This is a genomic window from Polaromonas sp. P3_B1, assembly GCF_056402935.1.
Window position 1 is genome coordinate 57,220 of record NZ_JBFUGK010000007.1, and the last position, 108,855, is coordinate 166,074.

The window sequence follows — 108,855 nt, forward strand, 5'->3', positions numbered from 1 at the left end:
TTGCCGGTGGTCGTCGAATTGGTGAAGGACAGCCGCACGCCGTTCTTGACGCGAATGCCGTCCGGACCCTTCGCCCACCCCGCCTGGTCCAGCATCGCGGCGGCCTTCTTCAGGTCGTACTCGGGTTTTGGCAGGTTGGGGTTGGAGGCCCAGTGCGTCGGGGGCAGGAAGTTGTTTGCCGGCTTGGGTACGCCGTAATAGACGAGATTGCAGATCGACTGCCGGTCGATCGCAATGTTCAAGGCCTTGCGCACCGCCTTTTCCGCGAGAACCGGATGCGCGAGATTGAGCGTCAGGTTCTCCACCCCGGCGCGGGTTGCGACCTGGATGCGGCGCCCGGCCAGTGCGGTCGCTTCCTTGTAGAAGTTGGCGGGGATGCCCTGCAGGCCGATGTAGTCGATCTCCCCGGTCTTGAACTGCGTATACATCGCGTTCAGGTCCGGCACGTATTTGAAGATGAGCCGGTTCAGGGACGGACCCTTGCCAAAGTAGTCGGGGTTGGCTTCGAGGAGTACGTGGTCGCCGGTCTTGCGGCTGACGAAGCGGAACGGCCCCGTGCCGATGGGCGCGGCGGCGAACTGCGGGGAGTTCGGGTCCGGGTTCTTCGAAAGGACGTGCTCGGGGACGATAAAGGCCCAGCTCAGCATGGAAGTCAGCGGCGAGTACGGCTCCTTCAGCTTCCAGGTGATCACATGGTCACCGTCGATGCCCACCGACGTGATGAGATTGAAGCCGTTGCGGTTTCCGGCGCGGAAACCCGGGTTCTTCACCAGGTTTATCGTGTATCGGATGTCCTCCGACGTCATCGGCTTGCCGTCATGCCACTTCACGTCGCGCCGCAGCTCGACACGCCAGGTCAGGCCGTCGGCCGAGATGCCGCCGTTCTCCACGGTGGGAACCGTCTTTGCCAGCACCGGAACGAACTTCCCCTCCGCGTCAAGCATCCACAGCGGACTGAAGAGGTTCCACCAGACGCCCTGATCTACCTCGCTGGCGGCCATCAGCGGATGCAGGACGGTCACCTCCTGCGAGAAGCCGAGGATGGCCTGGCCGGTCGGCTTCGCGGACGGCGCGGCGTGGGCACCCGCCGCCAGTCCCAGGGAACCGAAGGCAAAGGAGGCTGCCCCGGCAAATAGGGCGTCGCGACGAGTCAGGCCGTCTGCCAGGGCTTTATCGACTGTGCCGGTCTTGATCGTTCCTGCACCTTGGTGTTCGCTGTTGCGCTTGTTCATGGTTGTCTCCAATTGAGGGTTGCGGGTTGGGTGAAAGGGATTGAAAGGGATTGAGAGTTCGAATCTCTGTACGTTGTAGAAATGGCTTAAAACTCTGCGACCTTGCCCCAGGCCGACTGATCGAAGCGCTGAGGGCTGAGCGAGGTGGGATCGATGAAGGGTCGGGCGCCCGTGACCAGGTCGGCGACCAGGTAGCCCGCACCGGGACCGATGCCAAAGCCATGGCCAGAAAAGCCTGCAGCCAGCACAAACCCCGGCACCTCCGGCACCTCACCAATGGCAGGCACGCCGTCGTACGTGCAATCCACGTAGCCTGCCCAGGCATTGAGGATGCGGGCATCACGCAGCGCGGGCAGCAACTGGGTGGCACGTTCGAATGTCTTGTGGATCGTTCTCGCATCCGGCCGGGGGTTCAGGATGCGCATACGCTCCATCGGAGTGGGCTGGTCCAGGCGCCACTTCTTGAGTGTTTCGTGTCCGCTGCGCAGGCCTTCCAGGCCGCCGGGGGCCACGTTGCGCCAACGCTTGGCGAACATGGGAATGAACTTCGAAGCAAAGCGCAAAAATTGCGGCGTCGGGTCTACGCGCCCGCGCCCACTGATAGCCAAGCCGTAACTGCCGTCACTGCGGCGGGTGACGGATACGCGCGACGTCGTCAGGGCGCGGGGCAACTGCTGCGCCTGCGATGCCACGCGAAGGATGGACTGTCGAAGGGTAGCCAGCGGAAAGCTGATGCCAAGCTGGCGGCAGAAAGACGACGCCCAAGCGCCGCCTGCCAGCACTGCGGTACGGGTCTTGATGGTGCCGGCTTCAGTCACCACACCGCTGACGCGACCACCTGCAAGCTCGATTCCACGCGCAGCGCAGTGCTGCAGCACCGTACCACCGAGCTTCATGAGAGCCGAAGCCACGGCCGGCGCGGCCTTGGAAGGATCGGCAGTCCCATCGGTGGGCGAGAAAATGCCGCCCTTCCATGTGCGGCCGGTCGCCCGCCCGCGTTCGGTTGCGTCACGACCGCTTAGCACCTGGGTGGGCACGCCGGCTGCCTTGCCGAATTCGTGCCAACGCTCCCATTGCGCAATCTGCGCTTCGTCGTCGCTGAGATACAGCAAGCCGCAACGATTGAAACCTGTGTCTTCCCCCGTGTCGGCGGCAAACTGCTCCCAGAGTTCAAGGGCCTTGCTGGCCATGGGCAGCTCGCGCTCATCGCGATTGAGCTGTCGGCACCAGCCCCAATTGCGGCTCGATTGTTCAGCGCCAATTCGTCCTTTTTCGACCACGACAACGGACAGCCCGCGTTGGGCCAGGTAATAAGCGGTGAAGACGCCGATGATGCCGCCGCCGATCACGACGGCGTCCGCATAGGCCGGCGGCTTGGCCGAGGTGTTGATAAGGTTCAGTGGAGGGCTCATGATGGACACTGCTCGCCCGTTCACGCCTGGACGGCCTGGACCACAAAGAACTTCGCCACGCGATCACTGCTTTCCCATCCGACCGATACGCCTTTCGGCACAAAAAGCGCATCGCCGGTGTTTGCCGACAGCACGCTGCCATCGGGCGCGGCGAATCGCACGCTGCCGGCCACGAGGTGCATGAACTCGTTCTGGCGATGCGGCCGGACGATCCGGTGGTAGGGAGTTGAATCCCAGGTACCCGCGCGGTACTCCACGCTTTCCTCGGTAAAGACGTTGTCGCTGCGGCATTCCGGGGCCGGGCCCAGCAGCGCCTCCGGCGGCAGTGTTGCGGACGGCTTGAAGTCGGCGTCGGCGCGCAAGGGGACAAGGCTGTGCTTCGTCGGCTTGTCGCAAGCGGCCGCGCAAAACGAAAACTGCACACGGGATGCGGCGTGGATGCGAAGCGTTGTGCCGCATCCGATGACGGCGCCCGCTTGGGGGCCGAGCACCAGCGGGGCCGCTCCGGCCGCCGTCAACGTCAGTTCGCCTTCCGACACGACGATGGTTTCGATGTGGGGATAGCTTGCGACGTCGAGCTCACCAATGAAGCTGGTTCGGCCCACGGCCATCGCGTCGGGTCCTTCCCAGGCGATTTCGCGATTTCGCGCAAAGGGGTCGTCCTTGCCGAACGCCGCCCGGCGGAGAGAGGTTGAAACAGGTGCGCCGTTGGCACGGTGCAGCATTAAGGCCACTGTCATGATTGCTCCTGCGCATTGCGCGATGATTTGACTGTCGTACTGGGCATCGAGGCGTCCTGAAAACCCAGGATCGCCTTGGTCTCCAGGTATTCCTCAAGGCCTTCGATGCCGTATTCGCGGCCATTGCCCGAGCGCTTGTAGCCGCCAAAAGGGGCATGGGGGCTCCAGGCCGGGTAGTTGATGTGCACCTGCCCCGAGCGGATGCGCGCCGCGACCGCCCGCGCCACGGCGAGGTCCTGGCCCTGCACGTGCGCGCCCAGGCCGTAGACCGTGTCGTTGGCGATCTCCACCGCCTCGTCCACGTTGTCGTAGGCGATGATCACCAGCACCGGCCCGAAGATTTCTTCCTGCGCGATCTGCATCTGCGAATGCACTGAAGAGAAGATGGTCGGGCGGCAATAGAAGCCGCGCTCCAGGCCCTCCGGCCGGCCGGGGCCGCCGCAGACGAGGCGCGCACCTTCGGCGATCCCGGTGGCAATCATTTCCTGCACCCGGTTGAACTGGGCGCGGTTGGCCACCGGGCCGTGCGTGGTTTGCGGCGAGCGCGGATCGCCCACGGCGAAGTTCAAGGCCGCTTCCAGCGCGATCCGTTCAACCTCCTGCAGGCGCTCGCGCGGCACGATCATGCGGGTCGGCGCGCTGCACGATTGGCCGACGTTGCGAAAGGCGGCCGCCACGCCCGCCGGCACCGCGCGCGCCAGGTCGGCGTCCGGCAGGATCACGTTGGGCGATTTGCCGCCGAGTTCCTGGGCCACGCGCTTGACCGTAGCGGCCGCCGCCTGGGCGACCAGCACGCCGGCCCGGGTCGAGCCGGTGATAGAGATCATGTCCACGTCCGGATGCGCCGACAGTGCGGCGCCGACCTCGGGTCCATTGCCGCTCACCAGGTTGAACACGCCCGGCGGGATGCCGGCGTCCTGCACCACCTCGGCAAACAGCAGGGCGCTCAGGGGCGACAGCTCGCTGGGCTTGAGGACGACGGTGCATCCAGCCGCCAGGGCGGGACCGACCTTGGCGGTGATCTGGTAAAGCGGCCAGTTCCAGGGGGTGATCAGGCCGCACACGCCGATGGCCTCGCGCAGGATGGCCACGCCCTCCCGGTGGGCGAGGAAGGGATAGCCGGCCAGGTTGTCACGGGCCACGCGGATGTGCTCGGCCGCGACCGGCACCTGTGTGCTGCGCGCAAACCCGATGGCGGCGCCCATCTCCAGCGAGATCGCCTGGGCGAACAGTTCGGTCCGTTCGAGGATCAAGGTGTGGATGCGGCCGAGCAGCAAGGCCCGGCTTTCGGCGGAACTGACGGACCAGCTCGCAAAGGCGCCGCGGGCGGCGGCCACCGCCACGTCAACGTCCTGCGCGTTGCCCAAGGCGATGTCCGCAACGGGCTCTTCGGTCGAGGGATCGATAACACTGGCCCGGGATTGCCCCGCGGGCAGCACCCACTCGCCGTCTATGAACAGGCGATCCAGGCGCCCTTCGGCTTTGAGGCGTTCGACAATCAAACCCACATGCACTGGGGCCAAGGGCGCGGTCAGTTGTGTGGTCATGGTTAGGGGCATCCGGTTGGTGGGAGTCATCGGAATGACTTGATGTCCCGGAGTATCGGAATGCCGATTCATGCGGTCAAATATAAGTTTTTGCGATATTCATACAAGATTGATATGTATTGAATGAGTAAGCCAAAAGGATGCGGGTAACCCCTGATAGGAGTCCGTAGACCGTGGGATCGCATATCAAATCGGAATGAATGACATTGGAATTTTTATTGGACTGCATGGGCCTGCATCCCGATACTCGGCCGCATGACATCCGCCTCCACCACCATCACAGTCAAGCCCTCCGAAGACACGGCCACAACCGATGCCGCCCGCCTGCGCCCGTTCGAGCCAGGCGACCTGCCGGCCGCGCACGCCTTGTCCAGCACCTTGAATTGGTCGCACCGGATCGAGGACTGGCAATTTGCGTTGTCGCTGGGGCAAGGCGTGGTCGCCGAACGCGACGGGAAAATATTGGGCACCGCACTGTCCTGGCAATTTGGCAACTACGCCACCATCGGCCTGGTGATCGTCGCGCCCGAGTTGCAGGGCCAGCGCATCGGCAACCGCATGATGGAGACCTTGCTCGATCAGCTGTCCCCACGAGACGTACTGCTGCACGCGACCGTGGCAGGCCGCGGCCTGTATAAGCGTCTGGGATTCGTCCCTGCAGGCGAGATCGACCAGCACCAAGGTGTACTTGCGGCCGTTCCGGCGCTGGCGGGGCGTGAGGGGGACCGTCTGCGGCCGCTGGCGGATGCCGACGTCGAATCCCTGATCGCGATGGATGCCCGTGGCGCGGGCATGCCGCGCGGCGAGCTGCTTCGCCGCTTGTTCGCCCAGGAAAGGACGGTTGTTCTAGAGCGCGGCGGCGACGCTGCCGGCTTCGCCGTGCTTCGCCGCTTTGGCCACGGACATCTCGTCGGGCCGGTGGCGGCGCCGGATTTCGACGCCGCACGCGCGTTGATCTCCGATTGCTGCCGTCATACCGAGGGCTTCGTGCGCGTCGACGTGTACGCCATGAGCGGTTTGTCGCCCTGGCTGGAGAGCCTGGGGCTGCCGCGCGTCGGCGGTGGGACCATCATGGTCCGCGGCCGCGTGCCGGGGCGGGGTCCTGCCCAGGGCGGCTGGGCCCTGGTCACCCAGGCGATCGGCTGACCTTCTTGCGGGCGGTGTTTTCCGGGCCACCCACCACGATGCGCACGGCCTCGAGGAAGTCCGCGACGAGCGCCTGCGCGGGCTGCTGGGGGGCACGCACCACGTGGCAGTTGAAGTGGATCGCCGGCTCGAACTCCAGCGCATGCACGCCCGTGAGCGCCAGCTCGCTCAGCATCGCCGGATCCACGATGCTGACGCCCAGGCCCCGCGCCACCATCGCGCAGGCCGCCGTCGCCAGCGAAGTTTCGATCTCCAGCCTGCGCACCTCGGGACTGAAGACTTTGTCGATGGCCGCGCGCATCACGTCCGGGGACGCAAAAGATATGAACGACTCGCCGGCCAGGTCCGAAGGACCGACCTTGCGCTTGCGCCCCAGCCGGTGCCCACGCGGCACGATGCACACGGCACGCTCCGAATACACGAGCTCGGTGTCGACCTCCTGCGGCAGCGCAACGTAGCCGACCAGGCCGAGCTCGTAATAGCCGGACGACACCCACTTGCAGATCGTCGCGGAGTCCGCCGTGTGAACCACGACCGGCACGCGCGGGCGCAGTCCGCGAAAGACTTGCAGGATGCGCGGCACCGGGCTGATGCTGATGCTGGGTGATACGGCGATTCGCAAGCCTTCGACGCCCAGCGTGCGGATGCGGTCCGCCGCCGCACCGATGGACTGCAGCCCCACGTAAACGCGGTCCACTTCCTTCAGCAGCGCTTGCGCTTCAGGCGTGGGGACCACGCGCTGCCCGACACGTTCGAACAGATTCAGTTGCGTCTCGCGCTGCAGCAGCGCGATGGCCCGGCTCACGTTCGGCTGCGACGTGTGCAGCTGCGCTGCGGCCAGCGTCATCGACCCTGTGTGCATGACGGCGCGAAAGCATTCGATCTGGCGGTAGTTCATGTCAGCCTTGTATTAATAACGGCGAAACATGTATTTAACTGCATAAACCCGCGGTCCGATACCGCGGGCGTTTGCCAGGAGCACGGGGCGCGCTACGACCACCCGGCGCGAGCCAGGCTAAGCAGTCGTGGTTGCCAGCAACACTTCAGACGCCTCCCCGTCCAAAGCCACCGCACAGTGCTCGACGCCATGCGGTACCACGATGAACTCGCCCGGCTCCACAATCTCTTCACGGTCGCGAAACCTCATGAGCAGGCGCCCGCGATGAACAAAGAACAGCTCATCGCCGTGCCGCTGAAATGACCAGGGAGAGCTTCCCTCAAACCTGGCAACCCTGAATTGCAGCTTGTTGACCTGGCCCTCGGTTTTGCCGGCAGACGCAGCTGACAGATTCTTCTTGTGAACCGGCGAAAGGTGTTTGTTCAGGGCGGCGACGTCGCGAATGATGGCGCTGAGCTGGCTTGGCACATCCTTCCCGCTGGCCGGGTATTTGCCGTCCAAAGCCGCGGTCCCGATCGTAAAACCCGCTGCGCCGGCATTCCGGACGACGGCAATCCGTTCAGGGGTATCGATCGAACCCGCCATGAAGACAGGCTTGGAGACCGCCGCGCAGACGGCCTTCATCAACTCGGGCACGTTTTCCGCCGAACGGTATGCCAGCAGGTCCAGGCCATGCACGCCGTCTTTCGCGGTGATCGCCTTGGCACTTTCAACAATTTCCTCGATGCTGCCTTCCAGCACGCTGGGGTGGCCGGTGATCCGGCCGGCGAACGGGAAGTACTGGATGCCGGTGCCCTTGATGATAGGCAGCACGTCGTCCACCCGCGTGCCGCCCAGAAGAACGTCAACACCGATTTCGGCGGCCGCCTTTGCCGACACAATTTCGCTTTCGCGGTCCAGCGACACGACTTCCAGATAGGAGGTTGCCCCGCCCGCCTTGATGGCCGCATTGAGGCCCTTCAGTTGCTCGATTGGCAAGCCGATGTCCTTGAACCCCATGTGCCGCACGCCAAGGCTGAGCGCGGTCTGAAGTTGCTGTGACGCATCCGGAACCGTGCGGTCGTTGCGCGTAAGCATGAAGATGAAACGTAGGCCCATGATGGTGCTTCCTTTTTGACTTTTGACTTTTTGAATTAGTTCGTCTTGGTTTGCGCGGCGACGAGGCGCTTTGCATAGGCCAGCGCCGTTTCCAGGCTTGCGTGGTCCGCGACACCCTTGCCCGCGATGTCGAATGCCGTGCCGTGATCCGGGCTGGTGCGCACGAAGGGCAGGCCCAGCGTGATGTTCACGCCTTTTTCCAGCCCAAGGTACTTCACGGGGATCAGCCCCTGGTCGTGGTACTGGGCCACGACAACGTCGAATCGCCCCTGGCGCGCCTGCATGAAGACCGTATCGCCCGGATAAGGGCCGGTGGCATCGATGCCCTCGGCGCGGGCCGCGTCGATGGCGGGCCGGATGATCCTGATCTCCTCGTCCCCGAAGAGCCCCCCTTCCCCAGCGTGCGGGTTAAGGCCCGCCACGGCGACACGCGGGGCCGCGAAGCCGAGCGCCTTCCCACCTTCGTGCGCAAGCCGGATGGCGGACATCTGGGCGTCGAAATCGCCTTGTTCTATCGCTTTGCGCAGCGACGTGTGGATCGTGACAAGCACCGTGCGGATGTCGTCATTCGCCAGCATCATCGCCACGCGCTTGGCGCCGCCGTAGTCGGCCAGGATTTCCGTATGGCCGGGGTAGCGAATTCCCGCGCTGGCCATCGCCTCCTTGTTGATCGGCGCCGTGACGACACCGCTCACTTCGCCGGACTTCGCCGCCGCGATGGCTGCAACGATGGCATCGAAGGCGGCCTGCCCGGAAATCGCGCTGATCTGCCCGACGGGCGTCGGCTCGGTGATGCGGGTGACCTCTATGACTTCAATGACCCGCGGCTGGAACCGGGCCGCATCGGGCGCTTCGATACGCCGCACCTCAATGTCCAGCCCGAGCCGGCGCACGGCGTCCTGCATCACGACATGGCTGCCGAACACGACGACGCGTTCGCCGCCCTTCGCCAATGCCTTCGCCACGATCTCCGGCCCAATGCCGGATGCGTCGCCCATGGTCAGGGCAAGCGGGGGGGAAATATTTTTCACAGTGAATCCGTTCATAAGGTTTGGGTTGCTCCACGTATCCGCGCGACAGCGCGCTCCAGGGCGTCATCGCCGCCAAAACCGCCGGCCTTCATGGCCAGCAGGAGCGAGCGCCCATCGCCAAGCCTGGCGCGGCCCAGCGGGAATCCGGGATCAAGCTCTTGCAGGATCTCAAACTCACGGACATTGAGAAGGTCCAGGATGGCTTCCATCGTGTCGCCGCCGGTGGCGATCAACGCGCCGAAGCGTGGGTCTTGAAGCTGCCCTGCCGCATCTTGCGCAATACGGCGCAGCAGCGCGCCCGGGTCCTGCTCGCGCGTCCTGGGTCCGCGCAGCAGCTTGACGCCGCCGGCCTGCTGGAGCCGGTCGGCCTGTATATGGCTGCGCAGGTTCGCGCTCCCAATGACGACCAGGACATCGTTGCTGATGGCATCGATCAACGGCGCCGGAGTCTTCGCCGGCGCAAAACGCCGCGCCAGCGCCGCAGCCATCCCGGGAGAGCCAACCCAGAGGACCGACTCCGGCTCCTCGATGGAAGCGATCTGCGCGTCGAGTTCTTCCTGCGTCAGCGCATCGAGCAGCGTGACATGGGTGATGCGCTTCGGGACCAGGTCGGCCAGCGCGGAATGCCGCGCGGGATGCACGGGGTCATGGCCGTACGGACTCTGCGAGACCGGTATGCCGTCAACGAGCTGGATGCCGCCCACCGTCGTACGCCCGGCCTGGGGGAAGGCCGGTGCAAACACCATGGATTTGCGGCCGCTCGCCGCAAAGCATGCTTCAAGCTCCTCCGTGATGTGGCCGCGCAGCGTGGAGTCCACCGTTTTGTAGAGCAGGTCCCGGCCGGCGAGCCGGTCGGTCAATCGGGCGACCCGCTCGAATGCTTGCGACGACGTCGCGGACCGCGAAGCGCTGTCAACCGCAACCACCCCGGCCGCCTGGCGCGGAAGCTGGCCCCGTCCGACAGCCGCCGTCAGGCCGCGGGCAACAAAAGGCGCCGCGCCATCCGCCGCGCTGGTCAGGTCGTCGGCGAGGATCGCTATGCTAAGTTGACTGGAGTCGCTAGGCTGGTGATCGGTGCGCATGCATCAATTATCAAAACCTCATCAAGCTATGAAAAGCGATAGTTTCTGAGGGATACCGGTGATACATTGTCACCAATGGATCGTTCAGACATCCCCTCCCTCGACGACCTGCGGGCATTCGAAGCCACAGCGCGGCTGGGCTCGGTCCGGCTGGCGGCAGACTCGCTGGCACTCACGCACGGCGCCGTCAGCCGCCGCATCACCAAACTCGCCAATGACATCGGGGTCAGCCTGTTTGAAAAGAACGGGCGGGGCCTGCGGCTCACACCGGCCGGCGAAACACTCAACCTCACCCTCGGCCGGTTTTTCGGCGAGCTGGGCGCCACCGTGCAAAGCCTGCGTGCCACCCGTGCCGGGAAGACCGCCCTGGTGCTCTCCTGCGAGCCTTCAGTTGCCGCGCGGTGGCTCATTCCGCGCTTGGGGGTTTTTCAAACGGCACACCCAGGCATTGCCTTGCACCTCAGCGTGGGTGGAGGGCTTGTGGACTTTCGCAAGAACCAGGTCGATCTCGCGATTCGACGGCTGGATTTCGCCGTGCCCGAGGCGTGGAATGTTCGGACCCTTTTCGCCGAAAGGGTCGGGCCGGTGATGAGGCCGGAATGGGTACCGAAGTTCGAACGCGGCGACTATCTGGCTCTCGGTTCGAAGACCCGGCCCGACGCATGGGCGAAATGGCTGAAGGCCCACCCGTCGGCGCGCCGGCCCACGGAAATCCGCTACTACGACCATCACGCCCTCATTGTCGAGGCCGCGGCTGCAGGCCTGGGTGTCGCCCTGAGTCCGCTGGTACTCGTCGTTGACGATGTGGAACGGGGAAGCCTGGCGGCCCCTGCCGGCTTTGACCCTGATGGCAGCCAGTATGGCTTGATATGGCAGGGGGCTGGTGAACTGCTAGGTGTGGAGTGTGAGCTCGCAGAGTGGCTGCTGGCGCAGTTCAGCCACCTGAACTCCGCAGGGGGCGCGCCGCGGACGCGGCAGCGGAAAACCGGGACCATGCAAAATTCCGGCAAGACCCCGGATTGAAACGGATTCCACTTGAGCCGCCTGTGATTGCGGCATTTCGAAAGGCGGCGAATTCATAGACTTGTATCCACCCCAACAGTGTGGATCTTCTATGACATTCAAACCCAAATTCATCAGCTTCGACTGCTACGGCACGCTCATCAACTTCGAGATGGGCCCCACCGCCAGGCGCCTGTTCGAAGACCGCGTGCCAGCCGGCCGCATGCCGGCCTTCCTCGACAGTTTCCGGGCCTATCGCCTTGACGAGGTATTGGGCGAGTGGAAGCCCTTCTTCAACGTCGTGGAAAACTCGATCCGGCGTGCTTGCAAGGCGCACGGTGTCGACTACCAACCGTCGGACGCCGTGGCGCTGTACGACGCCATCCCGACCTGGCAACCGCACCCGAACGTCGTCGAAGTCCTGGAGGTGATCGCGCCGCACGTGCCCCTGGTGATCCTCTCGAATTCGATGGTCGACTTGATCCCGGCCAGCGTCGCCCACTTGAAGGCGAAGTTCCACGCGGTTTACACCGCCGAGGAAGCGCGCGCCTACAAGCCGCGCTTCCAGACCTTTGAATACATGTTCGACCAGCTCGGCTGCCCGCCCGACCAGATGATGCATGTCTCGTCGAGCTTTCGCTACGACCTGATGACGGCGTCCGACCTGGGCTTTATGGCCAAGGCTTTTATTGATCGCGGCCACGAGCCGACCTCCGAAAACTTTGGCGTCAGCAGGCTGACCGACGTCCGCCAGCTTCCGGGTCTGCTCGGCCTATGACCCAGCTGAGCACCACCGCGCCCGACCTGGCCCCCGCGGCGGTGGAGGCGCTGGTCCATCGTCTCTACGGCATCGAGGGCAGCACCCAGCCGCTGGCGGGCGAACGCGACCAGAACTGCCTGGTGGAGGCGTCAGACGGCCGTCGCTACGTCTTCAAGATCAGCAACCCCTCCGAACCGCCCGCGGTGGTCGACTTCCAGATCGCGGCGCTCGACCACATTGCCCGCGCAGCGCCCGAGCAGCCGGTGCCCCGCGTCGTGCGGACACTGCAAGGGCACACGCATGACACCATCAAGCTCGCCGAGGGTGTTCAGACACGCGTGCGCATGCTGAGCTACCTGGACGGCATCCAGATCCGCCAGACCGAGCGCACTGCCGCGCAACGGCATGCCATGGGGGCCGGGCTTGCCGGTTTGAACCGCGCATTGCAAGGCTTCGCGCATCCGGGCGCGGCGCATGACTTGCTGTGGAACGTCGCCACGGCGCACCGGTTGACCGAACAGCTGGACAGCCTCGTGGACGGCAAGCGCCGCGCGCTGGCCCAGGTATTCATGGAGCGCTTCAAGGTGCACGTGCTGCCGCGCCTGGCATCGCTGCGCTCCCAGGTGATCCACAACGACTACCACCTCTACAACGTGCTGGTCGCTCCCGACGATCAAGCGCGCATCGTGGGCATCATCGACTTCGGCGACATGGTGCATGCGCCGCTGGTCGGCGAGGTGGCGACGGCCGCCGCCTTCCACATGGCCGGCTGCCCCGACCCTTTCGAGGGGCCGGCCCAGTTTGTGGCCGCCTACCACGCGGTGCTGCCGCTGGCCGGCGCCGAACAGGAGGTCCTTGCCGACCTCCTGGCCACACGCCACCTCATCACGGCGCTGATTTCGGAATGGCGCGCCGCGCGCTACCCCGAGAACCGCGCCTACATCATGCGACACAACCCCGCGGCGTGGGAAGGCCTGTCCCACATGGCCGATCTTTCCCGCGACACCGCACGCGACCGGCTGCTGGCCGGCGTACACATACCCACAGGAGCCACTCAATGAAAAGCATGAAAAGCACAATAGACCTCAACATGGTCAATGCCTATGTCCCGGGCCGCGCCGACGTGGGCCCGGCCACCGAGAAAATGATCGCGCGACGCGACGCCCTGCTCGGCCCGGCCTACCGCCTGATGTACGAACGGCCGCTGCACATCGTCAAGGGCGAAGGCGCCTGGCTGATCGACCCCGAGGGGCGCCGCTACCTCGACGCCTACAACAACGTGACCTCGCTGGGGCATTGCCACCCGGCGGTGACCGAGGCCATCTGCCGGCAGGTGCAGACGCTGGCGACCAACACACGCTACCTGCACGACACGATCCTCGAACTGGCCGAACGCCTGCTTGCCAGCGTGCCGGGGACCGACCTGGCCCACCTGATGCTGACCTGCACGGGCAGCGAGGCCAACGACCTCGCCTATCGCATCGCCAAGGTGCACACCGGCGGCACCGGCATGATCGTGACCGACACCGCCTACCACGGCATCACCGATGCCGTGTCCAAGTTCTCGCCCTCGCTGGGCGTGAGCGTCGACCTCGGCGCGCACGTGCGCCTGGTGCCGGCGCCGCGCCTGTACCATGCCGCAGGCGCCGACCTGGCCGAACGCTTTACCCGCGACGTCGAGGCGGCGATCGCCGACCTGAAGCGCCACGGCATCAAGCCCGCCGCGCTGATTGTCGATTCGCTGTTCACCAGCGACGGCATACTCCCCGGACCGCAGGGTTTCCTGAAGGGCGCGGTCGACGCGATCAAGCGGGCCGGCGGTATTTTCATCGCCGACGAAGTCCAGCCCGGTTTCGGCCGGACCGGCGAACACCTTTGGGGCTTCCAGCGCCACGGCCTGCAGCCCGACATCGTCACCATGGGCAAACCGATGGGCAACGGCCAACCCATCGCGGGGCTGCTGGCAAGCGCCGACGTGCTGGCGGAATTCGGGAAGAGTTCGCGCTACTTCAACACTTTCGCGGGCAATACCGTTTCCTGCGCGGCGGCGCTGGCGGTGTTGGACACCATAGAGCGCGACGGGCTGGTGCAGCATGCCGCCCAAGTGGGGAAAATTCTGCATGACGGCATCGCCGCCCTTACCACGCGGCACGAGGCCATTGGCGACGTGCGCGGCGCGGGCCTGTTTGTCGGGGTTGAGCTCGTCTCCGACCGGGCGTCGCGGGCGCCGGACCGCAGCCTGACGAGCCAGGTGGTCAACCGCATGCGCGACAAGGGCGTGCTGATCAGCGCCTGCGCGATGGGGCACAACGTGCTCAAGATCCGTCCGCCCCTGGTGCTGTCGGCGGAGCAGGCCGGCCTCGTCATCCAGGCGCTCGACGAATCCCTGGCCGAAGCGCGGGCCGCCTAGCGGCTATCGGCATCCGGCGCTACCATCCGCGCATGACCGCCGCAATGTCCCTGGACCGCTTCGACCTCAAAATCCTCGCGCACCTGGAGCGCGAGGGGCGCTGCTCGAACGTCGAGCTGGCCGAAGCCGTCGGTCTCAGCCAGAGCCCCTGCCTGGTGCGAACGAAAAGGCTGCAGGACATCGGCGTGATTCGCGGCTACGGCGCCGACATCGCGCTGGAGAAGCTGGGCAACTGCGTGGTGGTTTTTTCCGAAGTGACGATCAGCAGCCACCGGCCTCCGGACTTCCGCAAGTTCGAGCAGGCCATTGACCAGCACGGCGAAATCGTCGAGTGGTACAACGTCAGCGGCGGCTACGACTACCTTCTCAAAATCGTGGCGCCGAACGTCGCCCATTTCCAGGCACTGATGGAGCGCCTGCTGCAGGACGATATCGGGATCGGAAAGTTCACCAGCCGGATTGTCCTGCGCCAGTCATCGCGCAAGCGCACGCATCCGCTCAATCTCATTGCGGCGCAGTTGGGCTGAACGTGAGCTGTGAATAAATACAGTTATTTGGTAATATTTGAATTCACCGGATGGATGAATTCGAGAAAAAACCTCTAAAATTCACTGAAAACCCCATATTTACCAGGCGGTAAATCAGTGAACTCTCCTCCCAAGCTCGAACAAGGTCTCCACCAGCTCAGGCATTTGCTTGAGGCGATGCCGGTCGTCAGCGAGATTGATGTGATGGATGAGTTGGGCCGCGGCGAGCCGGACGCGCTGTTGCGGATCACCACGCCCCAAGGCACGCAACTCATCCAAATCGTGGTCAAGGCGTCCGGCGAGGCCCGGTACATCCGGGAAGCGTCGTTCATCTTGACGGAGCGAATGAAGCTGCAGCCCGGAAGTTACGGCGTTGTGATTGCCCCCTACATCTCACCCGAGTCGCGAAACATCCTGCGCCAGCAACATCAAGGCTGGTTTGATCTTGCGGGCAATTGCTTTATGAGCTTCGCGCATCTTCACGTTGATGTCGAGAAGGCGAACGTCAATCCGTTTAACACCAAGCGAAAGCAAAAGTCCATCTTCAGCCCGAAATCGGGCCGCATCCTGAAGGTGTTGCTCACAGAACGCGCGCCGCTCAAGGGTAACGAAGTGGCCGCACGCGCCCACGTGAGCCAGGCGCAAGTGAGCAAAGTTCGCGAGATGCTCATCGACCGTGAATGGGCTGTCACTGATAACGCCGGCATTCGCGTGGTCAAGCCCCTGGCCCTGCTGGAGGCTTGGCGAGAAGAGCGGGACCGGCCGGCCCTCGCTGCGCAGGGATACACGCTACACCACAGCCGCGCGCTGGATACCCACCTTCAAACCCTGTTCATGAAGGCCGCTACGACGCCGTTCAGCACCTTGTTGCTCGCGGGACATTCGGTTGCGCGTCGAGTGGCGCCTTTCGCTCGAGTCGCCGGGGAGTTCTTCTACGCCGATTCACACGGAGTCGAACTCATCCAGGAATTCCTTCAGCTATCGCCCTCCGAGTCGGGAGCGAATATTTTTATCTACGAGCCAGAAGACGACATGATGCAACTTGACAGCATGGCCTTGACCCCGGAACCGCTTCGCGGAACGGGCTTGCTGCAGACCTACCTTGACCTATCGGCGATGGGCGATCGCGATCGCGAAGCTGCGGACTTTCTTCTGAAAGAAAAATTGGGACGCATGTTGACTTCGCAGCCTGAGGGGCTTCGGCGTGAATGAGCCCGGTCAATATGACGATCGCGCAACTCACGCCGTCTACTCAGTATTGATTGAGCTCGGACAAGTGTTGGGGACATACACCGACCGGTTCGTCGTCATCGGGGGCTCGGTCCCCTGGCTTCTTTATCCCGATGCTGATCCCGCCCATATTGGGACCATCGATGTCGACTTATGCCTCGATGCAGAAGCACTGGGAGACGGCGAGTACGCGAACCTCGTCGATCTTCTGGAACGTGCGGGTTACAGGCGCGGCGAAAGCCAGATGCGTGCGTTCCAAATGGTTCGCGCGGTGAGCCTGGACGAGGGAGAGCCGATAAACGTGATCGTCGACTTCCTCATGCCAAAGAACGCGAAGATCGTCAAGAACAAGCCGCCGATCCTCGCCGGCTTCGCGGTGCAGCGCGCGGACGGGGCCGACTTGGTCGCCCATAATTTTGTACAGCGCGAGCTTAGCGGTCAGATGCCCGACGGGCGCAATAACACCGTGAAACTGCGAATCGCCAACATTCCGGCGCTCCTGGTGATGAAGGGCTATGCCCTGGTCGGGCGCGACAAGCCCAAAGACGCCTACGACATCTACTATGCGGTCAAGCATTACGGCAACGGCATTGAGGCTCTCGCAGATGCCTGCCGTGCGCTAATCGATGTCGGTGCCGCCAAGACTGCCTACCAGAACATTGCAGGCAAATTCACCAACCCCGACGACTTCGGGCCTCAGACGGTGCGAAAGTTTCTGGTCGATTCGGGCGCCACAGAGGGGATGACCAATGCACAAATCGCACAGGATGCATTCGCCCAGGTCGACGCATGGCTTCGCAGCTTGGGTTTCCGATAATCGCGATTGAATGATCTCAATTTAGTTTCCTCGCGTTGGTCCCATCTGTTCAGGATCGCCCCTCAAGCCCGCGGCCTGAACCCGACCGCCAGCCGGGCACCCATCCCGACCATCACCCCCGCGGCCCAGAAGACGCCCGCCGCGCCGATCAGCGAGCCGGCCAGGCCCGACACCATGGGAATCCCCACGCTCGATATGTTGATCACGATCACCCGTACCGCGACCGCTTCACCGTAGCGGTTCTCGGGCGACAGCTGGTGCAGCAGGCTCATCACCATGGGTTGCGTGCTGCCCAGGCTGAAACCCAGCAGCGCCGAGCACACGCCCATGGCGAGCGGCGCCTGCACCAGCGGATACACCCCGAACAGGACGGCCGTGGCAACCATCGCGCCGAACAGGATCACCCATTCGCGCAGTTGCGCCGCCACCAGCGGCGTCAGCAGGCGCACGGCCGCCGCGGCGATGCCGAAGGCGCCCAGGATGCCGCCGATGACGGATGCGGGCAAGCCTCGTTCGTGCCCCAGCACCGGCACCACGAAGGTATGAACATCCCAGCATGCCGACAGCAGGCCCGTGACGATGAGCAGCCTGCGCAGGCCCGGCTCACGCAACAGGTCCCAGGCGCCGGCGCTGCGGCCGGTGCCGCCAGGCGCGGCAGGCACGGGGTCGGCCGCGCCTCGCAGCGACAGCCAGCCGATCAGCGGCAGCGCGGCCATGGCCAGGAAGGCCGCACGGAAGCCGGCGCTGTCGATCACCACGCCGGCCAGGACCGGGCCCAGGAAATTGGACAAGGCCAGGCCGATCGCCAGCCACGAAAACGCCTGCCTCAGTGCGGCCGGCCCGCTCGCAACACGCGCCATGTGGCGCTGCATCGCAATGATCGCGACCCCGCCCGCACCGCCTGTGAGGAAGGCGCCCACGCACAGCACGGGGAACACCGGCCACGCCGCCGCCAGCCCACCGCCCGTCACGGCCACCACCACCGCGGCCGCGATCGGCCGCTTCAGCCCATGGCGCTCGCAGTAGCGGCCCGCGGGCAGCGCAAGAAAGACCTGGGCCAGTGCGAACAGGGCGATCAGCAAGCCCACGGCCGCCTCGCCATGGCCCAGGCGCAGCGCCTGCAGCGGCGCGGCCATGCGGGTGCCTGTGAAACAGGCGTTGAGGAAGAGCTGGGCCAGCATCAGCCGGGCCAGCTCGCCGCCCGGGCCCTGAAGCGGAAGTCGCGAGGACTCAGGCATCAGATGGCAAAGGTGTGAGCGCGACCGTCAGACCTCCACCTGTTCATCAAGCGTCGAGCCAGACGTTCTCGGCAAAGTTGTAGCCCATCAAGCCGCCCAGTGGGATCGGCGACAGGCCCTTGAGCTTTTTGTTGTGCCCGTCAATGCTGGACATGAAGAGGGGAATGCCGATGCCGCTGTCTTCATGGATCATGACCTGCATGTCGGCATACATGTTGGCGCGCTTGGCCTGGTCGGGTTGCGCGCGCGCGGCCAGCAGCAGCTGGTCAAATTTGGGGTTTTTCCAGGCAGACTCGTTGGTCGGCGCATCAGATTTGAAGAATTGCGTGAACATCAAATCGGCCGACGGCCGCGCGTTGATGTTGCCAAAGCCCACGGGGTGCTTCATCCAGTGCTGCGACCAGTAGCCGTCGGCCGGCATAGGGCGCACTTCCAGGTTAAGCCCGATCTGGCCCGCCGCCTGCTGCATCACCAGCGCCATCTCCGCCGAATTGGAGGCTGCGGGCGACACCACCACCGGGATGGCCGCGCTGCCGAGGTTGGCCTTCTGCACATGCCACTTGGCTTTTTCGGGGTCGTAGGCCCGCTGCTTGAGCCCCTTGAAATAGAAACGATCGCTAGGGTGTATGGGCTGGTCGTTGGCCACCTCGCCAAAACCCAGCAGGATGGACGTGAGCATCTGCTCGCGGTTGAACAAGTGCTTCATCGCCAGCACGAAATCCGGGTTGGCGCCGGGCCCGCTGTCACGGCGCATGATGAGGTCGGTGTACAGGCCCGCCTTGGTCTCGAAGATGGCGTGTTTTTTGCTGCCCTTGATGCGGTCCACCGAGTGCGGTTTGATCGCCATGGTCAGGTCGATCTCACCGGTCAGCAATGCGTTGACGCGCGCAGCCTCGTCACCTATACCTACGTACTCGATCTCGTCCAGATAAGGGCGGTCGGGCTTCCAGTAACGGTCGTTGCGCACGGCCACAGAGCGCACGCCTGGCTTGAAGTCCTTGAGCTTGTAAGGACCGGTGCCTACACCCGACATGTGCGCGTTCACATCGCTGACGCCGTCGCGCAGGATGAGGAAACTCCAGGTGCCGAGGATCACGGGCAGGTCGGCATTGGGCGCCGCCAGGCGTATGGTCACTTCATGCGGGCCGGTGGCTTTGACCTCTTCGATCTGCTCGGCCAGCGCCTTGACCTTGGAGCCGGTCGCCGGGTTCTTGTGGCGCATGATGGAGAACACCACGTCGGCCGGCGTGAAGGGTTTGCCGTCATGAAAGGTCACCCCCTGGCGCAGCTTGAACACCCAGGTTTTGGCGTCCGTGGTGATGAATTCCTCAGCCAGCGCCGGCCGGGGTGTGAGGCTGCCATCCAGTGAGGTGAGCCCGTTGTAGAACATGCAACCACGGATGTAGTCGCTATGGTTGGAGAACTTGGCCGGGTCCAGCGTGTCGTTGAGTGAGGCAGCCGCGCCGGCCACCTTGATGCGCCCGCCCTTGCGCGGCGCTGCCGCTTGCGCCGCCACCACCGCGGAGGCCAGGCCGCCCGCCAATGTGGCCTGCATGCCGCCGGCCATCAGCACGGCCAGCGCGTCGCGCCGGCTTGGAATGAGTAGGTTGTTGTCGTTCATGCATGTCTCCTTTTAGTGGCTCGTGGTGCGCAGCGCCCACGGCTTACGCAGTCCAGGGGTGTTATCGAGGGCACCCGTGGAACCGGTTTTGCCGGGCCACTGGGTGCGCCCCCTGAGGGGGAGGCGCCGGAGGCGCTTCGGGGGTGGGCGCAGCTCTCAGGCGAACTTGTTTTTGATCGTGTAGTACAGCCCTACGGCGGGCAGGAACCAGGGTGTGCCGAAATGGCCCGGGATGGCGGGCCAGGGGTTGTCGCGCCAGGGGTTGGCCGCCAGGTCGCCGGCCATCACGCGGGCCATGCACTCGCCCATGTGCACCGACATCTGCGTGCCATGGCCGCTGTAGCCCATGGAGTAATACAGGCCCTCGGTTTCGCCGGCATGGGGCAGTCGGTCCTGCGTCATGTCGACAATGCCGCCCCAGCAGTAGGCGATGCGCACGTCGCGCAGTTGCGGGAACATCGCCACCATCTGCTCGCGCAGCACCTGGCCGCTCTTGGCGTCGGAGCGCGGGCTGGACAGCGCAAAGCGCGCGCGCCCGCCGAACACCAGGCGGTTGTCGGGCGTGAGGCGAAAGTAGTTGTGCAGCGTGTCGGTGGTGGTGTAGGTGCGGCGCTGCGGCAGCATCGCTTTCGACACGGTGGGATCGAGCTGCTCGGTCACGATGATGAAGCTGCCGATGGGCACAATGCGGCGCCGCCAGTAAGAGAAGCTGGAGAACGCGCCATGGCGCGTGGCGCCGGTGGCCACCAGCACCTGGTCGGCGTCCACGGTGCCGCGCGGCGTGTGCACGCGGTAGGCATGGCCGTGCAGGCGCTGCAGCTTTTGCACCGGCGCGTGGTCATAGATCAGCGCGCCGCGCCGGGCTGCTGCTTCCGCCAGGCCCCGGCCGAACTGGCCCATGTGCATCTGCGCGCTTTTCTTGAACAGCAGGCCGCCGGCGAACCGGTCGCAAGCGACCTCTTCGTGGATGCGCTGCGGCGGCACCAGTTCGACCTCGGAATCCGCTTCGCGGCGCAGGCGCTCGAAGCCGCGCGCCAGCGCCTCGTAATGGGCAGGCCGCCCGGCGATCTTGAGCTTGCCGCGGCGATGGAAATCGCAGGCAATCTCCTCTTCGCGCACGATGCGCTCCACGGTGTCCACCGCGTCGTCGTAGGCACGGTACCAGGCGGCGGCGCGTTCAACGCCCACGCGCGCGGCGACGGTGGCATAGTCCACGGCCAGGCCGTTGTTCACATGGCCGCCGTTGCGGCCCGAGGCCTCCGCGGCTACCACCGATGCCTCCAGCACCACCACGCGGGCGCCGCGCATGGCCAGCCTGCGGGCCGCCGACAGGCCGGTGAAGCCGCCGCCCACAACCACCACGTCGGCCTTGGCGGGCAGCTCGTCACTGCGGCCCTCGAAGGGCGCGGTGGTATCGGTCCAGAAGGATTCGAGCTTCATGCGCTGCCGTAAATGGTCCAGATTTTGCGCGTGGTCTCGATGCAGCGCCACACGCCCACCCAATCGGGCTTCATCACGAAGGCGTCACCGGCCTGCACGCGGTAGGTTTTGCCGCCGTCCTCGACCAGCTCCGAGACGCCCGACAGGATGTAGCAGAACTCCCAGACGCCGCCCTTGATGGAGCGCAGCGTGCCGGGCGTGGTCTGCCACACGCCGGTGCGCAGCTTGCCGTCGGCGGTCTGATCCACGTCCCAGTTCGTGAAGCGCGGATCGCCCGCCAAAAGCTTCTCGGGCACCGGCAGGCTCTCGCGGCCCTCGCCCAGGTCATCCAGCTTGAAAAAAGTCAGGTTGCTCACAGTGTCTTTTCCTTTCAGGTCACAGGCCGACCAGCGCGGGCAGGCCGTTGATGTCGCGGATCTCGGCGTGGCTGTAGAGCTCGCTGGGCTTGGGTTCGTGGCCGCGGTTGACGAAGACCTTGTTCTTGATGCCCATGTCCTGGGCCGACATCAGGTCGTAGCGCGGGCTGGAAGACACGTGCAGGATGTCGTCGGGGGAGCAGCCGAGCTGGTCGAGCATGTACTCGAAGGCCTGCAGGCGCGGCTTGTAGGCGCCGGCGTCCTGGGCGGTGTACACCTTGTGGAAGGGCGCCTCGAGCTTGCGCACGTTGGAATGGATCTGATCGTTCATCGCATTCGACAGGATCACCAGCGGGATCTTCTGGCCCACGCGGGTGAGCGAGAAGGGCACGTCGGTGTGCGGGCCCCAGGTGGGCACGGCGTCGTAGAACTTCTGGCCGTCTTCGTCGCGGTAGGGAACGCCGTGACGCTTGCACACGCGTTGCCAGGCAGACTTCAGCACCTGGTCGTAAGGCTTCCAGTCGCCCATCACCTCGTCGAGCCGGTAAGCGCTGAAGTCCTTGATGAATTGCTGCATGCGCTCGGCGGGCAACTGGTCGCCGACGATGCCGTGGGCCACTTCGTGCATGCGAAAGTAGGTGAGCGTGCCGTAGCAGTCGAAAGTGATGTACTTGGGCCGGAAGATCATGGTTTGCCTCGTGGGTGGTGTGGTGGCGTGATGAAAGTGGTGGTTCAATCGATTCAATCGCTTCAATCGCTTCAATCGCTTCAATACAGGAAGCAATCGTAGGCAGCCTTCGCCGCAGTTGTTGCGGTTCTGCGCGGTACGCGCAAAGTATTCATCCGGACTGCGGCGGGCACGAGGCGCTTTGTGCCGTTCTGCGGGCGGCGGCGGCGGGCGCCAAGATCGTACAAGCCTCAAATCACCCCGCCAAGCATCATCACCCCAAACCGCGATCGATGTATCGATGTATTGACGAGCGGAAGTTTTGAAGGAAAGCCCTATGTCCGACCACCTATTTGATCCACAGGCCGCACTTGCGGCGGTGGGCCGCGCCCTGCCCGACGGGGTGTCGTTACGGCGCCTGACGACGAATGACCTTGAAGCCGCGCAGGCGCTGTCGCGCGAGTTCCAGTGGCCGCACCGGCTGGAAGACTGGCAGTTCGCCGTAGCGCACGGCCAGGGCGTGGCCGCGGTGCGCGACGGTGAACTGGTGGGCACGGCTGTGCACTGGCAGTGGGGCAAACAGCACGCGACGGTGGGCCTGGTGGTGGTGGCGCCGCGCATGCAGGGGCAGCGCGTGGGCCAGCACCTCATGCACGCGGTGATGACCGGGCTGGACGGGCGCACCGTGCTGCTGCACGCCACGCCCGAAGGCCGCGGCCTGTACGAACGCATGGGCTTTGCGATCACGGGCGAGGTCCGGCAGCACCAGGGCCTGGCGGCCCCGGCCCAGCTGGTGGCCTTGCCGCAAGGCATGCGACTGCGCCCGCTGGGCCGCAATGACGCGAAGACACTGGCCGCGCTCGATGCGCGAAGCGCCGGCATGCCGCGTGAAGCGATGCTGCGCAAACTGCTGGCCGACGGCGAGGCGGTGGTGCTGGCAAGCGGAGGCGAAGCGGTCGGCTTTTCCGTCGTGCGGCGCTTCGGGCGCGGCCATGCTATCGGCCCCGTGGTGGCACCCGATCTTGCGGGGGCGCAGGCACTCATAGGCCACTGGTGCAGCCACTATGCCGGCAAGTTCCTGCGCATCGACGTTGACGCCGCCAGCGGGCTGCCTGAATGGCTGGAGGCGCAGGGCCTGCCCCGCGTGGACACGGTGACGACCATGGTGCGCGGCGGGCCGCTGGAGCGCGGGCCGGCCTTCGGTGGCTGGGCGCTCGTTAGTCAAGCGATGGGCTGACGATGGCTTTTTTATATAAGGGCCCCGCGCAGCGCGGGGCGGTGTGGGCAGAGCAGTTCGCGCGCAGGATGCCGCAGTTGCCCTTCTGGACCTGGCCCGAGGTGGTGAACCCGGATCAGGTGCGCTTTCTCGCGGCCTGGGAGCCTCCGCCGCGCCTGGCTGAAACGCTTCCCAGCCTGGAGATCCTGTTCTCGGTCGGGGCGGGCGTGGACCAGTTCGACTTTTCGGCCTTGCCGCCGGAGCTGACCGTCGTGCGCATGGTGGAGCCGGGGCTGACGGCCTGCATGTGCGAGTACGTCAGTTGGGCCGTGCTGTCGCTGCATCGCGATATGCCGCTCTACCTCGACCAGCAGCGGCGCAGCCAGTGGAAGGATCACCCCGTGCGGCCGGCCTCCACGCGGCGCGTGGGCGTGATGGGCATGGGCATGCTGGGGCGCGCGGCCCTTGCACAATTGCGGCTGCTGGGCTTTGACTGCGCGGGCTGGAACCGTTCGCGCCGCAACGAACCGGGCGTGCGCTGCTACAGCGGCGAGGCGGAGCTTGATGAGTTCCTGGCCCGCACCGACATCCTGGTGTGCATGCTGCCGCTCACGCCTGAAACGCGCGGCATCCTGGGCCGGCGCGTGTTGGGCGCACTGCCCGAAGGCGCCTGCCTGGTCAACGCCGCGCGCGGCGGCCACCTGGTGGAAGCCGACCTGCTCGCCGCGCTGGAAAGCGGACGGCTGTCGGCCGCGGTGCTGGATGTGTGCGAGCCGGAGCCTCCCACGCAGGGCCATCCGTTCTGGGAGCATCCGCGCATCTGGCTCACGCCCCACATTGCCAGCGCGACCCAGGCCGGGAGTGCGGGCGAAGCGCTGCTGGACAACCTGCGGCGCTACGAGGCAGGCCTGCCGCTCGAAGGTGTGGTGGACCGCTCGCGCGGCTACTAAAGCCTGGATCGCCGGCCTGGGGCCCCGGGCCCGGGGCGCCGCAGAATCTTCTACCGTCCGCGCGCGAACAACAGCATGGTCGTGCGTGCGCCGGGGGGCATGCCGCAGCACCCGCTGCGCACTCAGGCCTAAGCTTGTACCCATGATGTCCACCAAAACCCTTTCCCTCGATTCTTCGCTGGTGGCGCTCGACCGCGCGCACCTGATCCACCCTGTGGCCAACTGGCGCGGCCATGAGCAGCGCGGCGCCACCGTGCTGCGCTCCGGCAAGGGCGCCTGGCTGCGCGACGCCGACGGCCGCGAACTGCTCGATGCCTTCGCGGGCCTGTGGTGCGTCAACATCGGTTACGGCCACGAAAGCGTGGTGGAGGCCGCCGCGCGCCAGATGCGCGAGCTGCCCTACGCCACCGGCTACTTCAGCTACGCCAGCGAGCCGGCCATACGCCTGGCCGCCAAGCTGGTGGAGATCGCGCCGCCGGGCTTGAAGCACGTATACCTCACACTCGGCGGCTCCGAGGCGGTGGACGCGGCCGTGCGGCTTATCGTGCAGTACTACAACAGCACGGGCCGGCCGGCCAAGAAGCATTTCATTGCGCTGGAACGCGGTTACCACGGCTCATCGTCCACCGGCGCGGGCCTCACGGCCCTGCCCGCCTTCCACCGCGGCTTTGACCTGCCGCGCCCCGAGCAGCACTACATCCCCTCGCCCTACCTCTACCGCAGCCCCGCGGGCAATGACCCGCAGGCGCTGATCGCGGCATCGGTGGCCTCATTGCGCGAGAAGGTGAACGCGCTGGGTGCGGAGAACGTCGCGGCCTTCTTCTGCGAGCCCATCCAGGGATCGGGCGGCGTGATCGTGCCGCCCGCGGGCTGGCTCAAGGCCATGCACCAGGCCTGCCGCGAGCTGGACATCCTCTTCGTGGCCGACGAGGTCATCACCGGCTTCGGCCGCACCGGCCCCATGTTCGCCTGCGACGCCGAGGGTGTATCGCCCGACCTGATGACGGTGGCCAAGGGCTTGACCTCCGGCTACGCGCCCATGGGCGCGCTGCTGATGTCGGAGCGCGTGTACGCCGGCATCGCCGACGGCACGCCCGAAGGTGCGCTGGTGGGCCACGGCGCCACCTACTCCGCGCACCCCGTCAGCGCCGCGGTGGCGCTGGAAGTGATACGCCTTTACGAAGAGGGCGGCATCCTCGCCAACGGCCAGCGCGTCGCGCCCCACTTCGAAGCGGGGCTGCGCTCCATGTTGCGCCATCCGCTGGTGGGCGATGCACGCTCGCGCGGCCTGCTGGGCGCACTCGAACTGGTGAGCGACAAATACACCAAGGCACGCTTTGACCCCGCGCTGCAGCTGCCCGACCGCATCGCCAAGGCGGCCTACGAAAACGGCCTCATCTTCCGCGCTTTCGGTGACAGCATCCTGGGTTTTGCGCCGGCCCTGTGCTTCACGCCCTCGGAATTTGAAGAAATGTTCGCGCGACTCAACCGCACACTGGACACCGTGCTTGAGCAGCCCGAAGTGCGGCGCGCACTGGCTTGACCTGATTGACTTGGGCGCGGAACTTGCATAAAAGGGGTTAACGATGAATACCTCTACCGGCAATCCCAAACTCGACCGACTCGACCTGCGAATCCTCTGCCATTTGCAGAAAAACGGGCGCGCCTCCAATGTCGAAATCGCCGACGCCGTCGGCCTGTCGCCCAGCCCCTGCCTGGTGCGCGTGAAGCGGCTGGAGCAGGCCGGCTACATCGGCGGCTACGGCGCGCAGATCCGGCTGGAGAAGCTGGGCGACACGCTGCTGGTGTTCACCGAAGTCACGCTGCAGGACCACAAGCGCGAGGACTTCGTCAAGTTCGAGATGAGCATACGTCCCATCGACGAGATTGTGGAATGCCACCTGGTCAGCGGCGGCTACGACTACCTGCTGAAGTTCGTCACGCGCGGCGTGAACCATTACCAGGAGATCGTCGAGGGCCTGCTGGAAGCCAACATCGGCATCGAAAAATACTTCAGCTACATCGTGATCAAAACGCCCTTCGTCAAGAACTACTACCCCATCGAGCAGCTGATGCAGCCGCACGCTTGATGCATAAGTTTTAAGCCGGCAGGTTGCGGGCCGCGGGCCGCAGCTTTTGCTGCCCTGTGCTCCGATTCAACATTTGCTGCTGCACCGGCGCCCGTATCCGGTGCCATCTCCGGTGGGGCTGGCCTACGCTTGCAGCATGAACCCTCCTCCCCGCATCCCGGCGCCCGCCCGTTCGGCGGCAGCGATCCAGCGTGTGCAGCGGCACATCCATGAGAACCTGAACCAGGCGCTGTCGCTGTCGGAGCTGGCCGACCTGGCCGGGCTGAGCATCTGGCGCTTCGCCACCGTGTTCCGCGAGCAGGTGGGTGTTTCACCGCATCGCTACATCTGCCGGCTGCGCCTGGCGCGCGCCCAGGCCCTGATCCGCCAGGGGATGCCGGTCGCCAGCGCGGCCAGCGAGGCGGGCTTTTACGACCAAAGCCATCTGTCGCGCCACTTCAAGACCACCTTCGGCATGACGCCGGGGCAGTACTCCAGCACCGCCACGACCACCGCCGGCCGGCAGCGAACGGCATGATGAGCCCCACCATCGCGCAGGAGATCGCGGACCTGGTGCCCGACCTGGTGGCACTGCGGCGCGACCTGCACGCCCACCCCGAGCTGGCCTTCAAGGAACACCGCACCGCCGCCATCGTCGCCGCCGCCCTGCGCGACCTGGGGCTGGAGGTGCATGAAGGCATAGGCGGCACCGGTGTGGTCGGCGTGCTGCGCGCCGGCAACGGGCAGCGCAGCGTGGGCCTGCGCGCCGACATGGATGCGCTGCCGATTCTTGAACAAGGCGAGCGGCCTTACGTCAGCCGCTTCCCGGGCGTGCACCACGGCTGCGGGCACGACGGCCACACCGCCATGCTGCTGGGGGCGGCGCGCCACCTGGCGCGCACACGCCGTTTCGACGGCACCGTCAACTTCATCTTCCAGCCCGCCGAGGAAGGCCGCGGCGGCGCGCGCGCCATGGTGCAGGACGGCCTGTTCGAGCGCTTCCACTGCGACACGGTTTACGCCCTGCACAACTGGCCGGAGCTGCCCGCCGGCACGGCCCAGACGCGGCCCGGTGCCATCATGGCGGCGGCGGACCGCTTCGACATCGTGGTCCGGGGCCGGGGCGGCCACGCGGCCCAGCCGCACCGCACGCCCGACGCGGTGCTGGCCGCGAGCGAGCTGGTGACGCAATTGCACACCATCACCTCGCGCCGCATACCGCCCACCGAAAACGCGGTGCTCTCGGTCACGCGCATCAGCGGCGGGCAGTCGCACAACGTGCTGCCGTCGGCCGTCGAACTCACAGGCACGGTGCGCAGCTTTGATGCCGGCGTGCAGGACACCATAGAAGCCGCCATCCGGCAGATCGCCCAGGGCCTGGGCCAGGCCACGGGCACCGGGATCGATGTGGACTACGTGCGCTACTACCCCGCCACCGTGAACACACCGCAGGAAGCGGCGCTCGCCCTGCGCGCCGCCGAAGCCGCGGGCCTGAAAGCGTCGATGGCGCCCTCGGCCGCCTTCACCTCCGAAGACTTTGCCTTCATGCTCGAAGCCAGGCCCGGCGCCTACCTCTGGCTGGGCCAGGGCGCGGCTTCGCGTGACGGCGCCACGCCGCCCTTGCACCACCCCAGCTACGACTTCAATGACGCCGTGCTGCCGCTGGGTATCGGCTGGTTTGTCCAGGTGGCGGGCATGGCGCTCGCGGGCTGAGGGCGTTCGGGATTTGCCGCCGCGACTGGCGCGCTTGGGCAATTGCCGCCAAACACCGCTAAGCCTGCGTACGCACGACAACCTTGCCGGCGTGCCGGCCCTGCAGCAGGTCCGACAAAGCAGCGGGCGCATTCAAAAGGCCGTCCACGACGTCCTCCTGCGCCTTGACCCGTCCACTCTTGACCCACTCCTCCATTTCACGGCGGAACACGTCGAAGCGCGGGCCGTAGTGGTCAAGAATGATGAAGCCCTGCACATGCACCCGCTTTTGCAGGATGGCAGCCAGGAGCTGCGGCAGCTGGTTGGCGCCGGCCGCGCCCGCCGTGTCGTTGTAGTGGGCGACAAAGCCGCACACCGGCATACGGGCGCCGACATTGAGCAAGGGAAGCACGGCCAGCAATACCTCGCCGCCGACGTTCTCAAAATAGACGTCGATCCCCGCAGGGCAGGCGGCGGCAAGCCCTTGCGCGAAGGACGGCGCGTGCCTGTCGATGCAGGCATCAAAACCCAGGTCGTCGACGGCATGCCGGCACTTGTCGGCGCCGCCGGCGATGCCGACCACGCGGGCGCCCTTGAGCTTTGCGATCTGGCCGACCATGGCGCCCACCGCACCGGTTGCCGCCGCGACCACAACGGTGTCACCCGGCCTTGGCTGGCCGATGTCGAGCAGGCCGACGTGCGCGGTGAAGCCCGGCATGCCGAGCGCGCCCAGCGCCAGTGATGGGCGGGCCATGTCGCCGAGGGCCAGCAGGTCCTTCCCATCGCTCACGGCGTAGTCCTGCCAGCCGGCGTTGGCCAGCACGAGATCACCGGCGCGATAGGCAGCATGCCTGGACTCCACAACGCGGCTGACGCTGCCGCCGGGCATGGTGCCGCCTAACGGAACAGGCGGCGCATAGCCGGGCCCGATGGGATCCATCAGGTTGCGCATGTACGGGTCCAGCGAGAGAAATTGCGTTCGCAAGAGCACTTCGCCTTCGCCCGGGCGCGGCACGGGCCCGGTCACGAGCTTGAAGTCGGACGCCACCGGAAGGCCGTGCGGGTGCGCCGCCAAGGTGATGCGCCGGTTGATGTTCAGGTCTTGGGGATGCGTGGTCATGGATGCCTCAATGGGTGGTTCATGGCATCAAGCGCGACCGGGCCCGCGCCGCCATGCCAGCAGGCCGCCCAGGGCCACGGCGACCATGGCAAATGCGGGTGCGCCCAGCGCCCCGGCCCAATCCACCATCAGGCCGCCCGCGATGGCGCCCGTGGCGATGGCGATCTGGAAGGCCGCCACCAGCAAGCCGCCCGCGGCCTCCGCCTGGTCGGGTGCGGCGCGCACGATCCAGGTCTGGAAGCCGACCGGGAATGCGCCGAACGCAAAGCCCCACAGCGTGACAGCCACGGCGGTGACTGCGGTGGAGCTTCCGCCGATGAGGAGCGCACCGGCGAGCAGCGCAATCATCGCGCTACCGGCCACGATGGCGTAGCGCTCACTTCGGCCCGCCAGCCAGCCGCCCGCGAAGTTGCCGAAGAAACCACCGACACCGTAGCCCAGCAGCACGGCCGAGATCGCCGCCACGGACAGCTTGGTCACATCTTCAAGCACGGGGCGTATATAGGTGAAGCCCGCGAAGTGGCCGGAAATGACCAGCAGCACGGCCAGCAGCGCAACACGCACCGGCCCGCGCCCGAGCAGGTCGCGCAGGCCCTGCAAGCTGGCGCGGTCGCGCGGCGGCAGCGCAGGCAGGGCGGCCAGCTGCACGGCGAAAGCCAGCAAGCCAACAATGCCCGCCGCGACAAAAGCGCTGCGCCATCCCCAGAGGCTGCCCATCCACGCGCCGACCGGGGCCGCGCAGACCGTGGCGATCGAAACGCCGGTCAACACCAGCGACATCGCGCGCGGGAAAAGCCTGTCGGGCACGAGGCGCATGGCCAATGCGGCCGCCATCGACCAGAAGCCGCCGAGCGCGATGCCCAGCACCACGCGCGCGAACAGCAGCACCGCGAGCGAGCCGGCTGTCGCGGCCAGCAGGTTGGACACCAGCAAAAGTGCGGTGAGCGTCAGCAGCACCCGCTTGCGGTCGAAGCGCGCGGTCAGCAAAGGGATGGTGGGCGCGGCCACCGCACCCACCAGCGCCGTGGCCGTGACGGCCTGGCCCGCCGCGCCCGCCGTGACATGGAGGTCGGCGGCCATGGCGGTCAGCAGGCTGGCCGGCAGGAATTCGGCTGTGACCAGGCCGAACACGCCCAGGGACAGTGAAGCCACCGCCGGCCAGAGCGGGGCGGCCTCGCCGGGCGGGTTGCCGGCAGGGCTTTCGCCCGGGGCCAGCGGATCGATGGAGGCAGAAGAGGAAGGTGATGACATGAACGTGAATCCTTGTTGGAAAGCGTTGTGAAGCCTTGTTGGAGCGCCTTGTTGGGGCGCCTTGTCGGGAAGCCTTGTTGAGGACAGGGTTGCCAGCTTAGGCCTAGCATCGACAGCTTTCCATGGCGAAAGAGCCGAAATGCTTGACGATTCCTCCAGAACTTTCACGCCCGTCATCCAGCCTCCCCATGAAGAGGGCGGTCTGCCCGCCGCCGGGCCCGACCCGCTCACCCAGGTGCTGCTGGGCCTGCGCCTGGAGGGCGTGGAATACGGCCGCTGCCTCGTGCAAGCGCCCTGGGCCATTTCCTTTGACGCGCAGCCCGCCGCGCGCTTTCACTTCGTTGTCAGCGGAGACTGCTGGATGCACACGCCGCAGTCCGGGTGGATGGAATTGAAGGCCGGTGACGCGGTGCTTCTGCCGCGCGGCACGGCCCATACCCTGGCCAGTTCACCCGAGGTGCCGCCGCTGGACCTCGCGAGCTTTGACCGCCAGCGGCTGGCGGACGACATCTACCTGCTGCGCGATGCAACGCCCGCGGCGCAAACACCGTCCCACACCATGTTCTGCGGCAGCATGACCTTTAACCTCGACCCTCTGCACCCCTTGCTGGCCATGATGCCGGAGGTGATACGCGCCAGCGAGCTGGCCCAGCGCGACCCGGGCGTGCCCATGCTGCTGGAGGCGATGGAGCGCGAAGCCTCGCTCAACCGCATAGGCGCTTGCGGGATCCTGGCGCGCATGGCCGACGTGCTGGCCGCGACCATCATCCGCGCCTGGGTGGAATGCGCCTGCAGCAACTCGACGGGCTGGATTGCGGCGCTGCGCTCACCCGGCGTGGGCAAGGTGCTGGCCGCCATCCACGCCTCACCGGAGCAGGACTGGAGCGTGCCGGCGCTGGCCAGCATCATGGGCGCGTCACGATCGCGTTTTGCCCAGGCCTTCAAGGAATCGGTGGGCGAAAGCCCTGCCCGGTATGTCGCCCGCATCCGCATGTTCCAGGCCCGCAGCTGGATCGCGCAGGACGGCATGCGCGTCACCACGGCCGCCGACCGGCTGGGTTTCGACTCCGAGGCTTCCTTCAGCCGGGCATTCAAGCGTGTCATCGGGCATCCGCCCAGCAAGGCGCGCAGTCTGGTGTGAGCATTGGAGCGAACCCCTCGGACTGGACCTCGGGAACCATCAGCACCAAGCCGCCTCCCGAGCGAACGAGGGCTCCGGCCGCGTGGCATCAACGCGAAGTTCGGGCGGCGGTCAACCCAGGGCGTGGGTCCTGGCCAGGCTGATTCTGGCGTACCTTGCCTCTAACCCGCGCTTTGAGGAGATGGTGGTGCAAACCGATCTGGTCTTGTCGCGTGGTAACCGTGACCCTGAAAGCGATCTGAACAAGATCTGCAGTCACTTGCGAGCTCACGTGAAGCCGTTGGCACGAGCCAATGCAGCAGGGCTTCGTTAGGTCGGGCATCTGCGACCTGGTAGCCGTTTCGCAGCGAATGCGGCCGGTCGACTCGTTGCGCCGAACGTCGGTGGTTTTTTGGCGTTTTCCTCGGTCACCGGGAAGTGGGCGCCTTGTGGATTTCCGCAACCCTTGGGGCCTGTGCATCTGGAAGGCTGCTGCTCCTGCCAAAATGCCGACGAGAAAACTTCGGCAACTCCTTTACCCACGCGCGTTTAACCATGAATATCCGTACCGCTACGACAGATGACGCCCCCGCCATTGCCGCGATCTACGCCCCGATCGTGCGCGAGACAGCCATTTCGTTCGAACTGGAGCCGCCAACGGTCGACGAAATGGGGATGCGCATAGCGACCACGCTGCAGCGCTTTCCCTGGCTGGTGAGTCTTGATGCTTCAGGCCAGGTCAGCGGCTATGTCTATGCCAGCAAGCATCGCGAACGGGCCGCCTATCAGTGGTCCGTGGACGTGACGGCCTATGTACGCCGTGACGCCCGCGGCCAAGGCATCGGCAAACAGCTTTACACATCGCTGCTGGAGGAGCTGAAGACACTGGGTTACGCGCAAGCCTTTGCCGGTATCGCTCTTCCGAACGTTGCGAGTGTGGCGCTCCACGAATCGATGGGGTTTGAGCCGCTCGGGATCTACCGAAAGGTCGGCTACAAGTTGAACGCCTGGCACGACGTGGGTTGGTGGCAGCGCTCCATTCAGGCACTTGCGCAACCTGATTCACCGAAGGCGTATCAGGGCGGATAAATCCCGGCCTGTGGCTCGCTGGTTTTCCTTCTGAACTTGCCGAAAACCGCATCCTTGGCGGCCATGTGCGTTATCTGCTGGCGAGGCAAGCCAGGGCCGGCGGGTCAACTTTGCGTTCGTCCCCGTGGTCCAGTCCAAAGGGTTCACTCCAGTTTTCCATCGAATCAGCGATCACAATTTTCGAAGTTATTTTTGAAGGTTGCCGTTGGAATTCACGATGGAGAGATCCACCCCACCCCAACCGGTCCGCTGGTTGGCTGTGTAGTTGACAAAGACACCCCCAAGGTTGTATTCGCCCAGGCTGGACAAGGCTTGCAACACGCCGGCGCGGGTCGGCGTCTTGCCCGCACGCCGGACGGCTTCCACGGCGATCTTGGCGCCCATATAGCCTTCGAGGCTTGAGAAAGACAGGGCCTCGCCCGGTGCGTACTTCTTCATGTCAGCTTGATATTCGGTGATGACCGGCTTGGAAGGAACAAAGGGGAACGGCACCGCCTGGCTCAACACGATGCCGCGTGCCTTGTCCTTGCCGACGGCATTGACCAAGCCGTCGTGCAGCAGCACCGACAGGCCGTAGATCTGCACCGTCCCCCCAGGGACGTCGCGGACAGCCTTGACGAATTCAAATGCAGGCTTGCCCGCGGCCAGCAGAATAATGCCCTTGGGGCGGGTCTCCGTGATGGCGGCGGCGGCTGCGCGAACACTCGCATCCAGCTTGTCGGGCGCGGCGTCAAGCACCTGCTGCGTCACGATTTTGACGCCCTGCGGCCCGCTGAGCTGGGTCGTCAACTGCGCCAGGGGCGGGCCGAAGGCGACGCTCATATTGACGATGGCCAGCGAGTCCTTGCCCCAAGTCTTGGCTTCCTTGAGCAGGCTGCCCACTTCATCCGCATAGCCGCTGCGCAGAGGGAACACATTGCTGGCGGAAACCACATTTTTATCGCCCTGCAGCGGCGCAATCAGCGCGATGCCGTTCTTGCCCGGCAAGTCCTGCTTGGCGATTTCGGCGAGTCCGCCGCTGTTGAGAAAGCCCAACAGCCCCACCACCGCCGGATCGCCGATGAGTTGCTGGGTCAGCTCAAGCATCTTTGGGGCTTGCAGGCTGTCATCCAGCGTGACCAGTTTGAGCTTGTTGCCCTGCAGGGTGCTGCCCGCATTGACTTTGTCGAAATAGGCCTGGATACCCGCCGCCATGCCTTTGGCGTTCGCGGCCGATGTCGGATTGGTCTGCGAAGCGACCTGCCCGAAGACAAGCTCGATGGCGTGGCTGGACATCGGCAAGACCAGGATCCCAAGTGCAGCCATGGTGGTCCTGAGGTGCATAAAATTGAGAGCCATGTTGTCTCCTTTATTACTTTGGCCAGTACATCATCAATGCAAAGTAATTCAAATGGGTTAAACCCCGAGATGTCGTACTACGCTGGCCGAACGCAGCCCTCAAGCAATAAGTTCGGTCGCCGAACTTGCGCCAAGGTCCTTCACAGGTCGATTCAGACGCCCAGGTATTGGTGAACGATTCCAGGCTGCCCGCGCAATTCATCCGAGCTGCCTTGCCAGACGACGCGGCCTTTTTCAATCACAAAGTGCCGGTCTGCCAGGCCCATCAGCGCTTTCACGTTTTTATCGATGACGATCTGCGACAAGCCCTCCTTCTTCAGGTCAGCAAGGGCGCGCCAGATTTCGTTTCGAATCACAGGGGCCAGACCCTCTGTGGCTTCGTCGAGCACCAGCAGCCGCGGGTTGGTCATCAGCGCGCGGCCGATGGCCAGCATCTGCTGCTCGCCCCCCGACAGCTGTGATCCCAGATTAGCGCGACGTTCTTTCAACCGTGGGAAAAAGGCATAGACACGACCCAGGTCCCAGGTTTTTCCATGGCTCTTTTTGTCGTCCCGGGCGGTCGCCACCAGGTTTTCCTCGACCGTCAGGTTGGGAAACACTTGCCGGCCTTCGGGCACCAGCGCCAGGCCCTGGCGCGCGATGCGGTGCGAAGGTAAACGGTCTACACGGGCACCGGCCACCGACACGCTACCGGAGGCCACGGGCAGCATGCCGAACAAACATTTGACGGTGGTGGAGCGGCCCATGCCGTTGCGCCCCAGCAGGGTGACCACCTCACCTGGGCCGACGTCGAACGAGATGTCAAACAGCGCCTGCGCGTGGCCGTAGGAAGCCTGCAGGCCTTGGACGGATAAAAATGGTGTCATGATTTTTTCCTTGTCCGCTTCACGCTTGAGCTTCTTCACCGAGGTAGACCGCCCGCACTTCCGGGTGGTTGCGGATTTCCTCAGGCGTGCCGGTGAACAAGATCTTGCCGTAGACCAGCACGCTGATGCGGTCTGCCAGCGCAAACACCGCATCCATGTCGTGCTCGACCAGCAGGATGGTGTAGAGCCGTTTCAGACTTTTCAGCAGCGCGATGACGGCGGCGGATTCCTGAACACTCATGCCGGCCATGGGTTCGTCCAGTAGCAGGAACTTCGGCCCGGCGGCCAGGCTCATGGCCAGCTCCAGTTGCCTGCGCTCACCGTAACCCAGGTCGCCGGCCGACACATTGCATCGATGCGCGAGGCCGGTGGCTGCCAGCGCCTCTTCGGCGAACTTGCGTGCACCCTTGCTTGCCAGCATCGGCATCCAGAACTTGAAGGCATGCTGGCGTGAGCCAAGCGCCGCGAACGTGGCGTTCTCCAGCACGCTGAAGTCCTCAAAGATCGAGGTGATCTGGTACGAGCGCAACAAACCGCGCCTGGCGCGTTCATGGATAGGCAAAGCGGACACATCCGCGCCGTTGAACCAGACGCGGCCGCTGTTCGGTGCCAGCTCGCCTGACAGCTGGTTGATCAGCGTGGTCTTGCCGGCGCCGTTGGGACCGATGATGGCGTGCAGTTCTCCCTCGCCGATGTCGAGCGACACCGCGTCGGTGACCAGCAGCGCGCCGTAGCGTTTGGTGAGCGATTCAGTGCGAAGTACGCTGGCCATTACAGGGCTCCTTGCGCGGCATCCGTCGCAACGACCGATGGAGCGGCTTTTAGGGCCAGCTTTTCCCGGGAATCAAAGCGCTGCAGCAGCCCGATGATGCCGCGGTTCCCCAGGAGTGTGATGATGACGATGAAGGGGCCGAAGATGACCATCCAGTGTTCGGTCAATCCTTTCAGGATTTCTTCCAGGCCGAGGAAAACCAGCGCACCCATCAGGGGGCCGAACACCGTGCCCAGGCCGCCGATCACCACGATGACGATCAGCTCGCCCGACACCGACCAGGCCAGCGTGCTGGGCGAGGCGAAGGCATTGAGGTTGGCCAGCAGCAGGCCAGCCACACCGCACAACATGCCCGACATCACATAGGCCAGCAACTGGTAGCGCAGCACCGGGATGCCGGCGGCATTGACGCGGCGCGTGTTCTGCCTGGCGCCGCGGATCACCATGCCGAAGGGCGCGACGCGCAGCCTGGCCAGCCACCAGATCGACAGGACCAGGACCACGAAGGCCACAACGTAGACGCTGGTCGCGGATGACAGGTCGAGCGGGCCGAAACGGCTGGGCTGGGCGATGGACATTCCGTCATCGCCGCCATAGTTCTTCAAGCTCACGAACAGGAAGTAGCCCATCTGCGCGAAGGCCAGCGTGATCATGATGAAAGCGATGCCGCTGGTGCGCAAGCTGATGGCGCCCGTGACCAGCGCGACCAGGCCGCACACGCCCAGGCACAGCGCGAGGTGCACCCAGCCGTTGCCGATGCCATGAAAAGAAGCCAGGCCGACGGCATACCCTCCCAGGCCAAGAAACAGCGAATGGCCGAAGCTCACCAGCCCGCCGTAACCCAGCGCCATGTTCAGCGCGCAGGCGGCAATCGCGTAGATGATGATGCGCGCGAAGAAGGCGACATAAAACGGCTGGCCGGTGGCCTGTGCGACGAAGGGCACGGTCGCCAGCAACAGCAGGACCAGCAAGGAAACCCAGGCGCTGGGGCGTGAAAGAAGTGGGGTCATGGTTTCACCTGTTGGCGGGAAAGAGGCCTTGCGGGCGCCAGGCCAGCACCACCGCCATCAGCAGGTAGACCAGCATGGAGGCCAGCGCCGGGCCGGCGGCGTCGGCGAGCGAGCGCTCGGTGACCTGCCGCAGCAGGAAGGGCAAAAATGCGCGGCCCAGGGTGTCGACGATGCCGACGATCAGCGCGGCATGGAAGGCGCCGGTGACCGAACCGATGCCGCCAATCACGATGACGACCAGCGTCGTGATGAGTACCGACTCGCCCATGCCGGACTGCACCGACAGGATAGGCCCGGCCATCGCGCCGGCCAGGCCCGCGAGCATGGCGCCGACCGCGAACAGCATGGCGTTGAGCAGGCGGATATTCACGCCGAGCGCGGCGACCATCGCGGGGTTCACCGCACCGGCCCGGATCAGCATGCCCACGCGGGTCTTGTTGATCAGCAGCCAGGAACCCACTGCAACCACCAGCCCGACGACGATGATGGCGAAGCGGTAGGCCGGGTAGCTGAAGCCGGCGATAGGGATGGCGCCGCTCAGGAACTCCGGCACTTGCAAAAATACCGGCTGCGGGCCCCAGATGATGCGCACCAGTTCATTGAAGAACAAGACAAGGCCGAAGGTGGCCAGCACATGGTCAAGATGGTCGCGCCGGTAGAGGCGTGCGACCGCGACGAACTCCAGCGCCAGGCCCAGCAGCAGCGAGCCCAGCATCGCCGCCAGCAAGGCCAGCCCGAAGGAGCCGGTGTACTGGAAGGCCGTGGCCGCGAAGTACGCGCCCATCATGTACAGCGAGCCGTGCGCCAGGTTGACGAAGCTCATGATGCCGAAGACCAGCGTCAGGCCTGCCGCCAGTAAAAACAACAGGACGCCGTACTGCAGGCCGTTGAGCAGCTGCGCGAAAACTATCGTGCCGTTCATGTCACTTCAGCGCGCACTGCGCATGGTAGGCATCGCTCTGCTTGGGCAACGGGGTTGCGATGAGCTTTCCGACGACGTTGCCGCCGCTCTTGACGGCTTCGAACGCGTAGTAGTTCTGCACCGGCAGGTTGTTGTTGTTGAACGCGAATGTGCCGCGTACCGACTTGAACTCGCTGCCGGCCGCCTTGACCGCTACGGCGAGTGCCTTGGCATCGCCGGCCTTGGCCTTGCCCAGGGCGATATTCAGGATGTTGGCCGCGTCGTAGGCCGTCGCCGCGTACGCGCTGGGCGTGCGTTTGTATTTGCGTTCGAAGTCGGCAACGAACTTCTTGTTCTCCGGCGTGTCCAGCGCCGCGTCCCACATCGCGCCGCTGACGCTGCCAAGGGCCGCGTCGCGCAGGCCCGGCAGGGTTGTGCCATCGACGGTGAAGACGGAATACAGCGGCACTTTGGCCATCAGGCCGGCCTGGCTCATCTGTTTGATGAAATTGACGCCCATGCCACCCGGGTAGAACACAAACACCGCATCGGGTGCGGCAGCCTGCAGTTGCGCCAGCTCGGCGGAATAGTCAGGCTGGTTCACCTGCGTGTAGACCTCGTCCACGACCTGGCCCTTGAAGTAGCGCTTGAAGCCGGCCAGCATGTCTTTGCCGGCCTGGTAGTTGGGCGCCATCAGGTAGACCTTTTTCAGGCCCTTGTCCTGGGCCAGCTTGCCCATGGCTTCGGCCGCGCCGTCGTTCTGCCACGCGGCGGAAAACACATTGGCCTTGCAACCCGCGCCGGCCAGCGGCGACGGGCCGGCATTCGTGGCGATGGCCACGGTGCCCGACTCGGCGATGCGCGGCAGGCTGGCCATCAGCACATTGGAAAAGCTCAGGCCCACGATGGCATCGACCTTGTCCTTGTCGATGAACTTGCGCACGATCTGGCTGCCGATCTCAGGCTTGAGCTGGTCGTCTTCCTTCAGCACCGTGGCGGCCTGGCCGCCTAGCTTGCCGCCCAATTGCTCGACCGCCAGCATGAAGCCGTCGACCTGGTCCTGGCCGACGATGGCCTGCGGGCCGGACAGGGGGGCCATGAAGCCGATGGTGGCGGCGGCGGTGATCTGGCTGGCGCCGGCCAGGGCGAGCCCGGCCGCGGCGATCAGTGCGCTGCGGCGAAAAGCTGTCTTGGAGGGCGTCTTGGAAGTTGTGTTCATGGTGGGTTGTCTCCTCTGTGTGGGGTAATGAAAGGCTGAAAAGGGTGAAGGGCTGCGGGTTCAGTCGGAAATTTGCACGAAGACGCGCCCGCCCTCGATGCGCACGGGGTAGCTGCGAACGTCCTGCGTGATCGGCGCGCAGGTGCCGCGGCCGTTGCGCACGTCGAACTTGCCCTGGTGCAGCGGACATTCAATTTCATAGCCGTCAAGAAAGCCGTCGCACAGGCGGGCATGGCCGTGAGTACAGATGTTGTCGGTGGCGAAAATACTGCCCTCGACCTTGTAGAGAGCGATGTCGCGGCCGCCGACCTGCAGGCCGATCACGTCGTCTTCGGGAACACCGGCTTCTTCGGTGGCGTCCGTCCAGTTTGAATTGCTCATGATTTAGATGGGGTAAATGATGGAATTGGGGATCATTTCGCTGTCGTATACGCACAGCCGCGAAGCGAACTTCAGGCCTTCGGGGGTACGCACGATCACGTCGATGTAGCGGCCGACATTGAAGACCGTCGACTCTTGTGACAGCTTGGTGCGAAAGACCGCGTAGTTGGCCTCCGACTCAAAGCGATTGCCGCCGGCCGCGCGAATCAGCGGCGCACCGACGACGTGGCGCTGGTAGTAGGGGTCATGGAACAAGGTCTCGCGGATGCCATAGACACGGTCTTTCAGCATGCCCTTGCTTTCAAAAAGCAGGGTTGCCAGCGGAAAACCGCGTTCGTGGTTTTCCCGCGGGGTCAGCTTGTAGAGGCAGTCCTCGGTGAAGAACCCGGGCCACAAATCCCAGTTACCTGAATCGACCGCCTGCGCGTAATCGGCATACAGCTGCGCGATTTGCAGATAGTCTTCGAAATTGACGGCTACGGCTGTGGTCATACATCAGCCTCCATCACTTCGCGCCAGTATTGGTACATGCCGCGTATCAATGTTTCCGTGACCATGTGGTCGGTGTCCTCGGCCGTGCGCCCGCCGAGTTCGGCCAGGGTGCGGTGGTAAGGCTTCTGCTCGAAACCCTGCTGCGAGAACTCAATCACCTCGCCATCGTCAGCCGACACAAAGCCGGCCGGGCCGAACAGGTTGGCCTGGCGCAGCCGGCGCTGCGTCATCTCTGGCGTGTCGTCCTCAAAGCCAAAGTGCGTCCAGACGAAATCGAAGGAACCGTTGCCGTCGGGCTGGATGTGGCGCGTCGAGACGCTGTTGACCTGTTGCTGCAGGATGACGCTGGGAAACAGCGTCATCATCACCGCCGTCGGGCCGCCCCACCAAGGCTCGGGCACGATGTCCAGAAAGCGCGGATCGTTGAGTTCCATGCTCTCTTTGAAGCTGGACACCTGGGTGACCTGGTCCGCCTTGCCCGACTGCCCGCGCGTGGAGATCATCGCGGCATGGCGGTGGCGCGCATCCATTTTGAGTTCGGACTTGTTGTCTGCGCGCCAGAGGCCGAAGGTGACAAACCAGGTGTGCAGCAGGCCGGGGTGGTAGGGGTCCTTGATGTTCTCCTGCATCAGCTTCCAGTTTCCCGGGATGCGCTGGCGGTTGTAGCCCAGGATCTTCAGCTTCCGGCCGTCAAAGAGACGATCGAAATAACCGAGGATCACCGGTCCAAGAAAGTCTTCAAGGGATTCGATGCCGTGGTCGAAGCTGGCAAATACCACGCCGCCGCGCGTGGCGACCTTCAGCTTGTTGAGGCCGTGGTCGGTGGTCTTGAAGTCTGCCGGCATACCCCCGTTGACCTTGCCGTCCTGCTTCACGCCGCGCCGGAACGGCACGCCCTGCAGGTCGCCCTTCAAGGTGTAGCTCCACTGGTGATAAGGGCACACAAACTCTTTTTTGTTGCCATGGCGTTCGCGGCAGAACTGCATGCCGCGGTGGGCACAAACGTTTTCGACAACACTGACACCGCCGTCGGTGTCGCGCACCATGATCACCGAACGCTCTCCGATCACCGTGCGCTTGAAGTCGCCGGCGTTGGGGATCTCGGCGTCAAGGCCGACGTAGTTCCAGTGTTTGTTGTAGAAAAAGCGTTCAAGCTCTTTCTTGTGCTGGTCCGGGTCGGTGTACGCCATGAAGGGAATCCGGCTTGTACCTTCGGATTCCCAATGGATCTTGATGGGAAAGGTCCCGGTGGATCCGGTTGTTGTTGGGGCGGTTGTTGGGGCGGTCGATGCGGTCATCGCTGTCTCCTTTTGCTTCGGTTAATCAGCGCCTGTGCTTCAGGCGGTCACCGTGACCGTGATGCCCGCCAGGCCGGCTATATCGCCTTGCATGACGTCACCCGCAAGCACGGCGTTCACGCCTTCGGGGGTCCCGGTCATGATGATGTCGCCGGGCTCCAGCGTTTCATATTCGGAAAGATAGGCGATGCATTCCGGGACCGACCAGATCAGCTTGGCAACGTCTGACGATTGACGCGCGCTGCCGTTGACGGTGACGCTGATGGCGCCTTGCGCGACATGGCCGCCGTCGGCCACGCGTGACAGCGCGCCGACGGGAGCCGACAGCGAAAAGGACTTGCCGAATTCCCACGGCCGGCCCTTGTCGCGCGCTTCGAGCTGCAGGTCACGGCGCGTCATGTCCAGCCCCACGCCGTAGCCGTAGACATGGTCCAGCGCATCGGCCACGGCGATGTCGCGGCCACCCTTGCCGATGGCGACGACGAGTTCGATTTCGTGGTGGAAGTTGTTCGTCTTCGGCGGATAAGGAATGCCGACCGGCGACGACGCATCGACGGCCGCGTTGGCCGGTTTCATGAAAAAGAACGGCGGATCGCGCTCCGGGTCCTTGCCCATTTCTCGTGCATGCGCGGCGTAGTTGCGGCCCACGCAGAAAATGCGGTTGACGGGAAAGCGTTCGCGGATGCCCGCGACGGCGAGCGTGGGAGGGGCAGCGGGTTCGATGGCGTAGTTCATGTGACGGTGTTCCGTTGAAAAGTTGAAAGTCTTTCAGGCGCGGTGTTCGCGCCACAGGCCGAGGGCCTGCTGCACCGGGCGGTCTGAATAGCTGAAGAGCACGGTATCCGGGCCGGCGCGAAATTGGTGGCTGTGCCAGGACGGCACCACCATCACGTCGTTTTCATCAAGGCGAACGGTCTTGCCTTCAATGCTCGCCTCGGCCTTGCCGCTGAGGCACACGTACACCGTGCCATCGGTGCAGCGGTAGGGCCGTGTCTCAAAGCCCGCTGGAAGCAGCTGGGAGAACGCCGCTATCGTCGGCATGGGCGAGCGGCCGGTGGCCGGGTTGACGTAACGCTGCTTGTGGCCGAAGTGCGCGTCGGGCTCGCTGCCCGCGGCGATGGCTTTCAACGATGCCAGCGTGCGCTCCCAGGGATAGACAAACACTTTGGTCGGCTCGGCAGGCTGCTGGTAAAAATCGACCGGCACCATGTTGGCGCCGTAGCGCGCCAGCGCATCGCCCTCCGGCCGGACGACGGCCTGGTAGTTGCTGTCGCTTTTCTCGGCGAATCCCGCATCAAGGAAACGCACGATGGGAATATCCAGTCCGTCGAGCCACACCACCGGCTGATTACCCGGGTTGCCGTGGTCGTGCCAGGTCCAGGCCGGCGTGATGATGAAGTCGCCGCGGCGCATCGTCGTGCGTTCGCCATCGACCGCCGTGTAGGCGCCTTCACCGTCCAGCACCAGCCGCAGCGCGGACTGGGTGTGGCGGTGCGCCGGCGCCACCTCCCCCGGCATGATGAGCTGCAGGCCGGCATACAGCGACTGTGTGATGCAGGATTGGCCGCGCAGCCCGGGGTTTTCCAGAATCAGCACGCGGCGTTCAGCCTCAGCCGCGCTGATCAGCGTGCCCGCCTCCATGACCCGTTCGCGCACGTCGGCGTACTTCCACAGATGCGCGACCGCGGGCGACTTCGGCGAGTGCGGCACCAGCGCGCCCAGCACTTCCCACAAAGGCGTCATGTTGTCCGCGCCGATGCGCTCGTAGTAGTCCTTGCGGCTCAGCTGGGATTCAAGGCCATTATTTCTGCTGTTCATGGGGGTTCCTGTTGATCGGTCTGTTCAGTCTGGTCGCTCAAGTGCCGCTGGCGTAAAACGCGTCGGCATAGATTTGTTCGGGCAGCACGCCCATCTGGCGCACCAGCAGGCTGGTGGCCTCAACCATGGGGGGCGCGCCGCAGAGATAGGCACGGAAGCCGCCAAGGCCCGGCCAGTCCTGGGCAATGGCTTCGGTGACCAGGCCCGTGCGGCAGCCGGGCGCCTGGCCGGATGCCAGCACGAGGTGCACCTTCAGTTGCGGATGCTGGCGCTGAAGCTCCGCCAGCCATTCGCGGCCATAGATGTCGCGTTCGGAGCGAACGCCGAAATACAGGTGGATGCTGTTGCGCATGCCTTCGGCAATGACGCCGCGGATGATGGACAGAATCGGCGCCAGGCCTGTACCGCCGGCCACGCAGAGCATCGGCCCTTCATGCTTGCGGCGCAGGTAGGCCGAACCCAGCGGACCGCTGACGCGCACCGCGTCGCCGACCTTCAGCGTATTGGCGATGTAGCCTGTGACGCGGCCCTCGGCGACCAGGCGCACGTGGAACTCCAGCTCGCCGTCGGCACACAAGCCCGCCATGGAGTAAGGCCGGATGTGCTCGGGCGTGAACTGGAGCTGGGCGTACTGTCCCGGTGAAAACTCGATGGGCTTGGCCGGTTTCAGCCGCAGGCGTTTGATGTCGTGGGTCTGGTCCTCCACCGCAACGACGGTGGCCTTGACGATTTTTGCCGTATGGACAACGACCTCGTCGGGCTCGGGGATCTCGACAATGCAGGATTCCGTCAGAAAGGTCTGGCAGGCCAATACGTACTGGTCACCAGCCGCCACCGGCCGCTGCGCTTCCCCGCCCGAGGCGAGTACTTGCCCTTCGACGAGCTTGCAGCGGCAGGTGCCGCAACGCCCGGCCAGGCAGCTGTAGGACACCGGCACGTCGTTGGCGCGCAGGGCGTCGAGCAAGTTCACCCCTGCGCTAACGCTCAGCGTACGCTGGAGAGGGCGGACAAAAATTTCCATCGTGCTTGATCTGGTGTGTCTCGTGGGCAGCGGCAATCAGGACCAGCAGCTGCAATGAGGGCATGATCAGAGACCCACCAAAATCAGTCAATACAATGGCGTTAATGTTCTATATCATTTGAATCAATACTATCCGCCACGACCAAACCACCAAGCACTAGAGGCCGAAAATGGAACTCAAGGACATAGACCTGAACCTGCTGGTGATCTTTAACCAGCTGCTGACCGAAAGAAAAGTCTCCAAGGTGGCGGAGAACCTCGGCCTGGGACAGCCCGCCGTCAGCAACGCCCTGGCGCGCCTGCGCAAGCTGTTTGGGGACGAACTTTTTCTGCGCACGTCGAGCGGCATGCAGCCCACGCCCTTTGCGGACCAATTGGCCGAATCGATAGGTTATGCACTAGGCATGATCCACGGCGCGATCAACGTCAAGAACTCATTCGACCCCGCCAGCAGTAAACGGAGCTTCACCGTCGGGATGACCGACATCGGCGAAATCTACTTCCTGCCTCTCTTGATGGAGAAGATCCAGAAAGTGGCGCCCGGGATTTCCATCAGCACGGTGCGCAATACCACCGTCAACCTCAAAGATGCCATGGAGGCGGGACACGTCGATCTGGCGATCGGGCTGTTACCCCAATTGAAGGCCGGATTTTTCCAGCAGCGCCTGTTCTCTCAGCAATACGTTTGTGTGTTTCGCAAAAACCATGCACTGGACAAGCGAAAGATTTCTCCAGCGGATTTTTTTGCAAGCGATCACGTCGTGATTGCGTCCGCGGGAACCGGCCACGGGAAAGTCGACGAAATTCTGGACAGCGGTTCACAAAAAAGACGCATACGTCTCACGGTTCCCCATTTCGTCGCGATTGGCCATATTCTTCAATCCACCGACATGGCGGCCACAGTCCCCGAGCGCCTGGCGGAAAAAATGGCGACGCCATTCAATCTCCGATACGTCAACCATCCCGTCAAGTTGCCGCAAATCGCCATCAATCTTTTTTGGCACGCCAAGTACCACAAGGACCCGGCAAATCAGTGGCTCAGATCACTTGTCTTCGAGACGCATTCGGACCGGTAATGCGCGATTGGGCCCGGCACCTGAAACAGCCCACCGCCGGAAGGCCTTCGCGCCGGGCGCCCACTATGGACTCCCAGGGGTTCACTTCAAAGCGGCATCAGATGACCTGGCCGCCGGAGACTTCGATCCTTTGTCCCGTGACCCAACGGTTGTCCTCCGACAGAAGGCTCGCGATCATGGGACCGATGTCGTCGGGAACACCCACGCGACCCAGGGCGATCATGTCTGCGAATGCCTTGTTCATATCGGGCGTATCACGAACGGCGCCCCCCAGAAAATCGGTCTCGATCGCACCGGGCGCCACGGTGTTCACCGCAATACCGCGACTTCCAAGCTCCTTTGCCAGATAGACACTCAAAATTTCGACCGCGCCTTTTGCCGCAGCGTAGGCGGAGAAGCCCGGGTAGGAAACGCGCGTCAGGCCGGTCGACAGATTGACGATTCGCCCTCCATCGGCGATCAACGGCAGCAGGGCCTGCGTGAGGAAGTAGACGCCTTTAAAGTGCACATTGAACAGACTGTCGAAGTGCGCCTCGGTGGCGTCTGCAATCGGTGCCATATCACCGTGCCCCGCATTGTTCACAAGGTGGTCGAAGGTGTCGCGCTTCCAGGTTTCATTCAATACCGCCCTGACGCGACCCGCAAACGGCTTGAACGACGACACGTCGCTGGTATCCAGCTGGAAGGCAGCAGCCTTGCGGCCCATCGCCGCGATTTCGGCGACGAGCTTGTCCGCTTCATCAGCGCGGCTTTTGTAGGTCACGATGACATCCCCGCCGCGACGGACAATGCTGAGGGCGGTGTTGCGGCCGAGGCCGCGGCTGGAACCCGTGACGATAGCGATCTTGCTCATTTGAGGAACTCCTGTTCAGTGGGTTGATGTGGTTTGATGTGTTGGATGAGCGATCGTAGAAGCTCGTGCTCAAACAGAATTGCCAATTCCTCGAAGCCTTTTGCCCATTCCCACGACTTGACCTGCACTGCTTTGCGTCCTCCACCGTTTTTGCCCACCGGCATGGCAATACTTGCCCGTTCCTCGCAATGCCTTGCCTGTTTCTACAGCCGGCATTGGCCCGGCTTCCGTGATCAGTTAATGTTCGGGGGATGTCAGACACACTGCTCAAAGCTGTCAGCCGTTACCTGGAGGCGTACGCCAATCCTGCCGGGCTGGCACAAACACCCATCCAGGGCTTGACGACCATCCGCTCAATGGCGCCCACGAGCCTTGTTCACGCGATTTCCTGCCCCCTGGTCTGCCTGGTCCTTCAAGGAAACAAGCAAGTCTCTTTCGGAACCAGGACGGTCACCTTCGGTGCCGGGGACTCCATGCTGATTACCGCCGACATCCCCACAGCGAGCCAGATCACCCGTGCCAGCTCCACCGAGCCCTACATGTCGCTCGTCCTGGAACTCGATCTTCCGCTCATCGCCGAACTGACGATGGAGATGAAGGCAGTCCCATCGGACGATGCCGCGCCCGTCAGGGTTGAGCGCACGGATGCCGAGGTCGAGGACGCGGCGCTGCGCCTGATGCGGCTGCTGGAACGCCCCGCATCCGTGCCGATTTTGCGTGCGCAACTTTTGCGGGAGTTGCACTACTGGCTCCTGACGGGTCGCCACGGCGATGCGATCCGCTCCCTTGGGTGGAAACAGGGTAACCGGCAGCGGATCGCCCGTGCCATTGCCGTTCTTCGATCGGACTTTGCCAGCGCCCTTCCGGTCGACCGCCTTGCTGCAGAGGCGGGCATGAGCCCCTCGTCCTTCCATCAACACTTCCGTGCCGCCACTTCGCTCTCGCCGCTGCAGTTCCAGAAGCAGCTTCGGCTCATCGAAGCCCGCCGGCTGATGGTGGCGGAAGGACGAACCGCGAGCAGCGCAGCGTATGAAGTGGGCTATGAGAGCGTGTCACAGTTCACACGAGAGTATGGGCGGATGTTCGGGCTTCCGCCGATGAAGGAAGCTGCGGCCGCCAAGAGTGCTGCGGTAGCTGCGTAGCGGCACGGTGCGTGGCGAACCGGCGCCTGGCGGCTTGCACTGCTCGCGCATCAGCTTGCCAGAGCGGCGTCACAGGCGGGCTTTGTATATGGCGGGGGTTTCGCCAAAGGTGCGCCGGAAAAGATGGATGAAGGCGCTCGCGGTGGAATAGCCCAGATCCAGGGCAACCGTCGTCACGGCGGCGCCCGCCGCCAGCATTTCAAGCGACCGCATCATGCGGGCGCGCTGCCGCCATTCGGTGAAGTTGAAGCCCGTCTCGGCGACAAAGCGCCTGGTCAAGGTGCGCGTGCTCACGGCCGCGAAGTCCGCCCAACGCGCCAGGTCGCGATCATCCGCCGGGTCCGCAATCAGCGCACGGGCGACCCGCTGCAGGCGCGGGTCTTTCGGCAAAGGCAAGCCCAGCGGCTCAACAGGCAGTGTCCGGATTTCGTCCAGGATCACGTCGGCAACATGCGCCTGCGCGCCACTCAGCGGCTCACTGGGACTGACAGGCCAATGCGCAGCGCGAAGCACCGCTTCACGCAGCAGGCCGGACAAGCGGATGGTGCAAGGCTGTGGCGGCAAATCGCCGCACGCGGACTCCGCCACATACACGCTCCAGCCGTGAAAAGGCCCATGGGTGCTCCCGGAATGGATGTGGCGAGGCGGTAGCCACACGGCGTGAATCGCCGGCACCAGCCAGACCCCCTCCTGCACCCCCACAGACAACAAACCGCGCATAGAGCCAAAAAGCTGGCCGCGCGCATGGTGATGCGGCTCTGCCGCCAGTTCATCCTCATGGCGACCTTCCGCGGCAAAGAGCACCGGGCCGCCTGCCAGGTTGATGTAGTCGTCCAGGTGGCTCATGGGGTCATGCATGGCTGATTTGAGATATTGAATGGCCGATACAGTTTACGGGAGCCACTCAACACTGCTTAGGCTTGGGGTCTTCCACTTCTTCTACTTCTTCTACTTCTTTTAAGAAGGCCATCTCATGAATGCACAAGACGCCGGATCGCCCACTCAGGACGCGACCCCAACGAAGCTCCAGCAACCAGGCCCTCAAGCGCCGCAAGCTGATCTCGATGCGCTCTACGCGCCGCCGTCAGAAAGAATCCAGCGTGCAGTGCTTGACCATCTGGTCGACTTTCACAAGGCCTACCTGCGTAAAGCCACCTTCTTTTGCCTGGCCACGGGAAGCGAACACGGGCTGGACGCCTCGCCGCGCGGCGGCCCACCCGGATTCGTTCACGTACTGGACGAGAACACCGTCGCTTTTGCCGACTGGCCAGGCAACAACCGGATCGAATCGCTGCGAAACCTGCAGCGCGACCAAAGGCTGGCAATGGTTTTTCTATTTCCGGGGCTGGAGATATTCCTTCGTATCAACGGCCGGGGACGCATCTCTACTGACAAGGACTTGCTGTCCGATCTTCGCGAAGGGATGCGCATGCCGAAAACGGCAACCGTCGTGCAGATCGACGAGGTGCTGTTCCACTGCGGCAAGGCCGTCAATCGCGCCCAGCTTTGGGAGCACAGCTCAAGGCTGGACCGCGACACGCTCCCCACCGTGGGTGACGTACTTGCGGCCATCGGCCAGCTCCACGACGCCTCCAGCAAGCTCGATGACGCGCAGGTGAAAGAGATCAACAACCACTACGATCAATCCGTGCGCAATGACCTGTACTGAAGGCTGGGTGGCATTCGGCAGTTGCGCTCCTCGCGAGATTGCGGGGCTTGTGGTGATCACGTCCGTCACTCGACAGTGACGGATTTGGCCAGCTAGCGGGAGAGGGTTTGTGTGGCCGCGTAACTTCGCTGCGCGAAGTGAGCGTCCACCAAGCCTCGCAGTGCTATTCTGAGCAATTAAAGTCGTAAACAGGGGCCGAGGATCCATGCGGGTCCGCGGCGTTGAGAATTTACAACTAACGAACCTGAAGTCGTAAACAGCGGCGGACCCCTTCTGAAATGCATGGATTCAGATTCGTGCCTGCAACCCCTGCCGAAAATTCAGCGGCAAAACGTTATTCAGACACAACTTGCAATGGACGTCAGTTTGTCGCTGCTTCCTGGATGAGTGCAGCCACCTCTGCGGGATGCGAAACCATCAGCGCATGGGATCCGCCTTTGACCACCACGGTCTTCTTGGCTTGGGCACGCTCGGCCATGAAGCCCATCGCTGCTGGCGGGATGTTCAGATCATCCGTACCATAAATGGCCCAGCTGGGAATTGACTTCCACGCCGGCGCGGGAGAAGCTTCCTGCAGGGCCGCTGCCTTGACGGGCCTCTGCGTGGCCGCCATGGCCCTGGCCTCGGCGAGGGGAACGTCCGCTGCGAACTGTTGCGGGAACTTTTCTTGCTGGACGTAAAGGTCTTCACCGCCGTCGGGCAGTGGCACTGGTGCAGCCAGGGCTGGGGGCAGCGTCGAACCCGGGAATTTCCCGGTCAAGGCCAGTGCACTCTCACCCTGGGCGGGCGCGAAGGCTGCGACGAACACGAGTGCTTTGACCTTGTCGAGACCATTGGCTGCGGCCGAAATGACCGAGCCGCCGTATGAGTGCCCGACAAGCACAACCGGGCCGGCGATTGACTTCATCAGCGACGCCACGTACGCACCGTCGTTTGCCACGCCGCGCAAGGGGTTGGCTGCTGCAACGACGGGGTAGCCCTGCCTGGTTAACTCCGCAACGACGCCATTCCAACTGGACGAGCCGGCAAAAGCGCCATGGACAAGGACGATCGTCGGCTTGGGGCCGGCGGCCCCTGCGCTTACGGCCGAGAAGGCCAATATGCCGACCGCAAGGGTACGCGGGATTAACTTGAACATGGAATCTCCTTTGGAAAATGCGCCGACTCGTCAGCGCGGTTGATGAAACAGTCAAGGCCGGTCGATTTAGGCGCGGCGGCGCTTAGCGGCTTATCCGGCTGCTACGCCCGAAGGCAATCTTTTGAGATCGAAAGTTCGCTCCTTTAGAACACTGCAGGCGGCCAGGGCCAAGCCAAACAGCGTCAATATTGCGGCCACCCATGGAAGGTGCGCCAGATCGACTCCTTGAGTGATGGCCGCACCACCCAGCCATGCTCCCACGGCGTTTCCGAGGTTGAACGCAGCGATGTTGAGGCTGGAAGCCATGCTCTGCCCGGCCCCCTGCGCCTTGTTCAGCACTCGCAGCTGTAGTGGCGCCACGGTAGAAAACGCTCCTGTGCCAAGCAGTCCGACAAAAAGGACTGCGGTCACACGGTTTTCCATGGCGAACCCCATCAACACGAGGATGACGGCCAATGCCGCCAGCGACCCAAGCAGCATTCGTACCGGTGCGCGGTCTGTCAAGCGACCACCGATGACGTTCCCAAAAACCATGCCCACGCCGAACATGAGCAAAATCACTGAGACCTGCGACTCCGCGAATCCCGTGACCTGCGTCAGCAAGGGCTGAACATACGTGAAAACTGCAAACACGCCAGCGAAGCCGAAGACGGTCGCCCCCAGTCCCAGCAACACATGAGCTCGTCCCAGGACCGTGAATTCCTCACGTAGCGACACGCGGCTACCGCAACCAGCCTCTTTCGCCGACACAAAAATGGCAAGGACGGCTATCGCTGCAAGGCCGATGACCGATACAGCCCAAAACGTGGAACGCCACCCAAAATGCAACCCGAGCCAGGAGCCAACCGGCACACCCAGGAGGGTCGCCACCGTGAGCCCTGTGAACATTGTTGACAGCGCTGCCGCCCTGCGATCTGCCGACACCACGCTCGTGGCTACGACAGCGCCAATGCCAAAAAATGTTCCGTGTGCAAGTGAGGTGATCACGCGGGCGACCATAAGCACTGCGTAGTTGGGTGCCAGCGCGCAGGCCATGTTCCCGAGTGTGAAGATCCCCATCAAAACCAGGAGAGCCTTCTTGCGCGGCACACGGCTCATCAACGCCGTCAGTACCGGAGCACCCACAAAAACGCCCAATGCGTAGCCGGAGATCAGCAGCCCCGCCGTGGGTACGCTGACATGCATGTCTGCCGCTAGCTGAAGCAGCAAACCCATGATGACGAACTCTGTCGTGCCAATCCCGAAGGCGCCTATCGTCAGCGCGTAGATGGCCATGGAGGACCGCTTGCCGACCGGAATCGGCGAGCTCGAGGTGAATGTGCTCGGCTTGTTCATTGAATGTCGTCCGTGGTGGCCGTTTTCTGAAGCGTTAGTGGTTTGATTGAAGAATACGGACGGGCTCAAGTCGTCGCATCTCCCGGAAACAAGGCCTTCATGGCGGCGTAATGGGAGATGTACGCGTCCTCCTTTTGGAGGAGTTACCGCGCTTGCCGGCGTGATGCAAGGAAGTCGCGCGCTCAGGCGGGTTGCATTCACACAAATTCACACCGTGTGGTGTTCCGCATAGGGCGTTAAATGGAATTCACAGCAATTCACTTTCCTCTCGGCAAGGAGAGGAACGATCATCGGCTACACCACCGGCGTGCATTTCGCCCGCCGATAGGAACCGTGGAGCCAGACCATGCTTAATTCCCTCAGGATCGGGGTGCAGGTGTTTTGCAGCGACCCGTTGGTGCGCACCGGGCTTAAGGCGGCATTTGGCGAAGAGCCCGATCTGGCCTGGGTGCCGCAGGGCGAAGCCAATGCCGACGTCGTCGTCGCAGATTACGAACGGGGCCTGCAGCTTATCGACGAGGCCAAGGCGGAGGGCAGCGCCTCCCCCTATCGCCAAAAAGTACTGATACTGACCGCTCGCGAAAGCGAGTGGGAGATCAGGACAGCCCTGGAGCGAGGCGCGCGAGGCTACCTGGTTCATGGGTGCGACCTGCCAGAACTGATGGTCGCGGTTCGGACCGTGCACCGCGGGATGCGCCACCTGTGCGCGCCTGCGGCTCGGCGTCTGGCGGACAGCATGGCACATGCGACTTTGACCAACCGGGAAGTCGAGGTCTTGCGCCTTGTTGTTGAAGGCTGCGGCAACAAGGTGATCGCCCGCGAGCTCGACATCGCAGTCGGCACCGTCAAGTCGCACCTCAAGACGATTTTTGAAAAGCTCGGAGCCAAGAGCCGAACAGAGGTCGCAAAGCTGGCTGAACGGCGGGGTTTGCTGTCATCTTCGCCGGCCGACGTGGCCGCGTCGCCGAGGGTGCCAACTTCTGCCTAGTGGAGGCGTCGGTAGCGCTCCCCGGCAGGCGCCTATGTTGAGATCTCCCGCAATTTTCGGAATCCCCGTCGCGCCGTCTCATTGATGAGCTCGAAAGGAATCCGGGCATCTTCGTCGCAGGCGATCGCGCTTTGCCCGGCCTGTTCGAAGGCCGCGCACATACGATTGCCCTGAGGGTCCTCGAGACTTGCATGCACCCGTACCTGGAAGTGACCGGACTTCCAAGCCGTTTTGGGTCGAAATCGCCAATGCCTTTCCCCCTGTGACAAGGTCGCGCGCCCCTCCAGGCGCCGTCCATCCGAGGCTGACACCGCAATCAGGTCCTTGGCGTTCGCATTCAGCGCAGCAGGAAACCGGATTTCCAGAGGCTCGCGACCGCCAGGCTTGGGCAATAGGAGCCGCCACGCCTGGGTATCGAGCCGGGCACGAATAGCAGGTGCTATGTTCCACGATTTTCTTATTGGACGAGGAAGCTGGGGATCGGCAATGGTCATGGTGACGCGTTGACTGTTCCGAAGCGCCAAGCCTGCTTGCCTATTGGGGCCAACGTCCGTTTTGACGCGCCCGGGATGCATCAGTATGGCAATTCGCTTCCCGTCTGGGCTGGCCAGCGGGATGTCGTAAAAAGCGCCAGCTATTGGATTTCCCCTGTCATCCGCCAGCGAAACGCGGGAAATGTCCAACACACCTCCCAGGGGCCTGTCTAATACCAGTTCAATCCGCAAGAGATTTTCAGGCACGCTTTCACCCGACGGCAGTATCGTCGGGGCACTGCTCACAGCTCCGCACATCGTGGCAGTGACGATGATCAATGCTGATGCGAACACCACTTTCATAAGCTGCCCCGCCCTTCTTCTCACTGAGACAACTCGGGGAAACCTTCGATGGCACGGAAATACTTGTGGTAACCGCTCCACTTGTCGTTAGGCGGGTATTTGTAATCTTTGAAGTCGTACTCATTGACAAAATCGCTCAAACGCAAATAGGCGCCTTTGGGAATGGATACCAATTGCATCCGCCCCGATGCCTCATCGCGCCGAAGCGCCAGCAAAAGCTCTTTATTGAGGTTGTCCAGCCGCATAACGGTGCTCATAGGCACCATGATTGACTTGGCCCCTAGATAAGGCTCTGTCGGCCATTTGATGGGTGTGTTCAACCCTGGCTTGGCGGCGGCATCTGAAATTACCGAAAACGAAAGCAAGTCTGCGGCGCGGCTGCTATTGGTGATCAGGGCATAGTTTTCCTCTCCAGCGCTGAACGTGACAATGTCGGTCGGCGCGCTTCCCCAACCGAGTTCACCCACGGTTTTGCCGGTAATGTGCATGCCGGCTTTCAGATCGGTTAATGGAATTGTGACGAGCGGCGTGCAGGTATAAGCGGCCACCAAGGTGGGCACACCCGACAGTGACATGATGGTCATAGCGCGAATGGGCGCCCGCGTCTCGATCTGATCATGGACGGGGTGATAAATCTCAACCGTCGTAGCTGAAGGCTTGCCGGTGAATGGGTAGTCGTATACACGCAGCGTGGATGCGAATTCCTGGTTAGACAGCCCCGCGACATACAGTTTGTTCTCGTAGAACTTCATGTCAGTAACCGTCAGGCTTCGATACGGCAAGGTACGCCAGAAATTTGCGTCTGCGCCTGGAAGGTCGGTAACTGAAGCGGACACTGGAGTGGACTTTTGGGCGACATTCGCCAGATTAATCTTTTGAACCTTGCCCGCGGAGTTAATCGTCACCACTGCGGGTTTGGTCGTCGCCTTGTCCTGTTGAATGGTCACTGCGACGTACGCAAGGCCGGTGCCAGGCTGCACCACCATGTCCTCAAACCGAAGCGAACTGCGGCTCACGCGCAGCACGCCGGCGATTGGCCCTTGGATGTCGCTTAGATTGAAGGGCGCAGGGGCGTCCGCCTTTGCGGTAGAGATCGGAACGGTCACTGCATGAATGCGCCCATTCTTCCAATCCGCAATAAACAGAGTGCTCGCATCGCCAAAGGTCAATTTGGCGGCGGAAGCGATGCGCTCACTGGCGAGCGCCCCGTTTACGTGAGATAGCAGCGCCATAGCTGCCAGCACTAGTAGAGGCTTGAATGTCATATCGGCCTTTTACAAATAGTGGATGAAATGCGTTGAGAACTGCGCGGCCTTCAGCCATCCGCGCCAGGCAACTATCTCTCGCGCGACCCGGCCAGGTCTATCGGCCAAGAGGCCCCTTTTTGTTACCTCTTTTGGATGGAGCGGTCTCGGCAGTAGCGGGAACGTCGCGGCTGCAAACGGTGTTGTTCTTTAACAACCTTTCGCAGCGGAAATGCTTCGAATCGCCCGAAACGACACCCGTTTGAGCCGCTTCCAAATCAAATTCACAACGATTCACACTGCACGTAATGCAGCGCTGCATGATTCTGGATCAGTGCCGAAAATGGGCCATCGTGGCGGGAATTCAAATGCAAAAAAGAACATATCGGGCGTGCAGAAATGTGGCAGCGGGACTGCTCACTCCGTTACTACTGGTCTCAGGGTTGACGAAAGTCAATGCACAGGGCTTGCCGGTCGAAGATTCAGAAGCGACTTCATCTCTCAAGGAAGTGGTGGTAAGCGTTGAGCGCCGCGAAACCGTGTTGCGCAAAACGCCGATGTCTGTGGGCGTGGTGGGCGAGGCCGAGATCGAGGCCAAGGGCGTAGCCCAACTTAGTGACTTGGTGGCGCTTGTACCTGGCGTCGCAGTGCCGAATGGCTTTAGCAATCAGCCGCAGGCAGTGGGCATCCGTGGGGTCGGCGTGTCATTGCCGGCCATGAGCCAGGCCGTGGGGATCTACGTCGACGATGTGCCGCTTGTGCGCGGCTATGCCAATGCCCTGTGGGATCTGCCGGACATGGAACGCATTGAGGTGCTGCGCGGGCCGCAGGGAACCTTGTATGGCCAAAATCTGACGGCCGGCGCGGTGAAGCTCATCTCCGCCGATCCCACTGCTGAACGCTCGGCTTGGTTATCCGCGGGCTTTGGCAGCCAGGGAGCGAGAGAGGTCCGTGGCTTTGCAACCGGCGCCATAGGCGGAACGGCCGAGGAGCCGACAACCGCCAGCATCGCATTCTCCCGCCGCAGCAACGATGGATTTGGCCACAACGCCACCCTGAATAAAGACGTCAACAAGCTGGACGCCACGCAATTTCGAGCGAAATTCCGATGGCAGACATCCGGCGGAAATAGTGTGGTGTGGTCTATTGACGGTTTGAAAGACACGTCGGACACCAACACATCGAACTTTCCTTTGAATGATCCAAGAGCAGCCCCACGCGTCACTTTTACTGCGGTGGACGCTGGCGCCTTCAAGCGCATTGCAGGCGGTACGTCACTGAAGATCACCAGCCAAGTCAACCCGGACACCGTGTTCAAGTCCATCACGGCGTTACGCGGCTACCGTGATGACCCGACAGTGGCCGACTTCGGCGGACTCGCCGTGCAGCGGTACACATTGTCCCAGACCGTGGAACAGCGGACGTTGTCTCAAGAATTGCAGTTGCAGCGCGACGCCGGCGTAAACCAGTGGACGGTAGGGCTGATGTTTATCGCAGACAATTTCGCATTCGATCGTTTTCTTGCGGTGACACCGCCCGGTGCACCGGCTACGAGATACACCGAAGCACAGACGTATCAGCAGACACGCGATGTCGGCCTTTATGGCCAGCTCCGGCATGCATTTTCAGCGCAAACGGCACTCACCATGGGCTTGCGCGCATATCACACCCGGGAAACCGGGTCCAACCGGTTCTGGCTGACGCAGGCTCAACAGGTGCGAACGACACAGGTGTATGACGCCAGCAACCTGTCTACCTCGACAAGCGGCCTGCTGCCCCGGATCAGCCTTGAGCATCAGTGGACACCCGACATATTCCTCTACGGCAGTTACACCAAAGGCGCAAAATTTGCCGGCTTCAATCGCGCGGCCGAGTCCCTGCTGTCCGCGCAGGTAGCTGCCAATCCTGAGCGCGTGACCACCTATGAGCTGGGGAGCAAGGGGCGCTTCTTTGACGGCAAGCTCACGGCCAGCGCCGCGTTGTTCTACAACCAATACCGGGACTACCTGGCTTCGCTGTCCAACAGCGTTGTCAACGGGGTGGTGGTAACGGATCCCGTGCTGGTCAATGCGGGCAGGGCCAAGACCTACGGCCTGGATGTGGAACTGGCCGGCCAGCTGGCGCGCCAAACCCAATGGACACTGGCGGCTGAATTTCTGCAAGCGCGCTTTGATCAATTTGCAAACCCCACCGGAGCTGCTGCCAGCAACTTCACCGGCAACGACCTGCCATATGCGGCTCATGTGTCATTGAGTGCCAGCCTGCGTCACGTGGTGCCCATATCAGGTGGCGGGGCCTTGGCGCTGACCGGCAGCGTGCAATACACCGCACCCCAATTCACCGACGTGGCAAACACGCCCGATCTGAAGTCGCCGGAGCAGACCTATGTCAATGTGGATGCCACCTACACCGAGTCGAACGGGCGATGGAGTGTGTCGCTCAGGATCAAGAACTTGCTGAACAAGACTTATGCTCTCGTACGCACCCGCATTGCTCCGGCAGGGGTCGATTCGGTGTTCTATAACGCTCCACGGACCGCCTTGCTGACCGCAAGATACAGTTTCTAGGGCTTATCGCTTCAGGAATTCCCATGACAGACGCACGCGCTACTTCCCCGGATACAGCACTGTCGTTCGGCCCGTTCCTGCTTTATCCACACCGTAAGCTGCTGATCGAAGCCGGCAAGCCGGTTCGGCTGGGAAGCCGGGCCATGGATTTGCTGATCGTCCTTGTTGACCGGGCCGGCGATGTCGTCAGCCGCGAGGAACTGGAGTCCTATGTCTGGCCCCGCACGGTGGTGGAAGCCACCAGTCTGCGCGTGCATATTTCCGCACTGCGAAAAGCGCTCGGCGATGGCGGCGTCAGTGAGCGCTACATTCTGAACGTGCCTGGCCGTGGATACAGCTTTGTCATGGCCATCAAGCATGCCATGGAGCCTTCGCCCTGCGCAGAAGCTGCGCCCAAGGCTGCTCCTGCGGTCATGCATAACCTGCCGGTTCGGCTGTCCAAGGTCATAGGGCGATCCGACGCAGTGTTCGACCTGCACAAACATCTGGAGGCCAGGCGTTTTGTCTCCATCGTGGGGGCCGGCGGCATGGGCAAGACCACCGTGGCGCTTGCGGTTGCGGAAGAGCGGCTGGCCAACTACGTCGACGGTGTGTGGTTCGTGGACCTCGCGCCCCTCACCGACGCCACCTTGGTTCCGAGCACCCTGGCCTCCGTCCTGGGAATCTCGCTTCCAGCCAGGGACCCATTGCTCGCGTTGCGGTCCTACCTGGCCGAACGCCGGATGCTGATCGTCCTCGACAATTGCGAACATGTGATCGACGGTGCGGCACAACTGACCGAGCATATCGCCAGAAGCGCACCTGACATCCATCTGCTCACGACAAGCAGGGAGCCGCTGAAATCCGAGGGCGAATGGGTATACCGGCTGGCCGCACTTGGCCTGCCGGATGTTTCGGTATCCGACAGCCTTGAGCAGGCCATCAAGTACCCTGCGCTGCAGCTCTTTATCGAGCGTGCCACCGCTGACAACGATCGCTTTGCCGTGCTTCCCGATAACTATCCGCTGGTGGCCCATCTGTGCCAGCAACTGGACGGTATGCCGCTGGCTATTGAGCTGGCTGCCGGTCGCATCGACAGCCTTGGCCTGCGAGGCCTTGTCAATCGACTGGATGACATGTTCAGGCTGCTGCGCCGGGGGCGCCGTACCGCGCTGCCCCGTCATCAGACGCTGCAGGCGCTGCTCGATTGGAGCCACGACCTGCTCAATGAGTTCGAGCGTATCGTGCTGCGGCGCCTGTCCGTGTTCAGCTCGTCGTTCGCTCTGGAATCAGCCATCAGCGTTGTTTCGTTCGATCACGTCGGGCCGTCGGACGTCATCGATAGCCTTGCCAGCTTGGCGGCCAAGTCGCTCGTGGTCACCGACACCAGCGGAAACGTCATCCAGTACCGCTTGCTGTCGACAACGCGCATTTATGCGAAAGAAAAGCTCGAGGGCAGCGGTGAAGCCCGGCAACTTGCACGCCGCCATGCGCAACACTTTCAAGCATTCCTTGATCGCTCCCGCATGAAGAAAACCGAAATTCCGCGGTCAGAATGGATGGCCATTTACGGCACGTGCCAGGACGACGTGCGCGCCGGGCTCGACTGGGCATTTTCCCCCGGAGGTGACGATCTTCTCGGCGTCATGTTGACATGTGCCGCGCTGGAACTAACTTACGAACTGGACAATTTCGACATTCATCTGGCCCGCGTAAAAGTTGCCATGGAAGCCATGAGACGGGTGGCCGCACTACCCCCGGTCCTTGAATTGCGATTGCTTGCTTCTTTGTGTTTTTCCAACAGCCTGGCGGTCAGCAGTGCTGCCGGCCAGGAGGAAATCTTCACCCGCATCACTGCGCTGATCGAGGAGACCAACTCGCCGCGCTATACCGTGGAGGCGCTCTACAGCATGTGCACCCGCTCGTTCGGGTCTGGAGACTACAGAAGGTCCAAGGAGGTCGCCGCACGCATTGGCCAAATAGCCGAGCATCCCTATGACCCCTCCGCCAAGCTGCTGTCGGACCGATTCATGATGCTCAGTTGCCACTACCTTGGTGAACACCAACAAGCTCGAGCGATCATTGAGCGCGTACTGGAGGATCCCGTCGACCACCCCTCCAGCCGGTATTACCATCAAATCTCCCCGCAAGTTTCCATGCGCATCATGCTCGCGCGCATCCTCTGGATCCAGGGGCTCGCAGACCAAGCCGTCGCGGTGGCGGAGCGCGCCGTCGAGTTAAGCGTCCATGAACACCCATCGGCCTACCCCTACGCAATGGCTTTCGCAGCGGTGCCGATTGCCATTTGGCGAGGTGACGCCCGGGCCGAACTATTACTAGGCTCGTTGGGACAGTATGCCGTGCGCTATTCACAGAGCTATTGGCAAGCGTGGCACCGCGTTTTGCACATGGGCTGGGCCATGCATCGGCGTCCCATGGACGCCGACGACGTGCTGTCGGCGTTGAAAGATTCGTCCAACCCGGTCAGCTCGGACATGCTGGCCACGCTGTGTACTGATCTGGTGACGGCGGACAGCGTGCTCCGCGCTGAAAGCGGCATGGCTGGTTGGTGCGCGCCTGAAGTCCTGCGCGCGCAGGCTGAGAGCCTGTACAGGAAATCGGGGCCTTCTGGAATCCATGAGGCCGAGGCCATTCTGAACCGAGCCTTGCAATTGGCACAACAGCAACGCGCCTTGTCGTGGGAACTGCGTTGTGCGCACAGTCTGGCCAGGTTGTGGAGCTTTCGAGGAAACCTGGACAAAGGTCAAGCGCTTCTGGCGCGAACCTTGAATCAGTTTTCGGAAGGAGCCGAGACCGCAGACCACACCGCAGCCCGGTTGCTGATGCGTGAGCTGGAGTCGCAACTGGCGAGCAGCGTTGCACAGCATGCCTGACCGCAACAATATCGACCGCCGCGGGGCTGCCGCCGGTGGTGCTGCCGATGGCGCCGCCTATGGACTCTATCAGTGGTTTCCCGCCGCGGGCGAACTCCATTTCGACGGGAAATTGCTGGCGTTGGACGGCGGGGACCTGGCGATCTTGTCCATCCTGGTCGAGGAGTCTGGCGAAGCGGTGAGCCGATCCGCGCTGGCCACGCACATGGGCGCTTTGGTTGCGGGGAGCAACAACCGGTTGTGGTCCCGAATTGCCGGGCTTAACAGGCGTTTGAAAGCGCTGTCTCCGGCTGCGGGCTACATCGCTTTCCATCCCGCACAAGGATTCAGCCTGGTGTTGCCCGCTTCGGTGGGGGTGGAGGCCGTCGACGGGCCTGAGACCGCCTCACACCGGTCATCGCGCCTACCCGCGAGGCGAGCACCGGTGTTCGGGCGCGAAGAGGCCATTCTCCAAGTTGCCGCCAAGCTGTCTCAGCACCGACTGGTCACCGTCCTGGGAGCGGGGGGGCTGGGAAAAACGACCTTGGCCATTGCGACTGCGCAACTGTTGAGCACAGGCTACGCCGATGGCGTGAGTTTCGTCGACTTGGCGCCCATCACGGAACCGCGGCTGCTGGTAGGCACCATCGCCTCGGCCATGGAAGTAGACATGGTTTCGGATGCGACGGTCCTGATCAATCTGATGCGCGGAAAGCATCTGTTGCTGGTGCTGGACAGCTGCGAACACATCGTGGGACCCGTGGCGAATCTGGTCGAAAAAATCTTGTCGGCATGCCCGCAGGTTCATGTCCTCGCGACCAGCCGGGAGCCGCTGAAGTCGCTCGGTGAGCGCCTGCACCGTCTGGATCCGATGGGTTTGCCCGATATCGAGAACCATCTGTCGGCAAACGAAGCGTTGAACTTCCCGGCCATTCAGCTATTCACCCAGGCCGCGCGTCGGAGTGCGCCAGACTACCAATTAACGGACGGCAACGTTGCATCCGCGGTGGCCTTATGCCGGCAGCTGGATGGCATACCACTGGCGATCGAGCTGATCGCGGCTTACGCACCCACCCTGGGAACCGAAGCGCTTGTGGGGCAGATGCAAATACATTTACTGGCCCTTGCCAACCCCATCCATCGAGGACCCGAGCGACACCGGACATTGGCCCGCATGTTGGACTGGAGCTACGGATTGCTCTCCGGGCTGGAGCAGACTGTGTTTCGCCGGCTGGCCATCTTTCCAAGAGGCTTCCATCTGGATGCAGCCAGTCGGGTAGTCTCGTTCCAGGAAGACGACCCCGACGAGATTACCGAAACCATACTGAACCTGATAGCCAAGTCGTTGCTTGCCAGCAGCGACGCTCGGGGCCATGCGGTGCTCAGATTGCTGGATACCAGCCGCGCTTACGCGAGGGAAAAATTGGCCCTGAGCTCCGAACACGACGCAGTGGCACGGCAACATGCGTTGTATGTGCGCGATGTCCTGCGCGATGCCGAAAAGGTATGGACGACTTTACCGAGGCAAGAATGGCGACGAACCTACAGCTTCTATGCCGACGACCTGCGGGCCGCCTCAAATTGGGCTTTTTCCTCTCAGCGTGACATTCGCCTCAGCCTGGAATTGGCTTTGTCGGCAGTCGCCCTGGGAACCCAGACCACACTGCTGCTGGAGTATGACGAATGGGCCAACAAAGCGGTGGAAGCCCTCCCCCGAATACCTGACGCCGACCCAGAGACCGTGATACGCCTGTTGTCCATTCCGCTATTACTGCCGCACAAGCTACCCCGGGACCAGCAAGTGCATGCAGAGCGTTTGAACCGGGCTATCGCCATGGCGCACGCTGCCGACATGCCTGAACTGGCCGCTGCTCCCATGATCGTACATTTCAGCATTGCGCTCCAGATGGCCGAGTACATGGAGAGTGAATATTGGTCACGGGAGATGCTTCGTGTGGCAGTGGTTGCAACGGATCCGGTATGCAAATTGATAGGCTCCAGGATGTTGGCGCAGTCGCTGCATTTTCAGGGTCGGTACGCCGAAGCGGTAGAACCGATCCAGTATGTGTACGCCAACCAGGCGCTCGGAATTCCGATTAAATACTACGGGTCTTATGTGGCGATGGGTGTTTCGATCCGCATCGTCATGGCCCGGGAGCGATGGATCATGGGGATGCCGGAGCAGGCCGAGGAACTTGTTCAACAGGCCCTGGCTCTGACCCACGATGACAATTCGGCGGTGCTCTGCCAGGTCTATGCGCTCGCGGCCATTCCCATCGCAATATGGCGAGGGGATATGGTGGCGGCGCGCACAAGGCTAAGTTGCCTCCGACAAGTGGCGCGCAGCTTTAATTTCAGTTTCTGGCAGGAGTGGGAGACGGCCTTCAGTCTTGCTGTTGAGACCGACGGCGGGATATCTTCCCGGCTTCAAAGCCTGGTTGAGGCCACGGAGTCGTCCAGCGCGAAGATGCGCGACCACCTGTGTACTTTCAATACCGCCTTGCTGGGGCAGGACACGCTCAGGCGTGTACGTGCCGGCTCGCTCGGGTGGTGTGCTCCCGAGGCACTGAGGAGTCAGGCAGAGGCATTGCTRCAATCCGGTGACGCTGCAGCATTTGCGCCGGCATGCTTGCTACTGGAAGAGGCCAAAGCGTTGGCGAGGCAGCAAGGCGCGCTGGCTTGGGAGCTGCGCGCGACAATGAGCCTGGCGCGGGCCTGGGGCCTGAGCGGCAGGTATGAGCAGGCACACGAAGCGCTTGCGGCAATTTACGCGCGGTTCCAGGAAGGGCATGGCACTGGAGACCTGAGAGTTTCGGCATCGTTGCTGGCCGAGCTGGCGCAAAAGAGATCCGCATCCAACTGAGTTCTTGCCGCCGAGGATCGCCCCCCCACCTGGCTCAGATCGGATCAAACTTCAGCAGCGCCAGGGTCGCAACGAGCGCAGCGGCAATGATTGAGAACATAGCGACGGGCCCAGCGCTTTTCAGGACCGGCAGCAGCACAAATGGCAGCAACGCGGCACCTACGCGGTTGAAAGTCCACGCGGTGGCGATCGCCCAGGCCCTGACGCGGGTGGCAAACAGATCTGCCACATACAAGTTCAAGGCTGGAACGTACAAAGCAAAGCAAATGCTGAAAAGCAGGCTGGCAGCGGCCAGCGGCAACAGGGTTTGGCTCACGGAGAATATGGCCCCGGCCACCAGCATGGTTGCTGCGCATACCGCCAACACCAATCGCCGTGGCACATGATCCACCACGGTGGATGCGATCAATGAGCCGATCGTCGGACCCATGGTGGAAACGGCGATGTACAACAGGGTATCGGAGAGCTGGAAGCCTTTTTGTACCAGCAAAGCACCCGACACCAGAATGAACCCGACGCTAAACCACGGACTGAGGAAATTGAGCGAATACACCAGAGCCAAACGCACACCATGCCGGCTGCGAGGCGTTTTCCAATCTGTCGTCTGGTAGGTAGACGGGCCGTCGCTCACGCGGGAGCACAACCTGATGGCGGTCGGCGAGGCTGCCCAACGCGACGCGCTTGCATCCGAACGCCGGCCCGGCGACTGTCCTTGTTGACCTTCCCGCAGCCATCGGGGCGATTCGGGAAGCCACAGGAAAAATACGGCGGTGATCGCTGCTCCCAATGAGCCGGCCACGAAAGCCCAGCGCCATGATTCCATCCCCAGAGGCTGAAGCGGCGCCGTCACACGAATCAAAAAGATGCCCAGCGGCGGGCCCAGGAAGGCCAGCGCGGAGACTATAAACAACAGCATGCCCCGCCGCGAAGCCGGCATGATTTCTGCCAGATAGGCCACCATCAATGGGGGGAACGCCCCCAGCGCGACACCGGACAGACCGCGAAAAATTCCAAGCGGCAACGCCTGCGCACTGTATGCGGCGCCAAGCGACGCCAGAGACAGCCACGCCAGACAGCCTGCCAGCACAAGCCGCCGGCCATATCTGTCAGCCAGCCAACCGCAGGTGGGTGCACCGATGATGGCGCCTATATACACAGACGAAAGAAGCCAGGCAAGGTCCGGAGCCGGTATCTGATGAGGCGGCGCTGAAAAAACGGCGGACAAAACACTGCCCATCGATATCTCGAACAGATCAAATGCAAAGGCAACTATACAAACCAGCAACGCAATCACTTGCAGGCGGGAGATGCGTTCTGGAGGTGAGGTGATGCTTGCGTCGGAGGTCAATGGCATCGGAGAGTTCGATTCGTACCGGTCAATGGTGTCGCATGATAACGTGTAGCGATTGATTGAGGCCATGACCTCCAGCTGCGCAGCACCTGCGATGAGCAGCACACGCACCGTCTTGACCGACCAGCAGCCGCAGCTTGCCGAAGCTGCCGTTCAGTGCACCATCTGGTACGTGGCCGACTCCCGTAGAGCCATGGCTGGTTGGCACTAACGCACGATCCGTGCCTAGCCCAGGAACTGCAGCAGCTCAGGGATCACCTGGTCAGGCGCTTCTTCCATCAGCCAATGACCGGAGCCCTTCACGACCACGCCTTTGACATCGTTCGCAACGAGCCGGCCTTGCTCGATCAAAAAAGTACCCCCGGCCTTCTCGCCCGAGAGCACCAGCATGGGCATGGTGAGCTTGGCACTGCCCAGCGCCGCAAAGTCGGAGGCATCTTTTTCAAAATTCTTGAAGTACTCAAAGCCTGCGCGCATGCCTCCTTCTTGCGCATAGGCACTTGCGTAAAGGCGGCGGTCGGCTTCGGACACCGAGCGCTTGGGGTTGGCCGCAAAGTCGTTCCAGAAGTGTTCGAAGTAGATTCGTTCACGTCCTTTGACGAGCGCCAGCGGCGTCGGTCCGTGGAAATGGAAATGCCACAAATCACGCAGGAGCCAGACATTTGTCCAATTGCCGATGCCCGGCAAGAACGCGTCCATCAGCACCACGCGGCTAGTTTCGCCCGGAAACTGAGCGGCATAAGCGTACGCCACCATGAGCCCAATGTCATGGCCCACAACAGCGACGTTGTGAATGCCCAGCGATTTCACAAGTTCATGGATATCTACGGCCATGTTCTTCTTGTCGTAGCCACCTTCCGGCTTGGCCGATCCGCCGGCGCCGCGAAGGTCGGGGACGATAACAGTATGGGTCTTCGCAAGTTGCGGCATCAACGGGTTCCACATGTGGCTGGTCTCCGCATAGCCGTGCAGAAGCACGACAGCCGGGCCGCTACCACCCACACGATAGTGAATTCGCGTGCCGTTGACGTCGGCATTGCGCGCCACGAAACCGGGCACTCGGCCTTCATTGGCAATCGGGACTGAGGCAGCCCGCGCCGGAGAGGCGGTGGCCATCAGACCGATGGAAACCCCACTCAAGGCGGCTACGTTGGCGAGCATGCTGCGGCGAGTGAAAGGGATTGGGGAGGAACGATCTGCGTTAGCGGGATCAGTCATTGCATGTCCAGGTATTGATTGAGGAGGCCTCATTCTTTAACCCAGCTGCTTGCAGGCCATCTTTCGGATGAACAAGGATTTCCCAGTCTGCTTGGGCCAGCAAAATCTCTGCCTTTTGGCCTATTAATGAATCCTTGTTGTTGAGTTCCGTCGAAATTTGACCCATTGGGGGTGCGGACAATTACTTGGACTTACGGCATAAACCAGTCCAAGTTTTTATCCGCATCCCCGCCTGCCTCATCGACTCGGGATATCTTCGGCGCCCAACGCTGCCCACTACGGCTTTCCTGCACTTAGGAAGCGCCTCGCGAACCCAGGCGGTCAATGTCCCACGACCGGGGTAGCCAAGCGCCCTCATGGTGGCGGCAATGCATCGATCGTGAGTGAGGTAGTGCTCAACAGCCGCCTCCTGCTGTGCCTGCGAGTACTTGGGTTCCCGGCCCGCATAGCCCGCCGGCAAATCGAGTCGCTGCTCATATTCCCGGTGCCAGCCCTTCAAGGCATTCTTGGTTGGGTAACCCAGCTGGCGGATGGTTGGCCTGACGCGTTTGCCGAGCTTGATGTAGAGCTCGACCGCTTGAATCCTGTCTTCGTATGAATACATGAACTACCTCCTGGTAGTCCAAGTTATTGTCCGCACCCCCCTCGGGTCAGACTTCAGCGGAATTCAACACGCTACGCGCACCGTGACTGTCATTCGACAGTCACGCTTTTTGCAAGATTGCGAGAGGGAGAGGCTTGTGTGGCCGCATAACTTCGCTGCGCGAAGTGAGCGTCCACCAAACCAATAAACCTGGCGGCTGCGCCGGGCGGCGKTCCACGCCGCCCCAAGTCCGTCACTCTACGGTGACGGATTTGGCCAGGTAGTGGGAGAGGGTTTGTGTGGCCGCGTAACTTCGCTGCGCGAAGTGAGCGTCCACCAAGCCTCGCAGTGCTGTTTGCAAAAAGAAGGACTGTCAAAAAACTATGAGAATCTCCACTTTTTTGCAATCCGGTAAAAAATACCATTTGTCTGCTTTTTCGGAAAATACGCAAAAGTAAAGACTGTCAACATGCTCAGGACAACGGTTTGCGTCCTTGTTTGACCCGTTGTCGCATCAATAAAGCCAACGACGCATTTGTTCCAGCGTGAGATTGCTGCCGCACAACACCGTCGCCAGTCGCTCGGACCGAAGCGATGGGTGCTCGATCACCGCCGCGACGCCAACCACACCGGCGGGCTCGACGACCAAGCCGGCACTTTGGAATACCAGCTGCATCGCACGCTCGATGGCAACTTCACTCACCAGTAGCACCTCGTCGACCAGCTCCTTCATATCCTCCAGCGCCTCCGGTACTGGCCGGCGCACCGCGATGCCGTCTGCGATGGTGTTGACCGTGCTCCGCTCAATCAGGCGATGCCCCTTCCACGACACGGCCATCGCATCAGCGCCTTCTGCGCAGACGCCGATGACTCGCACCCCCGGTGCATGAGCTTTGATCCAGCGACCTGCGCCATTGAGCAAAGCGCCGTTCCCCAATGGGAGCAGCAGAGTATCGAACTGGTGCTGTGCCAGGAGCTCGCGGGCAATGGTTCCCGCGCCTTCAGCAATGCTGACTTCCCGACCGTCCTCGACGAACATGGCACCGGAAGAAGCACAGAAGCGCCAAGCCTCTTCCTTGGCGGTATCGAAGTCCTCACTGTGAAGGCGAACCTCCGTCCCCATCGCACGCATGCGCTCTACCTTGAATGGATTGGCGGTCGTCGCGCTGTACACGACCAGCGGCCATCCACGAGCCCGGCATACGTAGGCCATCGCTTGTCCCCAGTTCCCGGCCGTGGCACAGACAAGCATTCGCCCAGCGAGATTCGCCGCGTTCTCATGCATGAAAAAATCGGCGCCGCGTCCCTTGAAAGAACGTAGAGGGTTCAGCGTTTCCACCTTCAGGAGCAAGGATGCGCCGAGCGACTGACTCAGCGGCTCGCATTCAAACTGCGGGCTATCACGAAATACGGGGTCGATCAGCGTGGCGGCACGCTCGATGTTAAGCGTGGAAAGTCGATGGGAGTTGTTGATAATAAGCATGCCGAAAGTATGCGTACCCGGCCGGTGTGCCCAGCCGCGATTTAGCCGCTCGTTTTGACGCTTTGCCGCATTCAATCCTTCGTTCCTGCAGACATCCGCCGCCATGACCCTCGACGCGTTCGACCGCCAGATTCTCGAAATTTACCAACGCGACACCCGCTTGCCTGCCGAGCAAATTGGGACGCAGGTCGGCCTTTCTGCTGCTGCCGTGCAACGCCGCCTTAAGAGATTGCGGGAAACCGGCGTTATCCTGGCCGAGACGGCCGAGCTCGACTGCGAAAAAATCGGGTTAGGCATTACCGCCATCGTGCAGGTCGATCTCGTCGACGAATCCGCGCGCGCCACGTTGGCTTTTCGTAAAAAGGTGGACACGCGCAGTGAAGTTCAACAGTGCTACGGCGTTGCGGGAAACATTGACTATGTCCTCATCGTCATCGTGCCCGACCTCGCGGCCTATGAAGTGTTCTGCAACGAATGCCTGCTACACGACGCCAACGTCAGAAGCTTTACGACGCACATCGTGCTCGATGCACATCGGCGCCGGAATGCGCTCCAAGTAGCAGTCAATGAGCGGTGATCGGGGTAGTCACAATTCAACGACGTCGTAGGTGGAATTTCTATCTGCCACACAGTTGAAATGCGTTCCTGAGTGAGAGGGCAAAGGAGACAGGCGCTGGCATGGCCGACCACCCGTATTGCCGCCAGCATGGCACCCCCATCTCCGACAGACGTTATTCCCACGGAATAGCTGACTGCCATGAATAAAGTCCGTCGCGGAATTCCTTTGAGATGAATACCTTTCGGCTACTTTTTCTGCGGTTTTTGACCTAGCAAAGTCCGTCGAAGATTCCAGGGCTGCGCAAAGATTTTCGACAACTAAATGAAGTACGTCGAAGACATCGCGTTGACGCATCTTTACCTGCACCTGATCGGCGATTTGCGGCGGTCAGCCATTGCCACCTCCGGATCCTGCGGGTAGTATGCTGGCGATTGCTGCGGCGTGAACAAAGTCGAAGAGGCCTGCGTTGGAGCACCAGTTAGTCCGAAGTAACCGCTCTGATAGACCATGAGAGAAATTCGCCTCTGCTGGGCCGCACATGTTGTTCATCACGAAGCCCAGGTCAGGGACGGCGGACTGTGGACTCCGGCAACCGAGGAGATACGCCGTGACTATCAGATCATTGCCGACGTTTGCAATGAGGTCTACGGCGCGGGTTCACACTGGATCCAAGAGCGCGAAGCATAGGGTATGCCTATATCTAATGCTTGAACACGCAACCGGTAATCACCTTGAAATCTGATTCTGGTGGTCCGGCCCGAGGATTTACTCCAGACTTCAGCGGGATACAACACTTACGGCGTCTGAAGCGTTCCATCTACAAGTCGGGTTTGCGTCCACGTTGTTATGACATTTTCACAGGGGTACTTTTTGGCTTCCACTTCGTCCAGATCCACACCCAGGCCTGGCTTGTCATTGGCGTAGACATAGCCATTCTTGAACTCCGGGAGTCCGGGAAATACATCCAGCAAAGCAGCTTGGGGGCCTTTCAACTCCTGGATCACAAAATTGGGAGGCTCCGTACCGGACCACTCCTGAACACCGAAATTCCGGGCCGCCAGATCAATATGAATATTTGCCGCATGAGCCAACGGTGACATATCGCCCGGGCCATGCCATGCCGTTCTTACACCGAATTGCTCAGCAAAAATCTGCAATTTTCTGCCAGGCGTGATTCCGCCGATTTGACTCAAATGAACCCGGATGTAGTCAATCAACTGTTCGGTGATCAGAAACTTCCACTCGTAAGGGTTGTTAAACAGCTCGCCCTGTGCCAAGGGGATGCTGGTCTTGGCGCGCAGCTGGCGCATCCAGTTGCCTTCTTCCAGCGGAATGGCGTCTTCCAGGAAAAACAGGTCAAACCGCTCCAGCTCGTGAGCGAACTTGATTGCCTCAATAGGCTTCAGGCGCTCATGCACGTCATGACAAAGCGCTACATCAAAACCCACCTTGTTGCGAATGCCGTCAAACAATTCGAGCGTGTCACGCATGTATTTTTTGCTGTCCAGGTAGACACCATCCAGTGACCCCTTTGGGGCGTTGGATGGTGCCGGTCCATAACCACCACCGCCGTAGCCACCGCTTTGACAGCGAATGTGGGTGATACCCTGCTCCTGGTACTTCTGGATGTTGTCGCACAGCTCGCTCAGGTCCTTTCCGTCCGCGTGTCGATAGATAGGTACGCCTTCGCGGCACTTTCCACCAAACATCTGGTACAGCGGCATGTTGGCCATCTTGCCCTTGATATCCCACAACGCCATGTCCACGCCCGAGATGGCGTTGTTCTCGATAGGCCCGTTGCGCCAGTAGGCGTTCTGGTGCATCAGCTGCCACAGTTCCTCGATGGCCGTGGCGTCGCGGCCCAGCAGCAGCGGCCGCAGATACTGCTCCAGCAGGCACTGCACCGCCAGGTGCCGGTAGGCAAAGGTCGCGCAGCCCAGGCCGTACAGGCCCGCCTGGTTGGTCTCGATCCGCACCACCAACAGGTTGATGCCCTCGGGCGCGGTGAGGATGACTTTGACGTCGGTAATCAGGGTCGCCATTGCATGCTTTCTCAATCAAAGTTCAGTAAGACCTTCATCGCCTGCGAGCGATCTGCAGCGAGTGCGAACGCGCGAGCCGAGTCACGGTAGGACAGCGTGGCCGAGATCAGCGGCTTCACGTCCACCAGCCCCTTGTTCAGCAGCTCCACGGCCATGGCGAATTCCTCATGGAAGCGGAAGGCACCGCGCAGGTCGAACTCCTTGGCCACCAGGGTGTTGATCGGCAGCGTCATCTCGCCGCCCAGGCCCAGCTGCACTAGGATGCCGCGCGGCCGCAGGGTGTCCAGCGCGCCGCGCAGCGCGCGCTCGTTGCCGCTGGCTTCGAACAGCACGTCGAACTGGCCTTTGTCAGCTTTGAAGCGCGCCAGGCCCTCGGGCTCGTCGGCTACGTTGATGGCCTCATCGGCGCCGACTTTCAGCGCCTTGCCCAGGGTGTGGTCGCTGACATCGGTGGCCACGATATGCGCGGCGCCGGCGCGCCTGGCCGCAAGAATCACCAGCGCGCCAATCGGCCCACAACCCGTGACTAGCACCGACTTGCCCAGCAGCGAACCGGCGCGGCGCACCGCATGCAGCGCCACCGCCAGTGGCTCGGCCATCGAGCCTTCGCCATCGCTGACACTGGCCGCCAGCCGGTGCGCCTGGTGCGGCTCGACCACGATCTCCTGCCGAAACGCGCCCTGCACATGTGGGTTGCGCATGGCGCTGCCGTAGTAGCGCATGTCCAGGCAATGGTTCTGCAAACCCTGCTGGCAGTAGCGGCACTGGCCGCAAGGGTTGCTGGGGCAGACGGCGATGCGCTCGCCCGCAGTGAAGCCGGTTACATCGTCGCCCACCGCCTCGATGACGCCAGCGATCTCATGGCCTAGCACCATCGGCTCCTGCAGACGGATGGTGCCGAAGCCCCCGTGGTTGTAGTAGTGCAGGTCCGAGCCGCAGATGCCGCCGCAGCGTACCCGCACGCGCAACTGGCCGGGGCCGAGCTCGGCGGTGGGAAAGGTTTCGACGCGCAGGTCGCCGGCGGCGTGGATGACGAGTGCTTCCATGGTGTTGTGCCTTTGTACGCAGATTTACTTCTGCAGATGGATGTCGCCGGCGGGGTTCTTGAGCCGGTCGAACGCGTTGTTCATGAAGACCTGGAAAGTGGCGGAACAGCTGTGCCGTCACAACACGGCGAGCATGCCGCCATCGACGTAAATGATTTGCCCGCTGACGTAATCAGAGGCCGCGGAGGCCAGGTAGACCGCGGTGCCGGCCAGCTCGTCGGGCCGGCCCCACCGGCGTGCCGGGGTCCGGGCCTTGACCCAGGTGTCGAAGGCGGGGTTCTGCAACAACGCGGTGTTCATCTCCGTGGCCATGTAGCCGGGACCGATGGCGTTGGCCTGGATGCCGTGCTCGGTCCATTCGGCGGCCATCGCACGCGTCAGCATCTTGATACCGCCTTTGGCCGCCGTGTATGGACCGACCGTGGCGCGCGCGGCCTCGCTGGTCAGCGAGCCGATGTTGATGACCTTGCCACCACGGCCGCGCGCGATCATGCGTTTGGCAGCCTGMTTGCCGACGATGAAAGCGCTGGTCAAGTTGGTGTCGATCACGCGCTGCCAGTCCTTGAGCTCCAGATCGACCAGGGGCATGCGGTGCTGGATGCCGGCGTTGTTGATCAGGATGTCGACTTCTATGCCTTGCTGGTCCAGCGACGCGAACGCGGCGCCAACAGCCGCTTCGTCGGTCACGTCGAACGGCAGGCCCAGCGCGTCATGGCCCAGGGCGCGCAGCTGGGCCACGGCCTGCGCGACCTGCTCGGTGTTGCGCGCGTTGATCACGACTTTGGCGCCCGCCTCGGCCAGGCCGTGCGCGAATCCGTAGCCCAGGCCGCGGGCGGACCCGGTGATGAGCGCCGTGCGCCCGGTCAAGTCAAACAGTGTGGGCATGTGGTTTCCGTTTCGTTGTGTCAGTTATCGATGTGGTGTCCGGCCCGGGTTCAGGGCCGGTCCAGTGCGGTGTGGACGCTGCCGCCGCGCAGGCCGACCTCGCCCAGACCCGGAAAGCGGACCTGAACATCGGCATCCTTCGGGCTGGGGATCGCGCCTACCCAGGAGCCCGTGGTGACTACCGTGTTCGCTGCAACCGTGCGTCCGCCGCGCGTGGCGTGGCGCAGCCAGATCGGCATCAACCACAGTGGATCGCCCAAGGAATAGGCGCCCGTGTTGGCGATGATCGGAGCCCCGCCGAAGCGAACTTCGCAGCGCTGACTAGCCCAGTCGTGCGCCCGCCAGGGCTTCCATTCGCCCAGAATCAGCGCGCCATGCGAGCCCTGGTCGGCCAGCCGCAAGGCGGCCGGTGCCTGCAGCCCTTCATCCCAGCGCGAATCTGCGATCTCGATGGCGACGGCCATTGCATTCACCAGGGCAGGACCATCGGCGTGACCCAGGCGCTGTGCGCGCTCGGGCGTCACATCTTCTGCAAGGCGCAACACGATCTCTGCTTCCACAGCGGGGGTATGGAAGGAAAAATCTGCCAGCGACTCTCCAGCCACCCGCACGCCTGCAGACGGCAGGGCCGCATGGCTGAGCACGGAGTCGCGGGACGCCCCGCCCGACTTCCAGTAGCGCGGCCCGCCATCGGCAAACCAGCCGAGCGCCTGGGCCACGGCGTCCTGGACGGCATAGGCCTCGTCGTCGGTGCTCAGCGCGGCCCGCAAGGGCTCGGTCGGGGCCGTTTGGCCGAAACGGCGCGCCGCGACCAGAGCGGCTACGACTTCTTGCGCGGCCGTGGGCAGGGTTGGAGAGGAATGCGCGTTCATGACTTAGGCCAGAGCACGTTGTTCAGTGGCCGGCCGTCCAGCCAACGCTGAATGTTGTCGGCCATGGTCTCCTGGCGCCGGCGCACGGTGCCCGAGGTCCAGCCCGACATGTGCGGGGTCATGAGCAGATTCGGCAGCGACGCGAAATCCAGGCGCGACGGCGTGCACTCGGCTTGGTCGGGCGTCGGATAGCTGTACCAGGTGTCGATGATGGCGCCGCCGATGCGGCGCTGGGCCAGGGCGTCGTATAGCGCCTGCTCGTCGATCACCGGGCCGCGCCCGACGTTCAGGATCAGGGCGTCGGGCCGCATGGCGGCGAAGGCCTCGGCCCCGACGATACCGGTGGTCTGTGCCGTCAAGGGCAGCGAGACCACGATGGCGTCGGCCGATGCCATAAAAGCGGGTAGCTGGTCCAGGGTAAAGGCCTGGTCTACGCGCTCATCGTGGATGGGGCTGCGGTTGGCCACCGTGACCCGCATGCCAAAGGCCTTGGCCCGTGCCAGGATGGCCTGGGAGATATGGCCGAAGCCGAGCAGGCCCAGCGTCTGGGCGCCCAATTCGCTGCGCAGTGCCGTCGGTCGGCCGGCCCAGTAGGTCCAGCGCCGCTGGCGCAGATCGGCATCGGCCTGCGCCAGCGGCACATGGCGCTGCAGCAAGGCGGCCATCACGTATTCGGCGATGGCGTGCTCGTGGCCGAAGCAGTTGCACAGCACGGTGCCGTGCGGCAGCAGCGCCGTGTCGATGGCATCCGTGCCTGCAGAAGGCGCGTGGAACAGGCCTGCTTGCCTCGGTACCGGCATCTCACGGTTCAGCTTGATGCCGACGATGACGTCAGCGCTCTCGTAGTGTTCGCGCTCGCCGGGGCCGGCCAGCGTGTCGCTCAGATCGATGATCTGGTGCCGTGGGTCGACCAGGGCCTCGAAACCCTGGCGAAAATTAGCGGCGTTCTCGCCGTGGAATACGATCTTGATAGTTTTCATGAGCTGTCGTGGTGTCCTGGGTAAAGGAATCGTCATCGTCATTGCAGCGCCGGCACGCGGATGCGCTGGCCGTCGCGCTCGAACAGCACGGCCTCGCCGAGGTCTAGCGACAACTGCACGGGCTGGCCGGTGCGCAGATCGCTGTAGCCTTGGACCACGACCATCACGTCGTCGCCGCTCTGGCCGTCCTCGCTGTGGGCGGTGTTGGCATGGTCGAGCTTGATGCTGACGATGGACTCGGCTCCCACGTGCTCGACCAGGGCCACCTGGCCCGCCAGCACGCCGTTGCCCAGGCCCAGCGCCTGCGGACGGATGCCGAGCAGCACATCGCGTGGTGCGTGTTGCCCCAGCGCCGCCAGATGCTCGGGCAGGGGCAGCACCGTCTTGCCGATGATCAGACCGCGCGGCTCGATGCGCGCCTCGATCAGGTTCATGGGCGGTGTGCCGATGAAGCGGGCCACAAAGGTGTTCGCCGGATCGGTGTAGATCTCGCGCGGCGTGCCGAACTGCTGCACCTCGCCGTCGCGCATCAGCGCGATGCGGGTGCCCATGGTCATCGCCTCGATCTGGTCGTGTGTCACGTAGACGAAGGTGCCCCCGACTTCACGGTGCAGCTTGATGATTTCGGCGCGCATTGAGGTGCGCAGCTTGGCGTCGAGATTGGACAGCGGCTCGTCCATCAGGAACACATCGGGCTGGCGCACCATGGCCCGGCCCAGCGCCACGCGCTGGCGCTGGCCGCCCGACAGCGTGCGTGGGTAGCGGTCGAGCATTTCAGTGAGCGCCAGTGTCTTGGCCGTGCGGTCGACCAGGTCGCGCACCGCCGGCGTCTGCTCGATGCGCCGCTTGGCGATGCCTCCAATGAGGGGCAGATGAAACCACCAGCGGTGCTCGCGCATGATCAGCGGGAAGGTGATGTTGCGCCGCACTGTCATGTGCGGGTACAGCGCATACGACTGGAACACAAAGGCCATGTCGCGGGCGCTGGGCGGCAAGGTATCGACACGGCGCGCACCGACGTGGACTTCGCCGCTCGTGACCTGCTCGAGGCCGGCCAGCATGCGCAGCAGGGTGGACTTGCCGCAGCCCGAAGGGCCGAGCAACACGACGAATTCGCGGTCGGCGACGTCGAATGTGATCTGATTCGCGGCCTTTTTTCCGCCGAAGATCTTGGTGACGCCCTTGAGGGAGATGGATGCCATGGTGAATGTCCTTAGCCCTTGACGCTGCCGGCGGTCATGCCGGAGACGACGTAGCGCTGCACGAAAAGATAGAAGATGACGGCGGGCAGGGTGTACATCAGCCCGATGGCCATCACGGTATGCATGGGCGTGTTCAGCTCGCCCACGAAGCCGGCCAGGCCGACCGAGGCGGTCTGTAGCCCCTGGTCACTGATCAGGGTCTGGGCGAACACGTATTCGTTCCAGCCATGGAAGAAGGCGATCACGGCAGCGGCGGCCAGGCTGGGCGCCACCAGCGGCAGCACCATGGTCAGCACAATGCCCAGGCGCGAGCAGCCGTCGATGCCGGCGGCTTCCTCGATATCGATGGGCACGCCGTCGACCGCCCCCTTGAGGATCAGCGTGATCACCGGCACCGTGAATGCCGTGTTGGCCAGGATCAGGCCGGTCAGGCTGTTCAGCAAACCCAACTGGCCAAAGATCGCGTACAAAGGCACGACCAGCATGGCTTCGGGCAGCATCTGCGTAACGAACAGCGCCACCCCCAGGATGGCGACCGCCCGCATGCGGTAGCGCGACAGCACATAGGCCGGAAAAATGGCCAGTACGATGCTGAGCGCGGCCGTGCCGAAGGCGACGATGGCGCTGTTCTTCAGCCAGGTGGCGACGGCGGTGGCGCTGAAGGCGTGGCCGTAGATCGCCGCTTGCGACCAGTCGGGCAGCAGGTGCGGCTTGGGTGCAAACAGGTCCGGCGACGAGGTCAGCGAGGTCACCAGCATCCAGTAAATCGGGAACGCGGCCACGCCCAGCAGCGCCAGCACCAAGATCATGCGCAGCGCGTGGCTCCAGGACAGCGTGCGGCTCATCGCTGCCCCTTGGCGCGCTCGACGCGCTGTGTGTAACGGAAATAGACGATGGTGATGAGCAGCGCAATCGACAGGCCCACCATGCCGACGGCGGCGCCCTGACCCAGATCGCGGTACACAAAGGCCCGGCGGTACAGCTCGATCACCATGGTGTTGGTCGAACCGATCGGGCCGCCCTGGGTCATGAGCCAGATCAGGTCGAAGCGGCGCAGGGACCAGATGGTCAGGAACAGCGCGAGCAGCGCCACCGAAGGCTGGATGGTCGGCCAGACTACGGCGCGAAACACGCTCAGCCGGTCCGCGCCGTCAATCACCGCGGCCTCGCGCAGTTCCGAGGACACCCCCTGCAAGGCGGCCAGGATGACGACCGAGGCGAACGGGAAGATCTGCCAGATGGTCGTCAGCAACACCGCGGGCAAGGCCAACGCCGGACTGTCGAGCCAGCTCTCCAGGCTGACCGGCCCGCCGAGCGCGCCCAGCAGATGGTTGAAGATGCCGTACTGACCGTTGTAGATCCAGATGAAGATCAGCGCCACGGCCACTGGCGGTGCGGCCCACGGAATCGTCACCAGCGCCCGCGCCAGCCCCCGCCCGCGGAACGGCGCGTTAAGCAGCAGAGCGGCCCCCAGGCCCAGGCCAATCGCCACCACCACGCACACCACGGTGTAGATGGCGGTGATCAGAAAAACCTGGCGGAACTCCTCCTGCGTTACCAGATCGATGTAGTTCCGCAGCCCGACATAGGTATGCCGGCCAGGAGACAGCAGCGCGGTAGACGTGAAGCTCAGATAGAACTCCTGCACCAGGGGATAACCCTGGAACAGCAGCAGATACAAGGCTACCGGTGCGGCGAACCAGTAGGGCGTCCAGTCGCGCTTTGTCCTCGGTGGCGGCGCGGCGCCGGCCGGAGATGTTGCAGCATGCATGGGAAAGGTCTGCGGTGGGCTGGCTTACTTGCGCAGTACGCGCGACAAGGCCGTACGCTGGGCGTCGTCCATCGCCTTCTTGGGGTCCATGCCACCTTGCAGCACCTTGAGCACCTGCTCCAGCACGATCTGCTGGATCTCCGGCGTCTTGACCTCCAGGCCCTGCACCAGCTGCGGCACGCTGTTCACGGCCTGGTCGTCATAGACCTTTAGCCAGGGCCGCTTGGCCATCATCTCCGGGCTGCGCTCAATCACCGTGGCCACATTGCTCGCACCCAGCAATTCCTGCAAGTCCTTCTGATTCTCGGGCTGCAAGGTCCACTTGATAAAGGCTTCGGCCGCTGCTTTGTGCTTGGTGTTGGCATTGATGGTCAGCGCCGTCAACACCATGCCCTGGGCCCGCGTCGGGAATGGCGACGGCGCGGCGGCGAACGCCAATTCGGGTGCCTGCTGGCTGAAGATGCCGGCCACACCGCCGTTGTCGACCTCCATCGCCACCTTGCGCTCCCAGAACATACGACGGTAGGTTGCGGCGTCCGCCCCCTTGGGAATCACGCCGGCGTCGTAGATCTTCTTGTAGGCGGCGACGCCCTCAACCACCTTGGGATCGTTCAGGGTCAGATTGCCTTTCGCGTCGCTCCAGCGGCCACCGAAGCCGTAGACGAAGTTGCACAGGTCCTGCCAGAAGCCGTTGCCCTCAGCCATGGTGGCGCGGTACGCGTAGCCATAGACACCGTTGCCGGTGGCCGCCTTGGCGCTGGCCAGAAATTCGTCGAAGTTCGCCGGCGGCTTGCCGCCCTTGAGCAAGGCCGGGTTGTACAGCAGCACGTAGTTGCTGAGCTCGAACGGCACGCCATAGCGCTTGCCGCCCACCATCATGTATTTGTCGGGCTCCGTGAACCTGTAGTTGCCGCCCTTGAGCAGATCGTCCAGCGGCAGGATGCTCTTGCTGTTCACGGCTGCGTAGTAATCGATCGCGTCCATGCGCACGAGATCGGGCCCCGCGCCGCCGCCCATTTGCGTGAAAACTGTCTTGGCAAAGCTCCCGAAAGGAATGGCTATGGGTTGGATTTCGGCGGTAGCCTGGCTCTTGTTGAACTTCTCAACCCAGGCCTTGAGACGCTCGCCGCGGCCGGCCTCGCTGAACGTGACAGCCGCAAAGGTCAACGTCTCCTTCGTTTGAGCACCGGCAGCCACCGGCATGCCACCTATGACGAGAGCGCCCGCAAGCGCCACCACACCAGCTGAAAGGCTTGACAGTTTTTTCATGCATGTCTCCATAAATGCGGACACGTCGGACCGCGAGTGTTGTTGGAAGTGGCGCACGGTTTCCGTGGCCGATTAGCAAGGCACAAACGAAGAATACTGTGATATTTCACAAAGATTCTCGTGGTTTACCCGAATAATTATTGGAGCTCTTCCTTTTTTCGGCACGCCTCCGCCAGCCTAGAAAATGAAGGAAAAATCCCTGCGCCACTCATGGAATATCAGGGTATGCTTTCCTTTCCATGAGGTGTGCGATAGATGCACGAATGGACCCCATGTATTTGAAAGAGCACTATGGCTTCGCCCTCCCGCCCTCGTCCCCAACTGGTTGCAGCCAATGCCCCTGCGGAGGAGGCGCCTCGCCGTCGCAGTCAGGTCAACCTTTCCGACCAGGCTTACGAGCGGATCGAAGAATTGCTGATCTGCTGCGAACTCCGGCCCGGCCGATTCCTGGCAACTCATGATCTCCAGGCGCTCGTGGGATTTGGCCGCACGCCGGTTCACCAAGCCGTCAGCCGACTGGCGGCTGACACGCTGCTCATCGTTACGCCGCGCCACGGCATCCAGATCGCCCCGATCGACCTGACCCGGGAACGGGTGCTGCTGCGCCTGCGGCGCGATATCGAACGCTTTGTCATCCGGCTGGCCACAGAACGCTCGGGGGCCTCCCAGCGCAACCAGATGCTGCATATCCGCCGCCAGCTGGTTGAGCACGGCGGCGAGATGACAATCGAGCAATTCAACGTGATCGACAGGCGCATCGACCAGCTTTTCCTGGCGGCGGCCAATGAGCCCTTCGTCGAAAGCACTTTGCGGCCCCTGCACACCATCTTCCGGCGCATCGGCTGGATCTATCACATGCAAACGGCCCACAGCGTCAAGCTGCAACGCACCGTAGACGGCCATATCGCCGTGATCGATGCCGTTGCCAAAGGGCAGGTGGACACCGCGATTGCAGCGTCAGACGACCTCATGGACTTCGTCGAGAGCATGTTTGACGTCCTGGAGCGCGAGGTTGCCCCAACGTTGCTCGACTGCAGCCTGGATTCTTTCGATGACACTTTCTTGCGCTCGCCACTTTCGCGAAATGGGCGTCCATCGTGATGAATTCCGCTGAAGTCGTAAACACGCCCAACTGTGCACTGAGGGGATGCTGCTAAGTTAATGGAGAACGCCAAGGAACGTCCGCCGCAGGATATTAGTCACGTGAGGCCGACGATTATCTGGCGCTGATACGCTAGCAAGGCTTCGACTTCGGCCGAGCCAGGATAAATAAGCCACAGCACGAGTAACTCTGTTTGTTCGTCGCTGTTATTCAACAATTTGTCAACATTGTGTCCGACAAATTGTTAATTACCACGTCATGAAAGGAGCACCAAGACCGACAAGGTCACGGTAATTTTCCTTTGAAATCATCAAGTTAGGCTCTTTATCAACATTTTTTGAGGGCTGGCACGGTTGGTGCGATTGGAGATGGGTCTACCACCCAACCTACTGAACCAACATGACAATCGCCACACCCGCCCGTGCAGCTGAAGCAAGCCAATCGTCTATCAAAACGTATCTGCGTGCCATCGACCGCATTGGCCTGGAAGCTTTCGCAGAACGAGGCCGCAACAACCCCGCCTCCCGCGGCACCAACAAGGTTCACACCGTCGTCGACGGAAAGTTCCGCACCCTGAGCTACGTCGGCGACCACACGCCTGTCGTCGTGGACGAGCCGCCTCACCTCTTCGGCCAAGACACCGCGCCGGCACCCGGCGAAATCGTTCTGTCCGGCCTGGGTGGTTGCCTGAGCGTCGGCATCACTGCTGTCGCCACCCATCGCAACGTCAAGCTAACCAAGCTGGAAGTCTTCCTTGAAGGCGACATCGGCAACCCGGCAGCCTGGGGTGCCGGTGGCGCCCAGATGCAACCAGCCGAAATGGGCTTCCAACAAATCCGCGTCAAAGTCCTCATCGAAGGTGACGCCCCTCGCGAAGTCCTGGAAGAAATCGTCAGGCACGCGAACCTCTATTCGCCGGTCGCCAACACGATGCGCAATCCCGTCCCTTTCGCCATCGACCTGGTCTAAGCAGCAAGTCTGGAACCCATCATGTCAGCGGTACTTCAGACGGCAGAGGCGAACACCGATACCGGTGCTCGCCGCGCGACGATGCTCGAGGCCGTGCGTGCGATAGCGAACGGCCCGCTAGCGGCGATGGTCGAAGAAATCGACCGGGCCGGCACTTATCCGGAGGCCATCATGCGTGCATTGGGCAAGACTGGCGCCTACCGCGCTCAGACCTCGCTTGATGGCAACCCGGACTTTGTGGCGGCGATCCAGGCCATCAGAGAGGTTTCGCGCGTCTGCGGCGCTACCGGATTCATGGTGTGGTGTCAGGCTGCCTGCACGCTCTACATGGAGCAAAGCGGCAACCCCGCGCTCGCCGGCGAAGTGTTACTGCGTCATGTTGATGGTGACGAGTTGGGTGGCACGGCATTGAGCAATCCCATGAAGGCCATGACCGGCATCGAACAGATGCTGCTCAAGGCAGAAAGGGTGGGTTGCGGATACGTCGTCAATGGAACTCTTCCCTGGGTAAGCAACCTGGGCAAGGATCATTACTTCGGCGCCGCCGCCACTGTGGCCGGAGAGGACGGCATGTCCCATGAGGTCATGTTCATGGTGCCCTGCAACGATTCCGCTATCGAGCTGCGCGAATGCCCGTCGTTTGCCGGCATGGAAGGCACCGGCACCTGGGGTGTTCGTTTTACGGACTTCATCGTCAGCGCCGACCGCGTTATCGCCGATCCCGTGCGTCCTTTCCTCGACAAGGTTCGCGCAAGCTTCATCCTGCTGCAGGTTGGCATGGGCCTGGGTGTTGCCCAAGGCGCGATAGACACCATGTGGGATGTCGAGCAGCAGCTCGGACATGTGAACCAATTTCTCGAAGACCGTCCCTCGGACCTGCAGACCGAACTACATGCATTGACGGAGCGGACTTTCACACTTGCACGCATGATCAACGAGGGCGCCAAGCCGCCGTTGCTGGATGTTCTTGATGTGCGCGCCCATGCTTCCGAACTGGCACTTCGCTCCGCACAGTCCGCACTGCTGCACCAAGGCGCCCGCGGCTACCTTTTGTCGTCACCGGTGCAGCGCCGTGTCCGCGAATCGCATTTTGTGGCCATCGTGACACCTGCGCTCAAGCATCTCCGTCGGGAGATGGCCAAGCTCAGCAGCCCGGTGATGCCATCATGAGCACGCGGGTCTCCTTGCAGGAAACGATGGACGAAGCAGTCGTCGCCTTCCGGCAATACATCTGCCGTGCCTGTGGATTCATTTACGACGAGGCTGAAGGCGACCCTGACAGCGGTCTGGCTGCCGGCACCAGGTATGAAGACATTCCCGACGACTGGGAGTGCCCCCTGTGCGGTGTCACCAAATCCGATTTCGAGCTTTACGTGGTGCAAGCCCGAGTCGAGCAATGTGCGTCGCAAGCAGTCGTCAGCCCTCGCGGAGATTCGGGTGTCGTGATTGTCGGCGCCGGCAGCGCCGGCTGGCAAATGGCGCGTGCATTAAGGGAGAAAGACGCCGGAATTCCGATCACACTGGTCACCAGCTGCAGCGGCGACAGGTACGACAAACCCCTGCTCTCAGTTGCGCTTGCGAAGGCGATCGGTCTTCCTGCGCTGGTCAAGGAAACAGGAACCCAGGCCGCCACGCGACTGAATGTCCGGCTGATGGCAGAAACCCATGCAGTCAGTGTGTGTGCTGGAGCGAACGCTCTTCGGACCACCCGTGGAACCGTCAAGTACCGTCACCTGGTGCTCGCCCACGGGGCGATTCCAAGGCCGGATCCAAACTTGCCGCCCGACATCTGCTGGGCGATCAACGATCTGCGCTGCTACGCCAAATTTCGGAAAGCCATCGCTGCATCCGGCAGGCCCCAGCGAATTGTTGTGGCCGGCGCAGGCCTGGTGGGCTCTGAGTTAGCCAACGACCTGGCCATGGCTGGACATGATCTCGTGCTGATCGACATTGCCGACAGGCCGCTGGCCAATCTTCTGTCTGCAAGTTCATCCCAGGAGTTACTCAGGGCTTGGGAAACATTGTCCATCCGGTTTATCGGTGGCACGCGGGTCAAGTCGGTTGCGAAGGCTGCCAGCCGTGTGGCGGTGGTGACGGAAAGCGGCCTCGCCATTGAATGCGACCATGTGCTTGCGGCGACCGGGCTCCAAACACCGAACCGCCTGGCGCAGAGCGCTGGACTGGGCTGGAACAACGGTATAGCGGTTCAGCCAGACGATCTGCGCACCGGCATTGCGAACATCCACGCATTGGGTGATTGCATCAGCATCAACGGGCAGGCCATGCGCTACATCGAGCCGATCGCAAGCCAAGCCAAGGTTATCGCAGCCAACCTTATAGGTGACGAACCGCTTTTTTACACACACGCCCGTCCGGTCGTCCGGGTCAAGACCGCGTCGCGCGGCTTCACCGTCTGATCTCCCCATCCATCCGAATTCCGACCCACCCTGCCGAAAGCCCCCATGCGCTATTTCGATCCGTACGACGCCGACAAACCGCTTGTCATGAACTGCGCTTGTGGTCGCCATTCGTCTCACGATGAACACGAAGCCGCCAGCTCTGCTCTTGCAGCGAAAGAGTTGATCCGTCGCAGCCAGACTTCAACCTTCGAGGACTATTCCAACCAGTTCATCGAAGCAAGCCTCGTCAAGGCAATCTTTCCGCAAGATGTCGTGCGGCGACGATTCCTGCGCGCTGTCGGAAAAGGCGCCGCCATGGGAGCAATTTCCAGCCTGTTGCCGGTCGCCAGCCTCCAGGCAATGGCCCAGGAGCGTGGCGCAATCGAGAGGAAAAACCTGAAGATCGGGTTCATCCCGATCACCTGTGCCACGCCGCTCATCATGGCCGAGCCTCTCGGCTTCTACAGCAAGCAGGGCCTGGAAGTCTCCCTGGTCAAAACCGCCGGCTGGGCGCTGGTGCGCGACAAGATGCTCAACCGCGAGTACGACGCCTCGCACTTCCTTTCGCCCATGCCCCTGGCCATCTCGATGGGTTTGGGTTCGACCGTGCAACCGATGAATGTCGCAACAATTCAGAACGTGAACGGTCAGGCCATCACGCTGGCGCTCAAGCACAAGGCAAATCGGGACCCGAAGAACTGGAAAGGCTTCAAGTTCGCGATCCCGTTTGAGTTCTCGATGCACAACTTCCTGCTCCGGTACTACCTCGCCGAAGCAGGCCTCGACCCGGATCGTGACGTGCAGCTGCGCGTTGTGCCGCCGGCAGAAATGGTCGCAAATCTACGTGCCGGCAACATCGACGGGTTCCTGGGCCCGGACCCGTTCAACCAGCGTGCGGTAGTTGAGGAAGTCGGATTCATTCACCTCCTGACACGCGATATCTGGAACGGCCATCCTTGCTGCGCTTTTGGCACGTCGGCGGAGTTCATTCAGAAAAACCCGAATACCTTCGCAGCGCTGTATCGCGCAGTGCTAACGTCAGCCGCCATGGCGCGCGACGCCAAGAATCGCGAACTGATCGCCAAGGTGATCGCGCCTCAAGCGTATCTCAACCAGCCTGAAGCGGTCGTGGCGCAGGTTTTGACCGGCAAGTTTGCCGATGGCCTGGGCAACATCATGAACGTTCCCGCACGCGTGGACTTCGATCCCATGCCTTGGCAGGGGATGGCGGTCTGGATGCTGACCCAGATGAAGCGCTGGGGCTACATCAAGGGCAGCGTTGACTACAAGCAGGTCGCTGAAAAGGTCTTTTTGCTGACCGATGCCAAGAAGACCATGCGCGAATTGGGTCAACAAGCTTCCGACGGCGGTGCTTATCCCAAATACGAAATCATGGGCAAGACCTTCGACCCCGCGAAGGCGCAGGCCTACGCAGACAGCTTCGCCATCAGGAAGGCCTGAGCCATGACGGACCCAAAACAACTTCGACTCCGCGCGGGTGTGCTCTCGGTGATGGTTTTGGTGGTCATCCTGGCCATCTGGCACATCGCGACGCTGCCAATAGCCGCTTCCAAACCCAGCATGACGGCTGAGCAAGTGGAATACGCCAAGCTGATGGGTAAGGACCCGGGGGGCCTCAACCCGGCAGAAACGAAGTCGTCATTCCCGACGCTGGCTCAAATGGGCTCAACGATTGCCAGGCAGCTGTCGAATCCCTTCTACGACAACGGCCCCAACGACAAAGGAATCGGCATTCAGATCGCCTACTCCCTCGGTAGGGTCGCGTTGGGCTTCAGCCTGGCAGCGCTGTTTGCCATTCCCTTGGGCTTTCTCATCGGTATGAGCCCGTTGGCGTATCGAGCGCTTGACCCTTTCATCCAAGTGCTCAAGCCGATCTCGCCTTTGGCCTGGATGCCCATCGCGCTCTACACCATCAAGGACTCATCCATCTCCGGAATCTTCGTGATCTTCGTCTGCTCGATCTGGCCCATGCTGACCAACACGGCCTTCGCGGTCGCGGGGGTTCGCCGCGAGTGGCTCAACGTGGCCCGCACCCTCGAGGTGAGGCCGATGCGCAAGGCGCTGCAAGTCATCTTGCCCGCGGCGGCCCCGACGATCTTGACGGGCATGCGCATCAGCATGGGCATTGCCTGGCTGGTCATCGTTGCCGCAGAGATGCTGGTCGGCGGTACCGGCATCGGTTACTTCGTCTGGAACGAGTGGAACAACCTTTCGCTCACCAACGTGATCTTTGCAATCCTCGCTATCGGTGTTGTGGGCATGGCCCTCGACATGGCTTTTGCCAAAGCACAGAAGGCGGTGACCTATGCGGACTAAAGAAACCAACGCCAAGAAGGCCTCTGTCTTGCTGAAGGTGGAAGGCCTGACCAAGTCCTACGTCGCCGGAGCGGAGCCTGTCTTCGACAGCGTCAACTTCGAGCTGGCCGAGGGCGAGTTCGCCTGCATCATCGGCCACTCGGGCTGCGGCAAAACCACCATTTTGAACGTCTTGGCGGGCCTGGAAACAGCCAGCGGCGGCGTGGTCATCATGAACGGCCGCGAAATCTCCGGGCCGAGCCTTGATCGCGGCGTGGTTTTCCAAGGCCACGCCCTAATGCCCTGGCTGACCGTGCGTAAGAACATCGCGTTTGCTGTGCGAAGCAAGTGGCCGGGTTGGAACGCGGCGCAGGTCAAGGAGCACGTCGAGAAGTACGTGGACCTCGTCGGGCTGAACCATGCAATTGACAAAAAGCCCTCGGCCCTGTCCGGCGGCATGAAGCAGCGGGTCGGCATCGCCCGTGCCTTCGCCATCCAGCCCAAGATGTTGCTGTTGGACGAACCCTTCGGCGCACTTGACGCCTTGACACGCGGCACCATCCAGGACGAACTTCTGCGGATCTGCCGCGAAGCCAACCAGACCGTCTTCATGATCACACATGATGTGGACGAAGCGATCCTGTTGGCCGACAAGATCCTGTTGATGAGCAACGGTCCGCAGGCCCGTGTTGCTGAAATCGTGGTTAACACGATGCCCGTCGACCGCCAGCGCGCGACGCTGCACCATGTTCCGCAGTACTACAGCATCCGCAACCACTTGATGGACTTCCTTGTGGCTCGCTCGAAGGACCTTTCCCATGGTCGTGCGCCGGCCAAACCCCCTTTTGTGCATCCTGGCCTGAACGCCATTGACGCCAGCGAGCAGCCCGTCGAAGACGATGCCGCGGTGGCACCGGTCCGGTTGCAGCGCGTGGTCTAACTCCCCACCCCCCGTTTTTCATCCCTCCATCACAGGAATACTCATGAGCCGTTACGAAGTCACCGAAAAAATCATCGCCGCCAAGGTTTCCAAAGAACTGAAGTGGGCCGAAGTAGCCGCCAAGGTCGGCCTCAGCAAAGAATGGGTCGCCTCCGCCTGCCTGGGACAGATGACGCTGAGCAAACCTCAGGCCGCCATCCTGGCCGAGATCTTCGATCTGACCGAGGAAGACGCCAAGTGGTTGACCGTGACTCCCTACAAGGGCTCGCTGCCAACCTCGGTGCCAACCGACCCGCTCATTTACCGCTTCTACGAGATGGTGAACGTCTACGGAACAACCTTCAAGGCGCTCATCCATGAAGAATTCGGCGACGGGATCATGAGCGCCATCGACTTCAAGATGGACCTGCAGCGAGAGAACGACCCGAACGGCGATCGCGTCCGCATCGTCATGAGCGGCAAGTTCCTGCCCTACAAGCAGTACTGATACACCACCCCGACAGCATTGCGCCAGAACATCGCGCCCGTTTTTTTCATGATGCTGACCCTTGTTTACGGTGCCGCAGTCGGTCTCGTACTCGGCTTCACGGGTGCAGGTGGCGGCATCCTTGCAGTCCCTGCTTTGGTTTTGGGGATGGGCTGGCTGCCACAAGCCGCCACACCGGTCGCATTGTTGGCCGTTGGATGCTCTGCAGCGCTGGGTGCTTTCGATGGGCTGCGCAAGGGTCTCGTTCGATGGCGCGCCGCGCTGCTGATGGCGTCACTCGGCATCTGCTTTTCTCCCGTCGGCGTCTGGATTGCCCATGCCCTGCCCCAGCCGGTGCTCATGACGCTGTTTGCGGCTGCCATGTTCTTTGCCGCCGCGCGCCTGCTGCGGCAGGACGTACGGAGTGCTTCCGCTAGTGGCGACCTTCCAGCAGAGGTGATCTCGGCCGCAGAGAAGAATTGTGTTCTCGATCCGTCTACAGGGCGTCTGCGCTGGACCTCTCGATGTACTGCGACGCTGTGCTGCATCGGGTCGTGCTCGGGGTTGCTCACCGGAATGCTGGGAGTCGGAGGGGGATTTCTCATCGTTCCAGCCTTCCGCCAATGGACTGACATTCGCATGCACGGCATCGTTGCAACCTCCCTTTTTATCATCGCTTTAGTGTCTGTAGGCGCGACTGCCAGCGCCCTTCACGCTGGAGCTCAAGTTGGTTCTGCAGGTCTTGCCTTCATCTTGGCGGCGATGACCGGGATGCTTGCAGGCAGGCAGTTGGAGCCTCGGGTGCGCAGCAAGACTCTGCAGACCGGCTTCGCCTCCCTCTGCATCGCGGTGGCCGTGGCGCTGCTCTATCGAACCTGGTTTGCTTAAGGCGCCCTTGCTCCATGACCTTGCCCGCCTCACCTCGAGTTGAAGCCTTTTTCGACACCGACTCATCCACATTTACCTACGTTCTGTACTCAGGAGATGGAAGCGACTGCGCGATCATCGATTCGGTACTGAACTTCGATCCCAAGGCTTCCCGAACGCACACGACGTCGGCAGAATCGGTCATCGCATTCGTGCGTTCACATCAACTGCGCGTGCAATGGTTGCTCGAGACACATGTACATGCGGATCACTTTTCCGCCGCGTCTTATCTGCAGCAGATCCTTGGCGGCACGATCGCTGCAGGCTCCGGCATTCTCAAAGTCCACAACGCGTTTCAGAAGATTTTTCACCTCGCACCGGAGGTCAGGCTCGATGGCTACCAGTTCGGCCATTTGTTTGAACCGGACGAGCAGTTCTCCGTCGGTCCGTTGAGGTTGCATGCCATGCACGTGCCCGGGCACACGCCGGCCGATGTAGCCTACGCTGTTGATGGCGCAGCAGACGAGCCCACCCTCGCTTTCATTGGGGACACGCTTTTCATGCCGGATGTCGGCAGCGCCAGGTGTGACTTTCCCGGGGGCAGCGCGCGCACCCTTTTTTACTCGGCACGGCGGCTACTGCAATTGCCTCCCGGGACCTTGCTCCTGTTGTGCCATGACTACCCGCCCGACGGGCGACTACCCTGCTTCGAAACAACAGTGGCGCAGCAGCGCGCGGCAAACATCCATTTGCGCGACTCCATCACCGAGGAAGAATTCGTCGAGATGCGGCAGCGCCGGGATGCAACTCTCAGCATGCCTGCGCTGATCTTGCCCGCGATCCAGGTGAACATCCGGGCGGGTGAGCTTCCGCCGCCCGAGGCGAATGGCGTCAGATACCTGAAAATACCTTTGAACGTTCTGTAGCGGTATCAGCATCTTCGATGCTTGGTACTATGTTGTCAAAAGCCCGCCACGTACGACGCCGCATATCCCCAGCTGGACAAGAATGGTAAAAGCACCTGAAAACCGGCACGCCGGCACAACTCGAAACGAACCAACCTGGCGTGAACAGGAACACCTTCTGCTCGGTGAAGTCATGCGCCTGGTTGGCAAGAGCCTGGCACCACACGTGGTTTTCAGGGAGATGTTGCACCTCATGTCCGAGCTCCTCGGCTTGAACCGGGGGCGCGTCGTATTGCTGAATTCCCTGAACGAGGCCATCGACCATCCGCCGTCATCGGACGAGGGAGCGTCCATCCGTTTCGCCTACGGCCTGACCAAGGCTGAGATTTCGCGCGGAACCTATGCGGTGGGCGAGGGCATCACAGGAGCGGTCTTGGCTACCGGGCAGCCCGTCATCGTGCAGAATATCGATGCGGACGCACGGTTTTTGGCCAAGTCCGTCAAGCGCGACCAACTCCCGCCTGAAACAGTTGCCTTCATCGCGGTGCCCATTGAGCTCGCCCGCGTCACCGTAGGGGTGCTGGCTGCTCACCGGATACGCCGCAGGAACCGAGCCATCAGTGAGGACGTCGCGGTGATGCGGCTGCTGGCCACCTTGGTGGGGCAAATCCTGCAGTTGCGTCAACTCGTGGCCGCTCAGACGCGTGCACTTGAGAGCAAGAACGAGATGCTGCGCAAGGCATTGGAATCCGCTACGGCCCGGTACGGAATTATTGGACGCTCGCCTGCGTTGCTGCGAGCGCTGGAGGAGCTCGAGCGCGTTTCCCGCGCATCGGCCAGCGTATTGCTCCTGGGTGAGTCCGGCACCGGCAAGGAGCTGTTTGCACGCGCCCTGCATTTGGCCAGCGATCGCCACGATGGCCCTTTCATCAAGGTGAATTGCGCAGCCATCCCGGAGACACTTTTCGAATCGGAACTTTTCGGCCACGAAAAGGGGGCATTCACCGGTGCGTCGACCTCGCGCGCCGGGTGGTTCGAGCAGGCCAATCAAGGGACAATCTTCCTGGACGAGATTGGCGAGATGCCGCTCGCGATGCAGGCAAAGCTGCTTCGCACACTGCAGGAGGGAACCATCATCCGGCTCGGCGCGAAGCGAGAGATTGCGATCAGCGTGCGCGTGGCTGCGGCGACCAATCGGGACTTGTCAGCCGAGGTGGAGCAAGGCAATTTCCGGCAAGACCTGTTCTATCGGTTGAACGTCATCCCGATCCGGCTGCCTTCACTGTCCGAGAGGCGCGAAGACATCCGTCCCTTGGCCCTCCACTTCCTGAACCGGACCAACCAGCAGAATCAGCGAAATGTCCATTTCACGACTCAAGCGCTCGAAGCTCTTGAAGAGCAGCCATGGCATGGCAACATCCGGGAGCTTGCCAACGTCATCGAGCGGACCGTGCTGCTCACAGACCAGTCGACCGTCTCCCGCAAGGAAATTGAAGCCTGGCTACCTGATTCGAAGAAGACGAAACCCGGAGGGCGCGAGAAACCGTCCATCAAATTTACCTCGCCCGCTCACCAGGTCCCTTTGGTGCGGGACTACCTCCAAAGTACCTCACATGGTCCAGAAGAGCTCCAAAAGGCCATGAGTCTTCACGGCGGAAATCAGTCCCGAGCGGCTCAGTCTTTGGGTTTGACGCCAAGGCAGTTCGGTTACCGTTGGAAAAAAATTAGCGATCATTGATGCAGGATCGCGCCTGATGCTGGACTGCATGCGCCGGCTGAATCCACTCAGCACGGAGACGACGAATGGGAGGCCACAATTGTGGCGGCCTACCACCGTCCGAGTGCCTGCGTTTCTGGGTCCTTTCGACGACTCAGGCGCCACACTGGCGGTCTTTCGTAGTCATTCTCTCCACGCCCCCATTCCCGATCGGAATGACTCGCTCGGAATGCTCATTTGCGCGCATCTTCCTGGTGCCCTCTACTCAGTCGCGTGCCTGCGTTACCCACGAGGGAAATTCCGTCACGTAAGATTTTTCCATTCAACTGAAGCGGGCAAGAGATGCAGCAGAGACGACCGATACCTGATCGGATCAGCAGAATCTTCCTCTAAATTCTTATTTTTTGATTGGACGTCGGGAACGATGAGGCTTTGGGGCGTCACTCCATAGCAAAATGATTTCATCAAAGCTGGAACGCACCACTTCAGGGCGAGATAGTGCCCATCCGACGACTGCCCCGCCTTCAAGCGCACTCAACAATACTTTCGCCGCACGCTCTCCATCTGGAGCCTTCGTGAATTCACCTTTGGCCTTGCCGATGTCAACCACTTTCTCCAACCAAGCAAGATGCATATTGAAGAATTGGACAGTCTGGTCACGCATGCTCTTTGGAAGCGTACCAAGTTCTGCCGCAAGCGCAGTACAAAGCGGAAACGAGCCATCCTCAAGGATCTCCGTAAAAAACTCTGCGTAGAAAGCAAGCCGGTCCGCTGCGGTTGGCTGGCAAACGAGAGTGTCGTCCAGCGTGGCTTTGAAGTTTACAAGATAGTCGCTAACGATTGCTACACCGAGATCTTCTTTAGTCGGAAAGTGGTGATGAATGCTCGGCTTTCGGATGCCTGCCTGTTCAACCAAATCGGCGTAGCTGAAATCTGAGTAGCCACGTGTGCGCAGCAGGTGCTCGGCTGCCTCCATGATCTTTGTACGGGTAGTGTTTTCCATGCCCAAATAATACCTTCTGATTGGTAGCTTTGCTGCCTGAGGTTCGGCATGCGCGCCACCGCCTTCTAGTGAAGGTACGCGTTGTACGCTTTCTGCATCATCTCAGCCTAACACCAACACTTTCTACGTGCAGATACGATCAAGCGGTTAGTTTGCATGGAGCTACCTAACCGCTTTGCAGTGCTGCGAAATAAAAAGATGCCTAGCAGAGGCGCGCCGAGACCTTCACCGGATTTGCCAATGTGTCATGGATCGGCGAATTCATTGGCAACTCACGAACCAACTCTTCCAGCTGTTCTCGAGTGGAAGAGCTGCTTTCCAGTTTCACATCGACATTGATACCCTGAGCGCCTTTGCGGATTTTTTCGTCTAGGCCCAGAAAACCATTGAGATTGATATCGAAACTCAGATCGAGTTCAATGCCGTCAAGATCGATGCCCTTTGCGGCTGCCATTGACGCAAGAGTTACCGTATAGCATCCTGCCAACGCTTGCAAAATGTACTCCGCTGGGCTTATACCCGTGTCAGTTCCAAGCAATGAAACAGGCTCGTCGCTTATAGCTGAATATTTTCCGGAACGACTTTGATCAGCTTGTCCGTTTTGAATCAAGGGACCAGTTTCACCCACAAAGACCAAACCCCCCTTTGCCGCGCCGCGAACCTTGAACGTCACGTTACCCAGTTCGGGTTGCTTGCGCACAGCGTTCTGCGTTTCGCGAATGGCCTCGATACTAACGAACGGCTTAGTTACATTTTTCATTTTTTCTCCTGAGAAATCGATTGGATTAAATTGCGTCTTGACTCGCTGGGGGGTTACACCAGAAAATAACTTCTACCTACTAGAAGGCTCATGAATATTCAGCCAAGAAAGTAGTGCTGCTCGTAAACGAGATTGCACCCCGCCCCTAAGACCAAAACACGCTTAGGTTTCATGAGGAGGCACCCCATTACGTGTGCCTAGTACAGATGCTCAATGGCACCAGTCGTCGGTGCAACATGGGCAATTGTCACGACGGCTTGCGAAATGGCACTGGTTGCAATGAGCCCTATTGCAGTGAGAACCAGGCCATAGTGTTGAAATTTCAGATGCGTATCTCCTTACTATTGGTGTGTTGCTTGAGGGTTTGGACTGAGTTTCACCAATGGTGAATTACCCGATCCAACAGACGTGGGAAGTAGCGCCTCTCAATCAACAATTGATCCCAAACTATTCACCCAAGTAGGCAGCACGCACCTTGGGGTCGTTAAGCATTTCCTTGGCCTCACCATTCATGGTGACCAGGCCGGACTCCATGACGTAACCGCGGTTGGCAATGCCGAGCGCGCGGCTGGCGTTCTGCTCGACCAGCAGCACCGTCACGCCGCGGGCTGAAACGTCCTTGACCACTTCGAAGATCTTGTCGACCATGATGGGCGACAGGCCCATGGAGGGCTCGTCCAGCAGCAGCACCTTGGGCCGGCTCATGAGCGCGCGGCCCATGGCCAGCATCTGCTGCTCGCCGCCGGACATGGTGCCGGCCAGCTGATCCTTGCGCTCGCGCAGGCGCGGAAACAGCACGAACATCTTTTCGATGTCTTCGGCAACGCCCGCCTTGTCGCTGCGAATGTAGGCGCCCATCTGCAGGTTTTCGGTAATCGTCATGCGGGTGAAAACGCCGCGGCCTTCCGGCACCATGGCCAGGCCTTCTTTGACGAGGTCCCAGGCACCACGGCCCTTGATGCTCTTGCCGAGGTATTCGATGTCACCGCCCAGCATCGGCAAGGTGCCGGTGATGGCTTTCATGGTGGTGGTCTTGCCGGCGCCGTTGGAGCCGATCAGGGTCACGAGTTCGCCTTCGTGGACTTCGAAGTCAACGCCCTTGACCGCCTGGATGCCGCCGTAAGCGACCTTCAGGCCGGTCACCTTCAGGAGTGTGTTTGCTGCCATGTTCTTGCTTTCCTTCAATGACCCGTGCCCAGATAGGCCGTGATCACTTTTTCGTCTTTTTGTACATCTGCAGGCGCGCCTTCAGCGATCTGCTTGCCGTAGTCGAGCACCGTCACGCGATCGCACAGGCCCATGACCAGCTTCACGTCATGCTCAATCAGCAAAATGGTGCGGTTGTCTTTGCGGATGCGGTCGATCAGCTCGCGCAGCTGTACTTTTTCGGTCGCATTCATGCCGGCAGCCGGCTCGTCCAGCGCGATCAGCTGCGGATCGGTGGCGAGGGCCCGGGCAATTTCCAGGCGGCGCTGGTCGCCGTAGCTCAGGGTACGGGCCTTGAAGTCGGCGTATTTGCCGATGCCAACGTAGTCGAGCAACTCCTGCGAACGCTTGGCAATGGCGGCTTCTTCGTGCTTGAAACCGGGGGTGCGCAGCACGGCGCCGATCAGGCCCGAGTTGGTACGGATATGGCGGCCGACCATGACGTTTTCGAGGGCGGTCATGTCGGCAAACAGGCGGATGTTCTGGAAGGTGCGGGCAATGCCGGCCTTGGCCACTTCGTGCACCGCCGTCGGCTTGTAGGGCTTGCCGGCGAGCTCGAAGGTGCCGCTGTCGGGTGTGTAAAGGCCCGTCAACACATTGAAGAAGGTGGTTTTACCGGCGCCGTTGGGGCCGATCAGGCCATACACCTGGCCACGCTCGATATGGATGCCGACATCGGAAAGGGCCTGCAAACCGCCGAAGCGCTTGGAAACACCGGAGACTTTAAGAATGGTTTCGCTCATGTCCATTCTCCTTAGGGATTGATTGACTGGATGGGATCTGGACCGACGGGCTTGTTCAGCGACTTGCCGTGCTCGGAAGCCGGCCAGAGGCCGCGCGGACGCATCAGCATGATGGTGATCATGGCCAGCGCGATCAGCAATTGACGCAGGATGGCCGAGTCGAGACGTCCGTCGGTCATGGCCTGCAACGGGCCGGCCACATGGCGCAGCACTTCAGGCAGCGCAGCCAGCAGCAAGGCGCCCAGGATGACGCCGGGCAAGTGGCCGATACCGCCCAGCACCACCATGGCGACGATCATCACTGACTCCATCAGGCTGAAGGATTCGGGCGACACAAAGCCCTGGAAGGCAGCAAACATGGAGCCGGACACACCGCCAAAAGTGGCGCCCATGCCGAAAGCCAGCAGCTTCAGGTTGCGGGTGTTAATGCCCATGGCCTTGGCGGCGATTTCGTCTTCGCGGATCGCCATCCAGGCGCGTCCGGTACGGGAGTTCTCAAGGCGATGGCAAACCACGACCGAGACGATCACCAGCACCAGGAAAAGGTAGTAGTACATCGACACCGAGTTGACCTCGAAGCCGAAAAACTCATGCGGCTTGCCCAGGTCAAAGCCGAAAAACTTCATCGAATCGATCTGGTTGATGCCCTTGGGTCCATTGGTCAGGTTGATCGGACGGTCCAGGTTGTTCAGGAACACGCGGATGATTTCACCAAAGCCCAGCGTGACGATGGCGAGGTAGTCGCCGCGCAGCTTGAGGGTTGGCGCTCCCAGCAGCACGCCGAAAAAGCCCGCCAGCGCCGCGGCCATCGGGATGATGGCCCAGATCGGCAGGTGCAGCCCGTTCGGGAATTGCGCCGCGATCCAGGGGAACGCATCGGCCAGATGGGGCGAGCCGAGCAGCGCGAACAGGTAGGCGCCGACCGCGAAGAAGGCGACATACCCCAGGTCCAGCAGGCCGGCGTAGCCGACCACGATGTTCAGGCCCAGGGCCAGCAGCACATACAGCAGCGCCATGTCGACAATGCGCACCCAGGCGTTGCCGCCCTGCTGCAGGATCAGCGGAAGCACCAGCAGTGCCGCCGCGACGACCAGGAAGGTAATGAGTTTTTTCGATTTGACAGAATTCATGATTGTTCTCCTTGTGTACCGGATAGACGGGGGCGTCACGCCCGGTCCGCTACACGCTCACCCAGCAAGCCTGAAGGCCGCAGCGTGAGCACAAAAATCAGCACGATGAACGCAAAGATGTCGGAATACTGGCTGCCCAGCACCCCGCCCGTCAGCGGGCCGATGTAGCCGGCGCCGATGGATTCAATGAGGCCCAGCAATATGCCGCCCAGCACCGCACCGCCGAGGTTGCCAATGCCGCCGAAGACAGCCGCGGTGAAGGCTTTGAGGCCGGGCAAAAAGCCCATGGTGTGCTGCACCGTGCCGTAATTGGAGGCATACATCACGCCGGCCAGCGCGGCGAGGATGGCACCGATGATGAAGGTGGCCGAGATGACGGTGTCGGGGCGCACACCCATGAGGGCGGCGACGCGTGGGTTCTCTGCGGTGGCGCGCATCGCGCGGCCCAGCTTGGTGTAGTGCACCAGCCACATGAGGACAGAAAGGGAGACAACCGTGGCGCCCAGGATGAAGAGCTGGGTCACGGTGATGACAGCGCCGCCGACCTGGAAAGGCTCGCTTGGCAGCAGGGTTGGGTAGGGTTTGTAGTTGGGTTTCCAGATGATCATGGCCAGTGTCTGCAGCAACAGCGACATGCCGATGGCGGTGATCAGCGGGGCCAGTTTGGGGGAGTTTCGCAGCGGCCGGTAGGCGATTTTTTCAATCGCGAAATTGAGGGCGCCGCAAACAACAAAGGCAATCAACAGCGATATCAGCAAAATAATCCAGCCCGGCGTGCCCGGCATCGAATCCTGCATCAGGCCAATGATGGTCCAGCTGGTTAAAGCCCCCACCATCAGGACTTCGCCGTGCGCGAAGTTGATCAGGTTGATGATGCCGTACACCATCGTGTAGCCCAGGGCGATCAGGGCATACATGCTGCCCAGAACCAGACCGTTGATGATCTGCTGCATCAAAATATCCATGAACTTATCTCCTGTATTTTTTTTTACCGACAACCGTATTCGGTTATCAATGTCATTTTTCGAACTGGTTTGAGCATGCTTTTCAGGGCGCTATCCCTAGGCCCAGGATGTGTGCATCTAACGCGACGCGATCGCAGCCGCCAACTTTTTCAAAGCCTCTTCTATTTGTATTCGCGGGCATGCAAGATTCAATCGAATGCATTGAGCCCCGTTCGCCACAAACATTTCTCCTCCCTCCAGGAGCAGGCCAGCCTTTTCGAGGAAAAACCTTGTCAGATTGATGGATTCGTCAAAATAGGCGCTTAAATCCACCCATGCCAGATACGTGGCCTGGGGAATATGGAACCGGGCCTTAGGCAGCCAAAGCGAGAGACAGCGATGCATGAGCGCAAAGTTGTCGTCTAGATATTGCCTGAGCGCGTCAAGCCAGGCCTCGCCGTCTCTGTAGGCCCCGACCGCCGCAGCGAGACTGATCGGATTGACGAACGGGTAGTGCCTTCGCTTCCATACAGTACGAAGCTCGGGATCAGGGATGATCACGGTGGCGATCATCATTCCGGCTAGGTTAAACGTCTTGCTCACCGCCATGCAGGTGATGATGTCCTTGCTGCTCGGAAAAAGCTTAGCCAGTGGCACATGCATCACCCCGGTGCGAGTCAAGTCACAGTGAATCTCGTCAGACACAATCTTGACGCCGTTGGCTAGGCAAAGTTCACCCATGCGGCGCAACTCCTGCTCGGTCCAGACACGACCGGTTGGGTTGTGGGGGTGACAAAGAAAAAACATCTTCACAGCTGGATCGCAAACCTTACGCTCGAAGTCCTCGAAGTCAATCTCGTAGTCTCCATCGTCTTTTTTATGCAAAGGAGAAACTTCGAACATCCTGTCGCGTTGGACGACTGCATGCTTGAAGTAGCCGTACGAAGGTGTCAGGCTGAACACCTTGTCGCCGGGATTGCAGATGTACTCCACAAGGCCGAAAAGTGCCGGGATCACTCCCAGCGATATCAGCATTTCCTCGCGATCAAAACGCCAGGCGTATCTTCTATCGCACCACGCGCCGAAGGCGGCGTCCAACTGGTCATCGAAGTTCATCGTGTATCCAAAGATGGGATGGGCCAGTCGCTCACGCATCGCGTCGATGGCCGCGTCCGGCGCAGCGAACTGCATATCTGCAACCCACATGGACATCAAATCCATCGCGGGTACCTGTAGAGGCGGCACCAACGGTTCGGCTCCAAATAGATACTTCTCGTACCCATCCTCCGCAAGGGCATTGGTGCCTTGGCGCGAGATCAGTTGATCAAAATTGAATGTCATAAAAATCCTCTTTTCTTGATACGCTGGTGCATTGCCTTGAGTCTGAGACAGACCCAAGTTCCGCAAATATCTGGGTGGCTAAAAAACTCTCCCGCTACACAGTCGTACTAAATCCGACAACCCTCTGATCCACATACCCGAGCGTTTTCCAAGCTCACTGTCGCTTGAGACTCTTCTGCTGCCCTTCGAAGTGCTTGCTCAAACACCTCGATCGGCTGAGCTCCTGATAGGGAAATTTTTGAGTTGAAGACGAACAGGGGAACACCACCGGTAATACGCTTTGCCTCGGCTTCATCGCGCTCTATTGCTGCAATTGATTCATACGAATCAAGATTTAGCCGCTCGCTGAGGATTCCTGATTGCAGGGCAATTTCCTGAAGCGGGTCACGATCGAATATGTTGAAGCCTTCAGAGGTAAAGGCGTGGAAAATCCGTTCAATGAGAAGGCCTTGAAGCGTGGGCGATGCAACAGACTTGACGAGCGCATGCACATTCGTGGTATCACCAAACTTCATGTTTGAGAAGTTGTAATTCAACCCATCCAGAGCCGCTTGTTTCGAAACCATGGCCATCAACTCCTCCGCCGCCTGAACACTTCCAAACTTCTTCGCAAGTGCAGCCTTAAATCCTATGGGCACCATCCCCGGAGATAGGCGATACGACTTGTATGTGGGGGCGACTTGGACTTCCTCTGCCAAAGCCTTAGCAACGCTCTCGAAACGTCGCTTGGCGATCCAGCACCACGGGCATACAAAATCCGACCAGATTTCAACTTTGACTAGCTTCACTTTTTTTCTCTCAAAAGAAATGCAACCCCATAAAACAAACCGATTACTTGGTAGTTTTTATATTCAAAAAAATGGGTGCACAGCAGGTAAATGATTGCCATTATGGCGCAACATTTCGATATTCCATGCCTTTATCTTACCAACTAGATGGTTTGTTTTTGTAGGTGGAATCCCTGAAACAAAAGAGTCGACATTGCGATATGTTCGGTCCCGTTGAGCAAAAAATGTCTCAACCTTTACGGTAATTTTCTAAAAATTGGAGTGTCGTTATGCAAATGAAATTAAAACTGACGGTAGTGGCCGCTCTCGCAACTTTGGTCGGCATGGCCTCGGCCCAGGATGTCGTGGTCAAGATTGGTCATGTGGCGCCTCTGTCTGGCTCACAGGCTCACTACGGCAAAGACGTTGAAAACGGTGCGCGCATGGCTGTTGAAGACCTGAACACGCAAAATATTGTTATTGGCGGCAAAAAAATCAAGTTTGAAATCGTTGCTGAAGACGACGCGGCCGATCCAAAACAGGGCACGGCTGCCGCACAAAAACTTTGCGACTCCAAAGTCGCCGGTGTGGTCGGTCACCTGAATTCGGGTACGACGATTCCCGCTTCCAAGGTTTACAACGATTGTGGTATTCCCCACATCACGGGCGCTGCAACCAACCCCAATCTGACCAAGCCCGGCTACAAAACCACCTACCGCATCATCGCCAACGACAACGCCCTCGGCGCTGGCCTGGCTTTCTATGCTGCCGATGCACTGAAGCTGAAAAAAGTCGCCATCATTGACGACCGCACCGCCTACGGCCAGGGCGTTGCTGAAGTCTTCAAGAAGACCGCTCTGGCAAAAGGCATGACCGTGGTGGACGAGCAGTTCACGACCGACAAGGCCACTGACTTCATGGCCATCCTGACCGCTGTCAAGGCCAAAAACCCAGACGCGATCTTCTTCGGCGGCATGGACCCACAGGGCGGCCCGATGCTGCGCCAGATGGAGCAGCTCGGCATGAGCAATGTGAAGTATTTCGGCGGCGACGGCATCTGCACGGCTGAGCTGGCCAAGCTGGCTGCCGGCGCCAAGACCATCGGCAATGTGGTGTGCGCTGAAGGTGGTGCATCGCTGGCAAAAATGCCAGGCGGCGAAGCCTGGAAAAAGCGTTACGACGCCAAGTACCCTGGCCAGTTCCAGTTGTACAGCCCGTACGCCTATGACGCCACCTTCGTTCTGGTCGACGCCATGAAGCGTGCCAATTCGACCGATCCAAAAGTCTACACCCCTGAGTTGATCAAAACCAGCTACAAAGGTGTCACAACCACCATCGGTTTCGAACCCAATGGTGAGTTGAAAAACCCGGCCATCACCTTGTATGTCTACAAAGATGGTAAGAAATCCGCTCTGAACTAAAACTCACTCGGAAACAAAAACCACCGTCAAAGGTGGCGTGCTGAATCGCCCCGGATTCTGAGGAGGCTCTTTTCTCTGAGAGGATTGAGCCATGAGCAAGACAACCAAGAAATTTTCACAGAAGTACGAGAGCGCGCTGTACGCATGGTGCGCGAGCACTGGGGCGATTACCCCTCACTGTGGACGGCCATCGAATCCATTGCCGGGGGTGCGGACAATTACTTGGACTGCTTTATGCCGGAAATCCAAGGCTCTTTCGGTACCCAATTAAGCGCTACCTGAAATCGGCCAACAGGCCCTCTTGAGGTGCGGGCGCGAGATGGTCGTTCATCTGATATTCATGCGCTGCTCACGCCGCTGTAACCCGGAGTTCAGAACGTGTTCATGCCGCTTTGGTGAACTCTAGTTCTCGCCGCAGCAACACAGGTTGCGGGCGGGGCTAAACCACTTCAATCAAAGAAATCCATGAAAAAATTTACCTGTATTGCTGTTGCCAGTTTCCTGATCGGAGGAGCCATCCTGCCGGCCGCAGCCAAGGGCCCGGTGGTCAACCACGCCATCTCCGAAACCGAGGTGCTGGCTGCTCAGCAAGCCTGGTGCAAGGCGTTGATCGATATCTCGACGGTGAACACCACCAGCGGCCAGCCGGCAGCCAAAGCCCTGGCCGAGAAAGTAATCGACGGTGCATACGGCTACCAGATGGGGGCGGTACTGTTCAAGCCGACCTTGACTGAGGTACCCCAGACCTTCCGCACTACCCGAGAGGGAGCGCTCTCCTATTTCGTGGGGGGTAACCCGGCATACCCCAAGGACACCGGCTTCGCGCTGAAGGGGTGGACCAAGTGCGAGATTTCCAATGCCGCCGTTTTCATCACCGGCGACTCAGCCAGCACCATGGGCAACGTGATGTTCACGGGCAAAGACGGCAAGGTGACCACCGTAGACAAGACCTGGGCCTTCGCCAAGGACGATGCGGGCAAGCTGCGCATTATCGTGCACCACTCCTCGCTGCCGTTTAGCGGCAACTGATCTGCCCGCACGGCACTCAAATCAGTCTGTCGTGGCATCCAACCGGTAACCAAAGCCGCGCACGGTCTTGATGAGCGCGAGCGCGTGACCTTCGTCGATCTTGGCGCGCAGGCGGCGCACATACACGTCGACCACGTTGGTCAGCGGATCCTCATTGGTGCCCCAGACGTTGGAGAGAATGCGTTCGCGGCTGTACACGCGGCCGGGCGCGCTCATCAGCAGCTCCAGGAAGGCCAGTTCGCGTGCCGTGAGCGCGATGGGGCGGTCTGCGCGGCTGGCCTGCATGCGCTCCAGGTCCAGCACCAGATCAGCCACCTGCAGGGTGCTGGCGCGCGAGCGTTGCTCGCGGCCCCTGCGCAGCAGGGCCTCGATGCGGGCCAGCAGTTCCTCAAACGCAAAGGGCTTGGTCAGGTAGTCGTCCGCGCCCAGGCGCAGGCCATTGACCTTGTCCTCGGTGTTGTTCAGCGCGCTGAGCATCAGCATGGGCATGTGGTGGCCTTCGGCGCGCAAGGTCTGGCACAACTCCAGGCCGCTCAGGCCGGGCAGCATCAGGTCTAGCAGCAATAGCACGCCGGGTTCGGCGCTGCGTGCCATGGCCAGGCCCTCGGGACCGGTGCGGGCCAACTCCACGCGGTAGCCTTCGGCACTCAGCCCGCGCACCAGAAAATCGGCCACGCGCGCGTCGTCTTCCACTACGAGGATGTTCACGACTGTCCTCCTTGCCGGGCACTTGTGGCATCCGCTGCTGAGCGTGGCTCGGCGGGCGCCAGCGGCAGCGCGATGCACACCACCGTGCCGTGCTGCGGCTCGCTTTCGATGTCGATGCGGCCCTGATGCGCTTGCACGATGGCTTGTGCAATCGACAAGCCGATGCCCGTGCCATCGGCACGGTGCGCGCGCGCCCTGCGGCCGCGCACAAAGCGTTCGAACACGCGAGGCAGCTCGTCCGCATCAATGCCGATGCCCTCGTCGCGCACCAAAATCTCCACAGCTCCCAGCGCGCTCCGCAGGCTCACGCGTACTGTGGTGCCACGTTCCGAATAGTGCACCGCGTTGTCCAGTACGATCACCAGCGCCTGGCGCAGCCGGTCAGCATCGGCATACACCGTGACCGCCCCACTGGACAGCGCATCAACTCTCTCGCCATCCTCTTTTTCGTCGGACAAACGAAAGAGAAGCTCAACCTGCACTCCATGTGATGAGCCCAGGGCGGCAGCCTGCTCCGCCGCATCGCCCAGCAAAGCGCGCAGGTCTACGGGGGTTGGCTGCATCACCAGTTGGTCGGCCTCGGCTTTGGCGATCAGCATCAGGTCACGGATCACATGGGTAAGCTGGTTCACGCCGCCCACGATGCGCGTCAACGCCTTCCGGTACTCATCGCCCGGTTTGTCGCCACCGCGCAGCGCGATCTCGGCCTCGCCGCGGATCGTAGTGGCGGGAGTGCGCAGCTCATGGCCGAGGTCGGCAAACAGTTGGCGGCGACGCTGGTCCAGGCGCTGCAGGGTGTCGTGGGCAGCGCTCAGTTCGCGGGTGCGGGCCTGCACGGCATCTTCCAGCCCGCGCCGTGCTGCATCGGCCTCGGCGCGATGCTGCTGCAGCTCTGCCGCCATGGCGTTGAAATGCTGGGCCACGCGGTCGAATTCGTCGTTGGAGCCGGTGGCCACGCGGTGGTCGAGCGCCCCGGCTTGCAGGGCCTGCGTCCCTTGCAGCAGACGGTCCAGCGGGCGCTGCAGGCGTCCCTTGAGGTGCAACGCCAGCACCACCGCAACGACCAGGGTGATGAGCGCCATGCCGACGGCCTGCGCCCGCAGCACGTCCAGCCCACGCTCGGTGGCGGCGCGCGCCACAGGCACGGCCGTGCGCTGGTGCGCAATGGCGCCGTTGATCAGCTCGCGCAGGTCGCGCCCGCGCGCCATGTCGAACACCTGGGTAAGTTCGGTCCAAAGGGCCGGAAAGTTGGCGCCTTTCTCCAGTGGCACCAGCTGCGCCAGCCGCGCCTCCACCGCCTGGATGTTGTCGCGCAGCAGCTCGGTCACGCCCACGAGCTGGGGCACCTCGGCCGGCATGCTCACGCCTTCACGGCGAGCTAATTCGTTCCACAACGCCAAGTCGCGTCGCACCAGGTCATCGAGGTTGGCGGCGCTGGCGTACATGGCAGCCACCAGGCGCTCGCGCTGCTCCGGCTGGGCATCGGTGTTCATCAGGCGCTGCATGGCCCATACCCGCAGTCGCTGCTTGTTGGCCGACAAATCCAGCAGTTCGGACTGGATGTCGCTCGCCAGGCGGCTGTGCTGGGCATAGTCATTGACGCGGTTGGCCCCCCAATACACAAAGGTGGCCTGGATACACACCAGGGCCACCAGGGCAGCAAATGCCAGAGAGAGTCGTGCGCGGTACATGGTGGGCCAGGAGAAAGGGGGAAGGCCTGAATTATGAGGCAGCGGTGAGGCAGTGATTTTTTCATCCTGACCTTCGGCTCCGCGGGTGCCACATCACCTTGAAGTGCTAGGCTGACTTTGGGCTGCTGCAGCCCCAGGGGGTCACTCTAAATTGAGTCAAACTTCAGCGGATTCATGCGCTGTTCGCCCATAGACAAAAACTATGCCATAAGCCATCAGGCCATACGTGGGCGAATCCTAGTGGCAACCCGAGCGAAACTCTATTGGCGTGCATCCAGCTTCCCGCCTGAAGAACTTGGTGAAGTTGCTGGAGTCGTCGAACCCCAACTCGTCTGCGATGCTGGCGACGGGCTTCCCTGTGTGCGCAAGCAATCGTTTGGCTTCCAGCGAAATCCTGTCCGCCACATACGCTTTGGCGCTAACCCCCGCGACACTCATGGTGACTCGAGTCAAGGTTCTGGTCGTGCAGCCGATCGCATCCGCGTATTGGGCCAGCGTGTGCCACTTGGCAAACGATTGATCCACGAGAAGCCGAAATCGCCGAAAGCGATCCAGCTCTGAAGGTTTGGCGTTGCTGCCGCTGCGTTGTTGCTGGTGCGCGAGAACCAGCCGAAGGAGAACGACGCAAAGCTGGTGCAACAACAAGGCCTCGGCCTCCGGCTTGCCGGCTTGCAAGCGCCCGTCCAGGTGCATCTGCGCGATGGATTGCCGCAGCACCCGCGCCTCGGCACTGTCGAGGGTGAGCTGTACAGGCAGCTCGGCCACTGCCTGAATCAGGCCAGGTTTGCGCGTTTTTCCCTGAGATGCAAAGAGTTGTTCAGGACGAAATAAAACAAGCCAGCCGTCCCAGGGCGTTTCGACGTCGAACTGCTCGACCTGAGACGGCTGCAGAAGCAGTGCAGTTCCGGGCCGACAGTGGATGGGTTCAAAGTCCACCACATGTGTGCACTCGCCGCGAGTGACAAAAATCAACTCATGGAATTCGATGCGGTGCGGGCTGCGCAGGTCCGCTGCAGGCGCACGAGCGCGCAGGTCCCGCATGGAAATGATCTCGATATCGAAGGCGTAGTCAGCCGGCGGCGCGTAGGCGATCCGCTCCAGCGTATTTCCCGTCTCCTTGTTATTTCGACTCATGTCCGATTATTACCATTCCCCGGCAGCTTTCCACCGTGACGGCAGAACGAATGAAACCTATAGTTTGTCCAGACGGTTCCTGGCGAAATGCAGGGCCGACACTCAACCCAGCTAACAGAGGAAGCCATGACCACCCCGATCGAAATTGCACAAAAGTACATTCAAGCCGTTCAATCCGGTGATCAAGCCGCGCTAGGCGCTCTGCTGGCGCCGCACATCGTGTGGCACCAGCCCGGACACAACCGTTTCTCCGGCACGCACCAAGGCCTTCAAGCCGTAGGAACCATGATCGGCGGAATGATGGAGATGTCCAAAGGAACATTTGCGATCACCCAAGCGCATCGCTACATGGCTAATGGCGCCTGGGTCACCGTGGAGCTTGAGTTCAAGGGGCAGCGCGATGGCTTGCTACTGTCCCAGCAAGGCATCGACCTGCTTCGCGTCGAAGAAGGCAAGATCGTTGAAGCCAGGCTGTTCTCGAGTGATCCCGAGCAGGAAGATGCTTTCTGGGGTGTCTGACTGTTGAATTCCGTCGAAATCTGACTCACTGGGGGTGCGGATAAATACTTGGACCGGTTGATGGGATGGGCGAAATCAAGGCAGCGGTGTTCGTCGCTGCAATGCTGCTGGGCATGGGCCTCTTCGAACTGCTGGAGCGACGCGCAGCGCTCGCGCCTCAGAAAGCTTGACCCATGAGCATGGCGTGGACCTGGACGGCCGTTGGCGCGACCGCGGCCGTGCACCTTCTGTACGAGGCGCTGCTCATCCTGCTCCAACGGCGCCAGCCTGAACGCCTCGCACGGGCGCGGCACGCCAGCTTGCGAGAAGAATGATTCCTCGCGGTCTCTGTCCAGAAAGAGTCGGAGAGCCGCCTTTTGCCGGGTGCATTGATCGTGGCCGACAACGCCGACCGGAGCCCGGACTACCTTACCCGGATGCGTTCGCCCGGCAGTGGCTACCTGTCCGTGTCGTTCGGCGAGGACGTGGAGTTATCGATGCGGCTTGGCTGCTGAATTCCGCTGAGGTCTGACCCGAGGGTAGATTTCGACGGTACTCAGCATATAAATGTATGCGACAGCATACAAATTGCACCCAATGTCTATCATGGGTGACATTGCTCGCTCCGGAGGGCCCACCGCCAGCTGCTGCAGCACCCAAGGAAGGTCAGCGCCAACAAGCGATCCCTACGCTGAACTGTTGACCACTCGGCTGGAATCCAGTCAGATCCGCCCAGCCTGGGCAAAAAAACTAGAACGAACTCAGCAAAGTGGGAACGTCCATTCCCAATGCTTTGCACCAGATTTCCAGCTCGACCACGTCCAGCCTTCTACTCCCTCGTTCGCACTTGCTTACCCAGGACTGGGTGACGCGCAATTTTTTGGCCAATTCAACCTGGGTCATGCCGCGTTCTTCCCTGGCAGCGCACAAAGCGGCAAGAAACTGCTTATAGCGCAAGCTGTATCGGGTTTTGAACATGTTAGCCATGGCTGGCCAACTATCCCGATTAGTGCAAAATAGTCTAAATTCGACTATTTTTACAATCCAACAGACGACTACCCCGCGAAAAATGACCAGGCGTAGAAAAAAGCTCACTCACCAACTCTCAATTCCTTGCAAAGATTTCTATGAAAAAATCCTTCAAAAGCCGTTTTGTCGTTGCCCTACTGGCCGCAGTTTCTTTGTCTGTCGCAGCCCAGGAGCTGTATGTTTCCAGCAGCGCCGAGCATCGTGCGTCAGCCGATGCGGTAACTGGCATGCCGCAAACCGCAACCCTGACGGCCGGCGGCTACCCCATCTGGCTGCCTGGCGAGGGCTGGACGCTCCTGTCTGCGACGCCGTCCAAAGGCTTACTGAATAAGGACAACCCGAGCACTGGTGAGTATGTTGTGAGTCGAACCAACTTTGTGCGCATTGAGCAAGGCGTAGTGCGTGACGTTCAAAGCGTGCGGGTTTCCCACGTCGAGAACAAGAAGCACACTTCCTGGACGAACCCAACGCCGTGCGGCGGGGGCGCAGGCGCTCAGGACATCTACGGCGTCGTGCTGAGTGCTGAACAACCGACGTTCACCCGCGGCACCAATTGCGCATTTGTCTCCGTTAACAAATACCAGTCCGGAGCGACGCCCGACATCACGCAACCGCAAAATGCAGCACCTCTTCAGAAACAGGCCATTCGTGTTGGGGTTCTCCGAGACGGCATGAACTCAAAGAAGCTTGACGTGACCTTTGACATCTTCCCGGATTCCGAAGGGTTCACCGGTGGCTGGAGCAAATCGGAAATTGCAGCCGATCCCATCAAGAGCCAGTTCATTGCCCACCTCCAAAGATGGGTGAAGACCCTTCAGGCTGCGGTCGACCAGGCGTATGAGGGCAAGCCCGACGCCTATAAAGAAATGGTGAGCTGGCGTGTCGGTGCCACGCTTTCAAAGCAGTAGTCGAAGGTCACCCCAGATTCTGCTGGAGCCCAGAGTGCTGTGAAATCCCCTGGCGAAATCGTTTTGTTCTGCGGCGACCCGCACGGGCAGTTTGGCCATATCCTGCGAACTGCCGACGAGTTGCGCGCATCAGCAGTCATATTGCTGGGGGACATGGAGCCAGTGCGGCCGCTGCACGAGGAGTTGGCACCGATTTCCGACAAGCTCTGGTACATCCACGGCAATCACGACACCGACAGCGAGCGCAACTGGGATCACCTCTGGGGCAGCAAGCTCGCAGACAAAAACCTCGACGGCCGGGTGGCGACCCTGCCCAATGGCATCCGGATCGCCGGCTTGGGTGGCGTATTTCGGGAAAGTGTCTGGTATCCCAGCCTGCCTACGCCACCAAAATTTCGCAATCGCCAAGAGCATATCCAGGCCACGCCGCAGCAGGACCGGTGGCAAGGCGGTGTGTCGCGCCAACACTGGTCCACCATTTATCCGGACGAACTGGATCGTTTGTCCTTGATGCAGGCGGACATCCTCATCACCCACGAGGCGCCGGGTTATCACCACAACGGTTTTGAAATCCTGGACACCCTGGCGCAAAGCATGGGTGCCAAGGTGACAGTGCATGGGCACCACCACGATAACCTGGATAGCTCCGACCGATGGGGTCAGCAGGGCTTCAGGAGTTTCGGCGTTGGCTTGCGGGGTATTACCGCCATCAACGCGGACGGAAACGCCGCCGTGATCGTCCCCGGCGAGCTGGATGCGCAGCGGGACTTCCGGCAAAAATACCTGGACGTTTTCAAGAACGCGCCGCCATGAGCCCGATTCTCTTTCTTGACTTCGACGGGGTGCTGCATCCGGAGCCACTCATGGCTAAAAAAAAACTGTCTCAACTCCCTCTCGTGGAAGCAATCCTGCGGGACTTCCCTTCCGTCGAAATCGTCATTTCCTCAGACTGGCGCCTCGATTGGTTCAATGAAGGTGAAGCGGTTGCTGTATCGAACATGCGCCGGCATTTTTCCCCAGACATCGCCTCACGGGTCATCGGAGTCACGCCATTTTTAGGCCGGCGTGAATCGCGAGGTCTGGCTCCGCTGCCCTACCCGCGCGAGGCCGAATGCCTGAAATGGCTTAAATCGAATCGGCCAGCCTGGACTCCATGGATGGCTTTAGATGACCGCGCCTGGTGGTTCTCACCCGGCAGCGTCAACCTTATGCCGATCAATAAAGGCGTCGGATTCACGCCGTCCGATGAAGACGTGTTCCGCGAGCACCTGACGCGGATCACGAAACACCCGATGGACACCAGTAAGGAATATATGACCCTGTTTCTTGACTTCGATGGCGTCCTCCATCCAGACGTTTGCGATAGGGAGAGCCGGTTTTGTAACCGCGATCGGCTCCAGAAAATCCTGCGTGATTTCCCGGAAGTCGACATCGTGTTGACAACAACCTGGCGCCTTCGCTTTCCATTGGACCCTGCAGGCGACACCCTGAAGCATTATTTTTCTTACGACATATCAGAGCGCATCGTCGGAGTCACGCCTGACTCCAAGGATCTGGACCCTCGACAGTTTCCGGATGGCCTGGAGCTGTACCCGCGGGAATGGGAGTGCATCGCCTGGTTGCGTGCCAACCGGCCTTACAGCCCGCACTGGCTGGCCCTGGACGACAAGGCGTATTTGTTTCGGCCTTTTTGCAAGAACCTGCTGACCATCAATCCGGCGACAGGGTTTGTTAGCGCAGACGAGCGCCGGTTGCGCCAGCTGCTGCGCGAGCGAAAGGACATGCCATGATTGGACCAGATGTCGAACCTCCCCACCCAACCGTCGGCAGCGAGAACCGTGGCCGCTTTGCACATTTATATGGGGTGCTGACAGCCCAAGAAATGGCCGATCATCTGAAGTGTTCGCCGGAGGTGGTTTACGAACGCGCGGTTGCCGGTGAATTCATTTTCCTTTCGTCTCCAAACCGAGTCGATGACCGGCGCTATCCTGCGTTTCAGCTCAACGAGCGCCTGGACAAGTCACTGCTGACGCAAACCATCCAGAAATACCTAGAGGCCGATGTCAACTCGACCCTGCTCTGGAGCTTCTTGCGAAGCCCGCAGAAGATATACGCCGGTTTGACTCCCATCGAAATGCTGCTGGGCGGTATGCCGCCCGAATACGACACGCTAACGCCCGAGGAGAGGTCGGACGTATTCCTCGATGTGGTGGACGAAGAGATTTCGCGGGTGCGCTGGTGATCTCTGCTGCGGGCAATGATCATGTATGAATTCGCTGCGATCGGATTAGCGGTGCGTACCCGCCGCTCCGACATGGGTTTAACCCAGGAGCGTGTTGCCGACCTGTGCGGCTTGTCACCCACCACGGTGGAGGAATTGGAAAGCGGATCCATTGGCGAACTCGATTGGGCCCATGCAATTCGCCTGCTCTCGGTCTTAGGGCTAAGTGTCCTCGTCTCAAATCCACGGCCAACAAGGCGCCAGAGGGAGAAAGGAGAACCCGCGCTAGAGATAGCCGCACGCTCTGCGAGCACGAGCTATAGAGAAATACTCGATGCCGAGGGCCTGCGTGCGGCGATCCTCACTACAGAGTATCCAAAGAAACTAATGCCTTGTGTGCGTGCATTCCTGGAGGAGGCGTCCATCGCGTTGATCGCTGATGTGGTTGAGCAGCTACATCACGAAACCAGCGTCGATCGTGTCGAGTTGTGGCAATGCATGCGCGGCATGGCCAAGGCCGTTCACACGCGTCGAGATACTTGGTTGTGAGCCGCGCCTATTCAGCCGAGGAAACACCGGGCATCGCGATGAAGTGCAATGCGTTAGAGCGCGTCAAACTCATCCGCTCCATCCAGGAGCTCCTGCTTAAGTGATTTTGTACCCCGGAGCCGAACTACATTCTTCCCTGGATTTGGTGGCTGTTGAATTCCACTGAAGTCTGACCCGAGTTTTCCATCGAATATTGACCCACACTCTTTGTGAGCAGAAGGTGCTCACGATGTGGATAAGTTCTTGGTTTTCTCCTTTTTGGGCTGAGTCTGTGTGGATCTGCCTCAAAGTGCGCCGCTGTTTCCGCGATTTTGTTGCCTCGATGACCAACCAGGTGGCCAGCTTCTCGGCGTAGGGATCGAGCTTGCTTGCGGTTGCCCGCCTTTGGTAG

General features: G+C 61.7%; 102 protein-coding genes and 2 pseudogenes (1 of these 104 only partly in view). 45 read left to right on the forward strand and 59 right to left on the reverse strand.

Features of this window, described 5'->3' with window-relative positions:
- The 4 genes from AC1DXS_RS05880 to AC1DXS_RS05895 all read right to left on the reverse strand — a co-directional run.
- A protein-coding gene (locus AC1DXS_RS05880; protein WP_477736628.1) for a peptide ABC transporter substrate-binding protein crosses the window boundary here: on the reverse strand, nucleotides 1–1,232 show its 5' portion. Its footprint begins 475 nt before the window's first position; 1,232 of the gene's 1,707 nt are visible here — the first part of the coding sequence; the start codon lies at nucleotides 1,230–1,232; its stop codon lies beyond the left edge, outside the window.
- 86 nt (nucleotides 1,233–1,318) lie between these two features.
- Complete coding sequence (locus AC1DXS_RS05885) at nucleotides 1,319–2,644, reverse strand: NAD(P)/FAD-dependent oxidoreductase (RefSeq protein WP_477736629.1); 1,326 nt, start codon at nucleotides 2,642–2,644, stop codon at nucleotides 1,319–1,321.
- 20 nt (nucleotides 2,645–2,664) lie between these two features.
- A complete protein-coding gene (locus AC1DXS_RS05890) occupies nucleotides 2,665–3,384 on the reverse strand; it encodes a cupin domain-containing protein (protein ID WP_477736630.1) in 720 nt (239 codons plus the stop codon).
- On the reverse strand, nucleotides 3,381–4,931 hold the full coding sequence (locus AC1DXS_RS05895) for an aldehyde dehydrogenase family protein (protein ID WP_477736631.1): 1,551 nt from the start codon (nucleotides 4,929–4,931) through the stop codon (nucleotides 3,381–3,383). Before AC1DXS_RS05895 ends, AC1DXS_RS05890 begins: the two co-directional genes overlap by 4 nt.
- Nucleotides 4,932–5,186: 255 nt before the next feature.
- On the opposite strand from AC1DXS_RS05895, the gene AC1DXS_RS05900 reads away from it, so the two are divergent.
- Entirely contained in the window at nucleotides 5,187–6,077 is an 891-nt protein-coding gene (locus AC1DXS_RS05900) for a GNAT family N-acetyltransferase (protein ID WP_477736632.1), read from the forward strand.
- On the opposite strand, the gene AC1DXS_RS05905 is transcribed toward AC1DXS_RS05900, so the two are convergent.
- The 4 genes from AC1DXS_RS05905 to AC1DXS_RS05920 all read right to left on the reverse strand — a co-directional run bounded on the left by AC1DXS_RS05905 (nucleotide 6,058) and on the right by AC1DXS_RS05920 (nucleotide 10,186).
- Nucleotides 6,058–6,975: a LysR substrate-binding domain-containing protein gene (locus AC1DXS_RS05905; RefSeq protein ID WP_477736633.1), complete on the reverse strand. Its 918-nt coding sequence runs from the start codon at nucleotides 6,973–6,975 to the stop codon at nucleotides 6,058–6,060. The two genes, AC1DXS_RS05900 and AC1DXS_RS05905, sit on opposite strands and share 20 nt — an antisense overlap.
- A 117-nt stretch (nucleotides 6,976–7,092) precedes the next feature.
- Nucleotides 7,093–8,073 (reverse strand): cupin domain-containing protein, encoded by a 981-nt coding sequence (locus AC1DXS_RS05910; RefSeq protein WP_477736634.1) that lies wholly within the window; start codon nucleotides 8,071–8,073, stop codon nucleotides 7,093–7,095.
- 35 nt (nucleotides 8,074–8,108) lie between these two features.
- Entirely contained in the window at nucleotides 8,109–9,119 is a 1,011-nt protein-coding gene (gene pdxA, locus AC1DXS_RS05915; RefSeq protein WP_477736635.1) for a 4-hydroxythreonine-4-phosphate dehydrogenase PdxA, read from the reverse strand.
- Nucleotides 9,116–10,186 carry a four-carbon acid sugar kinase family protein gene (locus AC1DXS_RS05920; RefSeq protein ID WP_477736636.1) on the reverse strand — a complete coding sequence of 357 codons (1,071 nt, stop codon included), beginning with the start codon at nucleotides 10,184–10,186 and terminating at the stop codon, nucleotides 9,116–9,118. The genes pdxA and AC1DXS_RS05920 overlap by 4 nt, the downstream gene beginning before the upstream one ends.
- A gap of 75 nt (nucleotides 10,187–10,261) precedes the next feature.
- Here AC1DXS_RS05920 and AC1DXS_RS05925 point away from each other — a divergent pair, with 75 nt between their 5' ends.
- From AC1DXS_RS05925 to AC1DXS_RS05955, 7 genes are all read left to right on the forward strand, one after another.
- Nucleotides 10,262–11,209, forward strand: coding sequence for a LysR substrate-binding domain-containing protein (locus AC1DXS_RS05925; RefSeq protein WP_477736637.1), 948 nt, complete (start codon nucleotides 10,262–10,264; stop codon nucleotides 11,207–11,209).
- A gap of 91 nt (nucleotides 11,210–11,300) precedes the next feature.
- On the forward strand, nucleotides 11,301–11,966 hold the full coding sequence (locus tag AC1DXS_RS05930; RefSeq protein WP_477736638.1) for a haloacid dehalogenase type II: 666 nt from the start codon (nucleotides 11,301–11,303) through the stop codon (nucleotides 11,964–11,966).
- On the forward strand, nucleotides 11,963–13,009 hold the full coding sequence (locus AC1DXS_RS05935; protein WP_477736639.1) for a phosphotransferase: 1,047 nt from the start codon (nucleotides 11,963–11,965) through the stop codon (nucleotides 13,007–13,009). The genes AC1DXS_RS05930 and AC1DXS_RS05935 overlap by 4 nt, the downstream gene beginning before the upstream one ends.
- 5 nt (nucleotides 13,010–13,014) lie before the next feature.
- Nucleotides 13,015–14,358, forward strand: a complete 1,344-nt coding sequence (locus AC1DXS_RS05940) for an aspartate aminotransferase family protein (protein ID WP_477736690.1) — start codon at nucleotides 13,015–13,017, stop codon at nucleotides 14,356–14,358.
- A gap of 32 nt (nucleotides 14,359–14,390) precedes the next feature.
- Entirely contained in the window at nucleotides 14,391–14,885 is a 495-nt protein-coding gene (locus AC1DXS_RS05945; RefSeq protein ID WP_477736640.1) for an Lrp/AsnC family transcriptional regulator, read from the forward strand.
- A gap of 117 nt (nucleotides 14,886–15,002) precedes the next feature.
- Nucleotides 15,003–16,097 (forward strand): hypothetical protein, encoded by a 1,095-nt coding sequence (locus tag AC1DXS_RS05950; protein WP_477736641.1) that lies wholly within the window; start codon nucleotides 15,003–15,005, stop codon nucleotides 16,095–16,097.
- On the forward strand, nucleotides 16,090–16,932 hold the full coding sequence (locus AC1DXS_RS05955) for a nucleotidyl transferase AbiEii/AbiGii toxin family protein (protein ID WP_477736642.1): 843 nt from the start codon (nucleotides 16,090–16,092) through the stop codon (nucleotides 16,930–16,932). The genes AC1DXS_RS05950 and AC1DXS_RS05955 overlap by 8 nt, the downstream gene beginning before the upstream one ends.
- Before the next feature lie 62 nt (nucleotides 16,933–16,994).
- Here the strand turns inward: AC1DXS_RS05955 and AC1DXS_RS05960 are convergent, their stop codons facing one another.
- From AC1DXS_RS05960 to AC1DXS_RS05980, 5 genes are all read right to left on the reverse strand, one after another.
- A complete protein-coding gene (locus AC1DXS_RS05960) occupies nucleotides 16,995–18,170 on the reverse strand; it encodes an MFS transporter (RefSeq protein ID WP_477736643.1) in 1,176 nt (391 codons plus the stop codon).
- A gap of 46 nt (nucleotides 18,171–18,216) precedes the next feature.
- Complete coding sequence (locus AC1DXS_RS05965; RefSeq protein ID WP_477736644.1) at nucleotides 18,217–19,791, reverse strand: ABC transporter substrate-binding protein; 1,575 nt, start codon at nucleotides 19,789–19,791, stop codon at nucleotides 18,217–18,219.
- A gap of 156 nt (nucleotides 19,792–19,947) precedes the next feature.
- Nucleotides 19,948–21,231 (reverse strand): NAD(P)/FAD-dependent oxidoreductase, encoded by a 1,284-nt coding sequence (locus tag AC1DXS_RS05970; protein ID WP_477736645.1) that lies wholly within the window; start codon nucleotides 21,229–21,231, stop codon nucleotides 19,948–19,950.
- The gene (locus AC1DXS_RS05975; protein WP_477662795.1) at nucleotides 21,228–21,587 is read right to left on the reverse strand and encodes a cupin domain-containing protein; all 360 of its coding nucleotides are present in this window, start codon (nucleotides 21,585–21,587) and stop codon (nucleotides 21,228–21,230) included. The genes AC1DXS_RS05970 and AC1DXS_RS05975 overlap by 4 nt, the downstream gene beginning before the upstream one ends.
- Before the next feature lie 19 nt (nucleotides 21,588–21,606).
- Nucleotides 21,607–22,275 (reverse strand): haloacid dehalogenase type II, encoded by a 669-nt coding sequence (locus AC1DXS_RS05980; protein WP_477736646.1) that lies wholly within the window; start codon nucleotides 22,273–22,275, stop codon nucleotides 21,607–21,609.
- Nucleotides 22,276–22,591: 316 nt separating this feature from the next.
- Here AC1DXS_RS05980 and AC1DXS_RS05985 point away from each other — a divergent pair, with 316 nt between their 5' ends.
- The 6 genes from AC1DXS_RS05985 (at nucleotide 22,592) to AC1DXS_RS06010 (ending at nucleotide 28,202) form a co-directional block, all read left to right on the forward strand.
- Nucleotides 22,592–23,491: a GNAT family N-acetyltransferase gene (locus AC1DXS_RS05985; protein ID WP_477736647.1), complete on the forward strand. Its 900-nt coding sequence runs from the start codon at nucleotides 22,592–22,594 to the stop codon at nucleotides 23,489–23,491.
- Nucleotides 23,492–23,493: 2 nt separating this feature from the next.
- On the forward strand, nucleotides 23,494–24,420 hold the full coding sequence (locus tag AC1DXS_RS05990) for a 2-hydroxyacid dehydrogenase (RefSeq protein ID WP_477736648.1): 927 nt from the start codon (nucleotides 23,494–23,496) through the stop codon (nucleotides 24,418–24,420).
- A 142-nt stretch (nucleotides 24,421–24,562) separates the two neighbouring features.
- Nucleotides 24,563–25,963, forward strand: a complete 1,401-nt coding sequence (locus AC1DXS_RS05995) for an aminotransferase class III-fold pyridoxal phosphate-dependent enzyme (RefSeq protein ID WP_477736649.1) — start codon at nucleotides 24,563–24,565, stop codon at nucleotides 25,961–25,963.
- Between the two features lie 43 nt (nucleotides 25,964–26,006).
- Complete coding sequence (locus AC1DXS_RS06000; protein WP_477647638.1) at nucleotides 26,007–26,510, forward strand: Lrp/AsnC family transcriptional regulator; 504 nt, start codon at nucleotides 26,007–26,009, stop codon at nucleotides 26,508–26,510.
- A gap of 136 nt (nucleotides 26,511–26,646) precedes the next feature.
- Nucleotides 26,647–27,027: a helix-turn-helix domain-containing protein gene (locus AC1DXS_RS06005; protein WP_477736650.1), complete on the forward strand. Its 381-nt coding sequence runs from the start codon at nucleotides 26,647–26,649 to the stop codon at nucleotides 27,025–27,027.
- On the forward strand, nucleotides 27,024–28,202 hold the full coding sequence (locus AC1DXS_RS06010; protein WP_477736651.1) for a M20 aminoacylase family protein: 1,179 nt from the start codon (nucleotides 27,024–27,026) through the stop codon (nucleotides 28,200–28,202). The genes AC1DXS_RS06005 and AC1DXS_RS06010 overlap by 4 nt, the downstream gene beginning before the upstream one ends.
- Before the next feature lie 58 nt (nucleotides 28,203–28,260).
- Here the strand turns inward: AC1DXS_RS06010 and AC1DXS_RS06015 are convergent, their stop codons facing one another.
- Both AC1DXS_RS06015 and AC1DXS_RS06020 read right to left on the reverse strand, forming a co-directional pair.
- Nucleotides 28,261–29,301 (reverse strand): NADP-dependent oxidoreductase, encoded by a 1,041-nt coding sequence (locus AC1DXS_RS06015; protein ID WP_477736652.1) that lies wholly within the window; start codon nucleotides 29,299–29,301, stop codon nucleotides 28,261–28,263.
- Nucleotides 29,302–29,328: 27 nt separating this feature from the next.
- Complete coding sequence (locus AC1DXS_RS06020) at nucleotides 29,329–30,552, reverse strand: MFS transporter (RefSeq protein ID WP_477736653.1); 1,224 nt, start codon at nucleotides 30,550–30,552, stop codon at nucleotides 29,329–29,331.
- 139 nt (nucleotides 30,553–30,691) lie between these two features.
- Between AC1DXS_RS06020 and AC1DXS_RS06025 the strand changes: the two genes are divergently transcribed.
- Nucleotides 30,692–31,693 (forward strand): AraC family transcriptional regulator, encoded by a 1,002-nt coding sequence (locus AC1DXS_RS06025; protein WP_477736654.1) that lies wholly within the window; start codon nucleotides 30,692–30,694, stop codon nucleotides 31,691–31,693.
- A gap of 534 nt (nucleotides 31,694–32,227) precedes the next feature.
- Nucleotides 32,228–32,761: an arsinothricin resistance N-acetyltransferase ArsN1 family B gene (locus tag AC1DXS_RS06030; protein ID WP_477736655.1), complete on the forward strand. Its 534-nt coding sequence runs from the start codon at nucleotides 32,228–32,230 to the stop codon at nucleotides 32,759–32,761.
- 186 nt (nucleotides 32,762–32,947) lie between these two features.
- On the opposite strand, the gene AC1DXS_RS06035 is transcribed toward AC1DXS_RS06030, so the two are convergent.
- From AC1DXS_RS06035 to AC1DXS_RS06090, 12 genes are all read right to left on the reverse strand, one after another.
- On the reverse strand, nucleotides 32,948–34,099 hold the full coding sequence (locus AC1DXS_RS06035; RefSeq protein WP_477736656.1) for an ABC transporter substrate-binding protein: 1,152 nt from the start codon (nucleotides 34,097–34,099) through the stop codon (nucleotides 32,948–32,950).
- Nucleotides 34,100–34,251: 152 nt separating this feature from the next.
- Nucleotides 34,252–34,965 carry an ABC transporter ATP-binding protein gene (locus AC1DXS_RS06040; protein WP_477736657.1) on the reverse strand — a complete coding sequence of 238 codons (714 nt, stop codon included), beginning with the start codon at nucleotides 34,963–34,965 and terminating at the stop codon, nucleotides 34,252–34,254.
- 19 nt (nucleotides 34,966–34,984) lie between these two features.
- A complete protein-coding gene (locus AC1DXS_RS06045; protein ID WP_477736658.1) occupies nucleotides 34,985–35,737 on the reverse strand; it encodes an ABC transporter ATP-binding protein in 753 nt (250 codons plus the stop codon).
- Nucleotides 35,737–36,747 carry a branched-chain amino acid ABC transporter permease gene (locus tag AC1DXS_RS06050; protein WP_477736659.1) on the reverse strand — a complete coding sequence of 337 codons (1,011 nt, stop codon included), beginning with the start codon at nucleotides 36,745–36,747 and terminating at the stop codon, nucleotides 35,737–35,739. Before AC1DXS_RS06050 ends, AC1DXS_RS06045 begins: the two co-directional genes overlap by 1 nt.
- A 4-nt stretch (nucleotides 36,748–36,751) precedes the next feature.
- Complete coding sequence (locus AC1DXS_RS06055; RefSeq protein WP_477736660.1) at nucleotides 36,752–37,669, reverse strand: branched-chain amino acid ABC transporter permease; 918 nt, start codon at nucleotides 37,667–37,669, stop codon at nucleotides 36,752–36,754.
- 1 nt (nucleotide 37,670) lies between these two features.
- The gene (locus AC1DXS_RS06060; RefSeq protein WP_477736661.1) at nucleotides 37,671–38,867 is read right to left on the reverse strand and encodes an ABC transporter substrate-binding protein; all 1,197 of its coding nucleotides are present in this window, start codon (nucleotides 38,865–38,867) and stop codon (nucleotides 37,671–37,673) included.
- Between the two features lie 60 nt (nucleotides 38,868–38,927).
- Nucleotides 38,928–39,248, reverse strand: coding sequence for a non-heme iron oxygenase ferredoxin subunit (locus AC1DXS_RS06065; RefSeq protein ID WP_477736662.1), 321 nt, complete (start codon nucleotides 39,246–39,248; stop codon nucleotides 38,928–38,930).
- A gap of 3 nt (nucleotides 39,249–39,251) precedes the next feature.
- Nucleotides 39,252–39,740 carry an aromatic-ring-hydroxylating dioxygenase subunit beta gene (locus AC1DXS_RS06070; protein WP_477736663.1) on the reverse strand — a complete coding sequence of 163 codons (489 nt, stop codon included), beginning with the start codon at nucleotides 39,738–39,740 and terminating at the stop codon, nucleotides 39,252–39,254.
- Complete coding sequence (locus AC1DXS_RS06075; protein WP_477736664.1) at nucleotides 39,737–41,038, reverse strand: aromatic ring-hydroxylating dioxygenase subunit alpha; 1,302 nt, start codon at nucleotides 41,036–41,038, stop codon at nucleotides 39,737–39,739. Before AC1DXS_RS06075 ends, AC1DXS_RS06070 begins: the two co-directional genes overlap by 4 nt.
- 39 nt (nucleotides 41,039–41,077) lie before the next feature.
- Nucleotides 41,078–41,773, reverse strand: a complete 696-nt coding sequence (locus AC1DXS_RS06080; protein WP_477736665.1) for a fumarylacetoacetate hydrolase family protein — start codon at nucleotides 41,771–41,773, stop codon at nucleotides 41,078–41,080.
- Nucleotides 41,774–41,806: 33 nt separating this feature from the next.
- Nucleotides 41,807–42,856 (reverse strand): gentisate 1,2-dioxygenase, encoded by a 1,050-nt coding sequence (gene gtdA, locus AC1DXS_RS06085; protein WP_477736666.1) that lies wholly within the window; start codon nucleotides 42,854–42,856, stop codon nucleotides 41,807–41,809.
- Nucleotides 42,857–42,893: 37 nt separating this feature from the next.
- Complete coding sequence (locus AC1DXS_RS06090) at nucleotides 42,894–43,877, reverse strand: 2Fe-2S iron-sulfur cluster-binding protein (protein ID WP_477736667.1); 984 nt, start codon at nucleotides 43,875–43,877, stop codon at nucleotides 42,894–42,896.
- A 170-nt stretch (nucleotides 43,878–44,047) separates the two neighbouring features.
- Between AC1DXS_RS06090 and AC1DXS_RS06095 the strand changes: the two genes are divergently transcribed.
- On the forward strand, nucleotides 44,048–44,953 hold the full coding sequence (locus AC1DXS_RS06095) for a LysR family transcriptional regulator (protein ID WP_477662818.1): 906 nt from the start codon (nucleotides 44,048–44,050) through the stop codon (nucleotides 44,951–44,953).
- A gap of 97 nt (nucleotides 44,954–45,050) precedes the next feature.
- Here the strand turns inward: AC1DXS_RS06095 and AC1DXS_RS06100 are convergent, their stop codons facing one another.
- The gene (locus tag AC1DXS_RS06100) at nucleotides 45,051–45,806 is read right to left on the reverse strand and encodes an SDR family oxidoreductase (RefSeq protein WP_477736668.1); all 756 of its coding nucleotides are present in this window, start codon (nucleotides 45,804–45,806) and stop codon (nucleotides 45,051–45,053) included.
- A gap of 251 nt (nucleotides 45,807–46,057) precedes the next feature.
- Between AC1DXS_RS06100 and AC1DXS_RS06105 the strand changes: the two genes are divergently transcribed.
- Nucleotides 46,058–46,948 carry an AraC family transcriptional regulator gene (locus tag AC1DXS_RS06105; RefSeq protein WP_477736669.1) on the forward strand — a complete coding sequence of 297 codons (891 nt, stop codon included), beginning with the start codon at nucleotides 46,058–46,060 and terminating at the stop codon, nucleotides 46,946–46,948.
- Nucleotides 46,949–47,017: 69 nt separating this feature from the next.
- On the opposite strand, the gene AC1DXS_RS06110 is transcribed toward AC1DXS_RS06105, so the two are convergent.
- Nucleotides 47,018–47,806 carry an AraC family transcriptional regulator gene (locus tag AC1DXS_RS06110; RefSeq protein ID WP_477736670.1) on the reverse strand — a complete coding sequence of 263 codons (789 nt, stop codon included), beginning with the start codon at nucleotides 47,804–47,806 and terminating at the stop codon, nucleotides 47,018–47,020.
- Between the two features lie 115 nt (nucleotides 47,807–47,921).
- Between AC1DXS_RS06110 and AC1DXS_RS06115 the strand changes: the two genes are divergently transcribed.
- A complete protein-coding gene (locus AC1DXS_RS06115; protein WP_477736671.1) occupies nucleotides 47,922–48,617 on the forward strand; it encodes an MSMEG_1061 family FMN-dependent PPOX-type flavoprotein in 696 nt (231 codons plus the stop codon).
- Between the two features lie 361 nt (nucleotides 48,618–48,978).
- Here AC1DXS_RS06115 and AC1DXS_RS06120 read toward each other — a convergent pair whose 3' ends face one another.
- Nucleotides 48,979–49,755, reverse strand: a complete 777-nt coding sequence (locus AC1DXS_RS06120) for an alpha/beta fold hydrolase (protein WP_477736672.1) — start codon at nucleotides 49,753–49,755, stop codon at nucleotides 48,979–48,981.
- Between the two features lie 90 nt (nucleotides 49,756–49,845).
- Nucleotides 49,846–51,090 (reverse strand): MFS transporter, encoded by a 1,245-nt coding sequence (locus tag AC1DXS_RS06125; RefSeq protein WP_477736673.1) that lies wholly within the window; start codon nucleotides 51,088–51,090, stop codon nucleotides 49,846–49,848.
- 346 nt (nucleotides 51,091–51,436) lie between these two features.
- Here AC1DXS_RS06125 and AC1DXS_RS06130 point away from each other — a divergent pair, with 346 nt between their 5' ends.
- A complete protein-coding gene (locus AC1DXS_RS06130) occupies nucleotides 51,437–52,078 on the forward strand; it encodes a LuxR C-terminal-related transcriptional regulator (RefSeq protein ID WP_477736674.1) in 642 nt (213 codons plus the stop codon).
- A gap of 32 nt (nucleotides 52,079–52,110) precedes the next feature.
- Here the strand turns inward: AC1DXS_RS06130 and AC1DXS_RS06135 are convergent, their stop codons facing one another.
- The gene (locus tag AC1DXS_RS06135) at nucleotides 52,111–52,914 is read right to left on the reverse strand and encodes a hypothetical protein (RefSeq protein WP_477736675.1); all 804 of its coding nucleotides are present in this window, start codon (nucleotides 52,912–52,914) and stop codon (nucleotides 52,111–52,113) included.
- A 20-nt stretch (nucleotides 52,915–52,934) separates the two neighbouring features.
- Nucleotides 52,935–54,179, reverse strand: a complete 1,245-nt coding sequence (locus AC1DXS_RS06140) for a hypothetical protein (RefSeq protein ID WP_477736676.1) — start codon at nucleotides 54,177–54,179, stop codon at nucleotides 52,935–52,937.
- 299 nt (nucleotides 54,180–54,478) lie between these two features.
- On the opposite strand from AC1DXS_RS06140, the gene AC1DXS_RS06145 reads away from it, so the two are divergent.
- From AC1DXS_RS06145 to AC1DXS_RS06155, 3 genes are read left to right on the forward strand one after another with little or no spacing between them, the layout of a single operon-like run.
- Entirely contained in the window at nucleotides 54,479–56,725 is a 2,247-nt protein-coding gene (locus AC1DXS_RS06145; protein WP_477736677.1) for a TonB-dependent receptor, read from the forward strand.
- A gap of 23 nt (nucleotides 56,726–56,748) precedes the next feature.
- Nucleotides 56,749–59,598, forward strand: coding sequence for an ATP-binding protein (locus AC1DXS_RS06150; protein ID WP_477736678.1), 2,850 nt, complete (start codon nucleotides 56,749–56,751; stop codon nucleotides 59,596–59,598).
- The gene (locus AC1DXS_RS06155; protein WP_477736679.1) at nucleotides 59,591–62,440 is read left to right on the forward strand and encodes an ATP-binding protein; all 2,850 of its coding nucleotides are present in this window, start codon (nucleotides 59,591–59,593) and stop codon (nucleotides 62,438–62,440) included. The genes AC1DXS_RS06150 and AC1DXS_RS06155 overlap by 8 nt, the downstream gene beginning before the upstream one ends.
- Before the next feature lie 34 nt (nucleotides 62,441–62,474).
- Here AC1DXS_RS06155 and AC1DXS_RS06160 read toward each other — a convergent pair whose 3' ends face one another.
- On the reverse strand, nucleotides 62,475–63,860 hold the full coding sequence (locus AC1DXS_RS06160; RefSeq protein ID WP_477736680.1) for an MFS transporter: 1,386 nt from the start codon (nucleotides 63,858–63,860) through the stop codon (nucleotides 62,475–62,477).
- Between AC1DXS_RS06160 and AC1DXS_RS06165 the strand changes: the two genes are divergently transcribed.
- Nucleotides 63,859–64,002 carry a hypothetical protein gene (locus AC1DXS_RS06165; protein ID WP_477736681.1) on the forward strand — a complete coding sequence of 48 codons (144 nt, stop codon included), beginning with the start codon at nucleotides 63,859–63,861 and terminating at the stop codon, nucleotides 64,000–64,002. The two genes, AC1DXS_RS06160 and AC1DXS_RS06165, sit on opposite strands and share 2 nt — an antisense overlap.
- Before the next feature lie 14 nt (nucleotides 64,003–64,016).
- On the opposite strand, the gene AC1DXS_RS06170 is transcribed toward AC1DXS_RS06165, so the two are convergent.
- The 3 genes and pseudogenes from AC1DXS_RS06170 to AC1DXS_RS06180 all read right to left on the reverse strand — a co-directional run bounded on the left by AC1DXS_RS06170 (nucleotide 64,017) and on the right by AC1DXS_RS06180 (nucleotide 67,180).
- The gene (locus AC1DXS_RS06170; protein ID WP_477736682.1) at nucleotides 64,017–64,952 is read right to left on the reverse strand and encodes an alpha/beta fold hydrolase; all 936 of its coding nucleotides are present in this window, start codon (nucleotides 64,950–64,952) and stop codon (nucleotides 64,017–64,019) included.
- Nucleotides 64,953–65,232: 280 nt separating this feature from the next.
- Nucleotides 65,233–65,613: pseudogene (locus tag AC1DXS_RS06175) on the reverse strand (IS3 family transposase); the annotation flags it as partial.
- 493 nt (nucleotides 65,614–66,106) lie between these two features.
- Nucleotides 66,107–67,180: a threonine ammonia-lyase gene (locus AC1DXS_RS06180; RefSeq protein ID WP_477736683.1), complete on the reverse strand. Its 1,074-nt coding sequence runs from the start codon at nucleotides 67,178–67,180 to the stop codon at nucleotides 66,107–66,109.
- Here AC1DXS_RS06180 and AC1DXS_RS06185 point away from each other — a divergent pair.
- Nucleotides 67,179–67,652 (forward strand): Lrp/AsnC family transcriptional regulator, encoded by a 474-nt coding sequence (locus AC1DXS_RS06185; protein WP_477736684.1) that lies wholly within the window; start codon nucleotides 67,179–67,181, stop codon nucleotides 67,650–67,652. The two genes, AC1DXS_RS06180 and AC1DXS_RS06185, sit on opposite strands and share 2 nt — an antisense overlap.
- A 776-nt stretch (nucleotides 67,653–68,428) precedes the next feature.
- On the opposite strand, the gene AC1DXS_RS06190 is transcribed toward AC1DXS_RS06185, so the two are convergent.
- The 9 genes from AC1DXS_RS06190 to AC1DXS_RS06230 form a co-directional block, all read right to left on the reverse strand.
- On the reverse strand, nucleotides 68,429–69,676 hold the full coding sequence (locus tag AC1DXS_RS06190; RefSeq protein WP_477673626.1) for an enolase C-terminal domain-like protein: 1,248 nt from the start codon (nucleotides 69,674–69,676) through the stop codon (nucleotides 68,429–68,431).
- Between the two features lie 11 nt (nucleotides 69,677–69,687).
- Nucleotides 69,688–70,722, reverse strand: a complete 1,035-nt coding sequence (locus AC1DXS_RS06195; protein WP_477673625.1) for an L-idonate 5-dehydrogenase — start codon at nucleotides 70,720–70,722, stop codon at nucleotides 69,688–69,690.
- 117 nt (nucleotides 70,723–70,839) lie between these two features.
- Nucleotides 70,840–71,607 carry an SDR family oxidoreductase gene (locus AC1DXS_RS06200; RefSeq protein WP_477736685.1) on the reverse strand — a complete coding sequence of 256 codons (768 nt, stop codon included), beginning with the start codon at nucleotides 71,605–71,607 and terminating at the stop codon, nucleotides 70,840–70,842.
- Nucleotides 71,608–71,657: 50 nt separating this feature from the next.
- A complete protein-coding gene (locus tag AC1DXS_RS06205) occupies nucleotides 71,658–72,479 on the reverse strand; it encodes a 2-keto-4-pentenoate hydratase (RefSeq protein WP_477700055.1) in 822 nt (273 codons plus the stop codon).
- Nucleotides 72,476–73,459, reverse strand: coding sequence for a 2-hydroxyacid dehydrogenase (locus tag AC1DXS_RS06210; protein WP_477673277.1), 984 nt, complete (start codon nucleotides 73,457–73,459; stop codon nucleotides 72,476–72,478). The genes AC1DXS_RS06205 and AC1DXS_RS06210 overlap by 4 nt, the downstream gene beginning before the upstream one ends.
- A gap of 38 nt (nucleotides 73,460–73,497) precedes the next feature.
- Nucleotides 73,498–74,661, reverse strand: a complete 1,164-nt coding sequence (locus AC1DXS_RS06215) for an ABC transporter ATP-binding protein (RefSeq protein ID WP_477673276.1) — start codon at nucleotides 74,659–74,661, stop codon at nucleotides 73,498–73,500.
- Nucleotides 74,662–74,672: 11 nt separating this feature from the next.
- On the reverse strand, nucleotides 74,673–75,506 hold the full coding sequence (locus AC1DXS_RS06220; RefSeq protein WP_477673275.1) for a carbohydrate ABC transporter permease: 834 nt from the start codon (nucleotides 75,504–75,506) through the stop codon (nucleotides 74,673–74,675).
- Nucleotides 75,503–76,432 (reverse strand): carbohydrate ABC transporter permease, encoded by a 930-nt coding sequence (locus AC1DXS_RS06225; RefSeq protein WP_477700056.1) that lies wholly within the window; start codon nucleotides 76,430–76,432, stop codon nucleotides 75,503–75,505. Before AC1DXS_RS06225 ends, AC1DXS_RS06220 begins: the two co-directional genes overlap by 4 nt.
- A gap of 24 nt (nucleotides 76,433–76,456) precedes the next feature.
- Entirely contained in the window at nucleotides 76,457–77,701 is a 1,245-nt protein-coding gene (locus AC1DXS_RS06230; RefSeq protein WP_477700057.1) for an extracellular solute-binding protein, read from the reverse strand.
- Nucleotides 77,702–77,992: 291 nt separating this feature from the next.
- Here AC1DXS_RS06230 and AC1DXS_RS06235 point away from each other — a divergent pair, with 291 nt between their 5' ends.
- The 11 genes from AC1DXS_RS06235 (at nucleotide 77,993) to AC1DXS_RS06285 (ending at nucleotide 89,403) form a co-directional block, all read left to right on the forward strand.
- Nucleotides 77,993–78,802, forward strand: coding sequence for a GntR family transcriptional regulator (locus tag AC1DXS_RS06235; RefSeq protein WP_477674539.1), 810 nt, complete (start codon nucleotides 77,993–77,995; stop codon nucleotides 78,800–78,802).
- Nucleotides 78,803–79,202: 400 nt separating this feature from the next.
- Nucleotides 79,203–79,772 (forward strand): OsmC family protein, encoded by a 570-nt coding sequence (locus AC1DXS_RS06240; RefSeq protein WP_477700058.1) that lies wholly within the window; start codon nucleotides 79,203–79,205, stop codon nucleotides 79,770–79,772.
- Nucleotides 79,773–79,793: 21 nt separating this feature from the next.
- The gene (locus AC1DXS_RS06245) at nucleotides 79,794–80,942 is read left to right on the forward strand and encodes an acyl-CoA dehydrogenase family protein (protein WP_477674116.1); all 1,149 of its coding nucleotides are present in this window, start codon (nucleotides 79,794–79,796) and stop codon (nucleotides 80,940–80,942) included.
- A complete protein-coding gene (locus AC1DXS_RS06250; RefSeq protein ID WP_477674117.1) occupies nucleotides 80,939–82,189 on the forward strand; it encodes an FAD-dependent oxidoreductase in 1,251 nt (416 codons plus the stop codon). The genes AC1DXS_RS06245 and AC1DXS_RS06250 overlap by 4 nt, the downstream gene beginning before the upstream one ends.
- 45 nt (nucleotides 82,190–82,234) lie before the next feature.
- Nucleotides 82,235–83,632, forward strand: coding sequence for a CmpA/NrtA family ABC transporter substrate-binding protein (locus AC1DXS_RS06255; RefSeq protein ID WP_477700059.1), 1,398 nt, complete (start codon nucleotides 82,235–82,237; stop codon nucleotides 83,630–83,632).
- A gap of 3 nt (nucleotides 83,633–83,635) precedes the next feature.
- The gene (gene ntrB, locus AC1DXS_RS06260; protein ID WP_477672545.1) at nucleotides 83,636–84,508 is read left to right on the forward strand and encodes a nitrate ABC transporter permease; all 873 of its coding nucleotides are present in this window, start codon (nucleotides 83,636–83,638) and stop codon (nucleotides 84,506–84,508) included.
- Nucleotides 84,498–85,427: an ABC transporter ATP-binding protein gene (locus tag AC1DXS_RS06265; RefSeq protein ID WP_477700060.1), complete on the forward strand. Its 930-nt coding sequence runs from the start codon at nucleotides 84,498–84,500 to the stop codon at nucleotides 85,425–85,427. The genes ntrB and AC1DXS_RS06265 overlap by 11 nt, the downstream gene beginning before the upstream one ends.
- Nucleotides 85,428–85,470: 43 nt before the next feature.
- Nucleotides 85,471–85,914, forward strand: coding sequence for a cyanase (cynS, locus tag AC1DXS_RS06270; RefSeq protein WP_477672547.1), 444 nt, complete (start codon nucleotides 85,471–85,473; stop codon nucleotides 85,912–85,914).
- Between the two features lie 48 nt (nucleotides 85,915–85,962).
- Entirely contained in the window at nucleotides 85,963–86,781 is an 819-nt protein-coding gene (locus tag AC1DXS_RS06275; protein WP_477672552.1) for a sulfite exporter TauE/SafE family protein, read from the forward strand.
- A 14-nt stretch (nucleotides 86,782–86,795) separates the two neighbouring features.
- On the forward strand, nucleotides 86,796–87,686 hold the full coding sequence (locus tag AC1DXS_RS06280; RefSeq protein WP_477672548.1) for an MBL fold metallo-hydrolase: 891 nt from the start codon (nucleotides 86,796–86,798) through the stop codon (nucleotides 87,684–87,686).
- 82 nt (nucleotides 87,687–87,768) lie between these two features.
- Nucleotides 87,769–89,403 carry a sigma-54-dependent Fis family transcriptional regulator gene (locus AC1DXS_RS06285; protein ID WP_477672549.1) on the forward strand — a complete coding sequence of 545 codons (1,635 nt, stop codon included), beginning with the start codon at nucleotides 87,769–87,771 and terminating at the stop codon, nucleotides 89,401–89,403.
- 376 nt (nucleotides 89,404–89,779) lie between these two features.
- On the opposite strand, the gene AC1DXS_RS06290 is transcribed toward AC1DXS_RS06285, so the two are convergent.
- The 8 genes from AC1DXS_RS06290 to AC1DXS_RS06325 form a co-directional block, all read right to left on the reverse strand.
- On the reverse strand, nucleotides 89,780–90,385 hold the full coding sequence (locus tag AC1DXS_RS06290; RefSeq protein WP_477672550.1) for a TetR/AcrR family transcriptional regulator: 606 nt from the start codon (nucleotides 90,383–90,385) through the stop codon (nucleotides 89,780–89,782).
- Nucleotides 90,386–90,587: 202 nt separating this feature from the next.
- Nucleotides 90,588–91,145 (reverse strand): OsmC family protein, encoded by a 558-nt coding sequence (locus AC1DXS_RS06295; protein ID WP_477672551.1) that lies wholly within the window; start codon nucleotides 91,143–91,145, stop codon nucleotides 90,588–90,590.
- A 447-nt stretch (nucleotides 91,146–91,592) separates the two neighbouring features.
- Entirely contained in the window at nucleotides 91,593–92,312 is a 720-nt protein-coding gene (locus tag AC1DXS_RS06300; protein WP_477700061.1) for an ABC transporter ATP-binding protein, read from the reverse strand.
- Nucleotides 92,313–92,326: 14 nt separating this feature from the next.
- Nucleotides 92,327–93,094 carry an ABC transporter ATP-binding protein gene (locus tag AC1DXS_RS06305; protein WP_457279485.1) on the reverse strand — a complete coding sequence of 256 codons (768 nt, stop codon included), beginning with the start codon at nucleotides 93,092–93,094 and terminating at the stop codon, nucleotides 92,327–92,329.
- Between the two features lie 11 nt (nucleotides 93,095–93,105).
- Nucleotides 93,106–94,224: an ABC transporter permease subunit gene (locus AC1DXS_RS06310; RefSeq protein WP_477700062.1), complete on the reverse strand. Its 1,119-nt coding sequence runs from the start codon at nucleotides 94,222–94,224 to the stop codon at nucleotides 93,106–93,108.
- A gap of 35 nt (nucleotides 94,225–94,259) precedes the next feature.
- Nucleotides 94,260–95,189 (reverse strand): branched-chain amino acid ABC transporter permease, encoded by a 930-nt coding sequence (locus AC1DXS_RS06315; protein WP_477700063.1) that lies wholly within the window; start codon nucleotides 95,187–95,189, stop codon nucleotides 94,260–94,262.
- A 117-nt stretch (nucleotides 95,190–95,306) separates the two neighbouring features.
- A complete protein-coding gene (locus tag AC1DXS_RS06320) occupies nucleotides 95,307–96,509 on the reverse strand; it encodes a MalY/PatB family protein (protein WP_477700064.1) in 1,203 nt (400 codons plus the stop codon).
- 107 nt (nucleotides 96,510–96,616) lie between these two features.
- On the reverse strand, nucleotides 96,617–97,297 hold the full coding sequence (locus tag AC1DXS_RS06325) for a DsbA family oxidoreductase (protein ID WP_477700065.1): 681 nt from the start codon (nucleotides 97,295–97,297) through the stop codon (nucleotides 96,617–96,619).
- Between the two features lie 269 nt (nucleotides 97,298–97,566).
- Between AC1DXS_RS06325 and AC1DXS_RS06330 the strand changes: the two genes are divergently transcribed.
- Together AC1DXS_RS06330 and AC1DXS_RS06335 are read left to right on the forward strand one after the other, a co-directional pair.
- Entirely contained in the window at nucleotides 97,567–98,697 is a 1,131-nt protein-coding gene (locus AC1DXS_RS06330) for a branched-chain amino acid ABC transporter substrate-binding protein (RefSeq protein ID WP_477674550.1), read from the forward strand.
- Nucleotides 98,698–99,162: 465 nt separating this feature from the next.
- Entirely contained in the window at nucleotides 99,163–99,726 is a 564-nt protein-coding gene (locus AC1DXS_RS06335) for a hypothetical protein (protein ID WP_477674325.1), read from the forward strand.
- Between the two features lie 21 nt (nucleotides 99,727–99,747).
- On the opposite strand, the gene AC1DXS_RS06340 is transcribed toward AC1DXS_RS06335, so the two are convergent.
- The 3 genes from AC1DXS_RS06340 to AC1DXS_RS06350 all read right to left on the reverse strand — a co-directional run bounded on the left by AC1DXS_RS06340 (nucleotide 99,748) and on the right by AC1DXS_RS06350 (nucleotide 103,259).
- On the reverse strand, nucleotides 99,748–100,434 hold the full coding sequence (locus AC1DXS_RS06340) for a response regulator transcription factor (protein WP_477674324.1): 687 nt from the start codon (nucleotides 100,432–100,434) through the stop codon (nucleotides 99,748–99,750).
- Nucleotides 100,431–102,125: a sensor histidine kinase gene (locus AC1DXS_RS06345; RefSeq protein ID WP_477700066.1), complete on the reverse strand. Its 1,695-nt coding sequence runs from the start codon at nucleotides 102,123–102,125 to the stop codon at nucleotides 100,431–100,433. The genes AC1DXS_RS06340 and AC1DXS_RS06345 overlap by 4 nt, the downstream gene beginning before the upstream one ends.
- Before the next feature lie 237 nt (nucleotides 102,126–102,362).
- Entirely contained in the window at nucleotides 102,363–103,259 is an 897-nt protein-coding gene (locus AC1DXS_RS06350) for a helix-turn-helix domain-containing protein (RefSeq protein WP_477700067.1), read from the reverse strand.
- A gap of 126 nt (nucleotides 103,260–103,385) precedes the next feature.
- Between AC1DXS_RS06350 and AC1DXS_RS06355 the strand changes: the two genes are divergently transcribed.
- On the forward strand, nucleotides 103,386–103,778 hold the full coding sequence (locus tag AC1DXS_RS06355; protein WP_477700068.1) for a nuclear transport factor 2 family protein: 393 nt from the start codon (nucleotides 103,386–103,388) through the stop codon (nucleotides 103,776–103,778).
- 344 nt (nucleotides 103,779–104,122) lie between these two features.
- A pseudogene (locus AC1DXS_RS06360) lies at nucleotides 104,123–104,272 on the forward strand (O-methyltransferase); the annotation flags it as partial.
- A 235-nt stretch (nucleotides 104,273–104,507) separates the two neighbouring features.
- On the opposite strand, the gene AC1DXS_RS06365 reads toward AC1DXS_RS06360, so the two are convergent.
- Entirely contained in the window at nucleotides 104,508–104,744 is a 237-nt protein-coding gene (locus AC1DXS_RS06365; RefSeq protein ID WP_477736686.1) for a helix-turn-helix domain-containing protein, read from the reverse strand.
- Between the two features lie 140 nt (nucleotides 104,745–104,884).
- On the opposite strand from AC1DXS_RS06365, the gene AC1DXS_RS06370 reads away from it, so the two are divergent.
- From AC1DXS_RS06370 to AC1DXS_RS06390, 5 genes are read left to right on the forward strand one after another with little or no spacing between them, the layout of a single operon-like run.
- Nucleotides 104,885–105,694, forward strand: coding sequence for a hypothetical protein (locus AC1DXS_RS06370; RefSeq protein WP_477673149.1), 810 nt, complete (start codon nucleotides 104,885–104,887; stop codon nucleotides 105,692–105,694).
- A 39-nt stretch (nucleotides 105,695–105,733) separates the two neighbouring features.
- On the forward strand, nucleotides 105,734–106,507 hold the full coding sequence (locus AC1DXS_RS06375) for a metallophosphoesterase family protein (RefSeq protein ID WP_477736687.1): 774 nt from the start codon (nucleotides 105,734–105,736) through the stop codon (nucleotides 106,505–106,507).
- Nucleotides 106,504–107,484 carry an HAD domain-containing protein gene (locus AC1DXS_RS06380; protein ID WP_477736688.1) on the forward strand — a complete coding sequence of 327 codons (981 nt, stop codon included), beginning with the start codon at nucleotides 106,504–106,506 and terminating at the stop codon, nucleotides 107,482–107,484. Before AC1DXS_RS06375 ends, AC1DXS_RS06380 begins: the two co-directional genes overlap by 4 nt.
- Entirely contained in the window at nucleotides 107,481–107,936 is a 456-nt protein-coding gene (locus tag AC1DXS_RS06385) for a hypothetical protein (protein ID WP_477700070.1), read from the forward strand. Before AC1DXS_RS06380 ends, AC1DXS_RS06385 begins: the two co-directional genes overlap by 4 nt.
- Nucleotides 107,937–107,957: 21 nt before the next feature.
- The gene (locus AC1DXS_RS06390) at nucleotides 107,958–108,464 is read left to right on the forward strand and encodes a helix-turn-helix domain-containing protein (RefSeq protein WP_477700071.1); all 507 of its coding nucleotides are present in this window, start codon (nucleotides 107,958–107,960) and stop codon (nucleotides 108,462–108,464) included.
- 96 nt (nucleotides 108,465–108,560) lie between these two features.
- Here the strand turns inward: AC1DXS_RS06390 and AC1DXS_RS06395 are convergent.
- Nucleotides 108,561–108,855: hypothetical protein (locus AC1DXS_RS06395; protein ID WP_477736691.1), on the reverse strand; the 295-nt coding region annotated here is incomplete at its 5' end.

Coding starts and splice junctions, on each gene's coding strand:
- AC1DXS_RS06320 (WP_477700064.1), bottom strand. CDS start 96,509: ATGACATTCAATTTTGATCAACTGATCTCGCGCCAAGGCACCAATGCC.
- AC1DXS_RS06115 (WP_477736671.1), top strand. CDS start 47,922: ATGAATGCACAAGACGCCGGATCGCCCACTCAGGACGCGACCCCAACG.
- AC1DXS_RS06365 (WP_477736686.1), bottom strand. CDS start 104,744: ATGGCTAACATGTTCAAAACCCGATACAGCTTGCGCTATAAGCAGTTT.
- AC1DXS_RS05995 (WP_477736649.1), top strand. CDS start 24,563: ATGATGTCCACCAAAACCCTTTCCCTCGATTCTTCGCTGGTGGCGCTC.
- AC1DXS_RS06220 (WP_477673275.1), bottom strand. CDS start 75,506: ATGAGCCGCACGCTGTCCTGGAGCCACGCGCTGCGCATGATCTTGGTG.
- AC1DXS_RS06135 (WP_477736675.1), bottom strand. CDS start 52,914: ATGAAAGTGGTGTTCGCATCAGCATTGATCATCGTCACTGCCACGATG.
- AC1DXS_RS06230 (WP_477700057.1), bottom strand. CDS start 77,701: ATGAAAAAACTGTCAAGCCTTTCAGCTGGTGTGGTGGCGCTTGCGGGC.
- AC1DXS_RS06250 (WP_477674117.1), top strand. CDS start 80,939: ATGAGCACGCGGGTCTCCTTGCAGGAAACGATGGACGAAGCAGTCGTC.
- AC1DXS_RS06390 (WP_477700071.1), top strand. CDS start 107,958: ATGTATGAATTCGCTGCGATCGGATTAGCGGTGCGTACCCGCCGCTCC.
- AC1DXS_RS06080 (WP_477736665.1), bottom strand. CDS start 41,773: ATGAACTACGCCATCGAACCCGCTGCCCCTCCCACGCTCGCCGTCGCG.
- AC1DXS_RS06285 (WP_477672549.1), top strand. CDS start 87,769: ATGGTAAAAGCACCTGAAAACCGGCACGCCGGCACAACTCGAAACGAA.
- AC1DXS_RS05970 (WP_477736645.1), bottom strand. CDS start 21,231: ATGAAGCTCGAATCCTTCTGGACCGATACCACCGCGCCCTTCGAGGGC.
- AC1DXS_RS05935 (WP_477736639.1), top strand. CDS start 11,963: ATGACCCAGCTGAGCACCACCGCGCCCGACCTGGCCCCCGCGGCGGTG.
- AC1DXS_RS06215 (WP_477673276.1), bottom strand. CDS start 74,661: ATGGCATCCATCTCCCTCAAGGGCGTCACCAAGATCTTCGGCGGAAAA.
- AC1DXS_RS06290 (WP_477672550.1), bottom strand. CDS start 90,385: ATGGAAAACACTACCCGTACAAAGATCATGGAGGCAGCCGAGCACCTG.
- AC1DXS_RS06000 (WP_477647638.1), top strand. CDS start 26,007: ATGAATACCTCTACCGGCAATCCCAAACTCGACCGACTCGACCTGCGA.
- AC1DXS_RS06335 (WP_477674325.1), top strand. CDS start 99,163: ATGAAAAAATTTACCTGTATTGCTGTTGCCAGTTTCCTGATCGGAGGA.
- AC1DXS_RS05985 (WP_477736647.1), top strand. CDS start 22,592: ATGTCCGACCACCTATTTGATCCACAGGCCGCACTTGCGGCGGTGGGC.
- AC1DXS_RS06075 (WP_477736664.1), bottom strand. CDS start 41,038: ATGACCGCATCGACCGCCCCAACAACCGCCCCAACAACAACCGGATCC.
- AC1DXS_RS06190 (WP_477673626.1), bottom strand. CDS start 69,676: ATGGCGACCCTGATTACCGACGTCAAAGTCATCCTCACCGCGCCCGAG.
- AC1DXS_RS06205 (WP_477700055.1), bottom strand. CDS start 72,479: ATGAACGCGCATTCCTCTCCAACCCTGCCCACGGCCGCGCAAGAAGTC.
- AC1DXS_RS06025 (WP_477736654.1), top strand. CDS start 30,692: ATGCTTGACGATTCCTCCAGAACTTTCACGCCCGTCATCCAGCCTCCC.
- AC1DXS_RS05885 (WP_477736629.1), bottom strand. CDS start 2,644: ATGAGCCCTCCACTGAACCTTATCAACACCTCGGCCAAGCCGCCGGCC.
- AC1DXS_RS06210 (WP_477673277.1), bottom strand. CDS start 73,459: ATGAAAACTATCAAGATCGTATTCCACGGCGAGAACGCCGCTAATTTT.
- AC1DXS_RS06240 (WP_477700058.1), top strand. CDS start 79,203: ATGACAATCGCCACACCCGCCCGTGCAGCTGAAGCAAGCCAATCGTCT.
- cynS (WP_477672547.1), top strand. CDS start 85,471: ATGAGCCGTTACGAAGTCACCGAAAAAATCATCGCCGCCAAGGTTTCC.
- AC1DXS_RS06060 (WP_477736661.1), bottom strand. CDS start 38,867: ATGAACACAACTTCCAAGACGCCCTCCAAGACAGCTTTTCGCCGCAGC.
- AC1DXS_RS05930 (WP_477736638.1), top strand. CDS start 11,301: ATGACATTCAAACCCAAATTCATCAGCTTCGACTGCTACGGCACGCTC.
- AC1DXS_RS05925 (WP_477736637.1), top strand. CDS start 10,262: ATGGATCGTTCAGACATCCCCTCCCTCGACGACCTGCGGGCATTCGAA.
- AC1DXS_RS06145 (WP_477736677.1), top strand. CDS start 54,479: ATGATTCTGGATCAGTGCCGAAAATGGGCCATCGTGGCGGGAATTCAA.
- AC1DXS_RS05980 (WP_477736646.1), bottom strand. CDS start 22,275: ATGATCTTCCGGCCCAAGTACATCACTTTCGACTGCTACGGCACGCTC.
- AC1DXS_RS06035 (WP_477736656.1), bottom strand. CDS start 34,099: ATGGCTCTCAATTTTATGCACCTCAGGACCACCATGGCTGCACTTGGG.
- AC1DXS_RS06350 (WP_477700067.1), bottom strand. CDS start 103,259: ATGAGTCGAAATAACAAGGAGACGGGAAATACGCTGGAGCGGATCGCC.
- AC1DXS_RS06225 (WP_477700056.1), bottom strand. CDS start 76,432: ATGCATGCTGCAACATCTCCGGCCGGCGCCGCGCCGCCACCGAGGACA.
- AC1DXS_RS06130 (WP_477736674.1), top strand. CDS start 51,437: ATGCTTAATTCCCTCAGGATCGGGGTGCAGGTGTTTTGCAGCGACCCG.
- AC1DXS_RS05965 (WP_477736644.1), bottom strand. CDS start 19,791: ATGAACGACAACAACCTACTCATTCCAAGCCGGCGCGACGCGCTGGCC.
- AC1DXS_RS06140 (WP_477736676.1), bottom strand. CDS start 54,179: ATGACATTCAAGCCTCTACTAGTGCTGGCAGCTATGGCGCTGCTATCT.
- AC1DXS_RS06065 (WP_477736662.1), bottom strand. CDS start 39,248: ATGAGCAATTCAAACTGGACGGACGCCACCGAAGAAGCCGGTGTTCCC.
- AC1DXS_RS06310 (WP_477700062.1), bottom strand. CDS start 94,224: ATGAATTCTGTCAAATCGAAAAAACTCATTACCTTCCTGGTCGTCGCG.
- AC1DXS_RS06100 (WP_477736668.1), bottom strand. CDS start 45,806: ATGAGCAAGATCGCTATCGTCACGGGTTCCAGCCGCGGCCTCGGCCGC.
- AC1DXS_RS05890 (WP_477736630.1), bottom strand. CDS start 3,384: ATGACAGTGGCCTTAATGCTGCACCGTGCCAACGGCGCACCTGTTTCA.
- AC1DXS_RS06275 (WP_477672552.1), top strand. CDS start 85,963: ATGATGCTGACCCTTGTTTACGGTGCCGCAGTCGGTCTCGTACTCGGC.
- gtdA (WP_477736666.1), bottom strand. CDS start 42,856: ATGAACAGCAGAAATAATGGCCTTGAATCCCAGCTGAGCCGCAAGGAC.
- AC1DXS_RS06020 (WP_477736653.1), bottom strand. CDS start 30,552: ATGTCATCACCTTCCTCTTCTGCCTCCATCGATCCGCTGGCCCCGGGC.
- AC1DXS_RS06165 (WP_477736681.1), top strand. CDS start 63,859: ATGACCTCCAGCTGCGCAGCACCTGCGATGAGCAGCACACGCACCGTC.
- AC1DXS_RS05895 (WP_477736631.1), bottom strand. CDS start 4,931: ATGACCACACAACTGACCGCGCCCTTGGCCCCAGTGCATGTGGGTTTG.
- AC1DXS_RS05945 (WP_477736640.1), top strand. CDS start 14,391: ATGACCGCCGCAATGTCCCTGGACCGCTTCGACCTCAAAATCCTCGCG.
- AC1DXS_RS06070 (WP_477736663.1), bottom strand. CDS start 39,740: ATGACCACAGCCGTAGCCGTCAATTTCGAAGACTATCTGCAAATCGCG.
- AC1DXS_RS06045 (WP_477736658.1), bottom strand. CDS start 35,737: ATGGCCAGCGTACTTCGCACTGAATCGCTCACCAAACGCTACGGCGCG.
- AC1DXS_RS06105 (WP_477736669.1), top strand. CDS start 46,058: ATGTCAGACACACTGCTCAAAGCTGTCAGCCGTTACCTGGAGGCGTAC.
- AC1DXS_RS06385 (WP_477700070.1), top strand. CDS start 107,481: ATGATTGGACCAGATGTCGAACCTCCCCACCCAACCGTCGGCAGCGAG.
- AC1DXS_RS06330 (WP_477674550.1), top strand. CDS start 97,567: ATGCAAATGAAATTAAAACTGACGGTAGTGGCCGCTCTCGCAACTTTG.
- AC1DXS_RS06050 (WP_477736659.1), bottom strand. CDS start 36,747: ATGACCCCACTTCTTTCACGCCCCAGCGCCTGGGTTTCCTTGCTGGTC.
- AC1DXS_RS06055 (WP_477736660.1), bottom strand. CDS start 37,669: ATGAACGGCACGATAGTTTTCGCGCAGCTGCTCAACGGCCTGCAGTAC.
- AC1DXS_RS06255 (WP_477700059.1), top strand. CDS start 82,235: ATGCGCTATTTCGATCCGTACGACGCCGACAAACCGCTTGTCATGAAC.
- AC1DXS_RS06345 (WP_477700066.1), bottom strand. CDS start 102,125: ATGTACCGCGCACGACTCTCTCTGGCATTTGCTGCCCTGGTGGCCCTG.
- AC1DXS_RS06370 (WP_477673149.1), top strand. CDS start 104,885: ATGAAAAAATCCTTCAAAAGCCGTTTTGTCGTTGCCCTACTGGCCGCA.
- AC1DXS_RS06170 (WP_477736682.1), bottom strand. CDS start 64,952: ATGCTCGCCAACGTAGCCGCCTTGAGTGGGGTTTCCATCGGTCTGATG.
- AC1DXS_RS06245 (WP_477674116.1), top strand. CDS start 79,794: ATGTCAGCGGTACTTCAGACGGCAGAGGCGAACACCGATACCGGTGCT.
- AC1DXS_RS06030 (WP_477736655.1), top strand. CDS start 32,228: ATGAATATCCGTACCGCTACGACAGATGACGCCCCCGCCATTGCCGCG.
- AC1DXS_RS05960 (WP_477736643.1), bottom strand. CDS start 18,170: ATGCCTGAGTCCTCGCGACTTCCGCTTCAGGGCCCGGGCGGCGAGCTG.
- pdxA (WP_477736635.1), bottom strand. CDS start 9,119: ATGAACGGATTCACTGTGAAAAATATTTCCCCCCCGCTTGCCCTGACC.
- AC1DXS_RS06010 (WP_477736651.1), top strand. CDS start 27,024: ATGATGAGCCCCACCATCGCGCAGGAGATCGCGGACCTGGTGCCCGAC.
- AC1DXS_RS06110 (WP_477736670.1), bottom strand. CDS start 47,806: ATGCATGACCCCATGAGCCACCTGGACGACTACATCAACCTGGCAGGC.
- AC1DXS_RS06280 (WP_477672548.1), top strand. CDS start 86,796: ATGACCTTGCCCGCCTCACCTCGAGTTGAAGCCTTTTTCGACACCGAC.
- AC1DXS_RS06305 (WP_457279485.1), bottom strand. CDS start 93,094: ATGAGCGAAACCATTCTTAAAGTCTCCGGTGTTTCCAAGCGCTTCGGC.
- AC1DXS_RS06235 (WP_477674539.1), top strand. CDS start 77,993: ATGGCTTCGCCCTCCCGCCCTCGTCCCCAACTGGTTGCAGCCAATGCC.
- AC1DXS_RS06150 (WP_477736678.1), top strand. CDS start 56,749: ATGACAGACGCACGCGCTACTTCCCCGGATACAGCACTGTCGTTCGGC.
- AC1DXS_RS05910 (WP_477736634.1), bottom strand. CDS start 8,073: ATGGGCCTACGTTTCATCTTCATGCTTACGCGCAACGACCGCACGGTT.
- AC1DXS_RS06125 (WP_477736673.1), bottom strand. CDS start 51,090: ATGAACAAGCCGAGCACATTCACCTCGAGCTCGCCGATTCCGGTCGGC.
- AC1DXS_RS05920 (WP_477736636.1), bottom strand. CDS start 10,186: ATGCGCACCGATCACCAGCCTAGCGACTCCAGTCAACTTAGCATAGCG.
- AC1DXS_RS06040 (WP_477736657.1), bottom strand. CDS start 34,965: ATGACACCATTTTTATCCGTCCAAGGCCTGCAGGCTTCCTACGGCCAC.
- AC1DXS_RS06380 (WP_477736688.1), top strand. CDS start 106,504: ATGAGCCCGATTCTCTTTCTTGACTTCGACGGGGTGCTGCATCCGGAG.
- AC1DXS_RS06015 (WP_477736652.1), bottom strand. CDS start 29,301: ATGACCACGCATCCCCAAGACCTGAACATCAACCGGCGCATCACCTTG.
- AC1DXS_RS05900 (WP_477736632.1), top strand. CDS start 5,187: ATGACATCCGCCTCCACCACCATCACAGTCAAGCCCTCCGAAGACACG.
- AC1DXS_RS06195 (WP_477673625.1), bottom strand. CDS start 70,722: ATGGAAGCACTCGTCATCCACGCCGCCGGCGACCTGCGCGTCGAAACC.
- AC1DXS_RS06300 (WP_477700061.1), bottom strand. CDS start 92,312: ATGGCAGCAAACACACTCCTGAAGGTGACCGGCCTGAAGGTCGCTTAC.
- AC1DXS_RS05940 (WP_477736690.1), top strand. CDS start 13,015: ATGAAAAGCACAATAGACCTCAACATGGTCAATGCCTATGTCCCGGGC.
- AC1DXS_RS06180 (WP_477736683.1), bottom strand. CDS start 67,180: ATGGCGGCGGATGTCTGCAGGAACGAAGGATTGAATGCGGCAAAGCGT.
- AC1DXS_RS06095 (WP_477662818.1), top strand. CDS start 44,048: ATGGAACTCAAGGACATAGACCTGAACCTGCTGGTGATCTTTAACCAG.
- AC1DXS_RS06185 (WP_477736684.1), top strand. CDS start 67,179: ATGACCCTCGACGCGTTCGACCGCCAGATTCTCGAAATTTACCAACGC.
- ntrB (WP_477672545.1), top strand. CDS start 83,636: ATGACGGACCCAAAACAACTTCGACTCCGCGCGGGTGTGCTCTCGGTG.
- AC1DXS_RS06120 (WP_477736672.1), bottom strand. CDS start 49,755: ATGTTCAAGTTAATCCCGCGTACCCTTGCGGTCGGCATATTGGCCTTC.
- AC1DXS_RS05990 (WP_477736648.1), top strand. CDS start 23,494: ATGGCTTTTTTATATAAGGGCCCCGCGCAGCGCGGGGCGGTGTGGGCA.
- AC1DXS_RS05905 (WP_477736633.1), bottom strand. CDS start 6,975: ATGAACTACCGCCAGATCGAATGCTTTCGCGCCGTCATGCACACAGGG.
- AC1DXS_RS06315 (WP_477700063.1), bottom strand. CDS start 95,189: ATGGATATTTTGATGCAGCAGATCATCAACGGTCTGGTTCTGGGCAGC.
- AC1DXS_RS06265 (WP_477700060.1), top strand. CDS start 84,498: ATGCGGACTAAAGAAACCAACGCCAAGAAGGCCTCTGTCTTGCTGAAG.
- AC1DXS_RS06005 (WP_477736650.1), top strand. CDS start 26,647: ATGAACCCTCCTCCCCGCATCCCGGCGCCCGCCCGTTCGGCGGCAGCG.
- AC1DXS_RS06160 (WP_477736680.1), bottom strand. CDS start 63,860: ATGGCCTCAATCAATCGCTACACGTTATCATGCGACACCATTGACCGG.
- AC1DXS_RS06355 (WP_477700068.1), top strand. CDS start 103,386: ATGACCACCCCGATCGAAATTGCACAAAAGTACATTCAAGCCGTTCAA.
- AC1DXS_RS06090 (WP_477736667.1), bottom strand. CDS start 43,877: ATGGAAATTTTTGTCCGCCCTCTCCAGCGTACGCTGAGCGTTAGCGCA.
- AC1DXS_RS06295 (WP_477672551.1), bottom strand. CDS start 91,145: ATGAAAAATGTAACTAAGCCGTTCGTTAGTATCGAGGCCATTCGCGAA.